General features: G+C 33.6%; 100 protein-coding genes and 4 pseudogenes (1 of these 104 running past the window's edge). 64 read left to right on the forward strand and 40 right to left on the reverse strand.

Features of this window, described 5'->3' with window-relative positions:
* The 10 genes and pseudogenes from GKR88_20875 to GKR88_20920 form a co-directional block, all read left to right on the forward strand.
* Positions 1-1068, forward strand: the 3' portion of a protein-coding gene (locus GKR88_20875) for a hypothetical protein (protein QMU66497.1). Its footprint begins 237 nt before the window's first position; 1068 of the gene's 1305 nt are visible here — the last part of the coding sequence; the start codon falls outside the window, past its left edge; its stop codon occupies positions 1066-1068.
* 27 nt (positions 1069-1095) lie between these two features.
* A complete protein-coding gene (locus GKR88_20880) occupies positions 1096-1467 on the forward strand; it encodes a transposase (GenBank protein ID QMU66498.1) in 372 nt (123 codons plus the stop codon).
* Positions 1467-2324, forward strand: a complete 858-nt coding sequence (locus GKR88_20885; protein QMU66499.1) for an IS3 family transposase — start codon at positions 1467-1469, stop codon at positions 2322-2324. Before GKR88_20880 ends, GKR88_20885 begins: the two co-directional genes overlap by 1 nt.
* 50 nt (positions 2325-2374) lie before the next feature.
* Positions 2375-2902, forward strand: a complete 528-nt coding sequence (locus GKR88_20890; protein QMU66500.1) for a hypothetical protein — start codon at positions 2375-2377, stop codon at positions 2900-2902.
* A gap of 701 nt (positions 2903-3603) precedes the next feature.
* Complete coding sequence (locus GKR88_20895) at positions 3604-3990, forward strand: hypothetical protein (GenBank protein QMU66501.1); 387 nt, start codon at positions 3604-3606, stop codon at positions 3988-3990.
* 175 nt (positions 3991-4165) lie between these two features.
* The gene (locus tag GKR88_20900) at positions 4166-5044 is read left to right on the forward strand and encodes an FtsX-like permease family protein (protein QMU66502.1); all 879 of its coding nucleotides are present in this window, start codon (positions 4166-4168) and stop codon (positions 5042-5044) included.
* A 4-nt stretch (positions 5045-5048) separates the two neighbouring features.
* Positions 5049-5288, forward strand: coding sequence for a DUF3098 domain-containing protein (locus GKR88_20905; protein QMU66503.1), 240 nt, complete (start codon positions 5049-5051; stop codon positions 5286-5288).
* Positions 5289-6097, forward strand: a pseudogene (locus tag GKR88_20910) (undecaprenyl-diphosphate phosphatase). It abuts the gene before it with no gap.
* A gap of 5 nt (positions 6098-6102) precedes the next feature.
* Complete coding sequence (truB, locus tag GKR88_20915) at positions 6103-6801, forward strand: tRNA pseudouridine(55) synthase TruB (protein QMU66504.1); 699 nt, start codon at positions 6103-6105, stop codon at positions 6799-6801.
* A 55-nt stretch (positions 6802-6856) separates the two neighbouring features.
* On the forward strand, positions 6857-7273 hold the full coding sequence (locus GKR88_20920; protein QMU66505.1) for a hypothetical protein: 417 nt from the start codon (positions 6857-6859) through the stop codon (positions 7271-7273).
* A 120-nt stretch (positions 7274-7393) separates the two neighbouring features.
* Here GKR88_20920 and GKR88_20925 read toward each other — a convergent pair whose 3' ends face one another.
* Both GKR88_20925 and GKR88_20930 read right to left on the reverse strand, forming a co-directional pair.
* The gene (locus GKR88_20925) at positions 7394-10693 is read right to left on the reverse strand and encodes a S8 family serine peptidase (GenBank protein ID QMU66506.1); all 3300 of its coding nucleotides are present in this window, start codon (positions 10691-10693) and stop codon (positions 7394-7396) included.
* A gap of 291 nt (positions 10694-10984) precedes the next feature.
* A complete protein-coding gene (locus GKR88_20930; GenBank protein ID QMU66507.1) occupies positions 10985-11980 on the reverse strand; it encodes an NAD(P)H-dependent glycerol-3-phosphate dehydrogenase in 996 nt (331 codons plus the stop codon).
* A 228-nt stretch (positions 11981-12208) separates the two neighbouring features.
* On the opposite strand from GKR88_20930, the gene GKR88_20935 reads away from it, so the two are divergent.
* The 5 genes and pseudogenes from GKR88_20935 to GKR88_20955 all read left to right on the forward strand — a co-directional run bounded on the left by GKR88_20935 (position 12209) and on the right by GKR88_20955 (position 19457).
* Complete coding sequence (locus GKR88_20935) at positions 12209-13666, forward strand: oligosaccharide flippase family protein (GenBank protein QMU66508.1); 1458 nt, start codon at positions 12209-12211, stop codon at positions 13664-13666.
* A 237-nt stretch (positions 13667-13903) separates the two neighbouring features.
* The gene (locus GKR88_20940) at positions 13904-14335 is read left to right on the forward strand and encodes a dUTP diphosphatase (GenBank protein ID QMU66509.1); all 432 of its coding nucleotides are present in this window, start codon (positions 13904-13906) and stop codon (positions 14333-14335) included.
* 213 nt (positions 14336-14548) lie between these two features.
* Complete coding sequence (locus GKR88_20945; GenBank protein QMU66510.1) at positions 14549-16237, forward strand: glutamine--tRNA ligase/YqeY domain fusion protein; 1689 nt, start codon at positions 14549-14551, stop codon at positions 16235-16237.
* Positions 16238-17148: 911 nt separating this feature from the next.
* Positions 17149-18059 (forward strand): annotated as a pseudogene (locus tag GKR88_20950) (ISAs1 family transposase).
* A 244-nt stretch (positions 18060-18303) separates the two neighbouring features.
* Positions 18304-19457, forward strand: a protein-coding gene (locus tag GKR88_20955) for an IS3 family transposase (protein QMU66511.1) whose coding sequence is annotated in 2 segments (ribosomal slippage) — positions 18304-18541 and positions 18541-19457 — 1155 coding nt in all. Because the reading frame shifts where the segments join, the coding sequence is not laid out codon by codon here.
* Between the two features lie 218 nt (positions 19458-19675).
* On the opposite strand, the pseudogene GKR88_20960 reads toward GKR88_20955, so the two are convergent.
* A pseudogene (locus GKR88_20960) lies at positions 19676-20023 on the reverse strand (IS110 family transposase).
* A 201-nt stretch (positions 20024-20224) separates the two neighbouring features.
* Here GKR88_20960 and GKR88_20965 point away from each other — a divergent pair.
* From GKR88_20965 to GKR88_21030, 14 genes are all read left to right on the forward strand, one after another.
* Entirely contained in the window at positions 20225-20497 is a 273-nt protein-coding gene (locus GKR88_20965; protein QMU66512.1) for a hypothetical protein, read from the forward strand.
* 24 nt (positions 20498-20521) lie between these two features.
* The gene (gene rmuC / locus GKR88_20970; GenBank protein ID QMU66513.1) at positions 20522-22009 is read left to right on the forward strand and encodes a DNA recombination protein RmuC; all 1488 of its coding nucleotides are present in this window, start codon (positions 20522-20524) and stop codon (positions 22007-22009) included.
* Between the two features lie 211 nt (positions 22010-22220).
* On the forward strand, positions 22221-23411 hold the full coding sequence (locus GKR88_20975; GenBank protein ID QMU66514.1) for an aminotransferase class I/II-fold pyridoxal phosphate-dependent enzyme: 1191 nt from the start codon (positions 22221-22223) through the stop codon (positions 23409-23411).
* On the forward strand, positions 23412-24419 hold the full coding sequence (gene murB, locus GKR88_20980; GenBank protein QMU66515.1) for a UDP-N-acetylmuramate dehydrogenase: 1008 nt from the start codon (positions 23412-23414) through the stop codon (positions 24417-24419).
* A gap of 168 nt (positions 24420-24587) precedes the next feature.
* Complete coding sequence (locus GKR88_20985; GenBank protein QMU66516.1) at positions 24588-24782, forward strand: membrane or secreted protein; 195 nt, start codon at positions 24588-24590, stop codon at positions 24780-24782.
* 52 nt (positions 24783-24834) lie between these two features.
* A complete protein-coding gene (locus GKR88_20990) occupies positions 24835-25200 on the forward strand; it encodes a hypothetical protein (protein QMU66517.1) in 366 nt (121 codons plus the stop codon).
* Positions 25201-25259: 59 nt separating this feature from the next.
* A complete protein-coding gene (locus GKR88_20995; protein QMU66518.1) occupies positions 25260-25823 on the forward strand; it encodes a sigma-70 family RNA polymerase sigma factor in 564 nt (187 codons plus the stop codon).
* Positions 25824-26349: 526 nt separating this feature from the next.
* Entirely contained in the window at positions 26350-26844 is a 495-nt protein-coding gene (locus GKR88_21000; protein QMU66519.1) for a hypothetical protein, read from the forward strand.
* Positions 26841-26981 carry a hypothetical protein gene (locus tag GKR88_21005; GenBank protein QMU66520.1) on the forward strand — a complete coding sequence of 47 codons (141 nt, stop codon included), beginning with the start codon at positions 26841-26843 and terminating at the stop codon, positions 26979-26981. The genes GKR88_21000 and GKR88_21005 overlap by 4 nt, the downstream gene beginning before the upstream one ends.
* A gap of 340 nt (positions 26982-27321) precedes the next feature.
* Positions 27322-28545: a divalent metal cation transporter gene (locus GKR88_21010; protein QMU66521.1), complete on the forward strand. Its 1224-nt coding sequence runs from the start codon at positions 27322-27324 to the stop codon at positions 28543-28545.
* A gap of 96 nt (positions 28546-28641) precedes the next feature.
* Entirely contained in the window at positions 28642-29511 is an 870-nt protein-coding gene (gene lipA, locus GKR88_21015; protein ID QMU66522.1) for a lipoyl synthase, read from the forward strand.
* 764 nt (positions 29512-30275) lie between these two features.
* Positions 30276-30932, forward strand: coding sequence for an IS4 family transposase (locus GKR88_21020; protein ID QMU66523.1), 657 nt, complete (start codon positions 30276-30278; stop codon positions 30930-30932).
* A 382-nt stretch (positions 30933-31314) separates the two neighbouring features.
* The gene (locus GKR88_21025; protein ID QMU66524.1) at positions 31315-31869 is read left to right on the forward strand and encodes a redoxin domain-containing protein; all 555 of its coding nucleotides are present in this window, start codon (positions 31315-31317) and stop codon (positions 31867-31869) included.
* A 340-nt stretch (positions 31870-32209) separates the two neighbouring features.
* On the forward strand, positions 32210-33556 hold the full coding sequence (locus GKR88_21030) for a redoxin domain-containing protein (GenBank protein ID QMU66525.1): 1347 nt from the start codon (positions 32210-32212) through the stop codon (positions 33554-33556).
* Positions 33557-33583: 27 nt separating this feature from the next.
* On the opposite strand, the gene GKR88_21035 is transcribed toward GKR88_21030, so the two are convergent.
* The gene (locus GKR88_21035; GenBank protein ID QMU66526.1) at positions 33584-34657 is read right to left on the reverse strand and encodes an ABC transporter permease subunit; all 1074 of its coding nucleotides are present in this window, start codon (positions 34655-34657) and stop codon (positions 33584-33586) included.
* A gap of 681 nt (positions 34658-35338) precedes the next feature.
* On the opposite strand from GKR88_21035, the gene GKR88_21040 reads away from it, so the two are divergent.
* The 5 genes from GKR88_21040 to GKR88_21060 are packed head-to-tail and all read left to right on the forward strand — an operon-like array spanning position 35339 to position 44031.
* On the forward strand, positions 35339-38701 hold the full coding sequence (locus GKR88_21040) for a hypothetical protein (protein QMU66527.1): 3363 nt from the start codon (positions 35339-35341) through the stop codon (positions 38699-38701).
* A complete protein-coding gene (locus GKR88_21045; GenBank protein QMU66528.1) occupies positions 38698-38955 on the forward strand; it encodes a hypothetical protein in 258 nt (85 codons plus the stop codon). Before GKR88_21040 ends, GKR88_21045 begins: the two co-directional genes overlap by 4 nt.
* A complete protein-coding gene (locus GKR88_21050; protein ID QMU66529.1) occupies positions 38952-39626 on the forward strand; it encodes a hypothetical protein in 675 nt (224 codons plus the stop codon). Before GKR88_21045 ends, GKR88_21050 begins: the two co-directional genes overlap by 4 nt.
* A complete protein-coding gene (locus GKR88_21055; GenBank protein ID QMU66530.1) occupies positions 39599-43597 on the forward strand; it encodes a hypothetical protein in 3999 nt (1332 codons plus the stop codon). Before GKR88_21050 ends, GKR88_21055 begins: the two co-directional genes overlap by 28 nt.
* 2 nt (positions 43598-43599) lie before the next feature.
* Positions 43600-44031, forward strand: a complete 432-nt coding sequence (locus tag GKR88_21060) for a hypothetical protein (GenBank protein ID QMU66531.1) — start codon at positions 43600-43602, stop codon at positions 44029-44031.
* A 309-nt stretch (positions 44032-44340) separates the two neighbouring features.
* On the opposite strand, the gene GKR88_21065 is transcribed toward GKR88_21060, so the two are convergent.
* Complete coding sequence (locus GKR88_21065) at positions 44341-45087, reverse strand: hypothetical protein (GenBank protein QMU66532.1); 747 nt, start codon at positions 45085-45087, stop codon at positions 44341-44343.
* 119 nt (positions 45088-45206) lie between these two features.
* On the reverse strand, positions 45207-46199 hold the full coding sequence (locus GKR88_21070; GenBank protein ID QMU66533.1) for a transposase: 993 nt from the start codon (positions 46197-46199) through the stop codon (positions 45207-45209).
* Between the two features lie 376 nt (positions 46200-46575).
* On the opposite strand from GKR88_21070, the gene GKR88_21075 reads away from it, so the two are divergent.
* The gene (locus tag GKR88_21075; GenBank protein QMU66802.1) at positions 46576-47133 is read left to right on the forward strand and encodes a transposase; all 558 of its coding nucleotides are present in this window, start codon (positions 46576-46578) and stop codon (positions 47131-47133) included.
* Between the two features lie 4 nt (positions 47134-47137).
* Here the strand turns inward: GKR88_21075 and GKR88_21080 are convergent, their stop codons facing one another.
* Together GKR88_21080 and GKR88_21085 are read right to left on the reverse strand one after the other, a co-directional pair.
* The gene (locus GKR88_21080; GenBank protein ID QMU66534.1) at positions 47138-47416 is read right to left on the reverse strand and encodes a hypothetical protein; all 279 of its coding nucleotides are present in this window, start codon (positions 47414-47416) and stop codon (positions 47138-47140) included.
* A 55-nt stretch (positions 47417-47471) separates the two neighbouring features.
* Positions 47472-47792, reverse strand: coding sequence for a helix-turn-helix domain-containing protein (locus GKR88_21085; GenBank protein ID QMU66535.1), 321 nt, complete (start codon positions 47790-47792; stop codon positions 47472-47474).
* Positions 47793-47932: 140 nt separating this feature from the next.
* Here GKR88_21085 and GKR88_21090 point away from each other — a divergent pair, with 140 nt between their 5' ends.
* The 8 genes from GKR88_21090 to GKR88_21125 all read left to right on the forward strand — a co-directional run bounded on the left by GKR88_21090 (position 47933) and on the right by GKR88_21125 (position 54682).
* On the forward strand, positions 47933-49459 hold the full coding sequence (locus GKR88_21090; protein ID QMU66536.1) for a hypothetical protein: 1527 nt from the start codon (positions 47933-47935) through the stop codon (positions 49457-49459).
* A gap of 154 nt (positions 49460-49613) precedes the next feature.
* The gene (locus tag GKR88_21095; GenBank protein QMU66537.1) at positions 49614-50558 is read left to right on the forward strand and encodes a tyrosine-type recombinase/integrase; all 945 of its coding nucleotides are present in this window, start codon (positions 49614-49616) and stop codon (positions 50556-50558) included.
* Positions 50545-51432: a tyrosine-type recombinase/integrase gene (locus GKR88_21100; GenBank protein ID QMU66538.1), complete on the forward strand. Its 888-nt coding sequence runs from the start codon at positions 50545-50547 to the stop codon at positions 51430-51432. Before GKR88_21095 ends, GKR88_21100 begins: the two co-directional genes overlap by 14 nt.
* Before the next feature lie 28 nt (positions 51433-51460).
* Positions 51461-51703 (forward strand): hypothetical protein, encoded by a 243-nt coding sequence (locus tag GKR88_21105; GenBank protein ID QMU66539.1) that lies wholly within the window; start codon positions 51461-51463, stop codon positions 51701-51703.
* On the forward strand, positions 51679-52023 hold the full coding sequence (locus tag GKR88_21110) for a hypothetical protein (protein QMU66540.1): 345 nt from the start codon (positions 51679-51681) through the stop codon (positions 52021-52023). The genes GKR88_21105 and GKR88_21110 overlap by 25 nt, the downstream gene beginning before the upstream one ends.
* Positions 52024-52109: 86 nt before the next feature.
* On the forward strand, positions 52110-52508 hold the full coding sequence (locus GKR88_21115) for a hypothetical protein (protein ID QMU66541.1): 399 nt from the start codon (positions 52110-52112) through the stop codon (positions 52506-52508).
* Positions 52509-52806: 298 nt separating this feature from the next.
* Positions 52807-53997, forward strand: a complete 1191-nt coding sequence (locus tag GKR88_21120) for a hypothetical protein (protein QMU66542.1) — start codon at positions 52807-52809, stop codon at positions 53995-53997.
* Between the two features lie 16 nt (positions 53998-54013).
* Complete coding sequence (locus GKR88_21125) at positions 54014-54682, forward strand: hypothetical protein (GenBank protein QMU66543.1); 669 nt, start codon at positions 54014-54016, stop codon at positions 54680-54682.
* A gap of 495 nt (positions 54683-55177) precedes the next feature.
* On the opposite strand, the gene GKR88_21130 is transcribed toward GKR88_21125, so the two are convergent.
* Entirely contained in the window at positions 55178-56173 is a 996-nt protein-coding gene (locus GKR88_21130; protein ID QMU66544.1) for a transposase, read from the reverse strand.
* A gap of 459 nt (positions 56174-56632) precedes the next feature.
* Between GKR88_21130 and GKR88_21135 the strand changes: the two genes are divergently transcribed.
* A complete protein-coding gene (locus GKR88_21135) occupies positions 56633-56968 on the forward strand; it encodes a hypothetical protein (GenBank protein ID QMU66545.1) in 336 nt (111 codons plus the stop codon).
* 1414 nt (positions 56969-58382) lie between these two features.
* Positions 58383-59378 (forward strand): transposase, encoded by a 996-nt coding sequence (locus tag GKR88_21140; protein ID QMU66546.1) that lies wholly within the window; start codon positions 58383-58385, stop codon positions 59376-59378.
* A gap of 18 nt (positions 59379-59396) precedes the next feature.
* On the opposite strand, the gene GKR88_21145 is transcribed toward GKR88_21140, so the two are convergent.
* The 4 genes from GKR88_21145 to GKR88_21160 all read right to left on the reverse strand — a co-directional run bounded on the left by GKR88_21145 (position 59397) and on the right by GKR88_21160 (position 62233).
* Positions 59397-60014: a hypothetical protein gene (locus GKR88_21145; protein ID QMU66547.1), complete on the reverse strand. Its 618-nt coding sequence runs from the start codon at positions 60012-60014 to the stop codon at positions 59397-59399.
* Positions 59995-61035, reverse strand: a complete 1041-nt coding sequence (locus GKR88_21150; GenBank protein QMU66548.1) for a hypothetical protein — start codon at positions 61033-61035, stop codon at positions 59995-59997. The genes GKR88_21145 and GKR88_21150 overlap by 20 nt, the downstream gene beginning before the upstream one ends.
* A 236-nt stretch (positions 61036-61271) precedes the next feature.
* Positions 61272-61526, reverse strand: coding sequence for a hypothetical protein (locus GKR88_21155; GenBank protein ID QMU66549.1), 255 nt, complete (start codon positions 61524-61526; stop codon positions 61272-61274).
* A complete protein-coding gene (locus GKR88_21160; protein ID QMU66550.1) occupies positions 61523-62233 on the reverse strand; it encodes a hypothetical protein in 711 nt (236 codons plus the stop codon). The genes GKR88_21155 and GKR88_21160 overlap by 4 nt, the downstream gene beginning before the upstream one ends.
* A 1223-nt stretch (positions 62234-63456) precedes the next feature.
* On the opposite strand from GKR88_21160, the gene GKR88_21165 reads away from it, so the two are divergent.
* From GKR88_21165 to GKR88_21175, 3 genes are all read left to right on the forward strand, one after another.
* Positions 63457-64167 carry a hypothetical protein gene (locus GKR88_21165; protein ID QMU66551.1) on the forward strand — a complete coding sequence of 237 codons (711 nt, stop codon included), beginning with the start codon at positions 63457-63459 and terminating at the stop codon, positions 64165-64167.
* Entirely contained in the window at positions 64164-64418 is a 255-nt protein-coding gene (locus tag GKR88_21170) for a hypothetical protein (GenBank protein QMU66552.1), read from the forward strand. Before GKR88_21165 ends, GKR88_21170 begins: the two co-directional genes overlap by 4 nt.
* Before the next feature lie 235 nt (positions 64419-64653).
* Positions 64654-65640, forward strand: a complete 987-nt coding sequence (locus tag GKR88_21175; protein ID QMU66553.1) for a hypothetical protein — start codon at positions 64654-64656, stop codon at positions 65638-65640.
* 284 nt (positions 65641-65924) lie between these two features.
* On the opposite strand, the gene GKR88_21180 is transcribed toward GKR88_21175, so the two are convergent.
* Positions 65925-66920: a transposase gene (locus GKR88_21180; protein ID QMU66554.1), complete on the reverse strand. Its 996-nt coding sequence runs from the start codon at positions 66918-66920 to the stop codon at positions 65925-65927.
* 2095 nt (positions 66921-69015) lie between these two features.
* Between GKR88_21180 and GKR88_21185 the strand changes: the two genes are divergently transcribed.
* The gene (locus GKR88_21185) at positions 69016-70011 is read left to right on the forward strand and encodes an IS110 family transposase (GenBank protein QMU66555.1); all 996 of its coding nucleotides are present in this window, start codon (positions 69016-69018) and stop codon (positions 70009-70011) included.
* Positions 70012-70295: 284 nt separating this feature from the next.
* Here GKR88_21185 and GKR88_21190 read toward each other — a convergent pair whose 3' ends face one another.
* The 6 genes from GKR88_21190 to GKR88_21215 all read right to left on the reverse strand — a co-directional run bounded on the left by GKR88_21190 (position 70296) and on the right by GKR88_21215 (position 75934).
* Positions 70296-71186, reverse strand: coding sequence for a hypothetical protein (locus tag GKR88_21190; protein ID QMU66556.1), 891 nt, complete (start codon positions 71184-71186; stop codon positions 70296-70298).
* Positions 71187-71592: 406 nt separating this feature from the next.
* Complete coding sequence (locus GKR88_21195; GenBank protein QMU66557.1) at positions 71593-71913, reverse strand: hypothetical protein; 321 nt, start codon at positions 71911-71913, stop codon at positions 71593-71595.
* A gap of 54 nt (positions 71914-71967) precedes the next feature.
* Entirely contained in the window at positions 71968-72354 is a 387-nt protein-coding gene (locus GKR88_21200) for a hypothetical protein (GenBank protein QMU66558.1), read from the reverse strand.
* Between the two features lie 127 nt (positions 72355-72481).
* Positions 72482-73369, reverse strand: a complete 888-nt coding sequence (locus tag GKR88_21205; protein QMU66559.1) for a tyrosine-type recombinase/integrase — start codon at positions 73367-73369, stop codon at positions 72482-72484.
* A complete protein-coding gene (locus GKR88_21210) occupies positions 73356-74288 on the reverse strand; it encodes a tyrosine-type recombinase/integrase (protein QMU66560.1) in 933 nt (310 codons plus the stop codon). The genes GKR88_21205 and GKR88_21210 overlap by 14 nt, the downstream gene beginning before the upstream one ends.
* Positions 74289-74377: 89 nt before the next feature.
* Complete coding sequence (locus GKR88_21215; GenBank protein QMU66803.1) at positions 74378-75934, reverse strand: hypothetical protein; 1557 nt, start codon at positions 75932-75934, stop codon at positions 74378-74380.
* A gap of 141 nt (positions 75935-76075) precedes the next feature.
* Between GKR88_21215 and GKR88_21220 the strand changes: the two genes are divergently transcribed.
* A complete protein-coding gene (locus tag GKR88_21220; protein ID QMU66561.1) occupies positions 76076-76387 on the forward strand; it encodes a helix-turn-helix domain-containing protein in 312 nt (103 codons plus the stop codon).
* A 214-nt stretch (positions 76388-76601) separates the two neighbouring features.
* On the opposite strand, the gene GKR88_21225 is transcribed toward GKR88_21220, so the two are convergent.
* From GKR88_21225 to GKR88_21260, 8 genes are all read right to left on the reverse strand, one after another.
* A complete protein-coding gene (locus GKR88_21225; protein ID QMU66562.1) occupies positions 76602-77072 on the reverse strand; it encodes a hypothetical protein in 471 nt (156 codons plus the stop codon).
* Positions 77056-78150: a hypothetical protein gene (locus GKR88_21230; protein QMU66563.1), complete on the reverse strand. Its 1095-nt coding sequence runs from the start codon at positions 78148-78150 to the stop codon at positions 77056-77058. The genes GKR88_21225 and GKR88_21230 overlap by 17 nt, the downstream gene beginning before the upstream one ends.
* Before the next feature lie 335 nt (positions 78151-78485).
* Positions 78486-78785, reverse strand: a complete 300-nt coding sequence (locus GKR88_21235; protein ID QMU66564.1) for a hypothetical protein — start codon at positions 78783-78785, stop codon at positions 78486-78488.
* Between the two features lie 283 nt (positions 78786-79068).
* Positions 79069-79392: a hypothetical protein gene (locus GKR88_21240; GenBank protein ID QMU66565.1), complete on the reverse strand. Its 324-nt coding sequence runs from the start codon at positions 79390-79392 to the stop codon at positions 79069-79071.
* On the reverse strand, positions 79376-79618 hold the full coding sequence (locus tag GKR88_21245) for a DUF433 domain-containing protein (GenBank protein ID QMU66566.1): 243 nt from the start codon (positions 79616-79618) through the stop codon (positions 79376-79378). The genes GKR88_21240 and GKR88_21245 overlap by 17 nt, the downstream gene beginning before the upstream one ends.
* A gap of 105 nt (positions 79619-79723) precedes the next feature.
* On the reverse strand, positions 79724-80308 hold the full coding sequence (locus GKR88_21250; protein ID QMU66567.1) for a hypothetical protein: 585 nt from the start codon (positions 80306-80308) through the stop codon (positions 79724-79726).
* A gap of 52 nt (positions 80309-80360) precedes the next feature.
* Positions 80361-81167, reverse strand: a complete 807-nt coding sequence (locus tag GKR88_21255; protein QMU66568.1) for a hypothetical protein — start codon at positions 81165-81167, stop codon at positions 80361-80363.
* 177 nt (positions 81168-81344) lie between these two features.
* On the reverse strand, positions 81345-81887 hold the full coding sequence (locus tag GKR88_21260; GenBank protein QMU66569.1) for a hypothetical protein: 543 nt from the start codon (positions 81885-81887) through the stop codon (positions 81345-81347).
* 184 nt (positions 81888-82071) lie between these two features.
* Between GKR88_21260 and GKR88_21265 the strand changes: the two genes are divergently transcribed.
* The gene (locus tag GKR88_21265) at positions 82072-82368 is read left to right on the forward strand and encodes a helix-turn-helix domain-containing protein (protein ID QMU66570.1); all 297 of its coding nucleotides are present in this window, start codon (positions 82072-82074) and stop codon (positions 82366-82368) included.
* A 42-nt stretch (positions 82369-82410) separates the two neighbouring features.
* Here the strand turns inward: GKR88_21265 and GKR88_21270 are convergent, their stop codons facing one another.
* The 4 genes from GKR88_21270 to GKR88_21285 form a co-directional block, all read right to left on the reverse strand.
* Entirely contained in the window at positions 82411-82614 is a 204-nt protein-coding gene (locus GKR88_21270) for a hypothetical protein (GenBank protein QMU66571.1), read from the reverse strand.
* Between the two features lie 140 nt (positions 82615-82754).
* Positions 82755-83180: a hypothetical protein gene (locus GKR88_21275; GenBank protein QMU66572.1), complete on the reverse strand. Its 426-nt coding sequence runs from the start codon at positions 83178-83180 to the stop codon at positions 82755-82757.
* A gap of 3 nt (positions 83181-83183) precedes the next feature.
* Entirely contained in the window at positions 83184-84434 is a 1251-nt protein-coding gene (locus GKR88_21280; GenBank protein ID QMU66573.1) for a hypothetical protein, read from the reverse strand.
* A gap of 340 nt (positions 84435-84774) precedes the next feature.
* Positions 84775-85245: a hypothetical protein gene (locus GKR88_21285; protein ID QMU66574.1), complete on the reverse strand. Its 471-nt coding sequence runs from the start codon at positions 85243-85245 to the stop codon at positions 84775-84777.
* A gap of 142 nt (positions 85246-85387) precedes the next feature.
* On the opposite strand from GKR88_21285, the gene GKR88_21290 reads away from it, so the two are divergent.
* Both GKR88_21290 and GKR88_21295 read left to right on the forward strand, forming a co-directional pair.
* Positions 85388-85717 (forward strand): helix-turn-helix domain-containing protein, encoded by a 330-nt coding sequence (locus GKR88_21290; GenBank protein QMU66575.1) that lies wholly within the window; start codon positions 85388-85390, stop codon positions 85715-85717.
* A gap of 170 nt (positions 85718-85887) precedes the next feature.
* Positions 85888-85992: pseudogene (locus GKR88_21295) on the forward strand (XRE family transcriptional regulator).
* A gap of 118 nt (positions 85993-86110) precedes the next feature.
* Here GKR88_21295 and GKR88_21300 read toward each other — a convergent pair.
* From GKR88_21300 to GKR88_21320, 5 genes are all read right to left on the reverse strand, one after another.
* Entirely contained in the window at positions 86111-86629 is a 519-nt protein-coding gene (locus GKR88_21300) for a hypothetical protein (GenBank protein ID QMU66576.1), read from the reverse strand.
* Between the two features lie 3 nt (positions 86630-86632).
* Entirely contained in the window at positions 86633-87442 is an 810-nt protein-coding gene (locus tag GKR88_21305; protein QMU66577.1) for a hypothetical protein, read from the reverse strand.
* A gap of 578 nt (positions 87443-88020) precedes the next feature.
* Complete coding sequence (locus GKR88_21310; protein ID QMU66578.1) at positions 88021-88275, reverse strand: hypothetical protein; 255 nt, start codon at positions 88273-88275, stop codon at positions 88021-88023.
* Positions 88247-88624, reverse strand: coding sequence for a hypothetical protein (locus GKR88_21315; GenBank protein QMU66579.1), 378 nt, complete (start codon positions 88622-88624; stop codon positions 88247-88249). Before GKR88_21315 ends, GKR88_21310 begins: the two co-directional genes overlap by 29 nt.
* Positions 88625-88644: 20 nt before the next feature.
* A complete protein-coding gene (locus GKR88_21320; GenBank protein ID QMU66580.1) occupies positions 88645-89004 on the reverse strand; it encodes a hypothetical protein in 360 nt (119 codons plus the stop codon).
* 255 nt (positions 89005-89259) lie between these two features.
* Here GKR88_21320 and GKR88_21325 point away from each other — a divergent pair, with 255 nt between their 5' ends.
* The 5 genes from GKR88_21325 to GKR88_21345 all read left to right on the forward strand — a co-directional run bounded on the left by GKR88_21325 (position 89260) and on the right by GKR88_21345 (position 93030).
* On the forward strand, positions 89260-89640 hold the full coding sequence (locus GKR88_21325) for a hypothetical protein (protein ID QMU66581.1): 381 nt from the start codon (positions 89260-89262) through the stop codon (positions 89638-89640).
* Between the two features lie 682 nt (positions 89641-90322).
* Positions 90323-91033, forward strand: a complete 711-nt coding sequence (locus GKR88_21330) for a hypothetical protein (protein ID QMU66582.1) — start codon at positions 90323-90325, stop codon at positions 91031-91033.
* The gene (locus tag GKR88_21335) at positions 91030-91284 is read left to right on the forward strand and encodes a hypothetical protein (protein ID QMU66583.1); all 255 of its coding nucleotides are present in this window, start codon (positions 91030-91032) and stop codon (positions 91282-91284) included. The genes GKR88_21330 and GKR88_21335 overlap by 4 nt, the downstream gene beginning before the upstream one ends.
* Before the next feature lie 258 nt (positions 91285-91542).
* Complete coding sequence (locus tag GKR88_21340) at positions 91543-92658, forward strand: hypothetical protein (protein ID QMU66584.1); 1116 nt, start codon at positions 91543-91545, stop codon at positions 92656-92658.
* A gap of 18 nt (positions 92659-92676) precedes the next feature.
* A complete protein-coding gene (locus GKR88_21345) occupies positions 92677-93030 on the forward strand; it encodes a DUF2019 domain-containing protein (GenBank protein QMU66585.1) in 354 nt (117 codons plus the stop codon).
* Between the two features lie 110 nt (positions 93031-93140).
* On the opposite strand, the gene GKR88_21350 is transcribed toward GKR88_21345, so the two are convergent.
* Both GKR88_21350 and GKR88_21355 read right to left on the reverse strand, forming a co-directional pair.
* Positions 93141-93359: a hypothetical protein gene (locus GKR88_21350; GenBank protein QMU66586.1), complete on the reverse strand. Its 219-nt coding sequence runs from the start codon at positions 93357-93359 to the stop codon at positions 93141-93143.
* 24 nt (positions 93360-93383) lie between these two features.
* Positions 93384-93731, reverse strand: a complete 348-nt coding sequence (locus GKR88_21355) for a helix-turn-helix domain-containing protein (protein QMU66587.1) — start codon at positions 93729-93731, stop codon at positions 93384-93386.
* A gap of 161 nt (positions 93732-93892) precedes the next feature.
* Here GKR88_21355 and GKR88_21360 point away from each other — a divergent pair, with 161 nt between their 5' ends.
* The 6 genes from GKR88_21360 (at position 93893) to GKR88_21385 (ending at position 99745) form a co-directional block, all read left to right on the forward strand.
* The gene (locus GKR88_21360; protein QMU66588.1) at positions 93893-96418 is read left to right on the forward strand and encodes a toprim domain-containing protein; all 2526 of its coding nucleotides are present in this window, start codon (positions 93893-93895) and stop codon (positions 96416-96418) included.
* A gap of 223 nt (positions 96419-96641) precedes the next feature.
* Positions 96642-97256 carry a hypothetical protein gene (locus GKR88_21365; GenBank protein QMU66589.1) on the forward strand — a complete coding sequence of 205 codons (615 nt, stop codon included), beginning with the start codon at positions 96642-96644 and terminating at the stop codon, positions 97254-97256.
* A complete protein-coding gene (locus tag GKR88_21370) occupies positions 97186-97572 on the forward strand; it encodes a hypothetical protein (protein ID QMU66590.1) in 387 nt (128 codons plus the stop codon). The genes GKR88_21365 and GKR88_21370 overlap by 71 nt, the downstream gene beginning before the upstream one ends.
* Positions 97573-97626: 54 nt before the next feature.
* Complete coding sequence (locus GKR88_21375) at positions 97627-97947, forward strand: hypothetical protein (GenBank protein QMU66591.1); 321 nt, start codon at positions 97627-97629, stop codon at positions 97945-97947.
* A 406-nt stretch (positions 97948-98353) separates the two neighbouring features.
* Positions 98354-99373 carry a hypothetical protein gene (locus GKR88_21380; GenBank protein ID QMU66592.1) on the forward strand — a complete coding sequence of 340 codons (1020 nt, stop codon included), beginning with the start codon at positions 98354-98356 and terminating at the stop codon, positions 99371-99373.
* Between the two features lie 18 nt (positions 99374-99391).
* The gene (locus GKR88_21385; GenBank protein QMU66593.1) at positions 99392-99745 is read left to right on the forward strand and encodes a DUF2019 domain-containing protein; all 354 of its coding nucleotides are present in this window, start codon (positions 99392-99394) and stop codon (positions 99743-99745) included.
* A gap of 110 nt (positions 99746-99855) precedes the next feature.
* Here GKR88_21385 and GKR88_21390 read toward each other — a convergent pair whose 3' ends face one another.
* Positions 99856-100074: a hypothetical protein gene (locus tag GKR88_21390; GenBank protein QMU66594.1), complete on the reverse strand. Its 219-nt coding sequence runs from the start codon at positions 100072-100074 to the stop codon at positions 99856-99858.
* Positions 100075-100293: the final 219 nt, after the last annotated feature.

Raw genomic sequence — 100293 nt, forward strand, 5'->3', positions numbered from 1 at the left:
CATAGCAGAAGTGCTACTGAAGTGGCAGAAGGTCTCACCATCTTTACCGATGAGATTAACAGAATTGTCATAGACGATGTCATCACCTGGACATTCCGGACACAAAACCCTGTTTTGGAAACTTCTGACTTTGAAAACTTTCTGGTAAAAAAACACAACGGTGTGTTTACCTATTTTTTAGTTTCCTACGAGTTCACTGACCTTACCGATTCCGAAACATTGTATGAGAAAGCCACTTCCTATGTGATTTCCGAAGAATACCTAAGCCTGGAAGGCCTCAACCTGTCTTCCAGAGATGCTTTTGATTGGGTTTTTCCGAATGACGGTGGTGGTACGGGTAGCGGTCCTTGTGACGGTATTTTGGTATATGACCACTGTAATTTGGGAGGCAATGCGGACGGACACTGGCCGGTTTTGCAAAACGATGGGGTTACTTATTGTAATGGTAGTCCGCTGTTGTATATAGATTTTTCACATTGTGAGAACTACGGTGTTCCGGACAGTCCTGTGGGAGACCCGGTGGGAGGAGATGACGGTTCCAATGGAGATCAGCTTATTGGAGGTGGCGGAGGAAACTCCGGTGGTGATGGAGATACGACACTTACGGCTCCTGTGGGTATCATGCACAGTGAAACGCCATGTGATCCCAGACCGGAAGGAGATTTGAATGGAGATTGTATGTTGGATTATTATGAGGCTTGTTTAGTTAATGGCTACAGTAATAGTATTTGTAATTGTGTTTCCGGAGGAGAAAATTTAGCTAATTGTATTATTGTAGATGAGTTAAATACACTAACAGTTACTAATCCATTTGCATTACTTGAAATTGATTGTGACCAAATACAGTATTGGCAAACACTTGCTCAACATTCAGCCCCACAAAGTGTTTTAGATGAAATAGAGAATTTACCAAATTCTTGGGCAAATGATTTTGAGATACAATCTCTTGAAGATGCAAATGGTACTGTCGTCAACTTAGATTATTTCAGTGTAAATATAACTTCTTTGCCAAATAACCCTTCTACAAATCAACAATTTACTGCTGATGAGTTCTTTGACCCGTCCTGAAATATGTATACAAAAAACAACAAGTATATGTATAAAAATGATGGATATGTAAGACGTTATAGTGAGAGTTTTAAACTCAAAGTATTAGCAGAACTTACCAAAGGAAACCATTCCAAAAGACAAATTGCCTTAACTTACGGCATACAATCTAGTACGATAAACGTATGGATTAAAAAATATGACCGTAAAGATTTAATGAACACCCGTGTAACCGTGCAAACAGACGACGAATTATCCCGTATTAAAGCCCTTCAAAAAGAGCTAAAACAACTCAAAGATCTTCTTATTAAAAAGGATCTAGATAAACTTGTGAATGATAGTTATCTTGAAGTAGCTGCTGAAAATCTTGGCTATAAAAATGTTGAAGAATTAAAAAAAAACTTAAACATAAAGCCTTAATGAAAATAGCACCGATTAATAGAAAAAAAAGAAGGTACGCCATCGCTACTATTTGTAATGCTTTCGAGTTAAAAAGAGATGCTTATTACAAATATCAAAAAAGGTTTGTTCTTAAAAAACAAATAGAACAAAATGTAATAATGCTTGTTAAAAAAAGCAGGAAAACATTACCCAGAGAAGGTACTAGAAAGCTAATGAAATCCTTACATAATGATTTTAGGAAACAGAATATAAATATAGGTAGAGACCAGTTATTTAGAATCTTAAAAGAAAATAATTTGTTAATTAGAAGGAAAAAATATTCTTCTAAAACAACCAACTCTTACCATCGTTTTTATAAATATAAAAATATCATAAAAGACCTGATCATTAATAGACCTAACCAAGTTTGGGCTTCGGATATTACCTATATAAGAACTATAAATGGATTTTGTTATTTAGCACTTATTACTGATATGTATTCAAGAAAAATAGTAGGCTATGATATTAGTGATAGTTTAGAACTTAAAGGCTGTGTTAGAGCTTTAAATAAAGCTATTTATCAAACTAAAAATACCGAAGAAATCATACATCATTCTGATAGAGGAATACAATATTGTAGCAATGTTTATACTCAAATTTTGAAAAGAAAAAAGATACAAATCAGTATGACCCAAGAAAATCATTGCTACGAAAACGCAATGGCCGAAAGAGTTAACGGAATTTTAAAAGATGAATTCTTCCTCGACCAAACATTTACAAATATCAATCACGCCAAAAAAGCAACAAAAAATGCAATCAAATTATATAATAATAAAAGATTACATTTATCTTTAGATTATAAAACACCTAATTACGTGCACAAAAATGTAGCATAAATTTTAATAATTAACTGTAGCCCTATTTTAGGACGAGACACTTAGATTATATGAGAAGAAATTTTAACAGTTTTGTAGAGGGATCTGATACTACTTTTGAGCCTTATTGTGAAATAGCATCAATGTGCCAAACTGAAACTACTCTTTGGAATTCGAATAATCCATTGGGAAGTATCATTTATATAGATATTCCCGGAGATGATGGTGTTGTTGTTTGTACGGAGTATACAAATAGTTATTGGTACTTTATGACTATGAACGCTCCTTATGCAGGTAATCACCCTGTAAGTGGTACACGTCAATTTGGCTATGAACAAAATGCTAATGGTTCATTTAACTTTTTTGTTCGAGGTGTCGACAGAATTGATTCAGGTGTAATGGAGCTTTTAGCATCATCTCAAATTTTTGGAGGTGCGGATTCTTTATGGGCTTTCTTCCAAGCTAAAACGAGTCAATTTGTCAATAATAATGGAGGTTCTTCAACTATTGTAACACCTGTAAAGAACAGACCAGATTGGGATAAAGTAGAAGAAGTATTGAGTGGAGAAAGACCAATTAGTGATTTAGGATGCAATTAATTATTAAATAATGAAAAAAATAATTTTCACGCTATTAATTATATCACTAATTACTTTTTTTATAAAAAGTATTTTAGACATAGCATTACGATGGTTTTTAGTTTTAGGAGAAGTTAGGGAAAGTTTATATGGTATTTTTAGCCCATTAGGTTATATAAAGCTAAGCTTTATATTTCATTTTTGGGCTTACTTCCTAATATCAATTTTGTTATATTTTGTTATATCATCATTTAAGAAGCTTAAAATTTTGGCGTTGTATATTTTGTCTTTCTTTATAGTTATTTTGATTTGTCTTAACGATCATAATTATCAATTTCCGATGAAGCAATACCATTTTCCTTCAAAACAAGTTTTTAATTATATACTTGTAAAAGAAATTATTGTTTATTTAGTATCACTATTTATAATGATTTATATGCTAAAAAAGACAATTAAAAAATGATCTTAAATCTACTATATATCGAGAAAAAAACAGATTAAATGCTGATGAACAAGCAGAAGGAGGCATTAAATAATGAACAACAAAATAATGATAATGCTGTTTCAAATAAAACATGTAATTAAAAAGGTCTCCCTATTAAGTTTTGTATTTCTGATTCTAAGTTGTAGGGAATCAAAAGGAGATGATGTTATTTCAATTAACAAAAGAGCTAACTTTACAACGAAAGCAATATCTCGTTACTATAAATTTCGTTTTTTTAATGAAAGTCCTGTCAGAATTACTAAAGGATATGACAAAAAAACAGCAAATTATCTGGGCCTCAACAGAGGAGCAAGAAAAATTGGATATTCGTTTTTCCAATAGATTTAAAGTACTTGATAGCTTATTAGCAAAGAAAGATATAGCATCATTATTAGAACAAATCCGTAATTTAAGTGATTGGCAAGAAAAAGACTTGAATAAAATACATGACTTCAAAATATCTTTTAATTCCAATTCAAACAGAATATCAAAACCTATTTATACACTGAATAAGAAATATGCAATTATTTGTTACGACTTTTCTTATACGGATAAGAATATTATTATTTATAAAAAAGTAAATAATAACTGGGTTTATGTAAGCATTATTAAAAATATATTATAACTGTAATAATCAATGGGCATTTTAAATCTCTGACTTGTTGTCTGATTCCTGTAGTAGCTTGAATATCATTTAATTTCAAACAGATTTTAAAAGAAGTAACTTTAGAACTTTCTAACTTTTCCACTATTCTATTTTTCGATGCTAATTTGTATCTTGCAAGCGTTAACCCGGTTTTATGTCTTCTAAATTTGATTCTTATCAAAAACGCAGATTACGATCTTCTTATTTTTCTGTTGTTGTAAGCATTGCTTTGGTGCTGTTTATGGTAGGTATTTTGAGTTTGGTATTGTTAAAATCTACAAAAGTTGCGAATCTTTTTAAAGAACAGGTAGCAATAACGCTCTTTTTAAAAAAGGGTCTCACAAAAAATAATATTGAAAACCTGAAAGCATCTTTGGAAAAAGAAAAATTTACCAGAAAAATTGTGTATATAACGAAAGAAGAAGCTGCCAAAACATATCGTAAAGAGATAGGGGAGGATTTCTTAATATTTTTAGGCGAAAATCCTCTAAAAGACGGAATAGACGTATATGTAAAAGCCGAATTTGTAACTCCTTCAAAAATGCTTGAATTAGAAAAAAAATTCAAAGAAAATGCCTTTGTTTCCGAGGTTTCCTACGACAAGCCTTTAATACGATTACTTACCAAAAATATACAAAAGATCAGTTTTTGGTTATTGGTCATAAGTAGTTTTTTTGGATTGATTTCTATTATTCTGATTAACAGCTCTATACGCTTGTCTATCTATTCAAAAAGATTTAATATCAAAACCATGCAAATGGTAGGTGCCACAAAAAATTTTATTCGAAAACCTTTTATTTGGAACAGTATAAAATTAGGCTTCTTAGGTGCTATCCTTGCATTAGCGGGAATCTCTTTTATCATTTATTATTTGGATAAAGAAATTCCGGGGTTAGCATTAACAGAAGATTATATAACATTGAGTTATTTGGCCGGAGGTGTATTGATCATGTCGTTTTTAATTAGTTGGATCAGTACATTTTTTGCTACACAACGTTTTTTAAACTTACAAACAAACGAATTATATTATTGAAAATATGAATACAAAAAATAATAAACCGGAATTTTTATTCGGAAAAAAGAATTACCAATTTATGTTTATAGGCATTGCTATAATTGCGCTTGGGTTTATTTTGATGGCCGGTGGCGGAAGCGATGATCCTGAAATCTTTAACGAAGCTATTTATAGTTGGAGACGTATCCGTTTAGCTCCTACATTGGTTATCATAGGATTGGGTGTGGAAATTTATGCTATCATGCTAAAACTCAAAAAATAAATGGATATTTTGGGGGCTGTTATTCTGGCAATTATTGAAGGAATTACAGAATATTTGCCTATTTCTTCTACAGGACATATGATCATTGCCTCTTCGTTTATGAAAATTGCCGGTGATGATTTTACAAAACTATTCACCATCGTCATTCAGTTAGGTGCTATTTTATCTGTAGTTGTTTTATACTGGAAACGCTTTTTTCAAAGCGTTGATTTCTATTTAAAACTAATGGTTGCATTTGTACCTGCTATTATTTTAGGCCTTTATTAAATAACATTATTGATGATCTTCTGGAAAGCCCCATAACAGTTGCCATATCACTAATTATAGGCGGATTTATCTTATTAAAAGTAGATGATTGGTTTAAAAAAAATGAAGAATTTGACAAAGCAAACCAAACAGCACATACGGAAATTAATTACATGACTGCTTTAAAAATTGGTTTTTTTCAGTGCTTGGCAATGATTCCCGGAACATCAAGAAGTGGAGCAAGTATCGTAGGAGGAATGACTCAAAAAATAAATAGAAAAACCGCAGCGGAATTTTCTTTTTTTCTGGCAGTACCCACCTTGTTGGGCGCAACCTTGAAAAAAGGATATGATTATTATAATGCCGGTTTTGAACTAACTGACCAACAAATCAATTACCTGATTATTGGAAATATCATTGCTTTCGTAGTAGCGTTGATTGCCATCAAATCGTTTATTGATTATCTAAGTAGAAAAGGATTTAAAATCTTTGGATATTATCGTATACTACTAGGTATCTTTCTTCTGATAACTCACTTTTTTGTTTATAAATTGACCATCTAAATTGCATGACTGCAGAAGATTATAAAGAGGGGCAGGTTTTACTTATCAACAAACCATTATACCAAACTTCATTTCAGGTGGTAAATAAAATTCGTTGGCACATTAAACAACGTTTTAATATTCGTAAAATAAAGGTAGGGCATGCCGGGACTTTAGACCCGCTGGTTACCGGATTATTAATTATTTGTACCGGAAAACAGACTAAAAATATTAGCAAGTATCAAAGTGAGGTAAAAGAATACATCGGTACTATTACCTTAGGAGGAACCACTCCCAGTTTTGATCTGGAAACGGAAGTTGATCAAAAGTACCCCATAGACCATATTCATAGCGATTTCATATATGAGACCGCTCAAAAATTCATAGGCCGTATTCAACAAAAACCTCCTATCTTTTCAGCTGTAAAAAAAGACGGAAAACGATTATATGAATTGGCAAGAGAAGGCAAAACTGTAGATATCGAACCCAGGAAAGTTACGATTTCCGAGTTTGAAATTACTACCATTGAGCTCCCGAAGATACAATTTAGAGTCGTTTGCAGTAAAGGAACTTACATTCGTTCTTTAGCAAATGATTTTGGCAAAGCACTACAATCCGGAGGACATTTATCTGAACTACAAAGAACAAAAATTGGAGATTTTTCAGTTACATCTGCTATTTCTTTGGACGGTTTTATTAAAAATTTAAACGAATTTAAAGCGTAAGTTTTATATTTACCTGAAAACAAGCATAATAGACTTTAATTTACATAAGAAAAAAATGAAAAAAACATATACACTGGCACTAATACTGATGTCATTTTTCGGATGCTTTTCACCCGAAGGTAACAACGAAGTAGCGAATTTGGAAATTCGAATTTCTAATATAAGTCGATTCAATTATGAAAATATAAAGGTAAATGCATCAGGAGAGACAGTATATTTTGGAAATCTTAACTCAAATTCAAAATCCGAATATAAAACGTTCGATGTTGCTTACAGATACGTTTTTGTTGAGTTTCAAATCGATGGAGAAACGTTTACTCTTCAGCCCATTGATTATGTCGGAGAAACACCCTTGGGAAACGGAAAGTATAGCTACGAAATAGATATTGACCCGAACAGTCAATTTCAAAAGGTGATGCTGAAATTAAAACACGAAAACCTTTGCAGAATTAAAAAGGCACTGGTATTTTAACTTTATTTTCCTTAAAAAATAAAGTTTGAAAGTTGAAAAGTCAGAAAGTGTTAAAACTTATTATTTAAGTGAACTTTTAACTTCTTGGGGCTTTTCAACTTTCAAACTGTACTAAATCCTTTACTTAGAAATAATCACCTTCTTAATTCCTGCTTTATTTCCTTGTTTTATTTTTAACAAATAGATGCCGTTGGAAATAGCATTTACATCTATTTTCTTAGAAAAGAATCCGGTTGTAATTGTATTATCCTTACTGGCATAAATAAGTCTTCCTTGTAAATCATATAATTGGAGAACCATCGCATCATTTAAAGATGTGTCAACACTTACATTAATTTCTCCTGTTGATGGATTTGGAAAAACCGAAATACTTCCTAAGTCAAAACTATCAAGACTGGCAGTTGCTGAAATACTCACCGTTTGGTTTGGCAACCATCCATTGGTTCCATTTAAAATATCTACTTTAAACTCATCATTAAATACGCTTGTTTGTGAGTTTGTAAAAGCCATTCTTCCCAGATTAATATCTTCCTGTGTAAATGTATCGCTAACAATTATCGGTATTCCGTTTTTGGTTATACTTCCCAAAGCCGGTGCTACCACTAAAGTATATACTTGTTGAGCAGCAGTTTCTGACGCAGTAGTAGCTTCCATATGAGTAGCCATTATCGTTTCACTTGCATTTGCAACTGCAGTCAAAACATTGGAGGTAAATGCAGGAGGGCTGCTGTTAGGTTCTTTTGTACAAATAGTAATACTTGCTGCAGCAATATTTCCTCCATCATCGGCAACAAGGTCTCTCATGGCTATAAACCAGGTTCCCATAGCATTTTTTCCTCTTTCGGCACTTAGCTTTTCTGCCGGTGCAATGGTACCCGTTATTGCCGGTGCCAAGGGACTGCATGAAAGTACTGATCCGTCATCGTCAAAAGTAGCGTCTATATTATCCGTACCGTCACATGGGTTATTTAAAAAATAAATATTATTAGACCCTAACGCATTTGGTTCTTGTATGAATACCCTTAAGTTAGACACATTTGTATGATTAATGGTAACAGAAGCTGTTAGTTTATCAATTACTATATTGTCTGTTACTGCAATAGGAACTGAGGCTATTTCATTTGCTTCCAGGCCGCCCACAAACCCGGATGAAAAATCGGTTGCTGTATACGTGTAAGAACAGTTTGCTATTCCTGTTTGAAAACTCCTTATTTCTGAAAAAGAAGAATTAGTCCCGCAAGTGTTCTCAGGTTTTACTCTCCAGTAATAGACGGTGTCTTCAGAAAGCCCCGTTGCAATAAAGTCTGTATCCGTTTCATTTCCGGAAGCTATGATAGTAGAAAATGACGGGGTATCCGATACCTGTACCAGATATGATTGTGCATTGATATTGTTTTGCCATGTTAAGGGCGTCTGACTCATAGAAACCTCTCGTTCCCCATCCGCCGGAGTGCTTAATACAACAGGGTGGTTTGTAAAATCATCTTTAAAAATTCTTACTTGTACCGTTTCTCTTTTTGATATGTTTCCATTATTTCCTACAATATCCACACTATATGTTCCCGGGTCTAATCCATCCAAATTTTCAAAAGTTACCGTAAAATTACCATCTGCACTTAAGCTTGTCGTTGAAAAGTTAGCTGTCATGCCCGTAGGTAAATTTTCTGCTGTAAAATTGGTAGTGGTGGGTATTGACTGCCTGTAATTAAAATTAAAAAGTGCATTGCCGGAGGTACATGTATCAACAGCAGAAGTTGTTGTAGCTATTGTAAAATCTGAAGAAATCCCTGTAACAATCAGCGAAAACCTTTGACTTCCGTTTGTCAATGTACCTTTATGAGTTACTGTAATCGTATAATCTCCGGAACCAACTCCTACATCTACTCTTTCATAAGGATCAACTATATTGTCTCCTTTATCATTTGTGTTTACACTTGTTAACCTCCAAGGCATAAAGGTCCCTGTCGTATTTGATACTCTGATATCCAAATCATTTACCAGTACCGGTGTTCCGTCATTTGCAACTCCGCTAACAGCTGTTCCGGGAACATCTGTCCAGCTGATAGAAGCTATCAAAGGATTGACTCCGTCTGCCTTGACCGTTAAGGTATGGGTTTCTCCCTGAGAAAGTTCTAATTCTCTAATTTCTGAAAGCAGTCCTCTATCTGTAATGGTTTCCGCGGCTTTTTTAGCATTTAATAAGCCCCAGCCCCAAGTAGCATCTGGTCCAGGTACTGTGAAGCTTCCGTCATCTGCCGTATGGAGTGCCAGTCCTTTCAAAGTGGCTGCTCTCATAAACACTCCTTGCGTGTTATTATAGTGTTGTTGCAATAACAACAAAGAACCACATACATTTGGAGAAGACATGGAGGTTCCCGATATTCTTGCATATGCATTGTCAGCAGATTCAAAAGTAGAATGTAAACTTGTACCATTTCCGGTAATATCCGGTTTTATTCTTAAATCATCCGTTGGTCCTTCAGAGCTACCGCCGTTTATAGATACAAAATTTAATGTTCCATCGCCATTAATAGTGGCATCCTGAGCATTTGCCACTACCAGATTGTTTTTAGATGTAGACCATCCTGTTAGTTTATCAAATGACGCATTTCCTGCTAATGGAACTGCATTAGAGGTATTATCATTTCCACTATTTCCTGCAGATGTAACATTTAAGTAATACGGTGCATTGTATAGGATCTCATCAAGGTTTCTGGAATTGCTTATATAGGCACCTGCTATCCAATCCGAAACATCTTCCAAGGCAAAACCATAGGAATGATTGGAAAGCAGCATTCCGTTTGCTGCAGCATCTGTTATCTCACTTTCATCATTGTTCCAATCATGTCCAATTCCCTTTGCCTGAGGAGTCATTCCCTTAGCTTCAGCATCTACTCCGGAAGCTATAATGATTCCTGTTACATGCGCCCCATGAAAACTCAATGTACTTGTCCCATCTCCAATAGAATACCTGTTATCCCCTCCTGCTCCGTCATATTCCTGATGTGTACTTCTTGCCAATCCTCCGTCCCAGATATAGGCAGTCATTCCCTGCCCTTCCAGGTTTAAACCTAAGCCTCCGTTGTTGTGTAACCAGTTTGTCCTTGTAGATAATGCCGCATCAGAGTTATCCGTTTTATAATACATTGGAAAGCCATCCTCCGAAACTTTCATAAGTTCATAAAGGGTTCCGTTACTGTTGGTATACTTGATGCGCCAACCTTTTCGGATGGCCATTGCTATGGCTTTTTCTTTTTCTCTTAAGAAATTAGATTTGAATGTTTCCGATAAACTTGATAACTTATTTAGGTTATAATTTTTTTTTATTTCTTCTATTTGTAACCTTGTTTGTGAAAAACTAGAAAAAGAGGATACTAAAAAAAAGCATACAATTAATTTTTTGAAAGATTTTTGTGTCATTGCATTTAGAATTTCTCACGAATATAAGGATTTTTATTGTCTTCGTTTAGAATTATGGATCAATCCGAAAACTTGTGGGATTTTAAAGATATTATTGAAAACATTTAAGTTGAGTCAATCGCAAAAGCATCATTCAATAGAGTTTAAAAACTTAATAAACAGTTATTTAATGGATATTCATTTAAAAAAAATCTGAAATGGTAAAATTTTTATTCAAGTCTTCCTCACAACTTTTTTGCTTGATCCGGAATTATTCTTTTTAAATCAATTTTACAACGTTTTCATATCTGACTAATTTAGTTTATTTGTGAGTTTCGAAAATTCTTTTTTTGCTTCTTTCCCACCATAGAGTACATGATAAACTGCATTAATGATAGGTGTGTTTACTCCGTTTTGCTCATTTATGTTATACGCGCTTTTTGTAGCATAATAGCCTTCTGCTACCATGCTCATTTCGAGCATTGCAGATTTCACTGTATATCCTTTGCCTATCATATTTCCAAACATCCTGTTCCTACTGAAAGTAGAATATCCCGTTACCAACAGATCTCCCAAATATGCCGAATTATTGATGTTTCTTTTCATTTTATGGACCTTCCTGATAAAGCGCTTCATTTCTCTAATGGCATTACTCATCAAAACCGATTGAAAATTATCTCCGTAACCCAGCCCATGAGATATCCCTGCTGCAATTGCATAAATATTTTTTAACATTGCCGCATATTCCGTTCCTATAATATCGTCTGAAATTTTAGTTTTTATATACCTCCCTTTTAAACAATGACTTACTGCTTTTGCTTTTGCTTCGTCTTTACAGGCAATTGTTAAATAAGAAAGTCTTTCCATGGCAACTTCTTCTGCATGACATGGCCCTGTAATGACGCCAATATCTTCATAGGGAATTGCATATTGCTTAAAAAAATGTTCTCCAACGATATATCCTGTTTCGGGCATAATTCCTTTAATTGCAGAAAAAATAATTTTTCCTTTTAAAGGAGTGGTTAATTTATCGAGTTCTTCTTTTAAAAATGCAGATGGAATTGCAAAAATTAAGATTGTATAATCGTTAACGGTCTTATTAATATCATAGGATAAATCCAGTTGCTGTGGATGTAATTCTACAGAACTCAAATAATTAGGGTTGTGTTTGTTTCTTTTAATGTGCTCAACTGCATATGCACTTCTCATATACCAACCTGTTGTTTCCAAATTTTCCGATAACATTTTTACAATTGCTGTTCCCCAGCTTCCACCTCCTAAAACCGCAACCTTTTTGCTTTTATCCATTGCTTTATCCGATTGATTGTCTCAAAAGTAATAAAACTATCATCCATTGCCCAAAGGCTATCCCTAATTATTATATATCTTCTGTAAAAACTAAATTTTGATTAAAAAACACAAAATTTAGTTTCACTTCAGTAACCACTTCGGTTAGTCCATAAATTTTTTTCATTTGTTTTTTGTAAATTTTCAAATGAAAAAATTCATGTACTTTTGTCTTTTATCTCTTTATTTTTGGGTATAATTAATCGGTTTTTAAAAGATACGCTTATCTACGGTATTGCTGCAGTATTGCCAAGAGCAGTCAATGTTTTTTTGGTAAAACTGCATACTTCTTCTCTGGGAGTTGATAAATATGCGATCAATACCGATTATTATGTATATGCTGCTTATTTAAATGCCTTATTAACATACGGAATGGAAACTGCTTTTTTTCGTTTTTTTTCCGGAGAAAAAAAGAAAGGAAAAGTGATCTCCACTTCTTTTATAACCCTTCTTGTTACAAGTTTGATGTTTTTGACTACAGGTTTGTTTTTTAGCGAAACATTGGCTATATATTTTGGGTTTAAAGATCCTGTTTTTCTAAAATTATTAATTTGGACCATTACTTTGGATACCTTGGTGGTAATCCCCTATGCTTACTTAAGGGTTACCCATGAACCAAAAAGATTTACCTTATTTAAGGTAATTAACATTGCTGTTTTTGCAATATTAAACGTGTTCTTTTTATGGGCAATACCCTATGGTATACAAAACAATATTTCTTTTCCGGAGTTCTTAATTGACTATTACCATTCGCATCCTAAAGTTTTATATATTTTTGTTTCGGGCACCATTGCAAGTGCTGTTACTTTTTTGTGTTTATTGCCTGTTATTTTTAAATTTAAATTTGGTTTTGACATACTGCTTTTAAAAAAAATGCTATCATACGGCTTGCCTGTTATGGTGGGCAGTTTGGCATTTGTTACCAATGAAAACCTCGATAAGCTTTTATTGGGAAATATGCTGGGCGATGCAACAATGGGAGCCTATGCCGCCTGTTATAAATTGGGGGTTTTTATGACACTGTATATCATGGCTTTTCGCCTGGGTGCAGAGCCTTTCTTTTTTAATACCGCCGCTAAAAAAAATGCCAAAGAAACTTATAGTAAAATACTTATCTGGTTTAGTCTTATTGGGGCTTTCTGTATGCTGGTTATTGTTGTTTTTATTGATTTTTTTGCACATATTCTCCTTGGAAAACCGGAATATTTTGCAGCACTGCAAATAGTCCCCATTATATTATTGGCAAACTTATTTTTAGGGATTTATAACAATCTGTCCATTTGGTATAAGCTGACGAATAAAACGGTGTTTGGAATGTTTTTTTCTGTTTTAGGAGCTGTCATAACTATTGGTTTCAATATGATGATGATCCCTAAAATAGGATTTATGGCTTCTGCCTGGGCAACACTTATAACATACGGAACCATGATGGTGCTTTCTTATTGCTTTGGCAGAAAACATTATCCTGTAAATTACCAGCTAAAAAAAATGGGCTTTTATATGGCTATTACTATTATTTTTTGTACCGTTTCATTTTTGTATTTTAGAGAAAATTATGTAGTTTCAATAGCTGCCGTTCTGTTATTTCTCCTCATGGTATTTACTTTTGAGAAAAAAGAGATTTTAAACACTATACGTCATAAATAATGACTTTTTAAAACAATTCTTATAGAGTTTAAAGTTTGAAAGTCTCAAGTTATCTTGAGGAGTTCGTTCACCTCTTTAAAATCCGGAGAAAAATAAAAATGATGAGGCCTTTGCAGCATTGATTTGATAAAAAAGTTCAACAACCGAAGAAAATTTTCGAGAAGGAAGAAATTTGAAATCAAATCAATTCAAATACAAAATATATCCCTATTTTGCAAAGACCTCATAATATATAGTATGAATGTACAAATAATCAATACGTCAAAACATCCGATTCCTACATATGAAACGAGGCAGTCTGCAGGAATGGATTTACGTGCCAATATTGACGAACCCATTACACTAAAACCCTTAGAAAGAACCATTGTTAAAACAGGTTTGTTTATCGCACTACCTATTGGTTTTGAAGCCCAGGTTCGTCCACGAAGCGGACTTGCTGCAAAAAGAGGAATTACGGTACTGAACAGCCCCGGAACTATAGATGCGGACTACAGAGGTGAAATAGGCGTTATTTTAGTGAACCTTTCCAAAGAAGATTTTAGTATTCGGGACGGAGAGCGTATTGCGCAATTAGTCATTGCAAAACACGAACATGTTATCTGGAATGAAGTTGCCGTTCTCAATGACACGGAACGCGATATGGGCGGTTTTGGAAGTACCGGAATTTGACCTTGCTTCAATGGCTGTTTTTTACTTTTTGAGCTCCCGATTTGAAATACCTTTTCCGTTTTTAAATGATATTATTTCTATAAATTTGCGTTTTATATTATATAATATGAACTATTGCTTTACTCAAAAAATAAAGTCGATTTTCCGAGTACCTATAGTTAGTCAAACATACTTTCCAACTTTAAACTTTCTAACTTTAAAACTATATCAAACATGCCTGAGGGGAAAAAACCACTCAATTTTATTGAGCAAATCATAGAAGAAGATCTAGCAAAAGGTTTACCGAGAAAGAAACTGCGTTTTAGATTTCCCCCGGAACCAAACGGGTATTTGCATATCGGGCATACCAAAGCTATTGGAATCAGTTTTGGGTTAGGTGAAAAATACAATGCTCCCGTAAACCTTCGTTTTGATGATACAAATCCTGCAAAAGAGGAGCAAGAATATGTAGATGCTATTAAAAAAGACATTTCTTGGTTAGGGTACCAATGGGCCAATGAGTTGTACTCTTCGGATTATTTTCAGCAATTGTATGACTGGACTGTCCTGATGATTAAAAAAGAGAAAGCCTATGTAGACAGCCAATCTTCGGAAGTAATGGCTCATCAAAAGGGAACTCCTACTCAGCCGGGAATCAATAGTCCGTTTAGAAATCGATCCGTAGCAGAAAATCTGGCCTTATTTCAAAAGATGAAAGCCGGTGAGTTTCGGGAAGGAACACATGTGTTACGTGCAAAAGCAGATATGGCCAGCCCAAATATGTTGATGCGTGACCCTATCATGTATCGAATTCTTTTTAAAAGTCACCACAGAACCGGTGATGATTGGTGTATCTATCCAATGTACGACTGGACACATGGAGAAAGCGATTATATAGAACAAATTTCTCATTCGCTATGTTCATTAGAGTTTAAACCTCACCGAGAGTTGTATAATTGGTTTCGCGATCTTGTATATGATTTTAGTAAAAATAAATACCCTTTAGCTCCCAAACAACGCGAATTTTCCCGTTTGAATCTGAGTTATACGATTATGAGTAAACGTAAATTAATGCGTTTGGTACATGAAAATGTAGTGTCCGGATGGGATGATCCGAGAATGCCAACCATTTCCGGATTAAGGAGGCGAGGTTATACATCCGCTTCTATCAGAAGTTTTATAGAAACTGTTGGGGTTTCTAAAAGAGAGAACCTGATTGACGTTGCTCTGTTGGAATTTAAAATTCGCGAAGATCTAAATAAAATTGCTAACAGAGTGATGGCTGTTTTAAATCCGGTAAAGGTAGTCATTACCAATTATTCCGAAGGAAAAGAAGAAGTGTTAATTGCAGAAAACAATCCGGAGGATAACAATTCAGGATACAGAGAAATTCCTTTTTCAAGAGAAATTTATATCGAGAAAGAAGATTTTAGGGAAGAAGCCAATAAAAAGTTCTTTCGTTTGAAGTTAGGAAAAGAAGTCCGTCTAAAAAATGCTTATATCATTAAAGCAGAAAGCTGTACCAAAGATGCCGAAGGAAACATTACAGAAATTCAATGTACATATGATCCTTTGAGTAAATCCGGTAGCGGAACTGAAGAAAGTGCTCGTAAAGTAAAAGGCACTTTGCATTGGGTTTCTATAAAACATGCTATAAAAGCAGAAGTAAGAGTCTATGATCGTTTGTTTTCCGATAAAGCACCTGACAGCTATAAAGATAAAGATTTTATGGAGTTTTTAAATCCAAATTCTTTAAAAATCATACAAGCTTTTGCAGAGTCCGGTATACAATCAGCTACTGTTGGGGAAAAATTTCAATTCCAGCGTTTAGGTTATTTTACCGTAGATAATGATACTACTTCTGACACTTTGGTTTTTAATAAAACCGTAGGGTTAAGAGATAGCTGGAGTAAAAAGCAATAAATATGCATTAAAGACTATATTATATGTCTACGGAAAATAGAAAAAACACTACTCTAGTAGGAAAATCTAAAGAGTAGTATTTTTATATGTGAAAAAATAATAGTTAATTTTTAATACAACGTACTGCAGTGCCACAGACCCGAAAAGTATTCGTTGTACTGTGCAGCTAAATGAGTTTTTCGTTTACTCCGGGAAGCCAGTTAAAATTGTTTGAATGATTCAGATACCTTGCAGCAAGCTGTGGGGAGGTTCATTAAATCATAAAACAAAATAGGGTACTTACCAAGAAAGATATTTAATAACCCTTTACCAAATAAATTATTTGGTAAAGGGTTATTATTGTGTGTCGTGCATGGTAATGCACTAGGTGGTGAAAGTCCACTGTGGGGGTCTGTAATCGCCAACCACTGGTTTAAGGCAAGGGTGTCCGTCGTGAGGTGGAATCTGAAGGAAGCCAACAACAAATTTCTGCTCCGAGGTAGACGAACCTTATCAGGCATAACCGGTGGGATGAGATTGCAATACAAATCAAAGTCCAAAGATTACACGGACATCGGGCTGTAAATAAGTTGGAGGCATGGAAAGAAAGTATATTATCTTACCAAGGGAGGTCTCATGGACATGCGGAGGTTTTTTTTCGGAAGCATGGAGTAAAGCTAGTCATGAGAAGTCAGCCGCCGCCATAGTACCTAGGGGCGACTAGTATAATAATTATAAAGTTAATTAACTTAAATTATTTATTTTTGTCTCATGTCAAGAAAAGCAGTACCAATTGCAGGGCAAACGCATTAAACTTTTTAAAAACCCTATTGATATGTAATGTTCTTAATTCATTGATATTCAGTTAGTTATTAGTTGTTTATGTTATTGATTGTTTGTATATTATACTGATAATCAATAATTTAATAGTTTTGAAAACAACAAACAAACTAAAGACCATATTCGGTCAAATTCCTGATTTTAGACACACCCACAAGCAACTTTACGATTTAGAGAGCATCCTTCTTATCGGGATAATTTCAGTTATTTGTGGTGCAAATTCATGGAATGAAAAGGAAGACTATGCCTATTCAAAAGAAGATTTTTTACGCTCTTTTTTAGATCTACCCAATGGCATACCTTCTCACGACACTTTTAATCGTGTATTCTCTAATAATGAAATTACTGCAATTCCAGAATTACTAAAAGTGTTATCATTAAAGATACTATTGTAACTATTGATGCTATGGGATGTCAGACAGATATAGCTACTGCCATTGTTGAAAAACAAGCGGACTATATTTTAGCTGTAAAACAAAATCAAGCACAATTATATCAAAATATTGAAGATGAATTTAGATTTGGTGAAAATATAGCAACCTCTATAAGTGAAGAACTAAACCATGGAAGGATAGAAACCCGAAAATGCAGTGTTATGACAAACTTTCAATGTATTCCACCGGATAATAAATGGGATAGTCTTACTGCTATGGTTAAAATAGAAAGCAAGCGTGAATTTAAAAACTCTGATAAACCAATAGAAACAGCTACACGCTATTATATATCTAGCACAAAGGCTAAGCCTAAAGATTTTCAAAAAGCCATACGTTCACATTGGGGTATTGAAAATAAACTGCATTGGACCTTAGATGTTGCATTCGAAGAAGATGCTTCTAGAAAAAGAAAAGATAATGCTGCGCAAAACTTTTCTATTCTAAACAAAATTGCGCTTAATCTTCTTAAAAATGAAAAAGCATCTAAGGTTGGTGTCAAAAGTAGAAGATTAAAGGCTGGATGGGATAATCATTACCTCATTAAAGTGCTAAATCTTATGAAAGTTTAATGCGTTTGCCCTGTTTCAAAGGGTGTATGACAAATTTCACTCAAGCTACTTTTTTAATACATAAATCTCTGACTTGATACCATTTACCACTTTTGTAGGAGACTCTTAGTTGAGCTATTTGCTGTAATCCATTTTTGTCCAGGTTGTCCCGATAACTTGAGTCTCTTTTGTAGGACATCTTTATGTGGAATGTCTACATTTAACAGGACAAAAAAATATAGCCCATAATAATTATATTTGAATTATGGCAAGAAAGTATAGTAATGAATTTAAAGTAATGATTGAAGAGTTATTGCAATCAGGGCAAAGTGTAAGTTCTGTAAGCAAGGAATATAGCTTGAATGGTAGTATGATAAGAAAATGGCGAAAGTTCTATGAACATTCAGTAGATTTCAGAGAAAAATTAGTATTAACTGAAGATCAAAAACATATTAAATTACTGGAGAGGGAACTTCGTAATATAAAGTTAGAACGCGATATTTTAAAAAAGGCGGTAAGCATCTTCTCCGCGAGCGACAGGTAAGATATCATTTTATTTTATCTCATAAAGAGGTTTTTCCTGTTGGGAAGATGTGTAATTGTATGCAAGTAAGTAAAAGTGCTTTTTACAATTGGTTAAAGACAAGACATGTAAACAAAGAAAAAAGTAGTTTGACCTATTTAAAACATAAGATTTTAGAGATTTTTAATGACAGTAATCAGGTTTATGATAGTAAACGTATTCAAAAATCATTAGAGAGAGAAAATATCAACTATAGTCGTTCTTACATATCATTTTTAATGAACAAAATGGGTATTAAAAGTGTATTGCGTAAAAAATATATAGTTACCACAGATTCTAATCATTCTTATAAAACTGAAGATAATATTTTAGATAGAAAATTCTATAGTGCTCAATTAGGAGAAAAGCGGGTATCTGATATTACTTATATAAGAATAGCTAAACAATGGTATTATTTAACTATCATACTTGATTTAGCAGATAGGCAAATTCTTGCTTGGACTTTGAGTGATGATATCACTACAGAAAATACTATTTATAAAACTTGGTTATTGGCAAGAAAAAGAAAACCGATCTCTAAAAATCATATTTTTCACTCGGACAGAGGCGTGCAGTATGCTTCTAATGTAATGAAAATGATATTTACTAAAAATAACAAAATCACTCAATCTATGAGTAGAAAAGCTAACTGTTGGGATAATGCTGTAGCAGAATCTTTTTTTAAAACATTAAAATATGAAGGTGTTTATAGATATAAATTCAGTTCATTTTTACAAGCGAATTTTGTAATTAAACGATATATAGAATGGTACAATACAAAAAGATTACATTCCGCTTTAGATTATAGAACACCTTTAATAAGGACATATTCTAAAATTCTATTTGGTTCTAAGTAACATAAGTAAAGAACGGAGACTGATACTCGGTATAGCTCTGAAAAGCTAGTAGCTCTGAAAGTTCACTCCGTTCTTCTGTATTTAAAGTTATCAACTAAATACAAGTTATTAACAAAGAAAAAAAGAAGCAAAAAAAGAAAACTCACCATCATTAATTTAAGTAAATATTTATATCTGCTAATCTAAAGGTAGCTTTCGGGCTACTTTGATGATGATTAACCGTCTTTGAGTTCTCTGCTGATCAATTGAGCGTCTATTCTATCACTCTTGGTGTACTTCTCTTTTCCTTTACGATGGATATCAGCAGGGTCGACTACCAAAGGTTTCCAACCATAACTCACAAAACATCGATGGGAATAATACCCACAGCAACCCGCTTCATAGGCAGTAGTAACCTCATAGTGGAGAAAATGTTTGGAAACATAATCTCGTAAAACTTCAGGGTTTGGTGGTTGAGAAAAAGACTTACCTGAAAATAAATCTGTTGAGCAATGAACTTTCCAACTTCGTTTGTGTATGTCAATTCCAATATATAACTTAGGCGTGGCAGTAATTTGAGTAATCATATCTTTAGTTTTTTGTTTACCTTAAAGATACTTGACTTACTGCTTTTTCATAGATGCTATAAGTAATAGCGATTTAAGTGATAAAACGAAAGTGTAAACATAAAACAAAGGTCAGTACTAAACTGAATTAGTAAGTAGAAATACGCTACTACTCATTCACAGACCGTTAGCAAGCATAAAAAGACAAGAACTAAAATTTAAATGAAATCAGAAAACACTATAGATAGTTCAAATAATGTTGAATTGATACTTGAGTGTGCAAAAGAAATTGTTGCAGTAGCGATAGAATATATTGGAGAAACCGAATATGAAGATATCGGTGCAGAACTAAATGTTGCCATTGGCAAAGCCCAAAATTTTATAAAACGGACTGAATGGTATTGCGGACTGACAAAAGAAAATCAACTAAAATCTTTGAAATATTTTGAGGAAAATATGAAAACAGTTTTGGATGAAAATCTTGATTCTGAATAACGGAAATTAAATATATATGATTTTATGAATCAAGAATTGATAATTGTAGGCTTAATGGCACTTCTGTTAGGAGCTGTAATCACGTATTTATTTATTAAGTATTCAACCATTCCAAGAGACAAATTTGATACACTGAAGGATAATTTTGCTTCAACCAAAAATAAGTTGGATACAAAAAATGCTCTTGAAAATGAATTGAGGAATTCATTAAAGGAACTTACGACCGAATTAAGCACAGAACGAGAAAAAAACCAAAATCAAGAACGAAATATTGCTGAATTAAATGCAACAACGAAAAATTTGCTGGAAAAAGTCAACGAGGAAAAAGAGACCAACAAGAGTCAACAGCAGAATATAGAACAAAGTAACCGAAAGATTTTGGAGCTTAATACAGAACTATCAAAAGTTAAGACTATAAAAACAAGTTTAGAAAAAAAAATTAACGACCAATCAAAAGAGTTTGAGGAAGCAAGAAAGAAATCGTTGACCGAATTTGAAAATATTGCTAATAAACTATTTGATGAAAAAACAAGTAAGTTCTCAAAACAAAGTAAAGAAAACATAGAACAATTATTGACCCCTTTAAAGGAAAACCTAAAGGATTTTAAAAAGAAAGTTGAGGAAACTTATGACAAGGAATCTAAAGAACGTTTTTCGTTGGAGGGCAAAATCAAAGAATTGGTAAATCTGAATCAGCAAATAAGTAAAGATGCAACAAACCTAACGAATGCACTCAAAGGGCAATCTAAAACCCAAGGTGATTGGGGTGAAATGATTTTAGAGAGTATTTTGGAATATTCTGGTCTTATAAAAAATAGACAATACTTTTTACAAGAATCTTTCAAAGACGAAGAAGGTAAACTAAAACAGCCTGATGTTACTATAAAATATCCAGATAATAGATATGTTATAATCGATTCTAAAGTTTCATTAAAAGCATATGAGCAATTTGCTAATTGTGAAAATATTGACGAACAAAAAATTCATTTAAACAATCATATTAAGTCAATCAAAAATCATATCGATAATTTAAGTTCAAAAGAATACGAACAATTGGACAAGGCTCTTGATTTTGTATTTCTTTTTATTCCGATTGAACCAGCGTTTTTAACCGCATTACAGTACGATAATCAACTATGGAATTATGCCTACTCTAAAAGAATAGTTTTGATGAGTCCAACAAACCTTATTGCAACTCTCAGAGTAATTGCAGATGTGTGGAGTAAAGAGATTCAAAATAGCAACGCAAGAGAAATATCAAAAAGAGGAGAAAAATTATTCGATAAGTTTGTTGGCTTTGTATCTGATATGGAGGGAATTGAAAAACACTTGGAAAAGGCAACTGAGAAATATGATGAGGCAATAAAAAAACTCTCTACAGGTAGAGGAAATTTAATTGGACAAGCTGAAAACTTGAAAAAACTTGGAGTTAATTCTAAAAAACAATTGCCCGAAAAGTTTATTCTTGATAATATAGAAGTAAAGGAAACGGATGAAAATGATGACGAATAAATACGCTTGCTAACACGATGTATAAGTAATAGCGGTTTAAGTGATAAAACAAAAATAAAGATTTGTACAAATTGAATGAAGAAGTGGAGTAACTACTCATAGCTGGGAACATTGCCAAACATAAAAATAGCTAAAAGTTGGGTGTACCGATTAAACTTATAAAATATATTTTGCAAATTTGCAGGATATACAGAATACCTAAAATATTTCTATGCCTTCTATTTCTACAAAAGGAGCTTTAATGCCGGAATCTCCCATAAGAAAATTAGTTCCTTATGCCGAAAATGCAAAAAAAAGAGGGGTAAAAGTTTATCATCTTAATATTGGGCAACCGGATATAAAAACTCCAAAAGTAGCTTTAGACGCTGTAAAGCACAATACCATTGAAGTGTTGTCCTATGCCAAGTCTGAAGGTTCTGAAATATATAGGACCAAGTTGGCTTCTTATTATCAACAAAACAACATACAGGTACTTGCCGACGATATCGTTGCAACTACGGGAGGGTCCGAAGCATTATTATTTACGATAGGCAGTATTACCGATCCGGGAGATGAAATTATCGTTCCGGAGCCTTTTTATGCAAACTATAACGGGTTTTCAATAGCTTCCGGAGCAACTGTTGTTCCTATTACTTCCGGGATCGAAGACAATTTTGCATTGCCCGAAATAGAAGCTTTTGAAAAGCTGATCTCTAAAAAAACAAAAGCTATTTTGATATGTAATCCCGGAAATCCAACCGGATATTTATACAGTAAAGAAGAAATTGAAAAATTAAAACAAATTGTATTAAAACACGATCTTTTTTTAATTGCCGACGAGGTGTACCGGGAGTTTACTTATGACAGGCACAGACATCATTCCATAATGAGTGAAAAAGGGTTAGAAAAGCATGCCATTATGATTGATTCTGTCTCCAAGCGTTACAGTATGTGCGGTGCAAGAATTGGTTGTATTGCATCCAAAAACAGGGATATTATACATACGGTCATAAAATTTGCACAAGCCCGCTTGAGCCCGCCAACCTATGCTTTATTGGCTTCCGAAGCTGCCCTTAATACGCCACAAAGTTATTTCGATACTGTTATTAAAGAATATACCGGAAGAAGAAATACATTGATTGCCGAATTGCAAAAAATTGAAGGAGTAAAGGTAGCGAATCCAAAAGGTGCTTTTTATTGCGTAGCGGAGCTCCCGGTGAATGACGCTGATGATTTTGCACAGTGGGTTTTAGAAAAATTCAGCCATAAAAATGAAACCTTAATGGTAGCCCCTGCCAGTGGTTTCTACGCTACTCCAAACATGGGAAAAAATCAGGTGCGGATTGCCTATGTATTAAATAAAAAGGATTTGATCAGATGTGTTGAAATTCTTAAAATAGCTCTAGAAAAGTATGCTAACTAATTGACTATTCAAAAAAACATATCGTTAAAAAATTACAATACATTTGGTATTGATGTGCTTGCAAAACGCTTTATTTCCGTAAGGTCATACTCCGAATTAAAACAGCTGTTGAAAACCGAAAAAAAATTCTTTCTCATCAGCGGGGGTAGTAATATATTACTTACATCTGACATTGAATCATTGGTTGTCCATATTGACATGAAAGGAATTTTCTTAGATCAGGAAACAGCTAATGAAGTGTACCTGACAGTAAATGCCGGAGAAAACTGGCATGCGTTTGTACTTTGGTGTATTGATCATGGGTATGGAAGTCTGGAGAACTTATCATTCATCCCGGGGAATGTAGGCACTTGCCCTATTCAGAATATTGGAGCTTACGGTGTGGAGGTAAAAGATGTAATCACTAAAGTAACCGGTATAGAAATTACAAATAGTAAAAAAATTGAATTTTCAAATAGCGATTGTGTCTTTACTTACAGAGATTCGATTTTTAAGAATCGTGCCAGGGGGAAGTATATTATTACTTCCGTAAGTTTTAAATTGACTAAGAATCATCATGTTTTAAATACATCTTACGGATCCATTACCTCTTTTTTAGAGGATAAATCTATTTTTAATCCCACTATCAGAGATGTTTCCAATGCTGTGATTGCCATACGACAATCTAAGCTCCCTGATCCGAATAAAATAGGAAATGGTGGTAGTTTTTTTAAAAACCCTGTTATTTCAAAAGAACATTTCGATACGCTCCGGCAACAATATCCTACAATTCCCGGCTATATGGTTTCAGAGTCAACGGTTAAAGTTCCTGCCGGGTGGTTAATTGAAAAAGCGGGCTTTAAAGGTTATCGCTCCGGCGATGCAGGGGTATATGAGAAACAAGCATTGGTAGTGGTAAATTACGGAAATGCCAACGGTAAGGAAATTCTGGGTCTGGCAAAAAAGATTCAAGTTGATGTTCTCGAAAGGTTTGATATCAATCTGGATATGGAGGTGAATGTTATTTGATATAGTTTCAGGTTTAAAAGTTTCAAGCTGTACGTTCCTGATAGAGATTGATCGCTTTAAAAAGTGGTTAATCAATGAAAACAAATATAAAGATTAGCGGTAGACATTGAGAGTTTAGTAATTAGATATAGCAAATTATAAGTATCTTTACCGCTACAATACTAAATTATGAAACTCATCTTATTATCCGTAGGATTATTAGCTTTGGGAGTGGCGGGAATTGCCATTAAAATTTGGATTAAAAAAGAGGGTAAGTTTGCGGGTACCTGTGCAAGTCAAAACCCAATGATCAACTCGAATGGAGAAGCTTGTGGGTTTTGCGGTAAAACTCTGGATCAATTTGATAGTTGTACTAAATCTTAGTGTTATTTGTAGTCTCTTAATTTAAATGTCGATGTGGAAAAATAAATTGAGCTTGGCTAAAAAAATAATATTCTTCAGTTCTATTTTCATTTTGGCAAGTTGTTTACCAATTGAAACTAAAGATGCTGAAAAAGCATATAAATATTGGTCAGGAGGCAGACCTCCGAAAGAAATTGAATTAATAAAAGGAGCATATTATCAATCACCTCATTTCTCACTCAAGTATGAATTATTTCTAAAATTCAGAGCGGACAAAAAATGGTTTCATGAGTTTGTTAAATATAATAAACTCGAAATTGACACCGTTGGAAATGATTGGGCAAAATGGACCAAGCTTCCCGGATGGTTTAAAATTGATGAGAATTATCTGATTTATACTAAAGACCAAACTAATGAATTTGAGCGTTCGAGATATTGAACTCATTTAAACTTTTTCAATTTATTACCTTTAGCAACTATTTTTTCAAAATCTCATCATTGAAAATAACCAAAGAATTATTACGTCAACATGTTCAAAAAGCAAAAGAAGGGCATCAGATATCTTTTAATTTTTTATTGGATGTATTCTGGCCTGATGTATATAACTACCAGTTAAAAAGGACTCAAAATGATAATGATGCAGAAGATATTACCATCCAAGCATTTTCGAGAGCTTTTGACAGAATTGATATGTATAATGAAAAATATACCTTTAAAACCTGGTTACTTACGATTTCTAAGAATATACATATAGATTTGGTTAGAAAGAAAAAAACATCTATTCAAACCGATAATTCCAACGAAAAAGATACGGAAGTACATCAAATTATCGATGATAATCCAACGCCTGAAGACACCATTATTACCCAACAGAATTTGGCAAAATTACTACTAGATGTCAAGCAATTAAAACCAAAATATCAAGAGGTTATTCAATTGCGTTATTTTCAGGAGTTAAGTTATAAAGAAATATCAAAGCAAATTGGAGAGCCTATGAGTAATGTAAAAGTGAAATTATTACGCGCTAGAAAATTATTGGCCGAAATTATAAAGAGGTCGTAATTATGTTTCAAGTTGGAAAGTTAAGCTAAAAAAATACCAAGCCGGTTAAACGTTATTCCGAATAGCCATTTTTAAGTGTATAAACCGCTAATCCTACCCGGGTCTTCAATTCGAGTTTTTCAAACAGGCTGTCTCTGTAATTTTCTATAGTTCTGGGGTGCTGGTTATAGCATTGTAAAAAACAACAGCTAACACTTCCAATCACTCCAGTCAAAACAGTAATGTAGCAAATCCAAATCTTTTAGGGTATGTAAAAATTAAAGCCCATACGGATTATCAACCATTAGCTGCTTAATCATGATGAAGGTTGTTTTTAAGTATTTATAAAACAACCTTCATTTAACCTTTTGAAACCTTTGCAAAATAGTGATATATTCTGTATTGAAATTGATTTGGCTTCAAATTTCTTCCTTCTCGAAAATTTTAAATCCTCAAAATCAACAGGTTATTCCGGTTGAAAATTTTCTTCGGGTGTCGAGCTTTTTTGCCAAATCAATTTTGCAAAGGTCTCTTTTTAATATTTAAAATGATGAATCAAATTACATTTACGGATTTTTTAAAATCTTTAATCACCGAAACCATTGTTGCAGTATCAGAAACACAATATCAGCAAGAAAACAAAATCATTGAGTTAAAAGAAGATCTTTTAGCCACAGATGAGCAATTGATACGTAAGTACCACTTAATTGAGGAAGCAAAAAAAGATTTGGAAGCATCGGGTGAAACAGAAAAACCAGAAGATATTATTAAAATAAAAATTAATTCCTTAAGACAGGTGCTATCCACATATTTTGAAAATGGTTATGTTAAACCTATCATAGACGAAGGAAAAATTTCTGCAAAATTCATATACAATATGAATGCTAATACTGTTGAAAAAAGCAGCGAACTTCATACAAAAAAACAGGCAAGTCAATTTCTAAAAAAATCTCAAAAAAAATGGATATCGCTGATATCAGGTCCATTCAAAAACTCAAATTTAACCCTTCGAAAGTTTTTAAATATGATGATCAAAAGATGAATACCATTTCAAAAGGTATGACCATACAAAACATTGATCCGGTAAAAGATAAAGATGTAATCAATACAAATCAAAACTTAGTAAACTCGGTAAAGTTAAAATTTCGAACAGTAATCGTAAATCAAGATGCATCTTGAGGTTTTATATATAATTGCTATTCAAATAGATCAATTTATTAGATCATTGCCAAAAAGTAATTTTCAAATAGTAAAAATTACATTAAATATAGCCATTCCCATTATCGAAGATTTTAAAGAAATAACGATTTCCGAAAATATAAAATTAGTAAAGAACAACAATAATAGTCTTTCTCCGGTCTTACTGTTTTAAACTCAAGAGACCTTTGCCAAAATAATTCGCTATTTTTAGTGCTAATATTGATATTCTTCATTCATGTAAATGGATTAAACAGCGGATGAAATAATGAAAAAGACAGGGTGAGTTCACTATATTAGTAGCAATGAATGCTCTTAAAAAATGAAAAAAACCATTCTAAACTCATTAGGCCCTGGACTTCTCTTTGCCGGAGCAGCCATCGGGGTTTCTCATTTGGTACAATCTACGAAAGCCGTTGCTGACTTCGGTTTTGGCTTACTTTGGGCGTTGTTATTAGTCCATATTTTTAAATATCCGTTTTTTCAATTCGGCCCGAGATATACTGCCGCTACAGGAGAAACGTTGTTAGACGGTTATAAAAAACTCGGCAAAAGCATATTGATTGCCTATTATATCTTAAGCTTTGCTACCATGTTTACTATCCAGGCTGCCGTAACAATAGTAACGGCAGGGCTGGCAATAAATCTTTTCGGGTTTACAGATAATATAGTCACCTGGGCTGCTATCCTCATTATTGTTAGTTTTTTTATTTTGGTGATAGGCAAATACAGATTGCTGGATAATTTAATGAAATACATTATTTTCATTTTGACGATCAGTACCGTCATTGCAGTCATTGTAGCCCTCCTAAATACACAACAAACATTTGACTATGTACAAATACTCCCCAAAGGATCCGCAGGAATTACTTTTTTAATTGCCTTTTTGGGTTGGATGCCTGCTCCTTTGGATATCTCTATCTGGCATTCTATTTGGTCTGTGGAAAAAGAAAAAACAACGTTTCAAAAAATCAAAGCAAAGCAGGTAATTTTTGATTTTAATGTAGGATATATCGGTACTCTTTTCTTAGGGGTTTGTTTTGTTTTATTAGGATGTTTGGTGATGTTTCACTCTGGAGAGACCTTTTCAAATTCAGGGGGTGCTTTTGCCAATCAACTCATCAGCTTATATACTAGAAATCTGGGCGATTTCTCATATATTTTCATTGCCACGGCAGCATTTACAACCATGTTTAGTACGGCTATTACTACTTTAGATGCTTCTCCAAGAGTTATGGCAAAAACAACCGATTTGTTAATTGAGAAAAAAACGATTTTCAATTATTGGTTTTGGATTTTACTGTTGGGGTTAGGCACATTTCTTATTCTAAAATACTTTATCAGTAACATGGGGGCGTTGGTAAAAATTGCCACTGTTTTATCTTTCTTAACTGCTCCTTTCTATGCCATTTTAAATTATATTTTGATCACTGGGAAATATACCCCAAAAAAATATCACCCTAATATGTATTTGAGAATCTTAAGTTGGATCGGAATTGCATTTTTAATAGGTTTTAGTATTTGGTTTTTGATAAATACTTACTGAATCATCCCGACTTTTTCTATTTTCGAAAAATAGACTGAAAATCGCTTATATTCCGTTACTTTTCTTTGTAAATTTGCATTTCGATTTAAATTTTTTATGACACAAAGTACTGCTATACTTCCCGAAAGAAAGAAAAAACCGGAATGGCTCCGTGTAAAACTCCCTGTTGGAAAGAAATATACGGAGCTTAGAGGCTTGGTTGATAAGTATAAATTACATACCATTTGTACAAGCGGAAGCTGCCCGAATATAGGTGAATGTTGGGGTGAAGGTACAGCAACTTTTATGATCCTGGGGAATATCTGTACACGCTCCTGCGGTTTTTGTGGTGTAAAGACCGGCAGGCCGGAAAAAGTTGAATGGGATGAGCCGGAAAAAGTGGCTCGTTCTATCAAAATTATGGGTATTAAACATGCGGTAATTACCTCTGTAGATCGAGATGACTTAAAAGATGGAGGCTCTATTATTTGGGCTGAAACGGTGAATGCAATCCGCAGAGCGAATCCCGCAACAACCTTAGAAACACTTATTCCTGATTTCCAGGGAAAAGAAAAATTGATTGATAGAATCATTGAGGTACATCCGGAGGTGGTTTCTCATAATATGGAGACCGTAAGAAGGTTGACTCGCGAGGTTCGTATTCAGGCAAAATACGATCGTAGTTTGGGAGTTCTAAAATACCTTAAAGAAAACGGCATGAGAACCAAATCCGGAATTATGCTGGGCTTGGGAGAAACTGAAGAAGAAGTCATTCAAACCATGAAAGATCTTCGTAATGTAGGTTTGGACGTAATTACTATAGGTCAATATTTGCAGCCCAGTAAAAAACACCTCCCTGTAAAAGAATTTATTACTCCGGAACAATTTAAAAAATACGAAAACCTGGGTATGGAAATGGGCTTTATGTATATAGAAAGCGGAGCTCTGGTACGCTCTTCGTATAAGGCACATAAGCACGCACATTAAAAAACTCAAATTGAATGTCCGTTATGGCACCTAATGTTTTTTTGATTAAATAATTAGATATTCAATTAATTAAAGAATTGAAAGTTTGAAAGTGTAAAAGCCTATATTTAAACTTTGAGAGCTTGAATATCAGCTTTTTGTTCTATGATAAGTTTTTATCTATAGTACCATAAGAAAAATTTATTATAAAATACTCATCACCTTAAGAGCATCCTTAAATTGAAATTTTCTAACTTTAAACTATACCAGACATCCAAAATTCAAATATTACTATTTTGAAAAAATTAACTTTTAATGTTAATATTTTGAAAAAAATATGTTTTTTTAACATAAAATCTAAATAAAATTTATTTTGGCATATTACTTGTACAATACACTATAGCAATAAATTGTTTCGTTGTGTAAATTATTTGAATTAGTTAGTTGACAGGGAAGCTGTCTAAAAGGCAGCTTCTTTTTCAAATTGATTTTATATCACCTTATACCATTTCTCACTTAAATTTACTCACTAAAAATTGCCCTTTTTCGCTTATGCTTTAAAATAAAACGAAACCGTAGCACTGCCTTTAGATACAACTTTGAGTGATGAACTTAGGATATTTGCTTTAGATTCTACTACAATTGGATCAATCCGAAAACTTGCGGAATTTTAAAGATATTATTGAAAACATTTAAGTTGAGTCAATCGCAAAAGCATCATTCAATAGAGTTTAAAAACTTAATAAACAGTTATTTAATGGATATCCATTTAAAAAAAATCTGAAATGATAAAATTTTTATTCAAGTCTTTCCCACAACTTTTTTGCTTGACCCCTACAATTTCAACAAGTCTAACTTTATGTAATTGGGCTCAAGGCAAATATTCTAAAGGAGCCGTAAAAGCACATACGGTATTGAACCTAAAAGGAAGTATTCCCGAGTTTATATTCATCACAGATGGAAAATACCATGATGTAAATGCTCTTGATGAAATAACCTTTGAAGCTTTTGCTTTCTATGTAATGGATAAAGCTTATATAGACTTCAAAAGACCATATCGTATGAAAAAAGCTGATGTGTTTTTTGTAGTAAGAGCCAAAAAGAACTTAATGTCCAGAGTTGTGATCTCAAATAAGGTTGATAAATCAACTGGTTTAAGGTGTGATCAGCATATCAAATTAACAGGAGTAAAATCAAGAAAACATTATCCTGATAAAATTAGACGTATCAAATATTATGATAAACAGAAAGAGAATACTCTAGTTTTTTTAACCAACAACTTTAAGTTAGAGGCATTAGAAATTGCAGAAGTTTATAGATGTAGGTGGCAGATAGAAGTATTCTTTAAGTGGATAAAACAAAACTACAGTTCAAAACACTCTGGGGATATTCTGAAAATGCAGTCAAAACACATCTATGGATTGCCATTTATGTATACCTAGCAGTTGCCTATCTGAAAAAGCAACTCAAAAATGAACTATTAATCTATGAAATAATGCAAATTTTAGGAATTTCAGTTTTCGATAAAACACCTGTAAATCAAATACTTACAAAATTCAAAAATAAAAACGATGTCAAAGAACAGTATAACTTATTTAATATCAACGATTTATAAATGCAACAGTACTAATCAGAAATGGTATTATTTAGAATTGCTCAATAAACAGCCTTCATTTTTAAGTCAGCATTGAACTAAGGGGTAAGTAATCCTAATCGTTGATGTTATCATAAAAAATACGGAAATAGTAAATGAGTTCAATAAAAATAGTAGTACCTTTCAAGCTTTAAACAAATTCATTATATAGAAATTTTAAAGAATACTATATGGCGCTAACACCCTCAAACAGTATGGAAAAAGGAGTACCGGCTCCTAATTTTGAATTAATAGATACTATTTCTGATAAAGTGGTTTCATTATCAGATATAAAGGGTAAAAAGGGAACTGTGATTATGTTTATATGTAATCATTGCCCGTTCGTACTTCATATAAATGAAGCATTGGTACGTTTGGCTAATGACTATCAATCCAGAGGAATTGGTTTTGTTGCCATCAGTAGCAATGATGTAGTGAATTATCCGCAAGACGGACCTGATAAAATGAAATTGCATGCAATGAATGTCGGATATTCTTTTCCTTATTTATATGATGAAACCCAGGAGGCTGCCAAGGCATACGATGCTGCCTGCACTCCTGATCTATATGCTTTTGACAGCAATCTGACATCCGTATACCATGGACAGTTAGACCATTCCAGGCCAGGAAATGGCATTCCCGTAACAGGAAAAGATATGAGAGCAGTTCTGGATTGTTTATTGAGTAATATCCTCTATACAGGCGATGAGAAACCAAGTATGGGTTGCAATATCAAATGGAAATAATAATACAGCTTGAAAAAGCTTCTAGTTGGGAATTTGCTAAACCTTTTTAAAACACCGGGAAAACGATCTTGTTTTTTGAGGATAATATTAAACTGTATAAAATAGGAGTAGTTGCTTAAAAGATTTCAAAACTAATTAGTACTTTTGTAAAGTAATATACAGAGACCTTTGCAAAATTGATTTGACAAAAAAGTTCGACGCCCGAAGAAAATTTTCAACCGGAATAACCCATTGGTTTTGAGGATTTAAAATTTTCGAGAAGGAAGAAATTTGAAGCCAAATCAATTTCAATACGGAATATATCACTATTTTGCAAAGGTCTCATACAATCACAATATAAATGAAGAATATTCTATTAACATTAACAATATTATTGCCTTTTCAATGGGGGCAATCACAAACCTTAAAAGGACAATTAAAGTATCATGCGGGGCAACAAATAATGCTTACCGGATTCAATTATTATAAAACTTTTGAGTTGACAAAAACGATTGCAGATAGTTTAGGTAATTTTACCCTTACCTATCCTAAAGGTTATAGAGGTATGGCAGTGTTAAAAACGCAAAACAACAGTAGTTTGATAGTAGTATTGACAGAGCCTGATATTACCATAAAAGGGACAGACCTAAAAGAAGTGGATAGCTTGCATTATATAAATGGCGTACGAAACCAACAGTACGCAAATACGGCAAAAGCATACATACAGCAACAGCAGGTATACAAAGCATGGCGTTATTTACAGCCAAAATACAAAAATGAAGAATTTTTAAAACCTCATAAAGAAGTTTCCGAACTGATAAATAAAGAAATAAAGCGTATAGAAGCAGCGGATGACAATATTATAAAAACACTTCCTAAAAACAGCTATTTAAGATGGTTTGTGCCCATGCGAAAACTGGTAAACGATATGCCTGCAACTGCATATAGCTATACCGAACGATTGACTAAAAATATAGAGCAGTTTAGAAATATAGATTTTAACCACCCCAATTTTAAGACCAGTGGTTTATTTAAAGAACTGATAGAAGGGCATTATTTGTTGCTGGAAAATATGGGGCAATCTTTGGACAGTATTTATACTCAAATGAATATAAGTACTGATTATATTATTCATAATTTAAAAGCAGATAACGGAAGTTTATTAAATACGATTTCGGAAAAGCTGTATAAATATTTTGAAAAACGCAGCTTGTTTAAGGCAGCTGCTCATTTGTCTAATCAAATGTTGGAGAAAAACCCACATGTACTGAAAGACAGTATAGCAAAGACGATGCAAAAATATCGCAATTTAAAAGCGGGTAACATAGCACCTGATATCCGATTAAATGCAACTAAAAAACTCAGCGATTACAAACAACCTGTTTTATTGGTATTTGGAGCTAGTTGGTGCCCAAGTTGTAAAGACGGAATTAAAGAGCTTTTAAAATATTATGAACCCTGGAAAACCAAAAAAAATGTAGAAGTAGTATATATAAGTATAGATACGGATAAAGAAGAATACGAAAAAGCATATCAAAACGTACCATGGCATATGTACTGCAATTATAAAGGCCGGGACACGCAGGCAGCTAAAGATTACTTTGTAAATGCTACACCTACTTATTTATTGTTAGACAAAGATCGTAAGATACTGGTACACCCAAATAGTTTAGGGCATGCGGATGCCTGGGTAAATTATAAACTGTAAAGAATATTATTGTTTAAATATTCTAATTTAATTTTTTACATCTAAAGCATCACGTAAAGCATTTCCAATTAGCATAAGTGCCATTACTAAACTCATAATGGCAATTCCGGGAATAATGGCCAAATATGGTTTCCCCAGAACAATATAATTGTAATGATTTTTAATCATCGCTCCCCACGAAGGAGTAGGAGGCTGTGCACCTATTCCGAGAAAACTCAATCCGCTTTCTATTAAAATAGCAGCAGCAAAATTAGCTGACGAAATAACAATGATAGGAGCAATGATATTCGGAAGTATGTGCTGGCGTATAATTCTGAGATTGGAAAACCCCAAAGCATTGGCAACCTCAACGTATTGTTGTTGCTTAACACTTATTACCTGGCCTCTCACCACTCTTGCTACTTCCACCCACATAGTTAATCCTACGGCAATAAACACCTGCCAATAACCTTTTCCCAGAGCCAACGTAATGGCAATGACTAATAAGAGTGTTGGAACAGACCAGGTAACAGTAATAAACCACATAATAAAAGCATCTGTTTTTCCGCCAAAATAGCCCGCTATAGCTCCGACAGGAATCCCAATACACAGCGAAATAAACACCGCTATAAAACCTATAAAAAAAGAAATACGAGCCCCGATAATCAGCCTGCTTAGAACATCTCTTCCGTATTTATCCGTACCGAAATGAAAAGTTTTGGTTTTGATATATTTCTTAGAGTTATGATGAATATCACTCAGTGCTATTTTCTTGGGAAGTACACTATTGTACACCGTATACTCCATATAATTATCAATTATTTTATACGAAGCGATAGGAATCTCAATACCCGTATGTTGTTTTCCGTTTTTTAATATGGAAAGCCATGACTGTTCGATTTTCTTATCCGGAGGCATGGTAAGTATAGTTACTGAAAATCCAGGTTTTTTAGAATGGATTTCCAAGTGCATCTGATTTGCATTACTACTATTGTCAGGAGCTAAAGTATAACCAAACAATGCTACAAAACCTAAAAACAGTACAAACATCAGGCATGCACAACCTATTTTGTTTTGCTTAAATTTTTGAAATGCTAATTGAGAAAGTGATTGCCCGGACATTTTTACAAAAATAAAAAAACCTAATAAGTTATAACTTATTAGGTTTTTATGGAAATGACATGTTTTTGAACTAAATATATGACAAAAATTGATTTTTAAAACCTGTTAAATCTAAATTTTATATCGAACTCGTTTAGACTTCTTTGGTTTAACCCGGATTTTTAACATATCCTTAACAATTTCTCTATTTAAAAAAATCGACGAAATCTACTTTTTGTTGCATATTTTTAAAAGGTTTTAAGATTTCTGTTACACTATCTTCAAACAAACTAAAAAAACCTTGCTGATTTCGTAAAAATAAGTTCCCCTCTTGCAAGGTATATTTATATTGTCTACTTTTGACATTGCTAATATAATAGACGAAGATTGCTATGACCCCATAGTTTTTTCAGAGTTAAGATGAAGACCCCTTGGAGTAGTGTGCTTTTTTCGGCTGTTTACAGGTATCTGTTCAAATGGTAGCCTGTTGTTGGCATTAGATAACTAAAAATAGTATAAACCCTAAAAAGCTACACTATATGAAAAAAAGCGAAAAAGTACTGATCAGGCGTACTTTTAGTAACGCTCGGCCGTACTCGAGTCTCAAAAAAAACAAATAGGTTTGTTTTGTTATTTTATAAAACCGCAATATATGACAACAGCAAACCAACAACACAGAAGTATCATTTAAAACAAATCAATATGAAAAAATTATTTTTAAGCACCCTTACGACGCTATTGACGCTCTGCGTTCAAAGTCAGGATTTACCCAGGATTGTACCTCCCTCGCCGGAGGCTTCGGCGTTAGCCAATTTTATCGAAGTTCCGGTATCCCATTATACAGGGCTTCCTAATATTTCGGTACCTATTTACACGATAAAAGAAGGAAGTATGGAAATCCCCATACAATTATCTTACCATGCAAGAGGCGTACAGGTCTCGGAAGTAGCTCCACGTACAGGTACGGGTTGGTCGTTACAATATGGCGGAAGTATTTCCAGGCAAATGCGGGGAAAAAGCGATGAAAGTATAAAAGGTTATTTGGCAAGAGGTCATTATTTTGTGAATTATCCTCAAGATTTGCAGACAAGACAAGCAGTTCATAATTCTGACAATGAACTTACAGTCGATTTTTATCCTGACCAATTTACTTTTAATGCAGGCGGAGTGAGTGGTAAGTTTGTACTGGATTATACAGACGGCCAACCTTTGATACAGAGTTTTGGGGATATCACCATTGGTTACACCAGAGAAAATGGCTGGTCAGGTAAAATAGATGCCTTTGTAATGACAGATGCTAATGGAAACAAGTACTATTTTGGGGTATCAAAAAACGGACTACGCAAAGCCCGGGATTATCAACATTCTACAGGATACACGATAGATTATTGGGGAAACCAGGTGCTAGATCCGCCAGCGGATGACTCGGACGAATTTTACAGTGCCTGGAAATTAATGGATATAGAGACAGTCACAGGGGATATTATCAGCTTTTTTTATGAAAATCAAGGAGGAGTATATTGGGGAAAATCCGGAGATTTTCATATAAATCCGAACCCAGAAGGATCTACCACAGGTATTGTCGGGATGGGTGATTTGGAACAGATACGCACTAAAATTTCAAGAATACAAAATTATGAATACCAAATTAGTCGTATTGAATTTAATAATGGCAGAGATAAAATAGAATTTATAAGCGAGGCAACAGGAAGAGAAGATTTCGTAGGTCATGCTTTGGATAAAATAGAGATATACCAAGATGATCAACTGGTAAAAGGTTACGATTTAGCCTATGAGTATACAGAAAGCACGGACACGACTAATATGTTACCTGGTTTGTCTTACCTTGCCATGTACTTTAAAAGACTATTCTTAAAAGAAATTTCGGAATACGGAAGTGATAATTCGTACTTGCCACCATACCGGTTCACCTATGACGAAGAGGTATTACCCAGTGTGCTATCTTCCCGACAAGATTATTGGGGCTATTACAATGGTGCGAAAAACAATGGGCCTTTCACAAGAATATTCCATTATGGTTTATATATACCTGACAGACGTGTAGATACTCTAAAGTCAGAAGCAGGTATTTTAAAAGAAATAAAGTATCCAACCGGCGGTAAAGCAAAATTTACTTACGAGCATAATAGGGGGAGATCTGTACCGTGGTCAGACTTAGTTAAGCTTCCTGCTATAAATCCAAGAAGTAGTGATCCTAATTTCCAAGGACTTGGTTTTTTACATGCTGATGCCTATGACGGGGACAGGTACATCGGAGATACGTTTACAGTGAATCCTGACCCTAATGGTATTCTGGCAAGTTTTAGTGTAACGCTGCCTATTGACTATTTGGGTACCGACCAAAACGTAGCTTGTGCCGATCCACTAGAGGATTGTATGTTTATCATGAAACTGGAAGGGCTTAATGGTGCTCCAACCTATTATCTGTATGCCGGAGACACAGATTTTTATATACAACCGGGTGAATACCGCCTGGTATTTGATCCGGTTCGGGATATCGAATGGGAAACAGATCCCGGTAATTGGGATTTTAATCAAGGGGGAGAGCTTAATCCTTTTCCTTACATTTTTAATATTCAGGTATCCTGGCAACAGCAATCGGATTTACCCTTATTATTTGGGCCCGGAAAACGTATCAAAAAAATTGAACACATGGATGTCAACGGAGTGTTAAGTGTTAAGGAATACGAGTATGTTTATCCAACAGATGACTTCTCTCAAGAACCAACTAATCCAAGTGGGAGTATTAAAGGGTTGCCTGCTTTTTTAAATAAGCCTATTGAAGGTTATGACGGTGATTTCTACGGGTTTACTACCCCTTATACTTCTTATTACGATTCCGGCAGTGCATTTAGTAGTTTTCAATCCAATTATATTGGATATTCCGGTGTCGTAGAATATCAGGGGACTAAGAATAATAATATAGGTAAAACAGAGTATGGTTTTACTAACTTCAATGATTCGGGAGGAGATTATTTTGAATTTCCTTATCATCCGCCTACGGATAATGAGTGGCTCAGAGGCAAACCAGTTGGAGTTTATTATTACAAAAACGATGGCAACAGGACTGACGGAAGCATTGAGTACAAGTTAGTAAAACAAGTTCATAACAAATATCGATATGGCGATAGGCTGTATACACCTGATTTTGTGATTCCGTTTGGAAGTATTGGCGGGCTTCAATTTTCAGATGACATTCCCCAAGATGAGCAATTTATTTTTATGCCTAGAGGAGAAGAATTTGAATGGAGTACCAATTCTGACTGGAATTACCAAAAAACCAGAACTAGTTTTAGGTTACCTTTATTCATGCTTAAAAGGTACGCACAAGGGAATTCGGCTAATAACAACCCCAATTACCATAACGCCTATCGAATGTACGATTTAACAGGAGGAACGCTACATTTGGACAGCACCACCGAAAGGATATACAACGATACGGGGATAGTAGAAAACACCACTACCTATCGCTACGACTACGACAAGCATTACCAGCAAAAAGGCAGTAGTATGACCGATAGTAGAGGTGATGTAGTGGAAACTACGAATTACTACCCTTCGGATGTTTTAGGCTATTCGGATCTGGGTTATGACGATCTGACACGTTCCCAGGTCAATGCGATCGTTAAGATGAGAGCACCCGATGTAAACAATCCGGATAGAACCCACCAGTTAGCTACCCCTGTTCAGGTAGAGACCAGAAAGAACGGTTCTGTGGTATCGGTAGTACGTACCAATTATAATATAGAAGACACAGGCCTGGTACTTCCGCAAAGTGTGGCCACTCTAAAAGGAATTTATGATGCGGATACCAATCCCTTGGAAGATAGAATTATATATCATAAATATGATTCAAAAGGCAATCCGGTAGAAGTCAGCAAGAAAGACGGTGGCAGAATTTATTACGTATGGGGCTATGATAAAACATATCCTATTGCCAAGATAAAGGGTATCCATGCGCTGCTCCCGACGGACTTATCGGCGAAGTTTGTTTTACCTGGGAGCAACAAAATGCTATCAGTAGTGCAATACACTCCTCTATGAGAGATGTATCCGCTTCAACCGAGTCCGATTTAAGAGCTGATTTAGCACTCTTACGCGATAGCTTTAGTGGTACGGCAGCCCAAATCACCACCTTTACTTATGACCCGCTTATTGGGGTTACGAGCATCACCGACCCCAGAGGAAGAACCCTTTATTACCATTACGACTCTTTTAACAGATTACAATATGTAAAAGACCACGATGGTAATGTACTGAGTGAACATTCATATAACTATAAAAACCAAACAAGATGAAAAAGACCATCATTCATATCATAGCAGCATGTATGATGTTGCCTTTGGTTCTGAGCAGCCAAACCCAAAGTGAGAACTACGTGGTAAGCAAAACCTATAAAGTTGCCTTACAAGAGAATGAGCTGAGCACCCAAAACCCGGACAGTGTCAGCACGGCGATTACCTACTTCGACGGTCTGGGCAGAGCCAAACAATCGGTTTTGGTGGGCGCAGGAAAAACCGGCTCATTGGAAGCTAACAATGCCATTCCTTATGATTGGAGTGCAGGAGTTCCGACCAATTCGGGTTTTTATAATCCCTTTGGAGCAGGAGTCAATGTGATTACAAATGGTACCACACCATTTGGACATACGGACCTGTTGTGGGAGGGTAGCAACAATGCCTCTAATTATTACGACGGAGGGTGGGATACAAACCCTATTGTGATTGATAATACTTCAGCGTATCGATATACGGTTTGGATGAAAAAAACAGGTAATCTGGAAGACGGGGGAGTGTATTCTTTGGCCAGAAATGTCCATACATTAAATGGAAGTTTTAAAAATTACGGAAACTTTTTTGGAGGAGATCTTCCCGCATTAGACATCTGGTATTTAGTGGTCGGATATGTACATCCTTCGGGTTATGCTATGCAGGAGAGGATTTGGGTATCTCAGGGGTTTATGACATAAACGGAGTCAAAGTTTTGGACGGAGAAGAATTTACCTGGCGGAATGATCAGTCAGATGTTCGTTTTGGGAGCTGTCAATTTCTGGCCTCTGATCCCGCTTCCAAGCTTTATCTGTGGAGCCCTGTAGTACAAAAAATAGATGGAAGCGAAGATGCGTTGGATGTGATAGCTCAAACAACTACGGTATTGGTTGATACAGGAGTGGTCAACCAAGATATGGTAACTCATTATGAGTACGATGTATTCGGACGCCAATCCAAAGAGTATCTTCCTTATCCCTCAAACAGTTCCGACGGTGTTTTTGACCCTATTGCCAAAGAAGGTACACAACAGTATTATCAAAACAGCTATGCTGATGACTTTCCCGATATTACCACTCCTATAAACATCAATGCCTATTCGGAGAAAGTATTGGAAAACTCCCCCTTGGGAAGAATCTACGAACAAACTGCACCGGGAAGTGCCTGGAAAAAAGGAGATAACCTCATTTCCGGTAAAGGCTATTCGGACGGACATACCATTAAATTTGAATACCATACCAATACCGCCACAGAGGTAAAAGATTACAGCGTATCACTAAGCTTTTCAAACAATACCTATACGCCCACACTAACGGCAAACGGGAATTATTACAGCCAGGGAACACTGACCAAAACCATTACCAAAGATGAGAACTGGACTCCTGCAAAGGGTTTGAACCATACCACCGAAGAGTTTAAAGACAAGAGCGGGCAGGTACTCTTAAAAAGAACCTATATCAGTGTAGACCTCAATGACGACGGAGATACTACAGACAGCGGAGAATCGGCCGTAGCACACGATACCTATTATATCTATGACGATTACGGAAATCTGACCTATGTGCTCCCTCCCAAAATAGAAGGCACTACTTCCGGTATCAGTGATATTCTAAGCAAATTGGATGAGTTGGGATATCAGTATACCTATGACCACAGGAATCGCCTGGTAGCAAAAAAGATACCCGGTAAGGGATGGGAATATATCATCTATGATGCACTGGACAGGCCGGTACTCACTCAAGATGCACTGCAAAGAGCACAAAAAAAGTGGCTTTTTACCAAGTATGATATACATAGCAGAGTAGCCTATACGGGAGTCTATACTCATAGTAATACGATCACCCGAATAAACATGCAACATTTGTTTGATACGGAAAATCAGGCAGGAAGCACACTTGCAGCAGCGAGGTTATACGAGACCAGAATTGCCAATACTGCCACCACAGACCCTTTGCAGATAGACTATACCAATGAAAACTTCCCTAAGTCAAACACAGAAGTATTTACCGTAAACTACTACGATTCCTATGACTTTGACAGAGCAGGCGGCCTGTTACCTACTGCCGTAGGCACTGTATACGGAAAAACGCTGACAACTAACATAAAAGGTCTGAGTGGTGGTAGCAAAACCAAAGTACTCCGTACCAGTCAGTGGATCACTACGGTAAACTATTACGATGAGAAGGCCCGGCCGATTTATGTATATACAAACAATGAGTATCTGCAAGCCATCGATATAGCAGAGACAAAACTGGATTTTACAGGTAAGGTATTAGAGACCACTACCACCCATAAGAAAACCGGTAAGGCAGATGTGGTGGTAAAAGACTATTTTGAATATGACCACCAAGACAGGCTGCTCTCTCAAAATCAAAAAGTAAATGACCAAATTACAGAGCGAATGGTAAGCAACCGTTATGATGAGCTGGGACAACTCAAAAGCAAGCTGGTAGGCAATGCCGCCAAATCGGGCTATAAAGATATAACCAGTGGAATCAGTATTTCAGGAGATATCATCACCAAGACCGGTAGCAACGGTTGGAATGAAGGATTGGCTACCTTAGGAAGTATTGAAGGGGATGGGTATATAGAGTTCAAAACAGCATCTACAAACAAATGGTATATGGTAGGGTTATCTTCCGACAATTCCAGTCCTTCTTACAATACAATAGATTTTGCAGCATATCCTGCAGGTACTCATATTCATATTTATGAATCAGGATCTTGGAAAAAGAATTGTGGACCTTTTGTTGCCGGAGATGTCATTAGAGTAGAACGCAAAGCAAATAAAATTTATTACAAAAAGAATAATGAAGTAATTTATATCTCATCTAAGACACCTGTTGGAAACCTATTGGGAGATATTTCAATGCACTCAGATGGAACAAGAATCCAAGACTTGCACATCGTAGACAACGACAAAGGGTTGCAAGAGGTAGATTACCGATATAATGTAAGGGGGTGGTTAAAAAATATCAATCAGGATACAAAAGATGACCGGGATTTGTTTAACTTTACCTTACGATACAACGACCCTGTGAACGCAACAGCCCTATACAATGGAAATATCAGTCAGACTATTTGGAGTACTGACAATACCGATACCAGCGAGAAAATGTACAGCTATTCTTATGATGCGTTAAATAGAATCACAGGGGCAACAGGCTCAACTTCATCAAATTATGATTTAAAAGGAGTAAATTATGACAAGAATGGAAATATTTTAGGTCTTGAAAGATATGGACACGTAAATGAAGAAGCAACAGAGTTTGGGGTGATGGACGATTTACATTATCGTTATGATACAGGGAATAAATTACTAGGAGTATTGGATAAATCTGAAATTACACAAGGCTTTAAAGATGGAAATACTTCAACTGTAGATTACACCTATGATACCAATGGAAATATGATTGCAGATAAGAATAAAGGCATTATACATATAGATTACAATCACTTGAATTTACCAACTTTAGTACAATTAGAAACAGGTAAAATTTTGTATACTTATGATGCAAGTGGAGTAAAGTTAAGAAAAGTAGTTGATGATGGTTATGCTAGTAGTTTTACAACAACAGACTATGCAGGGAATCATATTTATGAAAATGATAAACTACAGTTCTTTAATCAGCCGGAGGGGTATGTAAAAAACGAGGATGGCAAGTTCGGATATGTGTATCAATACAAAGACCACTTAGGCAATGTACGATTATCCTATGCAGATACCGATGAATCAGGGGATATATCGCAGGAGGAAATTATAGAGGAAAATGCGTATTACCCCTTTGGGCTTAAACAAAAAGGGTATAATAATGTAGTTAGTTCTAATGGGAATAGTACCGCACAGAAGTGGAAATATCAAGGACAAGAATTAACAGAAGACTTAGGATATAATATGTATGAATATACTTTTAGACATTATGACCCAACAATTGGAAGATTTTTTGCTATTGATCCTTTAGCTGCAGATTATGTGTATAATTCAACTTATGCATTCCAAGAAAATAAACTTGGTCTTGGTACCGAACTTGAGGGGCTTGAATTAAGAAAACATGAGTGGTTAGATAAAGAGGGGCAGAATCACGTTGATTATACAGCTAATATAAAAGTCGTTAATAATTCAAGTGCCTCACAAAAGGACATAATAAGTTATGCCACTGATGTAGCAAGTGCAATTACAGATAAATTTTCTGGTACTGATGCAGATGGTAATATTACAAGTATGAATGTAAAATTGGAGTTTGTTGATGAAATTAGTTCATCTGATTTTGCGATTGAATTTACAGATAAAGTAACAGAAAAAAGCCCTATAACTGGTAAAGACAGAGTAGCTGCTGCTGATGGAAAGACAGATGAAATTGGCAATACAGAAACAAATAGAATGCAACTTTTAATTCCAGGTAGAGCAGCGCCAGGACCATACGAGGCAGTATTAAAAGAAGATATAGGGACAAATGGAGCTCACGAATTTGGGCACGCAGCTGGGTTAAATCATCAATCTTCAAAAAATAATAGAGTATCTAGGAATAATAACATTCCTTTGGAGCAAAACAATTTAATGAGAACTAATGGTAGAGCGAAACAAGTTGTTAATAAAAAGCAAAAAAGCGTGATTTATAATAATACCAAGAGCCAACCTAGAGGAAGATTTTATAAACCAAAAAAGAATTGAAAATGAAATTATCAATAAAAATTATTTTTTTTGTTTTCATTTGCTTTGTTCTTAGCTGTAAAAAGACAATAAAAAAGAATAATTTAATAAGAGACAAATATAAAGTTATTATTGGTAGTAAAGAGGATACAATTTACAAATCGAATAGCGATATATTACATATCGTTTTCGAAACGGAATTTGATAAAGATTTATTAAATGTAAATTTTAATGGAGAAAGTATAGAGTATTTTTTAACTACTGACGGAAGTACAGGTTATGCTGATTATATTGATTTAGGTAAGCTATCAAGTTTTAAAAAGATTGAGTTTAGGATTAACAAAGGGAAATCGATAAAAATTGATAATGTGAAAACTAATTTAATTAAAGTTATTTATCTCAAAGATAGTATTGTAGAAATTAGTTTTAGTAATAATCCTAAAGCCTACAAATAACAATATTAATCAAACCAAAATAAAAACCACCTTTAACGAGGTGGTTTTTTGTTTAAGAAGCGTATGCCTTTTTAGTTCTGTAATCTCTAATAAGCGCATGGCACACACTATTAAAACCACGACAAAAAGGTTCCAACATTGGAACTTTCCAATAATGACAAGGGTTTTAAGGAAATGACATAAGTTGAAAATTTATAAAGACATAGGAATATTTAATAGTGGATATTTCTATGTTCTTTCATGACTATAAAGTGAATTTTATATAATCGTAACCAGAGTTATCTAGGAAATGAGTTTATTTGAAGTATTTTAAGAATTACACCCTATAGGAATTACACAAGCATTAAATTCTTGATTGGTTCGTACTCTATTTTTTCTAGCATCCTGTATTTTTTCTCTGAAGAAATGTTTGTTGGGAATTTTGCCAAGGATGACTTCCATAGGAGCTAATCCATATAATTCTGTGGGAAATCTATGGTAATTATAATATTCAACAAAACGTTCTAAATCTTTAAGATGTGATTTTTCATTAAGAGAATATTTTCCATGTAGAAATTCAGTTTTATAAATACTGTGTGTACTCTCAGACATAGAATTCGAAAAAGGAAAGTCTTTGGTTTGTGCTGTTATTTTGGTAACTACTGGAGGTGCTTTTATGCTATCTATCCACGTTAAGAATTCTCCTTTATTCTCACTTCCACCATCAGATAAAATATTAATGGGTTTTACAGCATTGTATAAACCGTACTTTTCAAAAGTCTCTTGAAAAAGTTTTTTAATAAACTCGCTTCCAGCTTTTCCATTAGTAGATGCTTTGTGTAATATCGCTTTAGAAAAATTGTCTTTTACAAAAGCTACTTTTTGTATTCCGTCTTCTACTGTATTCACGTTAGTAATATCCACATGTAACCATTCAAAAATTCTATTGGCTTTCAATCCTTTTTTTCTTTCAGACTTAAAACGCTTTGGTTTTATATACCCTAAAGCAGATGCATATTTATTAAAGGTAGATTTTCCACAAAACACCAAACCATTTCTAAGCGCATGATAATACAAAGTAACTTTTGTTTTTCCGTAGTTAGCAGAATCAGTTACTAGATTTTCAATCGTAGAAACCTCTTTCCCCGTATTCTATGATAAAAACAAGTAAAAGTTGAGATATTATTTTTACTAATTTATGCAGCAAATTTAAAAGTATCTACATAGGGTGTTTGTCGTTTGACAACGGCAAACACTCTTGCTATTAATTTGTTTCTAATAATGTTAACGGTACTCATTTTACTTTTGCCTTGTTTTATTCTTTTATGATAGTATAATTTCATTTCTGGGTTATGTTGTATAGCAGAAATAGCGCACATATTAATAATTGCTTTCAATTTTTTATTAGCCAAATGAGAGACTTTTGTACGTCCTTTAATACTAGTTCCAGATTGGTAAGGAAAAGGAGCAACACCACAATAAGAGGCAAACTTTCTCCAGTTTTCAAATTTTGAAAAATTGTCAGTAAACACAATCATCATTATAGCAGTTTGCATTCCTATACCTTTAACACTAGTAACAAGGTTATAGGTTTCTTTTAACATTATATTTTGGTCAATAATAGCTTGCATTTGAGTATTAATCTTGTGTATTTGTTTGGTTAGTTCTGCAATCATTTTTTGTTGAACGTCAAAGATTATTTTATACTCTTTTGCTTTATAAATTCTTTTTTGTTCTTTCAAAGTAACTTTAAAACCAGCTCTTTGTTTGTTAAGTTTTGTCCTTAAAGATAAGAGACTTTTTAGTTGTAATATACTTCTTTTAGGTAGCTTACTGGGTTTAAGTTCTTCTTTTAATCGATACCCATGAGCAATGCGTTTGGCATCAATTTGGTCATCCTTTCCACGAGCAATACCAATAGATCTTTTAATTTCTAAACCAGAAGCTATGAAAAAAGATAATTTTTGTTCAGTTAAAGACACAGATAATAAATGAGAGTACATTCCTGTATGTTCAAATACAAACATGGTTTCTTCTTTAGAGAAAGACGAATTTTTAAAACTCCACTTTAGCATTAATTTAAATCCAGATTTACTGTTCTCAAACTGTTGAACAATTTGTTTAGAATAGATACAAACATCAATTAATAATTTACTGACATCGATTCCGATAATTTCATTTGTTTTCATAATTTTGTAATTAGATATTAATAATAGTTACTTAAACTAAGACCTTTAATAAGGGCAGAAACTGAAATTCTATATGGTTCTAAGTAACTTTTAAAAAGAACGGAGACTAATCGGGGGATGGCTCTAAAAAGCTAGCTGGCCGCTAAAGTTCACTCCGTTCTTTTGTGTTTTTGGTTATCAACAAAATAAGAGTTATTAACAAAGAAAAAAAGAAGCAAAAAAAGAAATTTCATCATAACTATTATGTTTTTATTTTAAGTAATTATTTCTATTTGCTAATCTAAAGGCTCCCGCTAGTTTGTAACTAGTGGCGTCAAAGATGATAACAACAAAAAGCTATGCTGCAAAGCGTAGCTTTTTGTATTTTAGCAATGCTATGAGTAGAAATTATAAATTTTATAATAAGAGTGGTTTATATTTTGTGAGTTTTGCAACAATCAATTGGATAGATGTTTTTACACGACAAGTCTATTTTGATGTATTAGCAGACAGTATAAATTATTGTAGAAAGGAAAAAGGAATGGAGTTGTATTGTTATTGTTTTATGCCAAGTCATGTACATTTTATTTTTCGTTCATCAAATAGCGAACCTTCAGAATTATTAAGAGATTTTAAACGACATACTTCAAAGAAAACTATAGAAGCTATAGAAAACAATCCACAAGAAAGTAGAAAAGAATGGTTATTATGGATGTTTAAAAGAGCAGGAAAGAAACAGGGAAATATCTCTAAATATCAGTTTTGGCAACATCATAATAAACCTGTAGAGTTATGGAGTGAAAAAGTTATCAAACAGAAAATAGATTATATACATAACAATCCTGTAGAGAGTGGTTTTGTAACAAATTCTATTGATTGGAAATACTCAAGTGCTAGGAATTATGCAGATGATACTACTATTTTAGAAATAGATAGTACAGGATTTTTTGAATAGGCTTTCACTCTTTGGGTTTTCTAATAAAAAAAGGTTGTTCAAGATTCCAATTGTAGAAAGTAACCAAATAGTCTAAAACCATTTTATATTCAGGAGTTTGTTCAAAATCAAAAAAGAAACCTTGGTCAGCCTCTGTGGTATTGTCATAATGCGCTGCTAAGAGACGTATATTTTCTTCAAATTTATAAGGGCAATTTTGGTCATTAGGTAATGTTAAGCTTTCATTTGTTTGTTTGCCAAAATGCTTAAAAAAATCGTGCTCATCTTTAATGTGAAACTTCATAGCTAAAAATTAGTATTTATAATAGCACTAATTTACAAAATAGCTTTTAAAAAGATTAGTTGAAGTTCACAAATTTTACAATAAGTTGTTTTAGTAGTTCTTTGTCTTTTAAAGCAAGTTTCTGAGACTTTTGTATTAAAAGAGTTAGTTCAGTATCCTTTTCTTTATCAAGTCCACATAAGGCATCTAAAGAGACTTCTAGTTTTTTAGCAATCGCCAATACTACATCTAGTTTTGGTACCACTTCACCACGTTCATACCGTGCAATATTTCCATGACCTATCCTTAAATGGTTAGCCAATTGTTTTTGAGTAAGCTCTTTTTTAGTTCTATAATGCTTTAGGTTTTGGATAAAATCAGATAAAATTAAGTTCATAAAAGGTGTTTTAAAAAAAGATTCGTGCAATTTTTCTGTAAAAATAAGGGATTAAGAGCAAGTATCCAAATATGGATATTGTTTTATTACTCATTTGTGGATACCTTAGATTTTTCAATGCACTTTAAAAGTATCCATATATGAATATTTTAGACACAAGTAACACCAACAACTACAAGTACACTACAAAACATTTAGAACTCCATATTTTAGGTGGAATTAGAACCAACAAATTAGAAAGTCTACGAGTAACAATAAGCATACAGAAACCCAAACAGCATAACGTTTTAAGGCAAAGTATAGACTTGTATAATGATAATCAAGTAGAGAAATTAGTACGAAAATCAGCAGAAAGATTAGAAATAGGAACAAGTATCGTAAGAAAAGTATTACAAGAACTCACACACGAATTACAGAATTATAGATTTTTATTATTAGACAAACAAGCAGAAGCCTATAAACCCTACACAAAAGAGTTAACAGCTAAAGAAATTGCAGAATCAGAAGAATTTTTAAGACAGGGAAACTTGCTAGAGAGAACCAACAAATACATCAGTGAATCTGGAGTTATTGGCGAAGACGTTAATAGATTGCTGATGTATTTAATTTTTACGTCAAGAAAAACCAACAATCCTTTGCACTGTATTTCTTTGGGAAGTTCTGGAACAGGTAAAACACACCTGCAATCTTCTATAGCAGCTTTAATGCCAGAAGAAGATATTATAGAAGTAACTACTTTATCTGCAAATGCTTTGTACTATTTTGCTAAAACAGAGCTCTCTCATCGAATTATTATGATAGAAGATTTAGACGGCGTACAAAAAGTATTGTATACCATTAGAGAATTTGCTAGTAAGAAATGGATTAAAAAACGCGTGGTTCATAAAGATAAAAACGGAGAGAGTAAAACCATTCCCTTAGAAGTACAAGGCCCTGTTTGTTTTGCAGGCGCTACCACCCAAGAGACTATTTACGAAGACAATGCCAATCGTTCTTTTTTATTATACATAGATGAAAGCCAAAAACAAGACAAACGTATTATGGATTATCAGCGATTAGTCATTGCAGGAAAAGTAGATGAAAGCCTACAGCATACAGCCAAAAGCTTATTGCAGAATATACAGAGAGTTTTAAAACCCATCAAAGTGATTAATCCGTATGCAGAATATTTAGAGCTTCCGCAATCCGTTTTTAAACCAAGAAGAACCAATGCTCATTATTTACGATTTATAAGTGCCATCACATTTTACAAACAATACCAACGCGAACACAAAGTAAATAAAGAAACTGGAGAAGAATACATAGAAACAGAAATAGAAGACATTAAAGAAGCAAATGAATTAATTATAGAAGTATTATTAAGAAAGTCAGATACATTAACAGGAGCTTGTAGAAATCACTTAGAGAATCTAAAAACATACTTAAAGGAAGAGAATACAACCACGTTTACAAGTTCTGAAATTAGAAGAAAATTAAGACTCAAAGAAAGTACATTAAGAAACTATACTAAACAACTCTTATTAGAAGGTTATATAAGATACGTAAAAGCAGAAAAAGGGAAAATGTATCATTATGAAATTGTTGATATAGACGAATATACAAACCTTAAAGCGCAGATAAATAAAGCGTTACAAGACTGTATAGATAGAATAAAAGGTAAAGAATAATACTTGTCTGTACGACACGCACCCTCGCAAGTTCGCAACCACTTCGCAAGTAGCATTTTTGCGAAGTTATTTAATTAACAATCAGTTTATTAAATAAGGTTCGCAACAAAGCTTCAAAAAACACATACCGAGTAAAAAATAAAAAACGATAAGAATGAAAAAATTAATACTACAAAACGAACCTTATAAAATCTTTGTGAAGAACTTTAAAGAATGGTTAGACATCTTAGGTTATGCAGAAAGTACAGTGTATAGTTTACCCTTACATCTTCAGGAGTTTTTTTATTATTTAGAGCAAAGTAGTATTAAAAGTATCAATGATATTAGTACAAAGACAGTCAAAGAATATTATAGTTATTTACAAGAAAGGCCCAATCAAACAAGAAATGGAAGTTTAAGTAAAAGTTACTTAAACAAACACCAACAAGCTCTTAAGAAATTTAGAGAATATTTAAAACAACACAACTACAAAGACTTCAATATACATTTAAAAACAGAAGAGAATCCAACAGAAGAACGAATCAATATACTTACACAATTAGAAATTAAAGAACTCTTTAAAGCAACAGAGTATAGTCATAATTATGAGCATTATAGATTAAGAGATAAAGCCATCTTAGTAATCTTTTACAGTTGTGGATTACGCAGGACGGAGGCCGTCAGCCTAGATATAAAAGATATATTCTTTGATAAAGAGCGCATACACGTTAGAAAAGGAAAGAATTACAAGGAACGGGTAATACCCGTCAATAGATACAATTTACAAATCCTAGAAGACTATGTCTTTGAATCACGACCACAATTTACTCGCACTGAGCGAAGTCGAAGTGAAGAAGCACTATTTATTAGTAAACAAGGCAAGAGAATGGGCGGAATGAGTTTATCAAACCGATTGCAGAAAATTATACAAGCAAGTAATAACAAGGAGATTGTAGAAAAAAAAATTACACTACATACATTAAGGCATAGCATTGCAACACACTTATTACAACAACAAGTAAAGTTAGAGTCTATCAAAACCTTTTTAGGCCACAGTAGCTTGGAATCTACACAACTGTACACTCATTTATTAAAAACAATAGAAGATGATAGGGTATAAAGAATATTTAAAGAAAGAGAATTATAGAACAACAACAATAGATAGTTATACAAACGAGGTAAAGAAATTTAATTCTTGGTGCAAGAGAAATCATACAACTCCAGAGCAAATAGATTACAAAACTTGTATGAAATATATTAAACACTTACAAAGAAAGAATACTAATAAAAAGACGGTAAATCATAAACTTGGAATCATAAAGAGCTATCTAAACTATTTAATAGCTGTCGCCTTGCGGCCAGATAACCCGATAGAAACTACCACCATTAAAGGCATCAAAAGAACAGTCAATTACAACATCTTAGAATCTGATGAATTGGAAGATTTATATTATAGTTATCAAAGCGACAATGTCGCAGATAAGTACCACAGACTGTGTGCAAAGAGGAATAAAGTAATCGTTGGTTTACTAGTCTATCAAGGATTAAATACAACAGAACTCATACAATTAGAACTCGAAGATTTACAACTTTATAAAGGCAAAGTTTATATAAAAAGTGGAGCAAGAAGTAACTCAAGAACATTAGAATTAAAACCCTGGCAAGTCATAGAATTTTTAGAATATATAAAAGAAGTTAGAGAAGAAATTATAGATAGAAAACAACTACAAACTGATAGAATCTTTATTCCAAGTAACAAACGCTTGGGAAATACAATCCAGTTTATTTTAAAGAAGTTAAAAAAGATAAATCATAAAGTAAATAGTTCCAATCAAATAAGAGCAAGTGTAATTACAAACTGGTTAAAACAATATAATTTAAGAGAAGTTCAAGTGATGGCAGGGCATCGTTATATATCTTCTACAGAACGTTATGTACAAAACGATTTAGAATCTTTACATGAAATTGTAAATAACTTCCATCCAATACAATAAAATCTTAAATTTGTGTAAAATGAAAGTCATGAACATTGAAACCACAAAGCTAGAATTGATGCAGATGTTATTACAAACTCAAAAGGAGAGTGTTTTAGCAAAAATCAAGAGTATTTTTGAACAAGAATCGAGTACTTTTTATTCCACTAAAATATCTGATTTACAACAAAGGGCAGAAGAATCTTTAAAATCCATAGAAAGTGGAGAAACAAGACCGATCGAGGAATTTAAAAATCAACTGGACAATTGGAAGAACAATCAAGCTATTTAGTAGAGATTACATCAAAGGCAGAACAGTACTACTGGAGCTTATTGGTTCACTTATATGAAAATCACTCTATTGAAAGTGCCAATAAGAAATCTGATGAGATTATAGCGTTAGCAATGTCTTTAAATGTTAATCCTCAAAGAGGAAGTTTAGAAGAAGATTTAGCCCATTTTAACAAAGAATTTAGATCGCTGATTTATCGTATTACCAAACGCAAAACAGTCAAGATTATTTACTTGATTGACGAATTAACAAACAAGGTGTATGTAACTGACTTTTTTGCAACACTGATGAACCCCGATAGAAAGAAGAAAAGAAGTTAATTTAAAGGGTTGTAAGGTGTTCGCTACGCCCCTCTGTGCAGCACTTTTTTTTGGCCAAAAAAAAATACATCGGCTTACAGCCGTTTTTGTCCAAAAAAAAGCTGCTGCCTCCCTGCTTCTGCTCCGCTCACTCGCAGCTCCTCTGTATTTTTGCTGACGGCTCCTATGGGTCGCCTACAAAAATCCACCGCTGCTTATCGGGCGCAGCCGCTGGTGCCAAAGCCTACTGCGCATTTTTTTTTAATCGATTTATTATTTTTATAATAAGGAGAAAAAAAATGCTTGTGGCGCGTCCACGCTGCTCACTTAATCGTTCGCAGACAATGTGTCCACGTCGGCTTTGGCGCTGCGCTTTCGCTGCGCTGGTTTTGCGTACAACGCAGAACACTCAATCGGCGTTGGCCTCTACAAACAGTGCGGTACCAATCAAAAAAGGAAAATACATAGTAGGCTATCATCCTACAAAAAGTTTACCGTTTTTTTAGTTAAATCCTAAAATGAGTTTACAGTTTTTAAAATCAGTACGGAAATCATTTTAGATATCAGAAGCTAAAGAACTTACAACAAACTATGTAGTTCCCCTGCTGAACGCGCTATCGCTTGTCTCATTTTAAAAAGCTGACGATTTATCTCCCTGGCTTCGGCCCCACTATAAATCCTCATCTTTTTAAAACGGAAGTTCCCCCCAATACTCAGTACTCAATACTCACTACCAATTACCGATAACAAATCCACCAATGAACCAACAGGTATCCGGAATTTTTTTATATATTAGCATCAGCTATGACAGCAACCGAAATAACATATCAAAATTTTTTCTTCTCAGGGGAGATACCGTGCCAGAAAAAGGCAACCGGAGAAAAAAAATGCGTAAGCGCACTACAGTTCTTTAATCAGCCGGAAGGGTATGTAAAAAACGAGGATGGCAAGTTCGGATATGTGTATCAATACAAAGACCACTTAGGTAATGTACGACTATCATACACAGATACCGATGATTCGGGGGATATATCTCAAGATGAGATTGTAGAGGAGAGCTCGTATTATCCATTCGGATTACGCCATCGTGGATATAATAATGTGGTAAGCTCTAATGGTAATTCTGTAGCAAATAAATATGGTTTTGGCGGAAAAGAATTGAATGAAGAGCTTGGATTGGAATGGCATGATTTTGGTGCTAGAAATTATGATGCTTCTTTAGGGCGTTGGATGAACTTAGACCCTCTTGCAGAAGGAATGAGAAGGTTTAGTCCTTATAATTACGCTTGGGACAATCCAATTATTTTCACAGATCCTGATGGGATGTGGGGTAAATATTATGCAGAAGACGGTACTTATTTGGGTGATGATGGAATTGATGATAATAAAGTATACCAAACAACAGTAACGGCATATGAAAATCATGTTGATGGAGAGGCTGTAATGAAATTCGGCGGTTCAGATTTTGAAAGCCTAAAAAGTGATACGGATACACATTTTCTTGGAAAAACAAATGAATTTGGATTAATTCAATTAACAGGAATGGGGAATGAAAATATAGCTAATTATGGAAGTGAAGATAAATATTCATACACCGATAAGAAAGGTAATACAGTAGCAAAAGGTAAACATGGAGACGATTGGGTAACCCCAGAAGTAGGTGCTGCTTTTAATGCTGCGGTTAACGAATTGAATGAAGATTCTAGTACTAGTATTACAGTAAAAGTTAATGATGGAAGTGCCTTTAACCCAGCTAAAAATCTAGGACATTCCACTCATTTTACTGGAGAGTCAATTGATATGCCATTTTTGAAGACAAATGGAACTCATAGTAACAATATTTCTAACTTATCAAAAGCAGATAAAAGCCTTAATGGTAAGTTTGTAAAGATTCTTAAAGGAAAAGGTTTTACGAAAAATTATTCTGATAAGGGATCAATCCCAAACACAAAACATTCAAAAGGTCATAAAGATCATTTACACGTAGGGCAATGATTAAAATAGATGAAAGATGAAAAATAAAATTAGCATTATATTTTTAATAATAGCAGTTTCTTGTTTTGCAAAAGATAAAGGTAAAGGTTTACTATATATTATCAAGAATGAAAAGAAAGTAGAAATAAAGATATACGAAAGAAGTAATTCAAATAGTAAAATGTTAGCTGTATTTACTTATGAAAACAAAGGAAATGGAGAAATTGTATATGAAATAAATTCTGAAAGGTTAGTAGAAGAAAATCTTATAGAGTTTGAATATGAAGAACAAGGAATCCCATTGTGTAGAAAATATAAAAATTGGTTAAAAGTTATTTATGGATTTGAGAAAAATGGGAAAAAGTTAGTCGGCTGGATTAAATATGAAAAACAAAAGATAAATTATTTTTTTTGGTCTGAGCATCTAAAATCAAAGTTATTATTCTTTGAATCTTCCGACAAGATTAATCTATATGATGCAATTAATGGCAATGAAGTATCATTTAAATTAGAACCATCTCCTTATTTAAAATATGATTATATTATGAAGCCACTAGAAACGAAAGGGAAGTGGATGAAAGTAGAATTAACTACGCCTAATGATAATTGTGACATTCCTAATCATAAAAGAAAAGGAGTTTTTTGGATAAGATATTTAGATGATAAGTTTAGCCCTAAAGTATGGTATTTTACAAGAGGGTGTTGAAAAGATAGTTTCCTAAATTAACACTTAAGAAAATAATTTTAATTAAATATTGAAAATAAGTAAACCTGCTGCTGCAGGTCAGGTAAATAACAAAAGATACCGTTCTGTAAAATCTGAGCGGTATTTTTTATTTTTGAGTTATGGATAATTTAGAAAACCTAATAACCACAGGCATGGCACACACTATTAAAACCACGACAAAAAGGTTCCAACATTGGAACTTTCCAATAATGACAAGGGTTTTAAGGAAATGACATAAGTTGAAAATTTATAAAGACATAGGAATATTTAATAGTGGATATTTCTATGTTCTTTCATGACTATAAAGTGAATTTTATATAATCGTAACCAGAGTTATCTAGGAAATGAGTTTATTTGAAGTATTTTAAGAATTACACCCTATAGGAATTACACAAGCATTAAATTCTTGATTGGTTCGTACCCCTGTATTCTATGATAAAAACAAGTAAAAGTTGAGATATTATTTTTACTAATTTATGCAGCAAATTTAAAAGTATCTACATAGGGTGTTTGTCGTTTGACAACGGCAAACACTCTTGCTATTAATTTGTTTCTAATAATGTTAACGGTACTCATTTTACTTTTGCCTTGTTTTATTCTTTTATGATAGTATAATTTCATTTCTGGGTTATGTTGTATAGCAGAAATAGCGCACATATTAATAATTGCTTTCAATTTTTTATTAGCCAAATGAGAGACTTTTGTACGTCCTTTAATACTAGTTCCAGATTGGTAAGGAAAAGGAGCAACACCACAATAAGAGGCAAACTTTCTCCAGTTTTCAAATTTTGAAAAATTGTCAGTAAACACAATCATCATTATAGCAGTTTGCATTCCTATACCTTTAACACTAGTAACAAGTTTATAGGTTTCTTTTAACATTATATTTTGGTCAATAATAGCTTGCATTTGAGTATTAATCTTGTGTATTTGTTTGGTTAGTTCTGCAATCATTTTTTGTTGAACGTCAAAGATTATTTTATACTCTTTTGCTTTATAAATTCTTTTTTGTTCTTTCAAAGTAACTTTAAAACCAGCTCTTTGTTTGTTAAGTTTTGTCCTTAAAGATAAGAGACTTTTTAGTTGTAATATACTTCTTTTAGGTAGCTTACTGGGTTTAAGTTCTTCTTTTAATCGATACCCATATAGAGCAATGCGTTTGGCATCAATTTGGTCATCCTTTCCACGAGCAATACCAATAGATCTTTTAATTTCTAAACCAGAAGCTATGAAAAAAGATAATTTTTGTTCAGTTAAAGACACAGATAATAAATGAGAGTACATTCCTGTATGTTCAAATACAAACATGGTTTCTTCTTTAGAGAAAGACGAATTTTTAAAACTCCACTTTAGCATTAATTTAAATCCAGATTTACTGTTCTCAAACTGTTGAACAATTTGTTTAGAATAGATACAAACATCAATTAATAATTTACTGACATCGATTCCGATAATTTCATTTGTTTTCATAATTTTGTAATTAGATATTAATAATAGTTACTTAAACTAAGACCTTTAATAAGGGCAGAAACTGAAATTCTATATGGTTCTAAGTAACTTTTAAAAAGAACGGAGACTAATACGGGGGATGGCTCTAAAAAGCTAGCTGGCCGCTAAAGTTCACTCCGTTCTTTTGTGTTTTTGGTTATCAACAAAATAAGAGTTATTAACAAAGAAAAAAAGAAGCAAAAAAAGAAATTTCATCATAACTATTATGTTTTTATTTTAAGTAATTATTTCTATTTGCTAATCTAAAGGCTCGTCCTAGTATGTCACGCAACCGCTACCGCTAGCATTTGCTAGTGGCGTTTGTGAGTAAAACAACGAAAAAAACTATTTTAAGAAATTAAGATATTTTTTTCGTTGTTTTTAGCAAATTACAGTTTACAAAAACGCTTGCAATACCTGTTCTAAAGCGGTTATTTTATTTTGGTTTTAAAACCTGCTCCGTTCACACCCCAAAATTTACCGAAAACAAAAAAGTTATTAACATTCCTTTTTTTCTTCTCTACCCCTTTATACGCCTATCTTTCTTCCGTTTTTTCTTTGTTTTTGTTTTCCGCCCCATTCCGCCCTCATTTCAGGGGTTTTTGTGGGGGCGAAAAACACAGAAAAACGAAACCAAAAACAGCTCAAAACCAAAGCAAAAAAGAGAAGAAAAAGTACAAAAAAGAACAGAAACAAAACCCTAAATCTGAGAGCCGAAAAACGGCTAAAAAAGAGCAAAAAACAGGCTTAAAATTGCTTTTAAAAATCAAATACTAAATTGACAAAAAAGTGAACAAATAAGAACCGCCTAAAACTTGTATTGAGTTTGCCAAAATATCAAAAATAGTTTGTTTAAAAACTAAAAAAATGGGTTGAAAACCCAAAAAAAAAGCCCCACCGCCTTTGGCGGAAAAAAAGCCCAAAAAAATACTCCGATTTTCGGAGCATAAAAATCAATTTTGCTAATAAATTGACAAAAATCAGCTTATAAAATGGGTTGCAGAACCACAACCAACCAACACCGACAAAATGGCGTAATTGTTAATAACTCAAAGTCAAAAAACAGTCAATATTTAGAGAGAAATGAGAAGTAAAACGCCTAAAACCAAAAAATAATTCAGCCTTAAAATAAGAACAAAAATTTAGGTCATAAAATCTTAAATTAGGCGCAAGATTTGTCAAAATAATTGCGGAAAATCGCAAAAAAAACCTGTGTCGGCTCACTAAAAAAGTTCAAAAATTGCCCTGCAAAGCAGTGTAAAAGAAGAAGAAAAAACAAAAAAAATGTTTGTGGTTGATTACCACAAAAAGCCCCACCGCAAAGCGGTAAAAAAAGCCCAAAAAAACAGTTTGTCTTTGGCGTGATGAAGCCGAATAATCGGCTCAAAAAAATAACAAATAAATGACTGTTTCAGTCAAAAAAAAGCCCTTTTGCCTTACGGCAATAAAAAAATGAAATTTAAGATAAAAAACGTTTTAAAAGACCAAAAACGAAACGAAAAAAAGCCCAAGAAAAACCACCACCAAAAAAACCTAAAAACCCAAACGAAAAACACAAAAAAGCCCCACAAAAACCCCTGAAATGAGGACGGAATGGGGCGGAAAACAAAAACAAAGAAAAAACGGAAGAAAGATAGGCGTATAAAGGGGTAGAGAAGAAAAAAAGGAATGTTAATAACTTTTTTGTTTTCGGTAAATTTTGGGGTGTGAACGGAGCAGGTTTTAAAACCAAAATAAAATAACCGCTTTAGAACAGGTATTGCAAGCGTTTTTGTAAACTGTAATTTGCTAAAAACAACGAAAAAAATATCTTAATTTCTTAAACTCCTTTTTTTCGTTGTTTTACTCACAAACGCCACTAGCAAATGCTAGCGGTAGCGGTTGCGTGACATACTAGGACGAGCCTTTAGATTAGCAAATAGAAATAATTACTTAAAATAAAAACATAATAGTTATGATGAAATTTCTTTTTTTGCTTCTTTTTTTCTTTGTTAATAACTCTTATTTTGTTGATAACCAAAAACACAAAAGAACGGAGTGAACTTTAGCGGCCAGCTAGCTTTTTAGAGCCATCCCCCGTATTAGTCTCCGTTCTTTTTAAAAGTTACTTAGAACCATATAGAATTTCAGTTTCTGCCCTTATTAAAGGTCTTAGTTTAAGTAACTATTATTAATATCTAATTACAAAATTATGAAAACAAATGAAATTATCGGAATCGATGTCAGTAAATTATTAATTGATGTTTGTATCTATTCTAAACAAATTGTTCAACAGTTTGAGAACAGTAAATCTGGATTTAAATTAATGCTAAAGTGGAGTTTTAAAAATTCGTCTTTCTCTAAAGAAGAAACCATGTTTGTATTTGAACATACAGGAATGTACTCTCATTTATTATCTGTGTCTTTAACTGAACAAAAATTATCTTTTTTCATAGCTTCTGGTTTAGAAATTAAAAGATCTATTGGTATTGCTCGTGGAAAGGATGACCAAATTGATGCCAAACGCATTGCTCTATATGGGTATCGATTAAAAGAAGAACTTAAACCCAGTAAGCTACCTAAAAGAAGTATATTACAACTAAAAAGTCTCTTATCTTTAAGGACAAAACTTAACAAACAAAGAGCTGGTTTTAAAGTTACTTTGAAAGAACAAAAAAGAATTTATAAAGCAAAAGAGTATAAAATAATCTTTGACGTTCAACAAAAAATGATTGCAGAACTAACCAAACAAATACACAAGATTAATACTCAAATGCAAGCTATTATTGACCAAAATATAATGTTAAAAGAAACCTATAAACTTGTTACTAGTGTTAAAGGTATAGGAATGCAAACTGCTATAATGATGATTGTGTTTACTGACAATTTTTCAAAATTTGAAAACTGGAGAAAGTTTGCCTCTTATTGTGGTGTTGCTCCTTTTCCTTACCAATCTGGAACTAGTATTAAAGGACGTACAAAAGTCTCTCATTTGGCTAATAAAAAATTGAAAGCAATTATTAATATGTGCGCTATTTCTGCTATACAACATAACCCAGAAATGAAATTATACTATCATAAAAGAATAAAACAAGGCAAAAGTAAAATGAGTACCGTTAACATTATTAGAAACAAATTAATAGCAAGAGTGTTTGCCGTTGTCAAACGACAAACACCCTATGTAGATACTTTTAAATTTGCTGCATAAATTAGTAAAAATAATATCTCAACTTTTACTTGTTTTTATCATAGAATACAGGGGTTTCTTTTGTAACTCTTCAATTTCAGATTTATCTATCGTATTACCTTCTAAGCCTAAAGTTTTTAAATTCTTCATTTTATATAACGATTTTGGTAGACTAGATAAATAACATTCATTTAGATTCAATATTTCTATATACTCATTGTTTAAGTTATCTAAATTAAGACTAGTGTTATTCGATAAATCAAGGACTTTAAGGTTGTTTAGTTTGTTAATATCACTTGTTAAATATTTGATGTTATTCATTACTAAATATAGCTCCTTAAGCTTCGATAGATTCTTAATTCCATCGGGCAACTTATCTATATTTAAACAACCTTCATTGCGTGTATCACATTGTGAACCTGTAAAAGATAATATTTCTAAATTCGATAAGTCATACACCTCTAAAGGAAAAGATTTGTATCTGTTTTCATTTTTTACTTTAAGAATAACAACTTCTTTCTTTTTTTCTAATGCAGTGCCTAAGTCATTCAGTTCTAACTTTTCTTGACTTTTACAAGAGTTCGTAAATAAAACTGTAATAATAGATAATACAAGTATAGAATAATAGTTCACTGTTTTAATTTTTAATTGTTCCATTTGTATTATAAATATTATTTGTTGCTGTACCAACATTCACCTTACCGTTTGATTGTAGAGTTTTAGTATCAATATTAAGCTTAGTAACGTCAGAGGCTAAAACTTTTCTTCTATAAGGACTCATAGTTTTACTTCCAGCTGGCTGACCTCCGTAACCATATTTATCAGAAACAGGTGTTCCTCTTGGTGACATTATACCAGGAACTCCTTTATCAATACTAACGTCGTGTCTACCACCATCTGCTTCTCCCTTTTCAAACCATCCAAGTCCGTGTCCAAATTCGTGTGCATCTGTCGAACCATTTTTCATTTCAGATGCTATGAATAATCCACTATTACCCGGTGTATCAAAAAATGAAGATTTAAAACTTAAATCAGTACCGTCTGTCACTCTAACAAAATTATTTTCAGCATTATTTCCATTGTCTTCTGCGAGTTTAGTAGCTTCTTTTTCTGTTACGTGTTCTCCACTAATAGAAAACTTAACAGAATAACTTTTACCATCTATATCTATTGTTCCGCCTGCGTCGTTCCACATTTTTTGGATATTTGATGCTGTAGAGCTTGCAAATTTATCGCTTGATTGGTCTCCATAAAAATATATTTTAGCAGAGACTTCTACATATTCATTACCATCTTCATCTTTTTTAATGGCTGCAATTCCAGACCTACCATCAGGGTCAATAAAGTTAAGAGGGTTATTGTTTACATAATTGTAAGGTGTGTTATTATAATAATGTTCAGCAAGTGGGTCAACATTCATCCACCTACCTAAAGCAGCATCATAATTTCGAGCACCATAATCTAACCAATTTAAACCTAATTCGTTTTGCTCCTCTTTACCATTGTATGTGTATGGATGTTCAGTACCATTCACAACATTATTGTACCCTTTGTGCTGTAACCCAAAGAGGAAATAACTACGTGCTTTTAAAACACTTTTTTTTGAGGTTAGTACTTTTTTAGAACTAATTAATTTTGGTTCAGTACTTTGATGATATGTTAATTTTAAACAGCCCAAATTTTTTAAAACCTTTTTGTAAAAAGAATTGTTTCAAAACTACAAAAAAAATATCGTAAGAGAAAAAAAAGGAAACGACCAAAAAAACCGCTTTAAAAAGACCAAAAACAAACTAAAAAAACATCTGAAAAAAGCCCCACCGCAAAGCGGTAAAAAAACCCAATCGCCTTTGGCGGAAAAGCCACAAAAAAACACGCCGTTAGGCGTGTTAAAAGCAATATATAAGCAAAGTGAAGCTAATGATTAAATTCTTCGTTTAAACGGTAGGTTTTCATTCCCCAGTGGTCTGTTCCTATGCAAATCACAGCTTTGTATTGTATCAGCCGATGCAGTACCTTATTGATTAGTTTTTTGCTATGTACGGTATCATAAGCAACCTGCTCGGAAGTAAAATAATCTTGGTCGTAAAAATCCAGTAACTCGCCGTAAAGTTCCCAAATGATTTGACGGTTCTTAAAATCGTTAAAAGTATCTTGGCACAGTGTTTTCATTTTACATCGGTTTTTACTATTTGATAGCGATAATGAACTCCTATTTTACGGCAACGTTTTATTTTGTGTTCGCCTTTAAATTGGTTTAAAAACTGGTTTACAGTACTGCGGTCTATGATTGTTTTGGCAAAAAGTTCTTTCGTTTCAAAAGGTTCAGTAGGAAAATATTTGAGTATTAATATCCATACCTGCTCCTTTTGGTTTATGCGTTTCTTTTTGGGTCTAGCATCCTGTAATTTAAAGAGTTTAAAAGCGGTTAAAAAATCTTCATCATCGGTTTGTAAAACATCGTTTATCAGTTCAGCTCGGTTGGTACTTCGTATCAAAGCAAAGGTTTTAACCCAATCTAAAAACAACAAAGCGTGTTTTTTGTGATAGGTGCTAAAAATTGCGTTTACGTAGTCCGTATTGTGAAACACTACTTTGGTGTTTTCCAGTTCCTCAAACAAAAGCGGAACGGTCTGTAAAAAATCATTTTCTACTACTTTACGCAATTTAAAAACGGCTTTTTCTGTGATTTTTGTAAAATCAAAATTAGCTTCACGTATGCGTGTGTGCGTGTGAGGATTTTGGTTTTGCTGTCCTCCTACTGTTAATCCCTTGTAATTACTAGGTTTTTCAGTAGGAAATGGGCTTTTGGCTAACTGACCGACCGAAAGTGAAAAAGGGAGGGCATTTTGCGGAGTTTCTAGCTTTACATTTTTCATAAAAAAAGGGTTTTAAAAGATTAAAATTAGGCACTAAATAAGGCAAAAAAGCAAAGCGAAAAAGAAAGAGATATGCACAGAAAAAAAAAGACGACAAGCCCTATTCCGTCCTCATTTCAGGGGTTTTTGTGGGGGATTTTTTGTGTTTTTCGTTTGGGTTTTTAGGTTTTTTTGTTGGTGGTTTTTCTTTGACTTTTTTTCGTTTCGTTTTTGGTCTTTTTAAAGCGTTTTTTACGTTAAATTTCATTTTTTTAATGCCCATAGGCAAAAGGACTTTTTTTGACTGGAATAGTCATTTATTTACCAATTTTTAAGCCGATTATTCGGCTTCATCACGCCAAAGTCGAACTCTTTTTTTTGGCTTTTTGTGGTGAGCCACCACAGGCATTTTTTTTGGGTTTTTTTCTTTTCTTTTTTTGCTCTGTTTTGCAGGACAATTTTTGGACTTTTTTAGTGAGCCGACACAGGGAGTTTTTGACAATTATTTGTTTAAATTTTTAAACCTCATTTTTTTTACTCTGCTTTTGTGATTTGACTGCTCTTTTAATTTTGGGCGTTTATTTGCTCTACTTCTTCTAAATATTGACTGTCTTTAGGCTTTTACTTACTAGCAATTACACCATTTTATTGATGCTGATTGCTTGTGGTTCTGCGACTCGTTTTGTAAATTTATTTTTGCCGATTTATTGGCTAAATTGACTTTTATACTCCGAAAATAGGAGTATTTTTTTTTGCTTTTTTTTACCGCTTTGCGGTGGGGCTTTTTTCTTTTTTTTGCTCTGCTTCGCAGTGCAATTTTTTGAACTTTTTTTAGGGTTTTTAACCCAATTTATTTTCGTTTTTAAACGAACTATTTTTGATATTTCGGAAAACTCAATACAAGTTTTAGGCAGTTCTTATTTGTTCACTTTTTTGTCAATTTAGTATTTGATTTTTAAAAGCAATTTTAAGCCTGTTTTTTGCTCTTTTTTAGCCGTTTTTCGGCTCTCAGATTTAGGGCTTTGTTTCTGTTCTTTTTTGTGTGCTTTTTCCTCTCTTTTTTGCTTTGGTTTTGGGCTGTTTTTGGTTTCGTTTTTCTATGTTTTTCGCCCCCACAAAAACCCCTGAAATGAGGACGGAATAGGGCTTGTCGTCTTTTTTTTTCTGTGCATATCTCTTTCTTTTTCGCTTTGCTTTTTTGCCTTATTTAGTGCCTAATTTTAATCTTTTAAAACCCTTTTTTTATGAAAAATGTAAAGCTAGAAACTCCGCAAAATGCCCTCCCTTTTTCACTTTCGGTCGGTCAGTTAGCCAAAAGCCCATTTCCTACTGAAAAACCTAGTAATTACAAGGGATTAACAGTAGGAGGACAGCAAAACCAAAATCCTCACACGCACACACGCATACGTGAAGCTAATTTTGATTTTACAAAAATCACAGAAAAAGCCGTTTTTAAATTGCGTAAAGTAGTAGAAAATGATTTTTTACAGACCGTTCCGCTTTTGTTTGAGGAACTGGAAAACACCAAAGTAGTGTTTCACAATACGGACTACGTAAACGCAATTTTTAGCACCTATCACAAAAAACACGCTTTGTTGTTTTTAGATTGGGTTAAAACCTTTGCTTTGATACGAAGTACCAACCGAGCTGAACTGATAAACGATGTTTTACAAACCGATGATGAAGATTTTTTAACCGCTTTTAAACTCTTTAAATTACAGGATGCTAGACCCAAAAAGAAACGCATAAACCAAAAGGAGCAGGTATGGATATTAATACTCAAATATTTTCCTACTGAACCTTTTGAAACGAAAGAACTTTTTGCCAAAACAATCATAGACCGCAGTACTGTAAACCAGTTTTTAAACCAATTTAAAGGCGAACACAAAATAAAACGTTGCCGTAAAATAGGAGTTCATTATCGCTATCAAATAGTAAAAACCGATGTAAAATGAAAACACTGTGCCAAGATACTTTTAACGATTTTAAGAACCGTCAAATCATTTGGGAACTTTACGGCGAGTTACTGGATTTTTACGACCAAGATTATTTTACTTCCGAGCAGGTTGCTTATGATACCGTACATAGCAAAAAACTAATCAATAAGGTACTGCATCGGCTGATACAATACAAAGCTGTGATTTGCATAGGAACAGACCACTGGGGAATGAAAACCTACCGTTTAAACGAAGAATTTAATCATTAGCTTCACTTTGCTTATATATTGCTTTTAACACGCCTAACGGCGTGTTTTTTTGTGGCTTTTCCGCCAAAGGCGATTGGGTTTTTTTACCGCTTTGCGGTGGGGCTTTTTTCAGATGTTTTTTTAGTTTGTTTTTGGTCTTTTTAAAGCGGTTTTTTTGGTCGTTTCCTTTTTTTCTCTTACGATATTTTTTTTGTAGTTTTGAAACAATTCTTTTTACAAAAAGGTTTTAAAAAATTTGGGCTGTTTAAAATTAACATATCATCAAAGTACTGAACCAAAATTAATTAGTTCTAAAAAAGTACTAACCTCAAAAAAAAGTGTTTTAAAAGCACGTAGTTATTTCCTCTTTGGACTCAAACACAAAGGGTACAATAATGTTATAACTTCCACAAATCCAGCACAGAATTATAAATACAATCAGGGAACAAAAGGTAAAAATTTCCAAGGAAAAGAAGGGAAGTATTTTAAAGTAGAACGACAAGAAGAATTAGGTCTTAATGTTGATATGACCAAATTCAGAATGTATGATTATGCATTAGGTAGATTCACTAGTATCGACCCGTTAGCTGATGCCAATCCTCAAGAGAGTTGGACTCCTTATCAATACGCTTATAATAACCCTATTAGGTACAATGACCCTTATGGTGATTGTCCTTGGTGTGTTGGAGCTTTAGTAGGAGCTTTAGTCGATGTTGCTATTCAAGCTGTTGAGATTTCGCTTGATGATACTAAATCGGCAAAAGATTTTAGTTGGACATCTGTTGGAATATCTGCTGCTGCAGGAGCTACGGGTGTTGGATTGGCTAGCAAACTGAAAAAAGCAGGAACTATTACTAAATTGGCAATTGAAGCTACTACAGATGCTGCTGCTAGCGCAGGAACACAATTAGCGAAAGATGGGGAGGTTGATGTAGTAGATGTGGCAATTGATGTTGTTGGTGGACAAACTGCTGGAAAAATAGCAGGAGATTTTGCTGAAAGTAAATTCTTAAAATCAGGTAAAGGCAAAAAACTACAAGAGGGAGTAAACCAGCAAAAAAATGCTAAAAGAGGTAAATCAAATACTATTTCAAAATCAAAGGCAGATGTAAAAGGTGCTGAAAATAAATTAACTCGTGCAACAGCAGCTAGAGGTGTTGGTGCTTCTACAGCAGCTTCGGGTGCAGCTTCTACAGCAGTTAGTGAAACAAATAAAAAACTCGATGAGGAAAATAAAAAATGAATTGATTAATTGGATAAAGGATAAAAAGAATTTTCCTTATGTAATATTTTTAGTTATAGGGGTAGCGATGGCTTCTTATAAATATAGTTTTGTATCTGCTGTAATAGGTTTTTTCATAATTATTATATTTGGCTTAATCGTTGGTTTTGTAATTAATAGGTTGATAAAATGAAATCAAAAACCACTCTTCGGAGTGGTTTTTTTATGCTTTTTTAAGAAGCAATAAGATTGCCCCGTATTCTATGATAAAAACAAGTAAAAGTTGAGATATTATTTTTACTAATTTATGCAGCAAATTTAAAAGTATCTACATAGGGTGTTTGTCGTTTGACAACGGCAAACACTCTTGCTATTAATTTGTTTCTAATAATGTTAACGGTACTCATTTTACTTTTGCCTTGTTTTATTCTTTTATGATAGTATAATTTCATTTCTGGGTTATGTTGTATAGCAGAAATAGCGCACATATTAATAATTGCTTTCAATTTTTTATTAGCCAAATGAGAGACTTTTGTACGTCCTTTAATACTAGTTCCAGATTGGTAAGGAAAAGGAGCAACACCACAATAAGAGGCAAACTTTCTCCAGTTTTCAAATTTTGAAAAATTGTCAGTAAACACAATCATCATTATAGCAGTTTGCATTCCTATACCTTTAACACTAGTAACAAGTTTATAGGTTTCTTTTAACATTATATTTTGGTCAATAATAGCTTGCATTTGAGTATTAATCTTGTGTATTTGTTTGGTTAGTTCTGCAATCATTTTTTGTTGAACGTCAAAGATTATTTTATACTCTTTTGCTTTATAAATTCTTTTTTGTTCTTTCAAAGTAACTTTAAAACCAGCTCTTTGTTTGTTAAGTTTTGTCCTTAAAGATAAGAGACTTTTTAGTTGTAATATACTTCTTTTAGGTAGCTTACTGGGTTTAAGTTCTTCTTTTAATCGATACCCATATAGAGCAATGCGTTTGGCATCAATTTGGTCATCCTTTCCACGAGCAATACCAATAGATCTTTTAATTTCTAAACCAGAAGCTATGAAAAAAGATAATTTTTGTTCAGTTAAAGACACAGATAATAAATGAGAGTACATTCCTGTATGTTCAAATACAAACATGGTTTCTTCTTTAGAGAAAGACGAATTTTTAAAACTCCACTTTAGCATTAATTTAAATCCAGATTTACTGTTCTCAAACTGTTGAACAATTTGTTTAGAATAGATACAAACATCAATTAATAATTTACTGACATCGATTCCGATAATTTCATTTGTTTTCATAATTTTGTAATTAGATATTAATAATAGTTACTTAAACTAAGACCTTTAATAAGGGCAGAAACTGAAATTCTATATGGTTCTAAGTAACTTTTAAAAAGAACGGAGACTAATCGGGGGATGGCTCTAAAAAGCTAGCTGGCCGCTAAAGTTCACTCCGTTCTTTTGTGTTTTTGGTTATCAACAAAATAAGAGTTATTAACAAAGAAAAAAAGAAGCAAAAAAAGAAATTTCATCATAACTATTATGTTTTTATTTTAAGTAATTATTTCTATTTGCTAATCTAAAGGCTCGTCCTAGAATGTTACGCAACCGCTACCGCTAGCTTGTAGCTAGTGGCGTTTGTGAGTAAAACAGCGAAAAAAAGCTACTTTAGAGATTAGGGTCATTTTTTTATGCAAATTATTTTTGAATATCTTTTTAATTTTTTACTACTTTAGGATGTAAAATTAAAAACTTATTAACAACTCCCTTTTTCTTCTCTACCCTTTGTTACGCCTACCTTTTCGCCGTTTTTTCTTCCTTTTTATTTTTCGCCCTATTCCGTCCTCATTTCAGGGGTTTTTGTGGGGGATTTTTTGTGTTTTTCGTTTGGGTTTTTAGGTTTTTTTGTTGGTGGTTTTTCTTTGACTTTTTTTCGTTTCGTTTTTGGTCTTTTTAAAGCGTTTTTTACGTTAAATTTCATTTTTTTAATGCCCATAGGCAAAAGGACTTTTTTTGACTGGAATAGTCATTTATTTACCAATTTTTAAGCCGATTATTCGGCTTCATCACGCCAAAGTCGAACTCTTTTTTTTGGCTTTTTGTGGTGAGCCACCACAGGCATTTTTTTTGGGTTTTTTTCTTTTCTTTTTTTGCTCTGTTTTGCAGGACAATTTTTGGACTTTTTTAGTGAGCCGACACAGGGAGTTTTTGACAATTATTTGTTTAAATTTTTAAACCTCATTTTTTTTACTCTGCTTTTGTGATTTGACTGCTCTTTTAATTTTGGGCGTTTATTTGCTCTACTTCTTCTAAATATTGACTGTCTTTAGGCTTTTACTTACTAGCAATTACACCATTTTATTGATGCTGATTGCTTGTGGTTCTGCGACTCGTTTTGTAAATTTATTTTTGCCGATTTATTGGCTAAATTGACTTTTATACTCCGAAAATAGGAGTATTTTTTTTTTGCTTTTTTTTACCGCTTTGCGGTGGGGCTTTTTTCTTTTTTTTGCTCTGCTTCGCAGTGCAATTTTTTGAACTTTTTTTAGGGTTTTTAACCCAATTTATTTTCGTTTTTAAACGAACTATTTTTGATATTTCGGAAAACTCAATACAAGTTTTAGGCAGTTCTTATTTGTTCACTTTTTTGTCAATTTAGTATTTGATTTTTAAAAGCAATTTTAAGCCTGTTTTTTGCTCTTTTTTAGCCGTTTTTCGGCTCTCAGATTTAGGGCTTTGTTTCTGTTCTTTTTTGTGTGCTTTTTCCTCTCTTTTTTGCTTTGGTTTTGGGCTGTTTTTGGTTTCGTTTTTCTATGTTTTTCGCCCCCACAAAAACCCCTGAAATGAGGACGGAATAGGGCGAAAAATAAAAAGGAAGAAAAAACGGCGAAAAGGTAGGCGTAACAAAGGGTAGAGAAGAAAAAGGGAGTTGTTAATAAGTTTTTAATTTTACATCCTAAAGTAGTAAAAAATTAAAAAGATATTCAAAAATAATTTGCATAAAAAAATGACCCTAATCTCTAAAGTAGCTTTTTTTCGCTGTTTTACTCACAAACGCCACTAGCTACAAGCTAGCGGTAGCGGTTGCGTAACATTCTAGGACGAGCCTTTAGATTAGCAAATAGAAATAATTACTTAAAATAAAAACATAATAGTTATGATGAAATTTCTTTTTTTGCTTCTTTTTTTCTTTGTTAATAACTCTTATTTTGTTGATAACCAAAAACACAAAAGAACGGAGTGAACTTTAGCGGCCAGCTAGCTTTTTAGAGCCATCCCCCGTATTAGTCGCCGTTCTTTTTAAAAGTTACTTAGAACCATATAGAATTTCAGTTTCTGCCCTTATTAAAGGTCTTAGTTTAAGTAACTATTATTAATATCTAATTACAAAATTATGAAAACAAATGAAATTATCGGAATCGATGTCAGTAAATTATTAATTGATGTTTGTATCTATTCTAAACAAATTGTTCAACAGTTTGAGAACAGTAAATCTGGATTTAAATTAATGCTAAAGTGGAGTTTTAAAAATTCGTCTTTCTCTAAAGAAGAAACCATGTTTGTATTTGAACATACAGGAATGTACTCTCATTTATTATCTGTGTCTTTAACTGAACAAAAATTATCTTTTTTCATAGCTTCTGGTTTAGAAATTAAAAGATCTATTGGTATTGCTCGTGGAAAGGATGACCAAATTGATGCCAAACGCATTGCTCTATATGGGTATCGATTAAAAGAAGAACTTAAACCCAGTAAGCTACCTAAAAGAAGTATATTACAACTAAAAAGTCTCTTATCTTTAAGGACAAAACTTAACAAACAAAGAGCTGGTTTTAAAGTTACTTTGAAAGAACAAAAAAGAATTTATAAAGCAAAAGAGGATAAAATAATCTTTGACGTTCAACAAAAAATGATTGCAGAACTAACCAAACAAATACACAAGATTAATACTCAAATGCAAGCTATTATTGACCAAAATATAATGTTAAAAGAAACCTATAAACTTGTTACTAGTGTTAAAGGTATAGGAATGCAAACTGCTATAATGATGATTGTGTTTACTGACAATTTTTCAAAATTTGAAAACTGGAGAAAGTTTGCCTCTTATTGTGGTGTTGCTCCTTTTCCTTACCAATCTGGAACTAGTATTAAAGGACGTACAAAAGTCTCTCATTTGGCTAATAAAAAATTGAAAGCAATTATTAATATGTGCGCTATTTCTGCTATACAACATAACCCAGAAATGAAATTATACTATCATAAAAGAATAAAACAAGGCAAAAGTAAAATGAGTACCGTTAACATTATTAGAAACAAATTAATAGCAAGAGTGTTTGCCGTTGTCAAACGACAAACACCCTATGTAGATACTTTTAAATTTGCTGCATAAATTAGTAAAAATAATATCTCAACTTTTACTTGTTTTTATCATAGAATACGGGGCAATCTTATTGCTTCTTAAAAAAGCATAAAAAAACCACTCCGAAGAGTGGTTTTTGATTTCATTTTATCAACCTATTAATTACAAAACCAACGATTAAGCCAAATATAATAATTATGAAAAAACCTATTACAGCAGATACAAAACTATATTTATAAGAAGCCATCGCTACCCCTATAACTAAAAATATTACATAAGGAAAATTCTTTTTATCCTTTATCCAATTAATCAATTCATTTTTTATTTTCCTCATCGAGTTTTTTATTTGTTTCACTAACTGCTGTAGAAGCTGCACCCGAAGCTGCTGTAGAAGCACCAACACCTCTAGCTGCTGTTGCACGAGTTAATTTATTTTCAGCACCTTTTACATCTGCCTTTGATTTTGAAATAGTATTTGATTTACCTCTTTTAGCATTTTTTTGCTGGTTTACTCCCTCTTGTAGTTTTTTGCCTTTACCTGATTTTAAGAATTTACTTTCAGCAAAATCTCCTGCTATTTTTCCAGCAGTTTGTCCACCAACAACATCAATTGCCACATCTACTACATCAACCTCCCCATCTTTCGCTAATTGTGTTCCTGCGCTAGCAGCAGCATCTGTAGTAGCTTCAATTGCCAATTTAGTAATAGTTCCTGCTTTTTTCAGTTTGCTAGCCAATCCAACACCCGTAGCTCCTGCAGCAGCAGATATTCCAACAGATGTCCAACTAAAATCTTTTGCCGATTTAGTATCATCAAGCGAAATCTCAACAGCTTGAATAGCAACATCGACTAAAGCTCCTACTAAAGCTCCAACACACCAAGGACAATCACCATAAGGGTCATTGTACCTAATAGGGTTATTATAAGCGTATTGATAAGGAGTCCAACTCTCTTGAGGATTGGCATCAGCTAACGGGTCGATACTAGTGAATCTACCTAATGCATAATCATACATTCTGAATTTGGTCATATCAACATTAAGACCTAATTCTTCTTGTCGTTCTACTTTAAAATACTTCCCTTCTTTTCCTTGGAAATTTTTACCTTTTGTTCCCTGATTGTATTTATAATTCTGTGCTGGATTTGTGGAAGTTATAACATTATTGTATCCTTTATGACGCAGCCCAAAAGGATATAACTTTATGCGTTTTTTTTAATAAAAGCCCATTTTTTATCGCTTATACCTGACAAAAACAGATTTTTTTAAGAACGTCCTCACTTCATGACCATTGTAAATATATGATTTTATGATTAAATCCGCACTCCAAAAACCCAGTATTTTCGTTCCTCAAAACCCCTGTGTTTTTTCCGTTTCCTTTCCCTCGATATTTGTACATAATTGGCATTATAATACAAATTCAGGAGTTTACTATTTGATCGGTTCTTCGCTTGTAAGTTATAATGTAAATTATGTAAAATACTCCAGGCTCATAGCTACCTGAGCGCACAGTGGAACTAAGATTGATGATAATAGCTTTGATTTTTAAGTAAAAAAGTCGTATTTTAGCTACGACGTCTTAGAGGACTAAAATCGTTTGCTAAGTAAGAAGTTATCTTTTAATTAGGTAGCTTCTTTTTTTATGCTCTTTGTGAAGACTAGCGCCCTTCGGTTGCTTCATTTTAATACTTGTCGATTTTTCCCCTGGCTTTTTTCCACCTCTAAAAAATCGCCAATTATTAAAACGGTTTACCTCCGTTTTAAAAAGATGAGGATTTATAGAAAGGGTTATAGCAGGGAGATAAATCGTCAGCTTTTTAAAACCGACAAGCGATAGTGCGTTCAGCATCGGAACTACATCGTTTATGGTAAGTTCTTCTCTCTGTGATATCTCAAGTGTTTTCCGTACTGATTTTAAAAACTGTAAACTCATTTTAGGATTGATTCCGGGTTGTAAATCTATTTTAGGATTTAGCTAAAAAAACGGTCAACTCATTTCAGGATAATAGCCCACTATGTATTTCCCTTTTTTTGATTTAACCGTACTGTTTATAGAGGCCAACGCCGATTGAGTGTTCTGCGTTGTACGCAAAACCAGCGCAGCGAAAGCGCAGCGCCAAAGCCGACGTGGACACATTGTCTGCGAACGATTAAGTGAGCAGCGTGGACGCGCCACAAGCATTTTTTTTCTCCTTATTATAAAAATAATAAATCGATTAAAAAAAAATGCGCAGTAGGCTTTGGCACCAGCGGCTGCGCCCGATAAGCAGCGGTGGATTTTTGTAGGCGACCCATAGGAGCCGTCAGCAAAAATACAGAGGAGCTGCGAGTGAGCGGAGCAGAAGCAGGGAGGCAGCAGCTTTTTTTTGGACAAAAACGGCTGTAAGCCGATGTATTTTTTTTTGGCCAAAAAAAAGTGCTGCACAGAGGGGCGTAGCGAACACCTTATAACCGCCCTTAATTGGTTTTTTAGCAAGCGAGGACGAAGGACGAGCGAAGCTTTATTGTATGGGATGAAAGTTATTTACAACTTCGTGTAAAGATTCTAAATCATCCTGTAGATACCGTTCTGTAGAAGATATATAACGATGTCCTGCCATGACTTGCACTTGTCTTAGATTGTATTGTTTTAACCAATGGGTAATCACAGAAGCTCGTATTTGATTTGAACTATTTACTTTGTTGTTTGTCTTCTTTAACTTCTTTAAAATGTGATAGATTGTATTTCCTAATCGTTTGTTGTTTGGTATAAAAACTCTTTCGCTAACAATGTGTTTTTTATCAATGATTTCTTCTCGGACTTCTTTTATATATTCTAAAAATTGGATGACTTGCCACGATTTTAATTCTAAAGTTCTGCTGTTACTTTTTGCGCCACTTTTTATATAAATCTTTCCTTTGTAAAGTTGTAAATCTTCGATTTCTAAATGTATAAGTTCTGTTGTGTTTAATCCTTGATAAACCATCAATCCAACAATCATTTTATTTCTTTTTGCTGTTAATCTGTGGTAAGGATCGGTGATGTTTTCTGTTTGATATGAATAATACAAATCTTCTAATTCGTCGGCTTCTAATAAATTGTGATTCACTACTTTTTTAACTCCTTTGATTGTGGTTGTTTCTATAGGATTGTCTGTTCTATAACATTCACTTACTAAATAATTCAAGTAATTTTTTACAATGCCTAAGGCATGATTTACAGTTCTTTTATTGGTGTATTTTCTTTGTAAATGTTTTAGATATTTCATGCAGTTTTCATACTCAATAACTTCTGCAGATGTATCATTTTTCTTGCACCAAGTGATAAATTTATCAATCTGATTTGAGTAGCTTTTAATGGTTGTTGTACTGTAATTTTCTTTCTCTAAATATTCTTTATACTGTTTCATCTTTTATCATTTTTAATAAATGAACATAAATCTGTGTGGATTCTAAAGAACTGTGGCCTAAAAAGGTTTTGATGCTTTCTAGTTTTACTTCTTGTTGTAATAAATGGGTTGCAATGCTATGTCTTAATGTGTGAAGTGTAATTCTTTTTTCTACAATCTCTTTGTTATTACTTGCTTGTACAATCTTCTGTAACCGGTTCGCTAAACTCATTCCGCCCATTCTTTTGCCTTGCTTACTGACAAATAAGCTTTCGGTGTTCTTTGGGTTAAATAAATCTCTGGATTCATACATATAGTCTTCCAGTATTTCTGCATTCTTTCGATTGATGGGTACAAAACGTTCTTTATAATTCTTTCCTTTTCTTATTAGTATTCTTTCTTTATCAAAAAAAATATCGCTAATATCTAAATGAACAGCTTCATTTCGACGTAATCCACAACTGTAAAATATCACAAGAATTACTTTATCTCTTAACCGATAATGGTCGTACTGGTGGCTATACTTAGTAGCATTGAATAATGCCTTGATTTCTGATTGCGTTAATATATTTGTCTTTTCTTCTGTGGGGTTTCTCTCTGATTTTAGATGTATATTAATTCCTTTATGATTGTGATTTTGTAGATATTCTCTAAACTTCTTTAAGGCTTGTTGGTGTTTGTTTAGATAGCTTTTACTCAATCCTCCGCTTCTTCTTTCATTAACTCTTTGCTGTAAATAATTGTAATAATCTTTTACAGTTTGGGTTGTGATGTAACTAATATTTCTAATATGATTTTGTTCTAGGTAATAGAAAAATTCTTGTAGATGATTTGGCAAGTAATAGACTGTACTTTCTGCATAGCCTAAGATATCTAACCACTCTTTATAATTGGTAACAAATATTTTATAACTCTCATTGTATAGCTTTAATTTTTTCATGTGCTTGACCTTTTTTGAAGTTTGGTTGCGAAGTAGATATAACAAATTGTGTATGTAATACTTAACTTCGCCATTCTGTTGTGGCGAACCTATGGCGTAGTGGCGAGGTTTATCTGTTCGATACAGTTATTTAGTGACTTTGTTACCAGGTCTTTGAGTTCACTATATTCTTTCATGTCAACAATTTCAAAATGATATAACTGTCCTTTTTCACCTTGTACTTTCTTGATGTAATTCTCTAAGAGTAATTGTTTATGATAACGTCTTAATGTGGTTTCTTTTACTCGTAAGTTTCTACGGATTTCGGAACTTGTAAACTTGATTTGATTCTTCTCTTTAAGATACAATTTCAACTTCTCTAAATGATTTCTAACTGCTCCTGTAAGTGTATCTGATTTTCTAAGTAAAACATCAATAATTAATTCATTGGCTTCTTTGATATCTTCGATTTCTGTCTCGATATAAACTTCTCCAGTTTCCTTATTTACTTTTTGTTCTCTTTGATACTGATGATAAAATGTGATGGCATTTATAAATTGCAAATAGTGACTGTTTGTACGTCGAGGTTTAAACACTGACAATGGAAGAGATAAGTGTTCTGCATAGGGATTAATTACTTTGATGGGTTTTAATATTCTTTGTACGTTTTGTAAAACTTCTCTAGCTTTTATTTGTTCTGTCTCATCTATTTTTCCTGCAATAACCAGTCGTTGATAATCCATGATACGTTTGTCTTGTTCTGAGCTTTCATCTATATAGAGTAAAAAACTACGATTGGCATTGTCTTCATAAATACTTTCTTGTGTGGTAGCTCCTGCAATACAAACAGGTCCTTGTACTTCTAAGGGAATGGTTTTACTTACTCCGTTTTTATCTTTATGGACTACTCTTTTTTTTATCCACTTTTTACTGGCAAATTCTCGAATGGTGTATAATACTTTTTGTACGCCGTCTAAATCTTCTATCAAAATAATTCTATGAGAGAGTTCTGTTTTTGCAAAGTAGTATAAGGCATTGGCAGAGAGTGTAGTGACTTCGAGTATATCTTCTTGTGGTATGAGTTCTCCAACTTTAGATTGCAAATGTGTTTTTCCAACTCCGCTACTTCCCAAACTTATACAATGAAGTGGATTGTTTGTTTTACGAGAAGTAAATAATAAGTACATCAGAAGTCTATTTGTTTCTTCTCCAATCACGCCGCTTGTTCCAATGTACTTATTAGTTCTCTCTAGCAAATTCTCCCTTTCTAAAAAGGCAATGGCTTCTTTTTCTTCACTAGCAGTTAATTCTTTTATAAATGGTTTGTTTGATTCTGTTTCTTTTTGTAGTAGTAAAAAACGATAGTTCTCTAGCTCGTGCGTAAGTTCTTGTAAAACTTTGCGGACGACACTCGTCCCAATCTCTAAACGTTCTGCTATTCTTCTGACAAACTTTTCTACTTGGTTATCGTTGTATAAATCAATACTATGTCTTAGAATGCTATGGGCTGAGCTTGTCGAAGCGTTATTTGATTTCAGCTTTTGAACCGATAACGTTACTCGTAAACTTTCTAATTTATTAGTTCTTAATCCGCCTAGAATATGAATTTCTAAATGATTTGTCTTGTACTGATAATTATTTGGGTTTTCTGTATCTAAAATGTTCATATTTGGATACTCTTTTAAATTGTTTATAAATCTAAGGTATCCATAAATGAATAATAAATCAATATCCATATCTGGATACCACACTAAAACCCCTTATTTTTATACAGAAATACACACAAACTTTTTTTAAATTTCTTTTTTATGAACTCAAATCTTACTGATTTTATCCAAAATCTAAAGCATTATAGAACTCAAAAACAGCTCACTCAAAAGCAATTGGCTACTCATTTAAGGATAGGGCTAGGTAATATTGCACGTTATGAAAGAGGAGAAGTAGTACCAAAGCTTGATGTAGCGATTGCATTGGCTCAAAAATTAGAGGTAAGCCTAGACATTCTTTGCGGACTTTACAAGCAAAATGATACCGAACTCAATGAGCTTTTACAAAAAGCACAGAACTTACCCACAGAGGATAGAACCCTGCTAAAAGCCATTATTAAAAAGTTTGTATAAAAGAAAACCACAAACATTTTTACAATGTCTGTAGTTTTGTATAATTATTTCTTACTCTTACCCGCCACTAGAAAAATTCTAGCGGTAGCCAGTACGTGACATACTAGCACCATCCTGGGGTGTTAATAACTTTTTTTTGAAGACAAAGTTTTTAAGGTAAAAACCACCTCGCTAAAAGCAGTTTTGTTTACCTATCCTATGTTATCTGTTTTAATTATTTTTTCTCATAAATAAAAAGCCAATCTTGACCTCCATATTTTTCATTTTTAAATATAAATTTTGCTGAATCGTAAGGAAATTTTATATTTTTAATCCTCATAAAATCACCCATATTTATAGGCCATTTTATATAACTTATTACCTTGTTATTTTTTGTAAATACAAGTGCATAAAAGTATTCTTCTTGACTTATATAAGTTTTTTCTGGACTTTCCCAAATAAAGCCTAAATTATTATCAATACTTTCAATGGATGTATATGGCTTAAACATATACATAGCATCCCATTCAAAAGGCATTAATTTTGAGATGTCTATTTCTTTTTTATTACTGTCAACAATACTAGTAATTTTTTTTTCTATATTTTCAAAAGAATATTCAATTTTTTTTAACTCCTTATTTTTACAAGTAATCGCCAAAAACAAAATCAATAGATACAATACTATTTTACTAATATCTTTTTTCATCTTCTTCTCTTTTTTTGTTATAATCTTGAATGTTTTTTAAAACAGCTGCTTTTTGTTCTTTAGTAAGTTTTGTTTTAGTAACATTACCTTTTGAGTCTATTGATACCATTTCTCCGTCAGCCAATTTATCTAAAAGTTTGGTTGCTGTTTCTAAAATAGAAGCCTTTGGATTTTCTTTTCCAACTTCTCTACCAACTTTATTGTTATGCAAATCCATTTTTTTTCCTTTAGGATCTAGAGGTCTATCTTCTTCATGTGCATCTCCAAGTTCTTTAGTAAGTTTTTCTCCAACAGTTTGGGTATTTAGTGCGTTAAACAATGAGTGCCTGAAAGCATCTGCATTACCATCTCGTAAACCTTTTAACCCAGAATTTTCTGCAAATTTTTCCGCTATTCCTTTGCTATTACTTTTCTGTAATTTATACATTTGGTACAGGTTCTTCCGCGCTACGGATTTCTCTGTCTTTTGCATCTTTGCATCAGTCATTTTTTCGTCAAGTTCTTTTGCCACATAAGTAACCCCTTCTCTTACAAGCCAATCGTGAAGCCTTATTTCTTTTCCTTCAAACTCCGAACCAAGTCCTAATTTATTTTCTTGAAAAGCATAGGTTGAGTTATATACATAGACATTAGCTAAAGGGTCTATACTTAAAAATCTACCTATCGCAGCATCATAGAAACGATATTTGAACTCGTACATATTAAGTCCTAACTCTTCTGTTAACTCTTGTCCTTGGTATTTAAACCTCTGTGCGACACTATTCCCACTAGGATTGACGATATTATTATACCCTTTATGTTTGAGTCCAAAGGGATAATACGAGCTCTCCTCTATAATCTCGTCCTGCGAGATATCCCCCGATGCATCGGTATCTGTGTATGATAATCGTACATTGCCTAAGTGGTCTTTGTATTGATACACATAGCTAAATTGCTGATTTTCATATGTTACATAGCCCTCAGGTTGACTAAAGAACTGTAGTGCGCTTACGCATTTTTTTTCTCCGGTTGCCTTTTTTTGGCACGGTATCTCCCCTGAGAAGAAAAAATTTTGATATGTCTGCTCGCTTGCTGTCATAGCTGATGCTAATATATAAAAAAATTCCGGATACCTGTTGGTTCATTGGTGGATTTGTTATCGGTAATTGGTAGTGAGTATTGAGTACTGAGTATTAAGTATTGGGGGGAACTTCCGTTTTAAAAAGATGAGGATTTATAGTGGGGCCGAAGCCAGGGAGATAAATCGTCAGCTTTTTAAAATGAGACAAGCGATAGCGCGTTCAGCAGGGGAACTACATAGTTTGTTGTAAGTTCTTTAGCTTCTGATATCTAAACTGTTTTCCGTACTGATTTTAAAAACTGTAAACTCATTTTAGGATTGATTTTGAACTGTAAATCCATTTTAGGATTTAACTAAAAAAACGGTAAACTTTTTGTAGGATAATAGCCCACTATGTATTTTCCTTTTTTGATTGGTACCGCACTGTTTGTAGAGGCCAACGCCGATTGAGTGTTCTGCGTTGTACGCAAAACCAGCGCAGCGAAAGCGCAGCGCCAAAGCCGACGTGGACACGCCACAAGCATTTTTTTGTTCCTTGATTTAAAAAATAAAAAACTCCTTTTAAAAAAAAATGCGCAGTAGGCTTTGGCACCAGCGGCTGCGCCCGATAAGCAGCGGTGGATTTTTGTAGGCGACCCATGAGCCGTTAACAAAAATACAGAGGAGCTGCAGGTGAGCGGAGCAGAAGTAAGGAGGCAGCAGCTTTTTTTTGACCAAAAGGAACGCCCGCAGGGACCCTTTTTGGCCAAACAAAAGTGCTGCACAGAGGGGCGTAGCGAACACCTTTGATTCCGCTATAGTTTATTTCAGGTTCCAGGTTTTAAATTCAAGATTAAATGCTAAATCACTGACCAGAAGCCTTGTACTATCAATTTTTCTCATACCGCTATAGGTAAAATTTATGGAAGATTGGGAAGTCTACGTAAAGTTTTTGATTCAGTCAACAAGAATTAATCCTGATGTAATTTCTTGCTCTAAAAGTTGTTCTATTTTTGGGATAAATGCCACTAAAGAATCATATCGTGTATCTTTTGAATTTAAAACAATCAAACTCACATTATAATACTTTAAATTCTGTTGATGACTCATATTTTTATCTACACTTAACAAAACCCGTAAGCCCTTAGATTGCATTTTTTTGAGCAAGTCTCCATTTGTAATGCCACTCCACCCCATATCAGGAACCGTTAGAACTTCATGCAGTTCGCTAAAACGATATTTCAATTTTCTGGGAATATTCTCGTCAAGCAGCAGTTTCATCTCTTTCTATTTCTACCAGATAACAAGACAGCAATTCTAAAACTTTCTTTGCAAAAGATTTTTTTACCGTAGGGTAATTATCCAAAAATTCTTGTAAATTTTCACCACCTTGTAAATAATCAAATAAGATTTTAATAGGGACTCTGGTATTTTTAAATACAGGTGTTCCTCCTAAAATATCAGCAGAACTGGTAATATATTTATCTAAAGAAGCCTTTAATTCCATTTGTATCCTTTGACTTTGTAAAATTACAATTTTTATAACAGCAAAAATCAATCCAATTGAAAAGTTTCAGGTTTCAAGTTCCGGAACCTTGAATTTTGGACCTCTTTACGTTCTGTATTCCAGGTCTATAAATTCTTTTACATTTTCAAAGTCTGCACTGACGGCCTCAAAAGCAATTTCCGGTTCATAAACTGAGGATTGATAATCCAGTAATTTGTACGTATGCTTGCTACCTTGTTTGAGAGGAGTTTTTTCGGCTAGTTTTAGATGATATAGCAAAGGAAGTAATCGTTCTATATAACGAATCGATTTTCTAAGCACTCTGGCCGCCTGTAGTTTGGTAAAGGGACGGTCATGAAAAATGTATTTCAGCTCGGTATAGCTCTTTAGTAGTTTGTCATTAATGGTATACTGGCTTATCAGCTCAATGGTCGTCAGTACATCTGCATAGCTGCTCAGATAACTACCTCTGTCCCGGGTACGCTCTTTGTGATTGAGCAGTGTAATACTTCTCAGCAGCCGTTTAAAGAGCAACAGGTCCTCTATGGGTAATTCTTTGTAATAATCTTTCAGATACTGCTCATAGGGATTGATAGTGGTGTATTTGGGATAGAGCGTTTTTATTAAACTTTCTAACTGGTATAATATCGATTTATTTTTTGTCCCGGTATGTCTTTTTTTAGCATTCATGGATGATGAGTTTTAAGTGGTTGATTTTCTTTTAATTGACTTCGCGAAAACACTACTTGCGATCTACTTGCGGGGTTGCGGGTTGTATCTGTTCCAGACAGCTATTTAAAGATTTGTCTATCTGACTTTTAAGAGTGGTATATTCCCCCATGTCTATGATTTCAAAACAATAGCTTTTGGTTTTTGCATCTTTAATTCTTTTGATATATCCTTCTAAGAGTAATTGATTGTGATAACCTCTTAAGGTACTTTCTTTGATACGTAGGTTTCTTCTGATTTCGGCATTGGTAAAGCGGATTTGTTTTTTCTCTTGTAAGTACAACTTTAATTTTTCCAGGTGATTTCTTGCCGCTCCGCTAAGGGTATCTGATTTTCTAAGTAGCACTTCTGTTATTAATTTGTTTGCTTCTTGTATGTCTTGTGTTGTTGTTTCTATATAAACTTCTCCTGTGGCTTCATTTACTTTTTCCTCACGTTGATATTGATGATAGAATGTAATTGCCTCTATTAACTGTAAATAGTGAGAGTTGGTACGTCTGGGTTTGAAGACAGATTGAGGCAGCTCCAGATATTCGGCAAAAGGATTGATGACCTTTATGGGTTTGAGTACACGTTGTGTGTTTTGTAAGATTGCTACAGCCTGTAGCTGTGCTGCTTCATTGACCTTGCCGGCAGAGATAGTACGCTGATAGTCCATTATTTTTTTATCCTGTATTTCGGATTCATCGATGTACAAAAGAAAACTCCGATTGCTGTTATCTTCATAGACAGATTCTCTGGTAGTACAGCCGGCAACACTAACAGGGCCTTCTACGGTCAGATGAATGGTTTTAGTAGTTCCTTTGCTATCTTTATGCACTACCGTTTTGGTAATACGTTTTTTGGATTGTAATTCTCTAAGTGGATATAATACGGATTCTGCTCCGTCCAGGTCTTCTATTAAAATGAGTTTATGCCGGAGCTCCGTTCTGTTAAAATAATAAAAGGCGTTTGCTGATAATACGGTAATTTCTACCTTGTCTTCCTCTGGAATGAGCTATGCTACTTTACTCTGCAGATGTGTTTTTCCAACGCCTGAACTTCCCAGACTAATACAATGTAGTGGATTATTGGTTTTCCGGGAAGTAAACAAAAGGTACATCAGAAGGCGGTTTGTTTCTTCGCCTATCACACCTGACCTTCCGATGTACTCATTGGTGTTAGCTAACAGATTCTTCTTTTTCAAAAAGGCGGTGGCTTTCTGGGTAGCCTTAGCCGTTAAAGGTTTTATTTCCGGGCCGGCCTGTTTTTGTTTTTCACTTTCCAGTAAAATAAAACGATAATTCTCCAACTCATGAGTAAGCTCCTGCAGAGTTGGCCTCACTACAGAAGTCCCAATCTCCAAACGTTCGGCTATTCTTCTTACAAATTTCTCTACCTGGTTGTCATTATACAGATCGATACTATGCCTTAAAATATTGGTGGACTCTGTTTTTTGGATGCTTAGGGTTACCCGCAGGCTCTCCAACTTTCCCAGTTTTAGGCCTCCTAAAATTCGGATGTCTAAATGTTTGGTAATGGTAGTTGTTTGGATTTTCAATGTTTAATTTCATATTTGGTACATATTTGTATATAAATAACTTTTCATATCATTTTACAAATATATACACTTTTGTCATACAATATCAATACTCATTTTTGTATATATTATTATAAACCCTTATATTTACTGCGATTTTTATCTAAAATTTCTTTAAAATCATGGTTTTTTAGCCTTTTTTACTATGGATTTTCCCACACATTTTAAACAATTACGTAAACAAAGCGGACTCTCTCAGGCAGCACTGGCCAAAAAATGTGGCATTAAAGTAACCAACATCTCCCGATATGAGATGGGACGAGTAAAACCTAATTTTGATATTGCCATTAAAATGGCCAGGCATTTGGGAGTGTCTATGGATGTTTTCTATGGAGTAGCAAGTACAGAAGACACCCAACTGGTACAACTCGCTAAAAGAGCCTCTAAACTGCCTAAAAACAAACAACAGGTACTCAGACAGGTAATAGAAGCGTTTTTGTAAGTTTTAAAATAGCAAACACTAAGAATTTGTAACTTTCAAACTTTATAGCTTTTCACCTTCCAACTCCTTAATATTCTCTATATCCTGGAAGTTTGTATTACATTTAAAAAAATAGTTGGCCAGTGCCCGCCGGTTTGTATACAAACAACCATTATAGACAACAGCTCCTCCTTCTAAAACAATATACCGGGTAGGATATTTAAGACTAAGCTTGCGTAATTTCTTTAATGAGATTTTTTCTTTCATAACAATATGACCTTTTATGATAAGTAAGCCACAGCTAGATTACTAACTATGGCCTACTTTTTTTATTATTTGTTTTTAATTAATTATTCCTCTAAGTACTCGTTAAAAACGAGTGCTAGCCAGTACCTTTAGGTTATAAATCATTCTTTTTTAATTAACTCTAACGGGTTTACTGACATATCTTCACCTGACTTCTCAAAACTTGTATTAGACTCACCGTCAGGGCCAATGTCTAAATAATTGTAACCCATATATAGGATTGACTTAATATAAGTTTCATAATTCAGACCTCTTTCGTTAAAGGATTTCCATCTAGTAAGTTCTATCACACAAGTATTTTTTTCGCTTTTTTCCCAAGTACCACTATGAGATAGCTTAATATCACCTTCTGTATAATAATGCTCAAATGTTCCATCTTTATGAATGTCTAGCCAATTAAGAGCGTTCTCATTATTATAACAATAATATCTTCCTACAACATCTACCTCTTTATATTTACAAGGACGAAAATCTAAGCAGCTTTGCAGCATTAAAAATGCTGTTAATACTAAAAATAACTTCTTCATTGTCTATTGTTTTTCTATTTGGAAAGTAGCATTGATATACTGCTTTATAGTAGACAACGGCTTGTTTTTGTTTTCTGATGTTCGTTTGTAATTATCCACAGGCATATGGAGGAATAAAGAACGTCTGGAAGTTTCATTATATACCTGTATAATTAGGTTTTGGTCTTTAATACTAACTTTAGCAGTAGCACCTCCAATAAAAAATTGAGAATGGTTTGAGTCAGCATGTTTCTGTACCGATTCTTTCCACGAACTGGGATTCCATCCTCTGACATCTGAGCTAAATTCTAAATCTATTCGAATTGATTCAACATCAGGATAGTTATTAAAATCATAATTCTGTTCCTTTAATTCTGCAACCAATTCTGTTATTAATTCCTTTATAATCCTTCCACTTAAATAACTCGTAGCAAAAGGATGTTTTCCTACTTCAAAGAATCTGGTCTCCGGGCCTGTTCCTGTTGCAAATTCATGCAAAAGTATTCCAATTGTACCTAATTCATCATTCTCAAATATCTTTTGTTTTTGTTTCTCCGTCAAATTTGAAGCATCCTGACCGTCCAAATACAATTTAGCGGTTTCTTTTAATGCTTTTGTTGCTACCTTATCTAAAAAGTTTTGATCTCCACTTGAAGTTCTCTCCCCTAAAGGAATAAAATTACCCCACTTGTCATACTTATTATTTCCATTACTGTCAACTTCATTAGCATACCAAGGTCCTAGATTAGCATCTGCTCCAGAGGGATCTGCCCAAACTACTGGGTTGTTATCAAAAGCTTGATAAGGAGAATAATCATAATGCGTAACCGGATCAATAGCTGTCCACCTTGCAATAGTCGGGTCATATTGCCTAAGTTCCATTTCATACAAATTCATCCCCAGTGCTTCTTCATACTCAATTCCATTGTATTTAAATTTCTGAGCTACATGATTCCCATTAGCACTTACTGTGTCATTTACCCCACGAACCTTGAGCCCAAAGGGGTAGTACGCATTTTCTTCTATAATTTCATCCTGCGAGATATCCCCTGATTCATCGGTATCCGTATAGCTCAAGCGAACATTATTTAAGTGGTCAGAATACTGATACACGTACTCGAATTTTTGTGAAGATTGGTTATACTTTACATATCCCTCGGACGTGCTAAAAAACTGTAGTGCGCTTACGCATTTTTTTTCTCCGGTTGCCTTTTTTTGGCACGGTATCTCCCCTGAGAAGAAAAAATTTTGATATGTTATTTCGGTTGCTGTCATAGCTGATGCTAATATATAAAAAAATTCCGGATACCTGTTGGTTCATTGGTGGATTTGTTATCGGTAATTGGTAGTGAGTATTGAGTACTGAGTATTGGGGGGAACTTCCGTTTTAAAAAGATGAGGATTTATAGTGGGGCCGAAGCCAGGGAGATAAATCGTCAGCTTTTTAAAATGAGACAAGCGATAGCGCGTTCAGCAGGGGAACTACATAGTTTGTTGTAAGTTCTTTAGCTTCTGATATCTAAACTGTTTTCCGTACTGATTTTAAAAACTGTAAACTCATTTTAGGATTGATTCCGGGTTGTAAATCTATTTTAGGATTTAGCTAAAAAAACGGTCAACTCATTTCAGGATAATAGCCCACTATGTATTTCCCTTTTTTTGATTTAACCGTACTGTTTATAGAGGCCAACGCCGATTGAGTGTTCTGCGTTGTACGCAAAACCAGCGCAGCGAAAGCGCAGCGCCAAAGCCGACGTGGACACATTGTCTGCGAACGATTAAGTGAGCAGCGTGGACGCGCCACAAGCATTTTTTTTCTCCTTATTATAAAAATAATAAATCGATTAAAAAAAATGCGCAGTAGGCTTTGGCGTTCTGCTATTTTTCGTGCAAATTTCTCGACTTGATTGTCGTTGTATAAATCGATACTATGCCTTAGTATATTACTTGATTTTAACTTCTGCACACTCAATGTTACTCGTAAATTCTCTAACTTATTGGTTTTTATTCCGCCTAAAATGTGGATATTTAAGTGCTTGGTTTCGTATTGGTAATTGTTGCAGTTCGTGGTATCAAGTTTGTTCATAAAATATATTTAAAGACTTATTCGTAGCAAATGTAATGTTTTGGTCGTAATTAACCAAGACCTAATCATTTTGTTTAAGACCTTTAAATCTCTTACTTTTGTCAAAATCTACTTTTAATAGTAGTTTTAACTACGTAAGCGTATGACTATAGGTGAACATATTTTGATTTTAAGAAAGAAGCATAATCTTTCGCAAGCAGCTTTAGGTAAAAAAATAAATACTTCTGGTGATATTATTGGAAGGTATGAACGTGATATTATGATGCCCTCTATTGAAGTGATTATGAAGATTGCGGATGCTTTAAATGTCTCTATTGATTTTCTTGTAGGTAAAACAACTTTAGAACTCGACAACAACACGCTTAAAAGAATCGAAGAAGTATCAAAATTAAATAGCGAAGAAAAAGATAAAATATTTATGGTAGTAGATGCGCTTATTAGAGACTTTAAAGCTAAAAAAGCATATTCTTAAATCTATCGCATAAAAACTTGTGCTGAGCTTGCCGAAGTAAACTACTCTAATTACTTAAAGTAGCTTTCTATATTTTTTGTTTTCTTACCTGCCTGCGGAAGGCAGGCTCTTTACGGCACGGAATACAATTCCGCGCTAGCACTATTGTGGAAACATATCCGCGCGATCGGGAACGTATCTTGGAAGTTTCTAAATTTGAAGAAACAGACAAGGAACATATCTTTTCTGTTATTGATGCTTTTATCGCTAAACGTAAAATTCAATCTATTCTATAAAAAAAGCTATACTTATACAGCACAGCTTTTTCTTATTATTGTTCACGGTACTAGCAAATGCTAGCACTAGCGTGATATGCTAGCGCCATCAGAGACGTTTATTCCAAAATGACTAATTTTAATAATCATCAATTTCAATGAATTTACCTTTAGAAAACTTATAGTATTTTGTATAGTTTTTAATATGATAATTAATTTTTCCTATTTCAAATTGAAGGCTATCAGGAATTATTCTTTTTAAATTTTTTCGATTAATTAGTTTCTCACTATAATTATTTGGGTCAAAAATAACTACAGGAGAATTATCTATAAAAAAGTAACCCAATGGTTTTATCTCTTCAAATACCTGAACACTATCATTACTCTTTAGTGATTGAAGCAAATTGAAAGATGATAAATGTGGTAATAATTTTATAGCTATTAAAGTATCATTCTTTATCGTATCAAAATATATATGATATGAAGGATAAGGAATTTCTTTATTATATACTTTTCTATTAATATCCTTAATTGGATTAACCTTAATATATCTAACAATCTTTTCTTTAAGAGCATCATTTAAGGGTCTATTTCTCTCAATTTGACAACTATAAAACAGGACACTAACAATTAACAACAAAACGATTATTCTTTCCACAGTTTAAAATTTAAAGTTTTTTAATCCTCTAATAGGTTTCTTATCTGCTCTTATTTTCGTTGTAGTTCCACTATCTGGAAAATAAATTAAATAAGGTAAATTTTTACCATGTTTTCTAAGGTACTTAGCACCAATACTTAAATCACCATAAAGACTTTCTGTGCGATCTCTAGCCGTAGGTTGATTAGGGTGAGAATGTAAAAGACCTAAAAATGTTCCCTTTCCATTAAATCCAGGCGCATAATTATGTTTATGATATGTACCTAGCTGATAATTAACCTCTCCATTAACCGAAGATTTAACAACACTCCATTCTCTAACAGAGTTATCTGAAGCAAACTTAAATACATTAAAAACATCATCTTTGAGTTTTTCTCCAAAATTTGCTATTGTCTTAGTACTAAAGAGAAATTTACTGTCAAGTTTCTTGTTCTCTAAATTACTGTCAGCCAATTCAGATACAACACTAGTTCCATCTTCATTTTTACTTACAGTAACGGAATCTCCATCAGCTACTTGTCCATCTCCATTTGTGTCATTTTTTACGACTTCTCCATTATTATCTTTAACTAATTCTCCATCTTTACCTCTTGTAACTGAATATAAAGTATCAGTATCATCATTCGTTTCTTTTATCAACTCTATATTTCCATTTTGATCTAATCCATAATCATCTAATAGTCCTGTCGGATCAACTCTTAAAATTGGGTTGTTCTGAACAAAGTTGTAAGGAGTAAGCCAATTACGTTCTTCTGCCATTGGGTCAACAACCATAAATCGACCTATTGAGGCATCATAATGTCTAAAATCCATTTCGTAAGAATCGTAGCCAAGAGCTTCTTCTAATTCTACTCCCTCAAACTTAAACTTCTGCGCTGTAGAATTCCCATTGGAACTTATGGTGTTATTGTACCCTTATGTTTCAAGCCAAAGAGTAAATAACTACGTGCTTTTAAATCACTTTTCTTTGTGGTCAGTGTTTTTTTATTCCAAACTAATTTTGGTTCAGTACTTTGATAATATTTTAGTTTTAGACAGCCCAAATTTTTTAAAACCTTTTTGTAAAAAAAATTGTCTCAAAACTACAAAAAAATATCGTAAGAGAAAAAAAAGGAAACGACCAAAAAAACCGCTTTAAAAAGACCAAAAATAAACTAAAAAAACATCTGAAAAAAGCCCCACCGCAAAGCGGTAAAAAAGCAAAAGAAAGGCACAAAAAAAATACGCCGTTAGGTGTGAATAATTTAGGAACAAAAAAAGGGGAAAACCCCACCGCAAAGCGGTAAAAAACCTGTATTGAGCTTGTCGAAATAAGCCCAATCGCCTTTGGCGGAAAAGCCACAAAAAAAACACGCCGTTAGGCGTGTTAAAAGCAATATATAAGTGAATAGCTAATGATTAAACTCTTCGTTTAGGCGGTAGGTTTTCATTCCCCAGTGGTCTGTTCCTGTGCAAAGAACGGCTTTGTGTTGTATGAGGCGGTGCAGTACCTTATTGATTAGTTTTTTGCTATGTACGGTATCATAAGCAACCTGCTCGGAAGTAAAACAATCTTGGTCGTAAAAATCCAGCAAATCGCCGTAAAGTTCCCAAATGATTTGTTTGTTCTCAAAATCGTTAAAAGTATCTTGGTCTAGTATTTTCATCCGTCTTCGTTTGTGGTTTTGATGCCTCTTCGTTTTTTACTATTTGATAGCGATAATGAACTCCTATTTTGCGACAACGTTTTATTTTGTTTTCTGCCTTGAATTGGTTTAAAAACTGGTTTACAGTACTGCGGTCTATGATTGTTTTTGCAAAAAGTTCTTTCGTTTCAAAAGGTTCAGTAGGAAAATATTTAAGTATCAATATCCATACCTGCTCTTTTTGATTGATGCGTTGCTGTTTGGGCTGTTTATGTTGCAATTTAAAAAGTTTAAAAGTGGTTAAAAAATCTTCATCATCGGTTTGTAAAACATCGTTTATCAGTTCAGCTCGGTTGGTACTTCGTATCAAAGCAAAGGTTTTAACCCAATCTAAAAACAACAAAGCCTGTTGTTTATGATAGGTGTTAAAATAGCGGTTACATAACCTGTATTGTGAAATACAATCTTTGTCTGTTCCAGTTCATCAAACAAAAGCGGAACGGTCTGTAAAAAATCATTTTCTACTACTTTACGCAATTTAAAAACGGCTTTTTCTGTAATTTTTGTAAAATCAAAATTAGCTTCACGTATGCGTGTGTGCGTGTGAGGATTTTGGTTTGGTTGTCGTCCTACTGTCAATCCCTTTGTTTTAGGGAATTTAAGGGTTGGAATAGGGGTTTTGACTAACTGTCCTACTGAATTTAAAAAAGGAACTGCGTTTTGTGAGGTTTTTGCATTAAAATTTTCCATAAAAAAAGGCTTTAAAAAGATTAAAATAAAACGCTAAATAAGGCAAAATAAAAAGGTAAAAAAGCAAGAGATATACACAAAGGGCAAAAGAAGAAAAGCCCCATTACGTCCTCATTTCAGGGGTTTTTGTGGGGGCTTTTTTTTGTGTTTTAGGTTTAGTTTTTGGATTTGTTTTTTTGCTTTTGTTTTTAGGCTTTTTTCGGACGCTTTTTGTTCCAAATTTCATTTTTTTATGCCGTAGGCAAAAGGGCTTTTTTGATTGGAACAGTCATTTATTCATTTTTTGAGCCAATTATTCGGCTTCATCACGCCAAAGGCGAGCTGTTTTTTTGGACTTATTTCGACAAGCTCAATACAGGTTTTTTACCGCTTTGCGGTGGGGCTTTTTCTTTTTTTGCTCTGCTCCGCAGGGGCGTTTTTGGGCGGTTTTCAGTTGTAATTTTGCAAACCTTTTTACAAGTCAATTTTTGCCGATTTATGGACGATTTTTGTTTTATTTCTCGATTGTATCAGAGCAAAAACAAAGTGTTTTTTTGGGCTTTTTTACCGCTTTGCGGTGGGCTTTTCTTTTTTTTGCTCTGCTCCACAGTGCAATTTTTAGGGCTTTTTTTGGGTTTTCAACCCGATTTATTTTAGTTTTTAAACGAACTATTTTTGATTTATTTTTGGGCTTTTAAGCTGTTTTTATTTGCTCATTTTTTTGTCAATTCATTATTTTGTTTTTAGACTTTTTTCAGGCATTTTTTGCGTTAAATTTCATTTTTTTTGCCGTAAGCAAAAGGTTTTTTTGACTGGAACAGTCATTTATGTACCCTTTTTTGAGCCAATTATTAGGCTTTATCACGCCAAAGGCGAGCTGTTTTTTTGGGCTTATTTCGACAAGCTCAATACAGGTTTTTTACCGCTTTGCGGTGGGGCTTTTTCTTTTTTTTGCTCTGCTCCGCAGTGCAGTTTTTGGGACTTTTTTCGGATTTTCAATCCGATTCATTTTAGTTTTTAAGCAACCTATTTTTAGTTGATTTTTAGATTTTTAAAAGTAATCTCAAAGCTATTTTTTTCGTTGTTTTATCCATTTTTTGGATCTTGGGTTTGGTGGTTTGTTTTTTGCTTCTTTTGGGTCTTTTTTTTCTCTTTTTTACTTTGGTTTTGGGCTGTTTTTGGTTTTGTTTTTCTGTGTTTTTCGCCCCCACAAAAACCCCTGAAATGAGGACGGAATGGGGCTTTTCTTCTTTTGCCCTTTGTGGTATATCTCTTGCTTTTTTGCCTTTTTATTTTGCCTTATTTAGCGTTTTATTTTAATCTTTTTAACCCCTTTTTTATGGAAAATTTTAATGCAAAAACCTCACAAAACGCAGTTCCTTTTTTAAATTCAGTAGGACAGTTAGTCAAAACCCCTATTCCAACCCTTAAATTCCCTAAAACAAAGGGATTGACAGTAGGACGACAACCAAACCAAAACCCTCGCACGCACACACGCACACGTGTAGCCAATTTTGATTTTACAAAAATTACTGAAAAATCAATTTTTAAATTACGCAAAGTAGTAGAAAATGATTTTTTACAAACCGTTCCGCTTTTGTTTGATGAACTGCAACAGACAAAAGTAGTTTTTCACAATACGGACTACGTAAACGCTATTTTTAGCACCTATCACAAAAAACACGCTTTGTTGTTTTTAGATTGGGTAAAAACCTTTGCTATGATACGAAGCACCAACAGACCTGAACTGATGAGCGATGTTTTACAAACTGATGATGAAGATTTTTTAACCACTTTTAAACTTTTTAAATTACAACATAAACAGCCCAAACAACAACGCATCAATCAAAAAGAGCAAATATGGAGTTTGATACTTAAATATTTTCCTACCGAACCTTTTGAAACCAAAGAACTTTTTGCGAAAACAGCTATAGACCGTAGTACCGTAAATCAGTTTTTAAACCAATTTAAAGAAGAAAACAAGATAAAACGTTGTCGCAAAATAGGGGCTTGTTATCGCTATCAAATAGTAAAAACCGATGTAAAATGAAAACACTAGACCAAGATACTTTTAACGATTTTGAGAACAAACAAATCATTTGGGAACTCTACGGCGATTTGTTGGATTTTTACGACCAAGATTGTTTTACTTCCGAGCAGGTTGCTTATGATACCGTACATAGCAAAAAACTAATCAATAAGGTACTGCATCGGCTGATACAACACAAAGCTGTGATTTGCATAGGAACAGACCACTGGGGAATGAAAACCTACCGTTTAAACGAAGAATTTAATCATTAGCTACTTCACTTATATATTGCTTTTAACACGCCTAACGGCGTGTTTTTTTTGTGGTTTTTCCGCCAAAGGCGATTGGGCTTATTTCGACAAGCTCAATACAGGTTTTTTACCGCTTTGCGGTGGGCTTTTTTCAGATGTTTTTTTAGTTTATTTTTGGTCTTTTTAAAGCGGTTTTTTTGTCTTTTTCCTTTTTTTTCTCTTACGATATTTTTTTTGTAGTTTTGAAACAATTCTTTTTACAAAAAGTTTTTAAAAAATTTGAGCTGTCTAAAACTGAAATATCATCAAAGTACTGAACTAAAATTAGTTTGGAATAAAAAAGCACTGACCTCAAAGAAAAGTGATTTAAAAGCACGTAGTTATTTCCTCTTTGGGCTTAAACAAAAAGGGTATAATAATGTAGTTAGTTCTAATGGGAATAGTGTAGCGCAGAAGTTTGGATTCAATGGAGTTGAATTAAATGAAAGTTTAGGACTTGATTTAATGGAGATGGATGTGAGAATGTATGACCCAGCCATTGCAAGATTTAATGGAATAGATCCTGTAACACACTATTCACAAAGTACAAGTGTTGCTTTTGATAATAATCCTGTCTTTTGGGCAGATCCTAGTGGGGCAGATAGTCAGTCAATGGAGGAATGGCATGCTTCTAATGTAGCTCAAGATGAAGATTGGCATAATAGTATTGATCAAAGTAGTGGAATATCTACTAGTCAGAATTCTTCTTCTTCAAGTAGTAATTCAGGCACAAGTAATAATTCAGGAACAAGCAATTCTGAATCTCAAGACCCTTGCCCAGAATGTAAAACATTTGATGATTACTATTATTATTATTTACTACGTTTAGCATATTATACTAACTCAGACTCACAAGCAAGGTATAAAAGGGCTTTAAAAGATACAGGAACAGGTATTTTAAAAGCTGGTCTTCAAACTTTAGAAGTAAAGAACATAACATCAGTAAAACGCTCAGAAGAATTCGGTCACTTTTTTGGCATTTTCCTATTTGCTCTTTTAGAACCAGGTCCTGGAGCCGAGTTTAAATTTGCTAAGAAGGGATTTAAATCGTTCTCAGCTTTTAAAAAGGCATTGGGACCAGCGGGAAAAGGAAAAGCATGGCATCACATCGTAGAACAGAATCCTGCTAACATAGCCAAGTTTGGACCAGAAGCTATTCATAATACGAATAACGTGATGAAATTATCCCATGGAAAAGGAACCATACATGCGAAAATTTCTGGGCATTACAGTTCAAAACAAGCATTTACAAATGGCAAAACAGTTCGTCAATGGTTGAATACAAAGAGTTTTGAATACCAACGTGACTATGGAGTTCGGAAATTAAAAGAATTTGGTTGGAAACCTCCTCAATAATAGAGAAATTAGATAATTATGAAAATAGATAGTTTAGAAAATGCGATTGATATATTTAAAGGAGCATCCATTGAACATGGAAAAGCATCAGAAGAAGGTAATTATAAAGTTGGAAACAAGAATTATTATAAAATAGTAGATGCTGCAAAATACTTAAATGAGAATGACGCAATTCATGAATTATTACAACTTTTAAACAATGAGAACGTTAGTGTTCAATTGTGGGCTGCAACCTATTTGCTTGAAAATCATGAAAATGAAGCGATTAAGTTATTAACTTCTATCTCAAAGAAGAATATTACACATTTTTCTTTTAATGCACAAATAACTTTGGATGAATGGAAAAGTGGAGATTTGAAGTTACAGTATTAGGATAGTTTTCTAAAAAAGCCCCGCTGGCAAAGTCTCCTGATTTAGCGTAATTAAAATAGAGAAGCCACTTTGGAAACAGAGTGGTTTTCTATTTTTAGAAGTATGCTTTTTTATATTAACTTGGGTTTTCTAATAAAATAAGGTTTTTCTAATATCCATCCAAAGCGTTTGGTGATATAATCAATACAAGGTTTTTCAAATTCAGGTACCTGTTTAAAATCAAGAAACACTCCATGTCCAGGTTCTATTACATTATTATAATGCTCCGCCCAAATTTTAGCCTTTTCTTCTATAGTGGTATTAGCAGGATAAGTAATTGTATTTTCCATTTTGCAATATTTTAAAGTTTATTTTTAAGCTACAATTTGTTGTATTTGTTTTTTTGTAATAAAAGCATCTAGAAAAGTAATAATCATTTCTTTGTCTTTTTCATTTAGCGTTTCTATTTTTTTAAATAGGTTTAATATTTTATTATTAGATAAATGATTTTCTGATATATTTTCATTCCCGTTAATAAGAAAATCTACAGTAGTGTTCAGTGCTGTAGCTAATTTACTAATGACTTCTGAAGAAGGAATTGCGCCTCTTTTTTCATATCGTCCAATTTGAACATAGGTTAAACCTACTTTTTCTGCTAATTGAGATTGTGTAAAATCATGTTTTTTCCTTAATATCTTTATTCTTGTTCCAATATCATTCATAATACTTTTAAGTTTTATTAACAGTAAAAAAGTTATTCAAATGTACTAAAACAAAGACTTTTTAATACGTATTGTTAACAAAATAATACACACAGAACATATCTAATTAATAATTAAAGGTATTATTTTAATACTTTTGAATATTAAATTATTTATCAACAATGGACATTGGAACATTTAAAAAGGAGTTGGATATTTTAGAAATAGGAAAAGAACTAGGTTTAAAAATAGAAAAGAACGGTGCTTGTTTATGTCCGTTTCATAAAGATAAAAAACCGAGCTTGATGTTTTCCAGAGAAAAACAAATTGTTACTTGTTTTAGTGGAAACTGTTCTGCAGGAACGATGGACGTAATAGATTTGGTACAAAAGTTCTATTCTTGGGAATTGCCTAAAACCTTAGAATGGTTAAAGCCGTATGCAAATGTTGTGGAAACTCCCAAAACTACTCCAGTAAAAACAAGCATGAATTACGAAGCACTCTTTAAAAAACTACAACCGAAATTAAAACAAAGTAGCAACGCAAGAACTTATTTAGAGAGTCGTCATTTAGATTACAAACTTTTAGAAGCAGCTTTTAACAAAGGCAAAGATTACAACTCTTTAAAGCACTGTGTTATTTTTCCTCTAAAAAACAAAGATGGGAACATTGTAAGTCTATACGGAAGGTCGATAGCATCGACAGGTAATTACAAACATTTTTACACCAAAAACAGACAAGGTCTGTATCCAAAATATCCACCTGCAACAACAAAGAAATTAATCATTACAGAAAGTATTATTGATGCAGCGACCTTGCAACAGCATTTTACACTTCCAAGAGATACGGCAATTTTAACAGCGTACGGTACAAATGGCATCACACCACAACATACCGAGGCGGTAAGCCAATTAGAACATTTACAAGAAATTATCCTGTGGTTAGATGGCGATGATGCAGGTAAAAAAGCCACCGAGAAATATGGCAAAGAATTTGCTAAACAATATCCAAAATTACAGATTAGCAAAGTACCCACCTTAGATGGCGAGGATATTAATTCTTTATTGGACAGTCATACTTCAGAAATCGTTACCCAGTTTTTTGAAAAACGAATACAGGTAATATCTACAAAACAACCACAAAAAGACTACACTTTAAATATTGAAACTCATAAAACAATTTACCAAGACGAACATCTAAACATCCAAGTATTAGGCAAATTAGATACAAAAAATCTAGGCGCACTTCGAGTTACGTTAGTGGTAAAAAGCAAACACAATCCCAATCAGATACCCGTTAGAAATACTTTAGATTTATACCACGGCGACCGCATAGAAAAGTTTGTAAGAACCTGTGCAGAGAAACTAGAAACGGGTACAAGTTTTATAAGAAAGGCTTTAAATACCCTCACAGAGGGTTTAGAAAACCACCGATTACAGCAAGTTGAAATTGCCCAGGAACAACAAGATGAAAAACCAACGTTAAGAGAACTTACCAATCAAGAAAAACAAGCAGCTCTTTTACTTTTAAAGGATAAAAACCTAACAAAAATCCTCACTCAAAAATTACAAAATACAGGTATTGTGGGCGAAGAGAAAAAAGCCCTTTTTTTATTTACCATTTTATTGAGCCATCAAATGCATCATACTTTACACGCTATGGTTCAAGGAACTTCGGGAAGTGGCAAAAGTCATTTAATAAAAAAAGTGGCCGACTGTATGTTTAACCAACAAAAAATCAAACGCTTTACCAGAGTTAGTGAGAAAAGTTTTTATAATTATGGGAGTTACGACTTGCAACATTGTGGAATTATTTTAGAAGATTACGATGGACTGGCAGAAGAAGCGCAATTGGCATGGAGAGAATTGCAAAGCAATGGACAATTAAGTAGCAGTGTGAGTTTAAAAAACGAAATGACAGGCGAGATAAAAAGCGGAGAAAAATGGGTCTACGGTCCGATTGCTTCCTTAGTGGCTACTACAAAATTTAGATTGTATGAAGACAACCAAAGTAGAGTATTTACCATTGCCATTGATGAGAGCGAAGCACAAACAGAAAAGGTGTTGGAATATATGGCTTCAAAAGCATCCAAAGGCATCACAGAACAGCAGGAACAACAGGCTATACGTGAAATCCAAAACTTAGTGAGTTTATTAAAACCCTATGCTGTACAAAATAACTACCGATTGCATTTACCAAAAACCACCCAACAACGTAGAAGATTAACGCAAATGCTACATGATTTTATAGAGCAAATAACTTTACTACATCAATACAATCGGCAGAGAATCTCCGCAGATACACAAGAACCACAAACGCTAATCACAGAACTAGAAGATCTAGAACTGGCGGTAGATCTCATGTTTGAAAGCATTGTATTAAAAACCGATGAACTCGATGGAATCCTACGACAGTTCTATGAAAACTTAAAAGAATACATTACTAAAAAAGCCAAGAAAATAGGAAAGAGTTTATCTGAAACTGACTTTATACAAAGAGAAATCCGACAAGAATTTAGAATTAGTAAAACACAGCTCTTTCGTTATTTTACAGAATTACAGGAACTGGAATACATTACAAAAACCCATACAGGAAGCAGAAATACCTTTAGTTATAAAATAGGGTATTGGGATAATATAGAAAAATTACGAACAGAAATAAGAGATTATTTATACAAACAAATCCAAGCATTTAAGAAGAATACCTAAAAAGGCAATTACTTTGGAACGCTTTGGAACGGAAAAGGAACGCTTTTGGAACGGTTAAAACGTTGATATACAGTAAATAAAGTAGTAGCGTTCCAGAATTCCATAACAAGAATAAATAAGAGAAATAAAAAATTGCTATAGAAATCATCTTTTTAAAAGTAAATAACTTCTGCTTTTAAACAATTCCACACGTACACAATTTAATTTTTTAATTACAATAATCATGAACACCAGTTACAAAAAGCAGGCAGTAAAACGCTACGTAAAAATTGAAAAAATCAAGTACAGAAAATACCACATTAAAGATTTTAATTTATTGATTAAACTTATTTACCCCAAACGAGTGGTACTCAATCCTTATCATAAATTATTAGAAAAAACAGGTAGTTTTAGCAAAGTACATTTAGAGTTGATTAAAGAAACGACCGCTAATTTTACGATTTTAAATGAGTTGCACAGAGACCAAGATAAATATGGGAGATTGTATACTGTGAGAGAAGACTTAAACAATGCTATTTATTTTTTACAAAACGAACTAAAACTTAAAGAACAAGATATTTTATTGAATGCTTCTACACGTTGGTTTTACCATGAAATTCATTGGCAATTTTACGATCGTGTCTTTACCAGTAAAGAAGTTGCCTTACAACTTAGAAAAGCCAAAAGTACGGTGTATCATCATTTAACGGAATTGAAGGTGTTCGCTACGCCCCTCTGTGCAGCACTTTTTTTTGGCCAAAAAAAAATACATCGGCTTACAGCCGTTTTTGTCCAAAAAAAAGCTGCTGCCTCCCTGCTTCTGCTCCGCTCACTCGCAGCTCCTCTGTATTTTTGCTGACGGCTCCTATGGGTCGCCTACAAAAATCCACCGCTGCTTATCGGGCGCAGCCGCTGGTGCCAAAGCCTACTGCGCATTTTTTTTTAATCGATTTATTATTTTTATAATAAGGAGAAAAAAAATGCTTGTGGCGCGTCCACGCTGCTCACTTAATCGTTCGCAGACAATGTGTCCACGTCGGCTTTGGCGCTGCGCTTTCGCTGCGCTGGTTTTGCGTACAACGCAGAACACTCAATCGGCGTTGGCCTCTATAAACAGTACGGTTAAATCAAAAAAAGGGAAATACATAGTGGGCTATTATCCTGAAATGAGTTGACCGTTTTTTTAGCTAAATCCTAAAATAGATTTACAACCCGGAATCAATCCTAAAATGAGTTTACAGTTTTTAAAATCAGTACGGAAAACACTTGAGATATCACAGAGGGAAGAACTTACCATAAACGATGTAGTTCCGATGCTGAACGCACTATCGCTTGTCGGTTTTAAAAAGCTGACGATTTATCTCCCTGCTATAACCCTTTCTATAAATCCTCATCTTTTTAAAACGGAGGTAAACCGTTTTAATAATTGGCGATTTTTTAGAGGTGGAAAAAAGCCAGGGGAAAAATCGACAAGTATTAAAATGAAGCAACCGAAGGGCGCTAGTCTTCACAAAGAGCATAAAAAAAGAAGCTACCTAATTAAAAGATAACTTCTTACTTAGCAAACGATTTTAGTCCTCTAAGACGTCGTAGCTAAAATACGACTTTTTTACTTAAAAATCAAAGCTATTATCATCAATCTTAGTTCCACTGTGCGCTCAGGTAGCTATGAGCCTGGAGTATTTTACATAATTTACATTATAACTTACAAGCGAAGAACCGATCAAATAGTAAACTCCTGAATTTGTATTATAATGCCAATTATGTACAAATATCGAGGGAAAGGAAACGGAAAAAACACAGGGGTTTTGAGGAACGAAAATACTGGGTTTTTGGAGTGCGGATTTAATCATAAAATCATATATTTACAATGGTCATGAAGTGAGGACGTTCTTAAAAAAATCTGTTTTTGTCAGGTATAAGCGATAAAAAATGGGCTTTTATTAAAAAAAACGCATAAACGTCTATCCCTTTGGGCTTAAACAAAAAGGGTATAATAATGTAGTTAGTTCTAATGGGAATAGTGTAGCGCAGAAGTTTGGATTCAATGGAGTTGAATTAAATGAAAGTTTAGGACTTGATTTAATGGAGATGGATGTGAGAATGTATGACCCAGCCATTGCAAGATTTAATGGAATAGATCCTGTAACACACTATTCACAAAGTACAAGTGTTGCTTTTGATAATAATCCTGTCTTTTGGGCAGATCCTAGTGGGGCAGATAGTCAGTCAATGGAGGAATGGCATGCTTCTAATGTAGCTCAAGATGAAGATTGGCATAATAGTATTGATCAAAGTAGTGGAATATCTACTAGTCAGAATTCTTCTTCTTCAAGTAGTAATTCAGGCACAAGTAATAATTCAGGAACAAGCAATTCTGAATCTCAAGACCCTTGCCCAGAATGTAAAACATTTGATGATTACTATTATTATTATTTACTACGTTTAGCATATTATACTAACTCAGACTCACAAGCAAGGTATAAAAGGGCTTTAAAAGATACAGGAACAGGTATTTTAAAAGCTGGTCTTCAAACTTTAGAAGTAAAGAACATAACATCAGTAAAACGCTCAGAAGAATTCGGTCACTTTTTTGGCATTTTCCTATTTGCTCTTTTAGAACCAGGTCCTGGAGCCGAGTTTAAATTTGCTAAGAAGGGATTTAAATCGTTCTCAGCTTTTAAAAAGGCATTGGGACCAGCGGGAAAAGGAAAAGCATGGCATCACATCGTAGAACAGAATCCTGCTAACATAGCCAAGTTTGGACCAGAAGCTATTCATAATACGAATAACGTGATGAAATTATCCCATGGAAAAGGAACCATACATGCGAAAATTTCTGGGCATTACAGTTCAAAACAAGCATTTACAAATGGCAAAACAGTTCGTCAATGGTTGAATACAAAGAGTTTTGAATACCAACGTGACTATGGAGTTCGGAAATTAAAAGAATTTGGTTGGAAACCTCCTCAATAATAGAGAAATTAGATAATTATGAAAATAGATAGTTTAGAAAATGCGATTGATATATTTAAAGGAGCATCCATTGAACATGGAAAAGCATCAGAAGAAGGTAATTATAAAGTTGGAAACAAGAATTATTATAAAATAGTAGATGCTGCAAAATACTTAAATGAGAATGACGCAATTCATGAATTATTACAACTTTTAAACAATGAGAACGTTAGTGTTCAATTGTGGGCTGCAACCTATTTGCTTGAAAATCATGAAAATGAAGCGATTAAGTTATTAACTTCTATCTCAAAGAAGAATATTACACATTTTTCTTTTAATGCACAAATAACTTTGGATGAATGGAAAAGTGGAGATTTGAAGTTACAGTATTAGGATAGTTTTCTAAAAAAGCCCCGCTGGCAAAGTCTCCTGATTTAGCGTAATTAAAATAGAGAAGCCACTTTGGAAACAGAGTGGTTTTCTATTTTTAGAAGTATGCTTTTTTATATTAACTTGGGTTTTCTAATAAAATAAGGTTTTTCTAATATCCATCCAAAGCGTTTGGTGATATAATCAATACAAGGTTTTTCAAATTCAGGTACCTGTTTAAAATCAAGAAACACTCCATGTCCAGGTTCTATTACATTATTATAATGCTCCGCCCAAATTTTAGCCTTTTCTTCTATAGTGGTATTAGCAGGATAAGTAATTGTATTTTCCATTTTGCAATATTTTAAAGTTTATTTTTAAGCTACAATTTGTTGTATTTGTTTTTTTGTAATAAAAGCATCTAGAAAAGTAATAATCATTTCTTTGTCTTTTTCATTTAGCGTTTCTATTTTTTTAAATAGGTTTAATATTTTATTATTAGATAAATGATTTTCTGATATATTTTCATTCCCGTTAATAAGAAAATCTACAGTAGTGTTCAGTGCTGTAGC

This window comes from Flavobacteriaceae bacterium (assembly GCA_014075215.1).
Classification (GTDB): Bacteria; Bacteroidota; Bacteroidia; order Flavobacteriales; family Flavobacteriaceae; genus Polaribacter.

Coding starts and splice junctions, on each gene's coding strand:
- GKR88_21060 (QMU66531.1), top strand. CDS start 43,600: ATGAAATTATCAATAAAAATTATTTTTTTTGTTTTCATTTGCTTTGTT.
- GKR88_21000 (QMU66519.1), top strand. CDS start 26,350: ATGATGAATCAAATTACATTTACGGATTTTTTAAAATCTTTAATCACC.
- GKR88_21085 (QMU66535.1), bottom strand. CDS start 47,792: ATGAACTTAATTTTATCTGATTTTATCCAAAACCTAAAGCATTATAGA.
- GKR88_21210 (QMU66560.1), bottom strand. CDS start 74,288: ATGAAAAAATTAAAGCTATACAATGAGAGTTATAAAATATTTGTTACC.
- GKR88_21310 (QMU66578.1), bottom strand. CDS start 88,275: ATGAAAATACTAGACCAAGATACTTTTAACGATTTTGAGAACAAACAA.
- GKR88_21385 (QMU66593.1), top strand. CDS start 99,392: ATGAAAATAGATAGTTTAGAAAATGCGATTGATATATTTAAAGGAGCA.
- GKR88_21140 (QMU66546.1), top strand. CDS start 58,383: ATGAAAACAAATGAAATTATCGGAATCGATGTCAGTAAATTATTAATT.
- GKR88_21040 (QMU66527.1), top strand. CDS start 35,339: ATGAAAAAATTATTTTTAAGCACCCTTACGACGCTATTGACGCTCTGC.
- GKR88_21045 (QMU66528.1), top strand. CDS start 38,698: ATGAGAGATGTATCCGCTTCAACCGAGTCCGATTTAAGAGCTGATTTA.
- GKR88_21275 (QMU66572.1), bottom strand. CDS start 83,180: ATGAAGAAGTTATTTTTAGTATTAACAGCATTTTTAATGCTGCAAAGC.
- GKR88_21050 (QMU66529.1), top strand. CDS start 38,952: ATGAAAAAGACCATCATTCATATCATAGCAGCATGTATGATGTTGCCT.
- GKR88_21070 (QMU66533.1), bottom strand. CDS start 46,199: ATGAAAACAAATGAAATTATCGGAATCGATGTCAGTAAATTATTAATT.
- GKR88_21105 (QMU66539.1), top strand. CDS start 51,461: ATGAACATTGAAACCACAAAGCTAGAATTGATGCAGATGTTATTACAA.
- GKR88_21330 (QMU66582.1), top strand. CDS start 90,323: ATGGAAAATTTTAATGCAAAAACCTCACAAAACGCAGTTCCTTTTTTA.
- GKR88_21100 (QMU66538.1), top strand. CDS start 50,545: ATGATAGGGTATAAAGAATATTTAAAGAAAGAGAATTATAGAACAACA.
- GKR88_21005 (QMU66520.1), top strand. CDS start 26,841: ATGAATACCATTTCAAAAGGTATGACCATACAAAACATTGATCCGGTA.
- GKR88_21375 (QMU66591.1), top strand. CDS start 97,627: ATGAGTTTACAGTTTTTAAAATCAGTACGGAAAACACTTGAGATATCA.
- GKR88_21270 (QMU66571.1), bottom strand. CDS start 82,614: ATGAAAGAAAAAATCTCATTAAAGAAATTACGCAAGCTTAGTCTTAAA.
- GKR88_20930 (QMU66507.1), bottom strand. CDS start 11,980: ATGGATAAAAGCAAAAAGGTTGCGGTTTTAGGAGGTGGAAGCTGGGGA.
- GKR88_21075 (QMU66802.1), top strand. CDS start 46,576: ATGAGTAGAAATTATAAATTTTATAATAAGAGTGGTTTATATTTTGTG.
- GKR88_20890 (QMU66500.1), top strand. CDS start 2,375: ATGAGAAGAAATTTTAACAGTTTTGTAGAGGGATCTGATACTACTTTT.
- lipA (QMU66522.1), top strand. CDS start 28,642: ATGACACAAAGTACTGCTATACTTCCCGAAAGAAAGAAAAAACCGGAA.
- GKR88_20965 (QMU66512.1), top strand. CDS start 20,225: ATGAAATCAGAAAACACTATAGATAGTTCAAATAATGTTGAATTGATA.
- GKR88_21230 (QMU66563.1), bottom strand. CDS start 78,150: ATGACAGCAAGCGAGCAGACATATCAAAATTTTTTCTTCTCAGGGGAG.
- GKR88_21285 (QMU66574.1), bottom strand. CDS start 85,245: ATGAACAAACTTGATACCACGAACTGCAACAATTACCAATACGAAACC.
- GKR88_21245 (QMU66566.1), bottom strand. CDS start 79,618: ATGGAATTAAAGGCTTCTTTAGATAAATATATTACCAGTTCTGCTGAT.
- GKR88_21025 (QMU66524.1), top strand. CDS start 31,315: ATGGCGCTAACACCCTCAAACAGTATGGAAAAAGGAGTACCGGCTCCT.
- GKR88_20945 (QMU66510.1), top strand. CDS start 14,549: ATGCCTGAGGGGAAAAAACCACTCAATTTTATTGAGCAAATCATAGAA.
- GKR88_20975 (QMU66514.1), top strand. CDS start 22,221: ATGCCTTCTATTTCTACAAAAGGAGCTTTAATGCCGGAATCTCCCATA.
- GKR88_21305 (QMU66577.1), bottom strand. CDS start 87,442: ATGGATTTTAGACATTATGATGCCTCAATAGGTCGATTTATGGTTGTT.
- truB (QMU66504.1), top strand. CDS start 6,103: ATGACTGCAGAAGATTATAAAGAGGGGCAGGTTTTACTTATCAACAAA.
- GKR88_21350 (QMU66586.1), bottom strand. CDS start 93,359: ATGGAAAATACAATTACTTATCCTGCTAATACCACTATAGAAGAAAAG.
- GKR88_21365 (QMU66589.1), top strand. CDS start 96,642: ATGAACACCAGTTACAAAAAGCAGGCAGTAAAACGCTACGTAAAAATT.
- GKR88_21225 (QMU66562.1), bottom strand. CDS start 77,072: ATGAAAAAAGATATTAGTAAAATAGTATTGTATCTATTGATTTTGTTT.
- GKR88_21390 (QMU66594.1), bottom strand. CDS start 100,074: ATGGAAAATACAATTACTTATCCTGCTAATACCACTATAGAAGAAAAG.
- GKR88_21030 (QMU66525.1), top strand. CDS start 32,210: ATGAAGAATATTCTATTAACATTAACAATATTATTGCCTTTTCAATGG.
- GKR88_21335 (QMU66583.1), top strand. CDS start 91,030: ATGAAAACACTAGACCAAGATACTTTTAACGATTTTGAGAACAAACAA.
- GKR88_21320 (QMU66580.1), bottom strand. CDS start 89,004: ATGGAAAATTTTAATGCAAAAACCTCACAAAACGCAGTTCCTTTTTTA.
- GKR88_21265 (QMU66570.1), top strand. CDS start 82,072: ATGGATTTTCCCACACATTTTAAACAATTACGTAAACAAAGCGGACTC.
- GKR88_21215 (QMU66803.1), bottom strand. CDS start 75,934: ATGAACATTTTAGATACAGAAAACCCAAATAATTATCAGTACAAGACA.
- GKR88_21155 (QMU66549.1), bottom strand. CDS start 61,526: ATGAAAACACTGTGCCAAGATACTTTTAACGATTTTAAGAACCGTCAA.
- GKR88_21250 (QMU66567.1), bottom strand. CDS start 80,308: ATGAATGCTAAAAAAAGACATACCGGGACAAAAAATAAATCGATATTA.
- GKR88_21170 (QMU66552.1), top strand. CDS start 64,164: ATGAAAACACTGTGCCAAGATACTTTTAACGATTTTAAGAACCGTCAA.
- GKR88_21120 (QMU66542.1), top strand. CDS start 52,807: ATGACAGCAACCGAAATAACATATCAAAATTTTTTCTTCTCAGGGGAG.
- GKR88_21360 (QMU66588.1), top strand. CDS start 93,893: ATGGACATTGGAACATTTAAAAAGGAGTTGGATATTTTAGAAATAGGA.
- GKR88_21180 (QMU66554.1), bottom strand. CDS start 66,920: ATGAAAACAAATGAAATTATCGGAATCGATGTCAGTAAATTATTAATT.
- GKR88_21010 (QMU66521.1), top strand. CDS start 27,322: ATGAAAAAAACCATTCTAAACTCATTAGGCCCTGGACTTCTCTTTGCC.
- GKR88_20920 (QMU66505.1), top strand. CDS start 6,857: ATGAAAAAAACATATACACTGGCACTAATACTGATGTCATTTTTCGGA.
- GKR88_20925 (QMU66506.1), bottom strand. CDS start 10,693: ATGACACAAAAATCTTTCAAAAAATTAATTGTATGCTTTTTTTTAGTA.
- GKR88_20885 (QMU66499.1), top strand. CDS start 1,467: ATGAAAATAGCACCGATTAATAGAAAAAAAAGAAGGTACGCCATCGCT.
- GKR88_21355 (QMU66587.1), bottom strand. CDS start 93,731: ATGAATGATATTGGAACAAGAATAAAGATATTAAGGAAAAAACATGAT.
- GKR88_21020 (QMU66523.1), top strand. CDS start 30,276: ATGATAAAATTTTTATTCAAGTCTTTCCCACAACTTTTTTGCTTGACC.
- GKR88_20900 (QMU66502.1), top strand. CDS start 4,166: ATGTCTTCTAAATTTGATTCTTATCAAAAACGCAGATTACGATCTTCT.
- GKR88_21035 (QMU66526.1), bottom strand. CDS start 34,657: ATGTCCGGGCAATCACTTTCTCAATTAGCATTTCAAAAATTTAAGCAA.
- GKR88_20985 (QMU66516.1), top strand. CDS start 24,588: ATGAAACTCATCTTATTATCCGTAGGATTATTAGCTTTGGGAGTGGCG.
- GKR88_21090 (QMU66536.1), top strand. CDS start 47,933: ATGAATATTTTAGACACAAGTAACACCAACAACTACAAGTACACTACA.
- GKR88_21240 (QMU66565.1), bottom strand. CDS start 79,392: ATGAAACTGCTGCTTGACGAGAATATTCCCAGAAAATTGAAATATCGT.
- GKR88_21125 (QMU66543.1), top strand. CDS start 54,014: ATGAAAAATAAAATTAGCATTATATTTTTAATAATAGCAGTTTCTTGT.
- GKR88_21080 (QMU66534.1), bottom strand. CDS start 47,416: ATGAAGTTTCACATTAAAGATGAGCACGATTTTTTTAAGCATTTTGGC.
- GKR88_21220 (QMU66561.1), top strand. CDS start 76,076: ATGAACTCAAATCTTACTGATTTTATCCAAAATCTAAAGCATTATAGA.
- GKR88_21130 (QMU66544.1), bottom strand. CDS start 56,173: ATGAAAACAAATGAAATTATCGGAATCGATGTCAGTAAATTATTAATT.
- GKR88_20905 (QMU66503.1), top strand. CDS start 5,049: ATGAATACAAAAAATAATAAACCGGAATTTTTATTCGGAAAAAAGAAT.
- GKR88_21185 (QMU66555.1), top strand. CDS start 69,016: ATGAAAACAAATGAAATTATCGGAATCGATGTCAGTAAATTATTAATT.
- GKR88_20880 (QMU66498.1), top strand. CDS start 1,096: ATGTATAAAAATGATGGATATGTAAGACGTTATAGTGAGAGTTTTAAA.
- GKR88_20940 (QMU66509.1), top strand. CDS start 13,904: ATGAATGTACAAATAATCAATACGTCAAAACATCCGATTCCTACATAT.
- GKR88_20895 (QMU66501.1), top strand. CDS start 3,604: ATGAAAGTCCTGTCAGAATTACTAAAGGATATGACAAAAAAACAGCAA.
- GKR88_21160 (QMU66550.1), bottom strand. CDS start 62,233: ATGAAAAATGTAAAGCTAGAAACTCCGCAAAATGCCCTCCCTTTTTCA.
- GKR88_21290 (QMU66575.1), top strand. CDS start 85,388: ATGACTATAGGTGAACATATTTTGATTTTAAGAAAGAAGCATAATCTT.
- GKR88_21205 (QMU66559.1), bottom strand. CDS start 73,369: ATGAAACAGTATAAAGAATATTTAGAGAAAGAAAATTACAGTACAACA.
- GKR88_21145 (QMU66547.1), bottom strand. CDS start 60,014: ATGGAACAATTAAAAATTAAAACAGTGAACTATTATTCTATACTTGTA.
- GKR88_21345 (QMU66585.1), top strand. CDS start 92,677: ATGAAAATAGATAGTTTAGAAAATGCGATTGATATATTTAAAGGAGCA.
- GKR88_21280 (QMU66573.1), bottom strand. CDS start 84,434: ATGACAGCAACCGAAATAACATATCAAAATTTTTTCTTCTCAGGGGAG.
- rmuC (QMU66513.1), top strand. CDS start 20,522: ATGAATCAAGAATTGATAATTGTAGGCTTAATGGCACTTCTGTTAGGA.
- GKR88_21095 (QMU66537.1), top strand. CDS start 49,614: ATGAAAAAATTAATACTACAAAACGAACCTTATAAAATCTTTGTGAAG.
- GKR88_21195 (QMU66557.1), bottom strand. CDS start 71,913: ATGAGTTTACAGTTTTTAAAATCAGTACGGAAAACACTTGAGATATCA.
- GKR88_21165 (QMU66551.1), top strand. CDS start 63,457: ATGAAAAATGTAAAGCTAGAAACTCCGCAAAATGCCCTCCCTTTTTCA.